This is a genomic window from Mycolicibacterium arcueilense, from assembly GCF_058536225.1.
Map to the genome: position 1 here is coordinate 54,792 of NZ_JBZTYL010000010.1, position 111,486 is coordinate 166,277.

Genomic DNA, 111,486 nt, shown 5'->3' on the forward strand with positions numbered 1-111,486 from the left:
CGCACACGCGCGATCACGATGAGCAAGCAGGGCCGCGACGGTATGACCGCGTTGATGGCCAACCTGGATCCCGAAGCCGCCGCCGTCATGGAAGTGTTGTTCGCGAAATTCGCCGCTCCCGGGATGTGCAACCCCGACGATGAACAACCCTGCACATCCGGCACCCCGAGCCAGGCTCAAATCGACAATGACCACCGCAGCCTCGCGCAGCGTCAGCACGATGCGCTGATCGTGATCGGGCGGATCGCGTTGATGAGCGATCTGGGTCAGCTCAACGGGCTCCCGGTGTCGATCATCATCCGCACCACCCTGCACGACCTGGAATCGCGCGCCGGGATCGGGATCACCGGGGGTGGGACGAAGGTGCCCATCAAAGACGTCATCCGGATGGGTGGCCACGCCAACCATCACCTGGCGGTGTTCGACAAGGCCACCGGCGCAGCGCTGAACTATTTTCGGGCCCGCCGTACCGCCAGCCCGGCGCAACGCATCATGCTCATCGCCCGTGACGGAGGCTGCACCAAACCGGGCTGCAATGTCGGGGCCTACGGCTGCCAAGCCCACCACGGCGAGGCCGACTGGGCTGCCGGCGGCAACACCAACGTCGATGAGATGGCGTTGGCCTGTGGCCCGGATAATCGCCTGGTCGATGACGGCGGCGGCTACACCACCACCATCACCCCCGACGGTGTCGTGCAGTGGCACCCGCCACTAGAACTGGATCACGGCCAGAACCGCATCAACTACCTTCACCGCCCCGAACTTCTGCTCACCCCACCCGAATCCGATCGCGCACCAGCCGACCTCGCACCGGATCCCACATGGGAATGGGAACGGGCACCAGGCCCCCAACAACAATCCCAGCCGGACCCGAACCCCACCCAAGACCCGGACCCGGAGCCGCGGCCGGTGCCGGTGGTTGACCCAGACCCGGACTGGGACGTGAAGCCAGGCCCCGAGTTCGAGCCGGACGCAGAGTGGGATTTCGACTGGAACACGGACTGGGACAGCACCTTCTGCCAACCTGACCTTCCCAGCTTCGAACTCCTCTGGGACCCAGAACCATGCGCCCTGGAAGCCGTAGAGCCGGAAATTCCGATCGGGTGGACGCCGCTCGACCACCCCGACCCATGGCAACGCATCGGCAACGACCACACCGGCGGCGGCAAGGCAGTACGCGGGCCGTAGCCTCACCCGGTGGTGTGAACCTCGATGGGACGCTCAGCCGAATGATTCCACGCGTGCGGCGAGGGTGGCGGTCCATTCCCGCAGATACTCGTCGTCGGCAGATTGCGCTGTCGGCCGGCGGAAAAGGTTGGACGCGAGCCGTTCTCCGAGCAGACTGTTGATCCCGAGTGAGGCCAGCACCCGGGTCTCGTCACGTGACTTGTTCGGCGCCCATGCGCCGATCCACCCGTTCAGTTCGGCGCACAGCCCGTCGACGAGCGCGGCGTACGCGGTGTCCAGACGGTCGGACAGACCTGCCGGCGTACGGGCGGCGATCTGGAGTAGTTCGCTTTCCTGGTCGATCACCGTGAGCAGGTAGCGACCCAGCACGGTCAGTTCGCTGTGGAGGTCGCCGAGCCCGGCGAAGAGGGCGCGGATGTCCTGCATGGCTGAGCGCCGGTCCAATTGGCGGTCGATACCGGCTGACAGCAGGGCGTCCTTGGACCTGAAGTGGCGGTAGAGGGCCCCCGAGCCAGCCGACAAGCCTGCCGCGGCTTCGATCTGGGAGACGCTGGTGGCTTCAAAACCCCTGTCGCTGAACAACTTCATCGCCTCGGTGACCAGCCGTTCCCGGGTTGATCCGGCCGACATCGTTGACCTCCTGAAAGTGATCACTTACTCTTCGTATGAATGCACTGTACTACGAGTCCAACCCGGTGGGAGTGGTTCGATGGCAGAACAGCACAACCATGTGCCGCAAGGCCGACTCCGGCGGACCATGCCCTTGGCGGGCTTCACTGCCCGTGCTGCCGGCGGCCGCCTCGCCGCGGGAGTGCAGCAACTGGCCGGTGACGGTGGTGCCGTACAGCGGTTTCATGAGCGCACCGCCGAGCGCTATGTCGAGATGCTGGGCCACTCCAAGGGTGTCCTGATGAAGGTTGGTCAGCTGATGTCGTTGATCGACTCATCAGTCGTCGGTACAGGCGGATTCGAGCCCTATCAACAGGCACTGGTCCGGCTTCAGGCTGATGCTCCTCCCATGGCGCCGGCTCTTGTCCGCGACGTCTTGAACGATGAGCTCGACGGCGGAGTGTCGACTTTCGCCGAGTTCAGCGACGAGCCGATCGCGTCGGCCTCGATCGGACAAGTTCACCGCGCCGTTCTGCCCGACGGACGCGACGTTGCGGTCAAGGTGCAATACCCCGGTGTGGCGCAGGCCATCCGAGAGGATCTCGCCAACACGGAACTCATCGCCACGTTCTTGCGATTTGCCACTTCGGCCTCGGGGATCGTCTTCGACCCACGCGAGCTGGCGCGTGAGTACGCCGCTCGTATCGCTGAAGAAGTGGATTACCAGCGTGAGGCGAAAATGATCGCCACCTTCCATCAGCTGTATGTCGACCATCCGTTCTTCCGTATCCCCGACGTCATCGGACATGCTTGCACGGACCGGGTTCTCACCATGACCTACATCGACGGAATCGATTGGACTGCAGCGCAACAAGCTGAACAAGATCTCAAGAACCGCTGGGCGGAAGTGGTCACACGGTTCAGCTACTCGAACCTACGGCACAGCAATTTGCTGCACGCCGATCCGCATCCCGGCAATTACAGGTTCGGCAAGGACGGCAGTGTCGGCTTCGTCGACTTCGGCTGCATCAAGGTTCTGGCGGAACAGAAGCGCAGAATGTGGATTTCCATCGTGCGCAACACCATCGACAAACGTCTCGACGACCTGCGTGCTGACGTAATCAGAGCCGGATTCATCACCGACGACTACCTGATCAGCGGCGAAGAGCTCTGCGATTTCTGGACTCAAGTGTTCTACGACGTCATCGCCGCCCCGCAGCCGGTTACTTACACGCCCAAGAGCACCGCACGAACCACGCGTTGGATGTTCAGCCCCGACTCCGCTAATCCGCTCTCTCGCATGCAAGTGCCCGATGACTACGCCTTCGCTCCGCGGGTCAATCAGGCCCTGACGAATATTTGCGCCGACCTGCACGCCACGCTGCCGGCACGGAGCATCGTCGATGACATGGACGGAGTTGCCGAACCCACAACCGAATTGGGAAAGCTGCACCACGCCTGGGTGCATGAACGAGGTCTACCTGGCGCCTTCGATGACCATACAAGGCTCAGGAGGGAGGTCGGATGACCCCGGCCGACAATGAGGTGCCACGCGGCAGGCTCCGCCGAACCATGCCGCTGGCCGGGTTCACGGCCCGTGCTGCCGGTGGGCGGCTGGTTGCGGGAATCCGGGAGAAGACCGGTTCGCAAGGCGCCGTCGAGCGGTTCCACGAACGCACGGCTGAGCGTTACACCGAGCTATTGGGTCATTCCAAGGGTGCTTTGATGAAGGCCGGCCAGATTCTGTCGATGGTCGACGCCGACGCCATCGGCAATTCCGGGTTCGCCCCGTATCAGAAAGCATTGGCTCGGTTACGGGCCGAAGCGCCGCCGATGCCTGCCGCGCTCGTGCACACCGTCCTCGAGGGTGAACTCGGCCCAGAAGACGAGTGTTTCGCCGAATTCGACGATCAACCGATCGCGGCGGCATCGATTGGTCAGGTGCATCGGGCGGTGTTACGAGACGGACGTACGGTGGCGGTCAAGATTCAATACCCCGGTGTGGCGCAGGCAATCCGGGATGACCTGGCCAACACCGAGCTACTGCTGACATTCATGCGCCTTGGGGCCGCCGCGACCGGCATGACCATCGACATCCGGGCCATGGCCGCCGAGATCACCGCGCGGATCACCGAGGAAGTCGACTATCGGCACGAGGCCGCGATGATCACGGCGTTCGCTGCCCTGCTGAGGGGCCACCCGTCTATCCGGATCCCGGACGTCATCCCGGAGGCATCCAGTGACCGGGTACTGACCATGACCTATCTCGACGGGATGGATTGGGCCGCAGCCCAACACGCCGACCAGGACTTGAGGAACACCTGGGCCGAGGCGATCTTCCGGTTCATCAACTCGGGGTCCCGTCATGGCAACCTCGTCCAGGTCGACCCACATCCCGGGAATTTTCTCTTCAACCCGGACGGCACCGTCGGTTGCCTTGATTTCGGCTGCGTCCAGACCTTCACTGAACGGCCACGCCGGTTGTTCCTCATGTTGATGCATGCCGGGATGGAGGGCCGCTACGACGATTGCCGCGACCTGATGCTGCAGTTGGGTCTGATATCGGCCGAGGAATCGCTGAGTCCGGCGGCCCTGCGGCGCATCGTTTCCGACATGACGCACGCGACGAACCAGCCGCAACCGGTGACCTACACACCGGATCACATGGCGCGAAGCATCCGCGCGCTCCTGGGCGAGCAGAACACTACGGGCATGACAGTGACCCGCGAGTTCGTATTCCTGCCCCGCCTTCAGATTGCTTTCGATCACATCGCCACGGGACTCCGGGCCACAGTCCCCGTACGGTCCATCCTCGAAGACCTCTCCGGCGTCGCCGAGCCCACCACCGAACTCGGGAAGCTGCACCATGCCTGGGTCCGTGAACGCGGATTGCCCTGCGGATTGGATCACCATGACCATCCCTGATCTCGCGCAGGCACGACTTCCCTGGGACGCGGCCGATCCCTATCCGTTCTACGACGCACGGCGCCGCGACGGTGACGTTGTATGGGACGACACCGCACGGGCATGGCTGGTCCTCGGCTATCGCGCGGTCCGCGAGGTGCTGGCCGGACAGCATTGGACCAGCGACCCCCGCGCGAACCTGGCGACCGCTGGCGCAGCGGAATTCTTCAACTCAACATTCGTGGAAGCCAGCATGCTGTTCACCGACGGCTCCGCCCACGGCCGGTTGCGGGGCGCCGTTCGGGATGTCTTCGGCAAGACATTCATCAGCCGACTAACCGAAGGCATCGAATCTATATGTCGTGAAACGATTTCCACGATTCCCGCAGACCGACCCTTCGATGCGATGGCGCAGATTGCCCTCCCGCTGCCGATCGCGGTGATCGGCGCATGGCTGGGGCTCGACGTCGATCAGTGCTCAGCACTGCGCGAGAATTCACCGGCGATCATCCGCCTCCTCGGTGGCTTCGCCGATCGGGGCGAACTCGAAGTCGGGATCGGAGCGGCCGCGGCGCTACTCACCGACATGTTGCCCGCTGCCGCTGATCGGCGAAGCCATCCCCGTGACGACCTGCTCAGCTACATCGCTGCCGACCCGGGCCTCACCCTCGACGAAGTCGTCGTCACCGCAATTCTCGTCGCAGTAGCCGGACACGAAACCACCGCAAACCTGCTCGGTTCCAGCCTTGTCCGACTGCTCACTCCGGACCACGACGGCATTTGCCCGGCAGAGGGGATCGACCTTGCCGACCCGGCAGTAGTCACTGAACTGTTGCGCCTCGACGGCCCCGTCCAGGCGACCGGTCGTACCGCCACCGCCGACCAGACTCTTGCCGGCATCGACATCCGACGCGGTGAAACCGTCCTGGCCTGCGTCGCGGCTGCCAATCGCGATCCCGCGTTCTACCCGGATCCAGACCGATTCCGTCCCGGACGGTCGGGACCTGCCCCGTTGACATTTGGACACGGCGCGCACTACTGCCTGGGTGCCCCGTTGGCTCGGTTGGAAACAACGGCCGCCCTGCGACACATGCTGCGACGCCGACCGACGCTGGTGGGCATCCCTACGTGGCGCGATACCCCCGCCATCCGAGGGCCGCTGACCGTCCCTGTCCGCCTCAGCCCATGGCCGCAGTGACCGCCTGCGCGATGAACCGCACCGCATCGTTGCGGCTGACGGAGGCCATCAACTGGGCCGCCGCCTGAATCTCGGGACCCACCAGGCACGTCGGTCCCTGGGTGAGGTTGGCGAATGCCGCCGCCACCACATCATCGACGGCCGCCGCGCCCGGTGGAGTGTCTTCGGATGAGGAGATCTGGCCTCGCTCGTGTTCCAGCTTGCGCAGGGCAGGAGTGTCGGTCTTACCGAGAATCAGCCCGAGCACGTCGACACCCGAGGGATGTAGCTCGGTCCAGAGTGCCTCGGCGAACACCATGTCGAAGGCCTTGCTCGCGCCGTAGGCCACCATGTTCGGCCCGCCGGCGAATCCGGCCCCGGACCCGAAGATGACGATGCCTCCGCGGCCTCGCTCCACCATGGGCTGCGCGTAGTGATGGCACAGTTGCATCGGCACCAGGCAGTTGCGTTGCACCAGTGACTCGGCATCCGACAGGGGGCTCGACAGGAACGGCCGGAAGTTCGGATCGGCGCCCGCACAATAGACCAGGAAGCCGATGTCGAGATCCTCGGTCGCAGCGATCACGTCACCGGCAGCCCCTGGCACAGCCAGATCTATTGCCAGCGTTCGGGTTTGCACTCCGGTACGTTCCGTGATCTCCGCGGCCACGTCGTCGAGAACCTCTTGCCGGCGGGCCAGCAGCACCACGTTGAGGCCGCGCCGCGCCAACTCCTCGGCCATCGCCGAGCCCACCCCGTCGGAGGCGCCCGCCACCAACGCCCACGGCCCGTACTGGTTGGCGAAGTCAGACATTGGCTATCCGCACCGCGGTGAACTGCCGTCGCGCGATCTGCCAACCCGCTGTGGTCCGGACCAACTCGTCGTCGTAGAAGCCGATGCCGTTGACACCGGAGCTGTTGTCTTGAGCCATGATCAGCGAGTCCACATACGTTCGGGCCGTTGCGGTGTCGCCATCGACTGCGATCGCATGGTTGCTCAGCCGGTGCAGGGTGTGCCCGGCCATCGCGTGCACCTGGTCCATGAACTCGGTGACGGCATCCACTCCATTCCACTTGCCGATCTCGCCGTAGTCCAGCACGCAGTCATCGGTGAAGACGGTGCGGAACAGCGGCCAGTCCCGCCGGTCGATCCCGGTGGCGTAGCGGACGAGTACGTCGATGATGTCCAGGCGGTCGTCGTGGGTCGTCATGCGTGGTCTCCGTTCGGATGCACAATAATTCGCGCCGGACCCACCGACCGGCGGGCCAGGTCAAGCGCGTCGGGAACTTCGTCGAGCGGCATCACCATGCCGATGCTGGGTGTCGGGTCCAGGTCTCCGGCGACGATGGCGTCCAGCGTTCCGTACCAGTCCTGCGGCCACGGCCCGCCGCCGAACTGCAAGGTCACGCCCTGGCGGGTGGCGGTGGTGATGTCGAGGGAGTCGCCGGTGTACCAACCGCCCGCGCAGTAGATCCGGGTACCCATCTCGGATTCCTCGACGATCTTCTGGATCAGGCCCGACGCTCCGACGCATTCGAACACCACCGCCGGGCCCCACAGGTTGCGTTCGGCGCGTACCTCGCGCCAAACGTCCATCGGTGAGCGTTCGGCCGGGTCGACGGCGATGTGGGCGCCGAACTCCTTGCAGGCCAGGGCACGTCGGTCGGCCTGGAAGTCCGAGACGATGATCGGTTCGACGCCGCGGCGGGCCAGTGCCGCGACCGCGGACAGCCCGATCGCTCCGGCGCCGATCACGATGGGGATCTCGCCGGGCTCCAATCTGGCTGAGCGAACATAGAACTCGCCGACCGCGAAGGCGTCCGTCAGCGCGACGGCGTCAACGGAGGCGTCGCCGGTGACGGGGCGGGCGATCGATTCGGCCACCACCAGCAGTTCGGCGAAACTCCCGGGGGTGTCCGGGTGCTGGCCGATGATGTGGGCGCCGTCGGCACCACCGTTGACCAGCCTGATGGGGATCGATGTGGCTCGGCTACCCACGGGGAACTGATCGCTGCAGTCGGCCCCGTGACCGATGACCTCGCCGATGAACTCGTGGCCCAGTACGACGTCACGGTCCGCGTCATAGAGCGATCGGCCGGTCGGATCGTTGAGGCCGAGTTCGGGGTGGTCCATGAAGTGGACGTCGGACGCGCAGATCGCGGTGCTGAGCACGCGCAGGAGAAGCTCACCGGGACCCGGTACGGGATCAGGGATCTCGCGGACCTGGAGTTGACCGGCCCGGAGGACGACTGCGCGCATCGCACCTACCAATTCTCTGATATTCGAGATAATCTCTCGAATTGACAAGGTAGACTGTAGGAACCGTCCAGAACGGAGTCAAGGGTGCGTGGTGCGGGCTCGGCGCCGACGAATCGGGTGCTCGATGTGATCGAGTTGCTGGCGGGTGCCGGTGATACCCGGTTGCGGTTCTCCGATGTGGTCAGCGCGCTGGACCTGACGCAGGCCACCGCGCACGCCATCCTCAAGACCTTGTGCGACCGCGGCTGGCTGATCCGCGATCCCGCTGACAAGACGTTCGCCCTCGGCCCGGGCCTGGCGGTGGTGGCGGCCCGAACGGAGGCCGCGCGACCTCTGGCGCATGCGGCCCGCATTGCCGCCCAAGAACTTTCACAAGAACTCGACTGCGCGGCCTCGGTCGTCGAACGGCTCGATGACGAGCTGGTGATCACCGCGTTCGAGGGAGCCGGCCTTCAGCCGGCCTCGGCGCCGGGCGACCGGATCCGATACGCACCGCCGTTCGGCGTCGCGTTCGCGGCCTGGGGCGGCTCAGATGAGCAACGCAGCTGGATCGAGCGGGCGCCCGGCCTCAGCGAGGAGTTGGCGGGCCGCCTCGAGGAGGTGCTTGCCCAGACCAGGGAACGTGGTTACGACATCGACTGGACGACACCGGACCTGACCCGGGCGGCACAACTGGTCGGCACGTTGTCGAGTGACGGGCTGCCCGACCATGTGCGCGGTATCACCGATCAACTGCTCGCCGAATTCGCCACGATCGGCCTGGTGCCGTCCGGCGGGACGGCAGGCAAGGCGCAGCCGGTGGCCACCATTGCCGCACCCGTCTTCGACGCCGACGGTCGGGTCGCGCTGATCCTGTCGGTACACCCATTGCGATCCATGACCGCCCGCCAGGTGGAGACCGCCGGCCAGCGGGTCAGGCGGGCTGCCGATCGGCTGGGCCGATCGTGAAGCTGAATTCAGCGACTCCTCCGACGCCACCGGAGATGACGTCACCGGGCTGCATCGGCCCGACCCCGGCGGGGGTTCCGCTGTAGATCAGGTCGCCGGGGGCCAGGTCGACAGCCGTCGAGATCGCACTGATGACCTCGGGCACCGACCAGATCAGGTCCTTGAGGTCGCCGTGCTGCTTCAGCTCACCGTTGACCCGCAGCCAGATCTCGCCGCTGTCCGGGTGACCGACCTCTGCGACCGGGCGGATCGGGGTGCACGGGGCCGACGCGTCGAACCCCTTGGCCCAATCCCAGGGCCGGCTCAGCTTCTTGGCCTCGTCCTGCAGATCGCGCCGGGTCAGATCGACACCGACGCCGTAGCCCCAGACCAGCCCGAGCGCGTCGTCCGGTGCCACCTCGCTGCCACCGGACCCCAGCGCGACCACCAGTTCGATCTCGTGGTGAAACGACGATGTCAGCGACGGATACGGGACAGTGCCCGCCGCGTCGATCACGGCGTCGGCCGGCTTCATGAAGAAGAACGGCGGCTCCCGGTCGGGGTCCTTGCCCATCTCCCGTGCGTGGGCCGCGTAGTTGCGCCCCACGCAGAACACCCGGCGGATCGGAAAGCGTCCGGCCCCGCCGCTGACGGGTAGCGATGCCTGCGGCGGGGGAGCGATCACGAAGTCGGCCATGGGAACCATCTTCCCCGGCGCGACGTCAGAACGCGTCGTTGTCCAGTTGCATCACGTCGCCGTCGACCGACTCGATGACCTCACGCACCGCCGTCAGGATCGGCAACATGTTGTGCGCGAAGAACTTCGCCACAGCGATCTTGCCTTCGTAGAACGGACGGTCGCGATCGGTGGCGGTTGTCAGCGCGGCCTGAGCGACCTGCGCGCCGGCCAACAGTCGCCAGCCGATCAGCAGATCGCCCACCGCCAGCAGGAACCGCACCGAACCGAGGCCGACCTTGTAGAGCTGCTCGGGCTGTTCCTGTGCCGCCATGAGGTAGCCGGTGAGGGTGGCGGCCATCGACTGCACGTCGTTCAGCGCCGTGGCGAGCCGGGCGAGCTCAGCCTCCAGCCCACCCCCGGCTTCCAACGTTGCCGAGATCTGGGCCGCGACGTGGGCCAGCGCGCTGCCCTGATCGCGGACGATCTTGCGGAAGAAAAAGTCCAGGGCCTGGATGGCGGTGGTGCCCTCGTAGAGCGAGTCGATCTTCGCGTCGCGGATGTACTGCTCGATCGGGTAGTCCTGCAGGTAGCCGGAACCGCCCAGGGTCTGCAGCGATTCGGTCAGCAGTTCGTAGGCCCGCTCGGAGCCGACGCCCTTCACGATCGGCAGCAGCAGATCGTTGACGCGATGGGCCAATTCGGCGTCCGCGCCCGAGACATGTTGCGCCACCACGGAATCCTGGTGCGCGGCGGTGTACAGGTACACCGACCGTAGGCCCTCCGCGTAGGCCTTCTGGGTGAGCAGGCTGCGTCGGACATCGGGGTGCTCGATGATGGCGACCCGCGGTGCGGTCTTGTCGGTCATCTTGAGCATGTCGGAGCCCTGGATGCGGTCCTTGGCGTACGCCAGGGCGTTGAGGTAGCCGGTGGACAGGGTTCCGGCTGACTTCACCCCGACGGTCATGCGGGCGTTCTCGATCACGCGGAACATCTGGGCGATGCCGTTGTGTACGTCGCCGACGAGATAACCGACGGCCGGGGTGCCGTGCGCGCCGAAGGTGACCTCGCACGTCGGCGAGGATTTGATGCCCATCTTGTGCTCGAGCCCGGTGACGTATACACCGTTGCGCTCCCCGAGTTCGAGGGTCTCCGAGTCGAAATGGAACTTCGGGACGTAGAACAGGCTCAGCCCCTTCGTGCCGGGCCCGGCGCCCTCGGGGCGGGCCAGCACCAGGTGGAAGACGTTCTCGGCGGTATCGCCGACGTCGCCGCCGGAGATGAAGCGCTTCACCCCGTCGATGTGCCAGGTGCCGTCGGGCTGTGCGATGGCCTTGGTGCGCCCGGCTCCCACATCAGACCCGGCATCGGGCTCGGTCAGCACCATGGTGCCGGCCCACCCCTTGTCCATGCTCATGCGCGCCCAGCGCTGCTGCTCTTCGGTGCCGACCTCGGCCAGCGTGTGTGCCATCGCCGGGCCGAGACCGTAGAAGAACATCGCCGACGGGTTGGCGGACATGACCATTTCCTGGATCGCCCACACCAACGACGCGGGCGCCGCTGTGCCACCGGCGTTCTCGGCGAGCCCGACACGCCACCACTCGGCGTCCTTGACGGCCTGCACGGTCTTGGCGAGTGGTCCTGGCACGGTGATGTCGTGGCTGGCCGGATCGAACTCGGGAGGGTTGCGGTCGGCGTCGACGAACGATTCTGCGACAACACCTTCGGCAAAGCGCGCGACCTCGTCGAGCATGGTGCGCGCGGTCTCGGTGTCGAGGTCGCCGAATGCGCCCGAGTCGATGACCGGCCCCAAGGCCAGAACCTGGAAGAGATTGAATTCGATGTCGCGAACGTTCGCGATGTAGTGACCCACGATCCGTCAGCGTCGACCAGTCCTGACGGGGTACGCAAGCGTAGGTTGCAGCAACCTACGGCTACGGAACCGGAGGTTGCCAGTTCAGTATCTGATGTGATCTGCATCACACAGGGTCAAACCCCTATCCTTGACCGAGTGTCCGAACCGTCAGTCGCCGAGCTCCGCTCCCGCCTCGACGGGCTGACCATTCGCGACGCGGACCGGCTGCGCCGCCGCTTGCGGAATCTGCGCGGGGGCGAGACCGCCAAGATCGCCGAACAGATCGCGACCGCTGAAGGCCTCGTACTCACCCGCCAGGCCGCGGTCCCGGCAATCACCTACCCGGACCTGCCGGTCAGCGCACACCGCGACGAGCTCGCCAAGGCCATCAGTGAGAACCAGGTGGTGGTGGTCGCCGGTGCGACGGGGTCCGGCAAGACCACGCAGCTGCCCAAGATCTGCCTGGAGCTGGGTCGCGGCATTCGCGGCACCATCGGCCACACCCAGCCCCGCCGGCTGGCCGCCCGCACCGTCGCCCAACGCATCGCCGACGAACTCGGCACCCCGCTCGGCGACGCCGTCGGGTACACCGTGCGATTCACCGACCAGGCCAGTGATTCCACCCTGATCAAACTGATGACCGACGGCATTCTGCTCGCCGAGATTCAAAGAGATCGCCGGCTGTTGCGCTACGACACCCTCATCCTCGACGAGGCCCACGAGCGCAGCCTCAACATCGACTTCCTGCTGGGCTACCTGCGCGAGCTGTTGCCCCGCCGACCGGATCTCAAGGTCATCGTCACCTCGGCCACCATCGAGCCGGAGCGGTTCGCGGCGCACTTCGGCGGTGCCGAAAATGGGCTCAGCGGCGGTGCCGAAAATGGGCTCAGGCATGGTGCCCCGATTGTCGAGGTCTCCGGGCGCACCTATCCGGTCGAGATCCGCTACCGCCCCTTGGAAGTCCCGGCACCGCCTTCGGAAGACGATGACCCCGACGATCCCGACCACGAGATCGTGCGTACCGAGGTGCGGGATCCGACCGAGGCCATCGTCGACGCGGTTCGCGAGCTCGAGTCCGAGCCCCCGGGAGACGTCCTGGTCTTCCTGTCGGGGGAACGCGAGATCCGGGACACCGCAGAAGCATTGAAGGACCTGAGGAACACCGAGGTGCTGCCGCTCTACGCGCGGCTGCCCACCGCCGATCAGCAGAAGGTGTTTCAACCCAGCCACAGCGGGCGGCGAATCGTGTTGGCCACCAACGTGGCCGAGACGTCACTCACCGTGCCGGGTATCCGTTACGTCGTCGACCCAGGCACCGCGCGGATCTCCCGGTACAGTCGCCGCACCAAGGTGCAGCGGCTGCCGATCGAGCCGATCTCGCAGGCGTCAGCCGCACAGCGGGCGGGTCGGTCCGGACGTACCGCTCCAGGTGTCTGCATCCGGCTGTACTCGGAGCAGGATTTCGAATCTCGGCCGCGCTACACCGATCCGGAGATCCTGCGAACCAACCTGGCCGCGGTCATCTTGCAGATGGCCGCCCTGCAACTCGGCGACATCGCGGAGTTTCCGTTTCTGGATCCGCCGGACGCCCGCAGCATCCGTGACGGGGTCCAACTGCTGCAGGAGCTCGGTGCGTTCGATGCCGCGGGTGCCCTGACCGATGTCGGGCGACGGCTGGCCCGGCTGCCGCTCGACCCGCGCGTCGGCCGGATGATTCTGCAGGCCGACACCGAGGGCTGTGTTCGTGAGGTGCTGGTGCTGGCCGCGGCACTGTCGATCCCCGACCCGCGCGAGCGTCCCACGGACAAGGAAGAGGCGGCGCGGCAGAAGCATGCTCGGTTCGCCGACGAGCACTCGGATTTCATCTCGTACCTCAACCTGTGGAACTACCTGCGAGAGCAACGGAACCAGCGCTCCGGCAATGCCTTCCGGCGGATGTGCCGCGAGGAGTTCCTGCACTACCTGCGGATCCGGGAGTGGCAGGACCTGACCGGGCAGCTGCGCAGCATCGCCCGCGACATCGGGATCCGGGAGGGTGACGAGCCGGCCGAGCCGGCCAGCATCCACGCCGCGCTGACCGCGGGCCTGCTGTCCCACGTCGGCTTGCGCGAGGGTGAGTCCCGCGATTATCAAGGCGCCCGCAACTCCAAGTTCGTGCTGGCGCCCGGCTCGGTGCTGACGAAGAAGCCGCCCCGCTGGATCGTGGTAGCCGACCTGGTGGAGACCAGCCGGCTGTTCGGCCGCATCGCTGCGAAGGTCGAGCCCGAGGCGATAGAGCGCGTCGCCGGACATCTGGTGCAGCGCAACTACAGCGAGCCGCACTGGGAGGCCAAACGCGGTGCGGTCGTGGCGTTCGAGCGGGTCACGCTCTATGGGCTGCCGCTGGTTCCGCGCCGGAAGATCGGCTATACCCAGATCGATCCGGAGCTGTGCCGCGAGTTGTTCATCCGCCACGCCTTGGTCGAGGGGGATTGGCAGACCCGTCACCATTTCTTCCGCGACAACGCGCGGCTGCGGGCCGAACTCGAAGAGATCGAGGAGCGGGCCCGTCGGCGTGACCTGCTGGTCAGCGACGACGACATCTACGCGCTCTACGACGCCCGTATCCCGGCCGATATCGTCTCCGCCCGCCATTTCGACGCATGGTGGAAGAAGCAGCGGCACAAGACACCTGACCTGCTCACCTTCACCCGTGACGATCTGCTGCGTTCCGAGGACGGCGCGGACAACCCCGATACCTGGCAGGCCGGCGATCTCGAACTGCCGCTGACCTACCGGTTCGAGCCCGGGGCGGCCGATGACGGCGTCACCGTGCATGTGCCGGTGGGGGTGTTGGCCCGCCTCGGTGGTGACGGCTTCGCCTGGCAGGTACCGGCCCTGCGGGAGGAACTGGTCACCGCGCTGATCAAATCGCTGCCCAAGGACCTGCGCCGCAACTTCGTCCCGGCGCCGGACACCGCGCGGGCCATCCTGGGTGACATCGATCCGTCGGCCGGGTCCCTGCTGGACGAGGTGCAGCGTGAACTACGCAGGCGCAGCGGCATTCTGGTGCCGATCGATGCATTCGACCTGAGCAAGATCCCGGACCACCTACGGATGACCTTCGCCGTGGAATCGGCCGACGGCAAAGAGGTGGCCCGCGGCAAGAACATCGACGCGCTGCGTGAGCAGCTCGCGGTGCCCGTCGCACAGGCCGTGGCCGACGCACTGGGTGGCGACCTGGAACGCACCGGGCTGCGGGCGTGGCCCGACGATCTCGACGAGCTGCCGCGCACAGTGGAGAACATCAGCGGCGGACACGCAGTCCGCGGATATCCGGCCTTCGTCGACACCGGAAAAGCCGTCGATATCAAGGTGTTCGCCAACCCGGCCGACCAGGCTGCGGCCATGCGGCCGGGCCTGCGGCGTCTACTGCGGCTGACCACACCCTCACCGGTGAAGGCGATCGAACGCGGCCTGAGCACCCGCACCCGGCTGGCGCTCAACGCCAATCCCGACGGTTCGCTGGCCGCGTTGCTCGACGATTGCGCCGATGCGGCTGCTGACGTACTGGTGCCCAAGCCGGTGTGGACGAAGGCGGAGTTCGCCGAGGTTCTGGCCCGGGCCGGCAAGGAGCTCGGCCCCACGACCCAAGCTGGGGTGAACCGGGTGGAGAAGGTGCTGGCCGCGGCGCACGAGGTGCAGGTCGGGCTGCCCGACAAGCCGTCAGCTGCCCAGGCCGATGCGGTAGCCGATATCCGGTCTCAACTGGAACGGCTGTTGCCCAAGGGTTTTGTGACCGAGACCGGGATAGCGCGGCTGAACGACCTGACCCGATATGTCACCGCGATCACCCGCCGGCTGGAACGCCTCCCCCAGGCGCTCGGCGCCGATCGGGACCGGATGTCGCGTGTGCACGCTGTCGAGGATGCCTATGACGAACTGGTTCAGGCGCTTTCGCCGGGACGGGCCGCAGCGGCCGACATCCGTGACATCGCGTGGCAGATCGAGGAGTTGCGGGTGAGCCTGTGGGCCCAGCAGCTGGGTACGCCGCGTCCGGTCAGCGAGCAGCGCATCTACAAGGCCATCGACGCCGCAGCCCGGTAGTCAGGTGATCCGGTGTTCGATGCGGCCGATGTCGTCGAGGATCAGGGTGAGGGTGTCTCCGCGACGCAGCCAGTGCCCGGTCTCCATGCCGCTTCCGCCCGGCAGCGTCCCGGTGCCGAAAAGCTCCCCGGGATACAGCGGTTCGCTGCGTGATGCGTGAGCCAGGACCTGGCCCAAGCTGTACTGCATCCCGGCGCTGCTGACCGTGCTGACGACTTTTCCGTTGAGGGCAACCGAACCGGTCAGGGTGTCGATGCGCAGCAGGATGTCGTCGGCGGTGACCGCGGCGTCCGACATGGAGCTGGCGAAATGCTTGGACTTCTGCGGCCCGAAACCGCTGAGCATTTCGGGTCGCTGCACATCGCGCGCGCTGAAATCGTTGAGTACGACGAATGCTCCGATCGCTTCGGCAGCCTCATCGGGGGTGGCGTTGAACAGCGGTGCGGCCAGGACGAATCCGATCTCCAACTCGAAGTCGAGCGCTTGCGAGTAGTCCGGGACCGCCACCGGGGTGCCGGTCGGGACGAAAGTCTGCGCGTTGGACATGTAGTAGATCGGCTGCTCATAGAACAGCGGCTTCGGCTTGAACTGCGGTACCGGGCGACCGGTGACGCGTTCGAACAGCGACGTCACCCGGTAGAGGCCGGGGTGAAAGCGCCGGATCAGCCCGCGGGCCGCGTCGATGTTGTGCTGTTCGTACAACATGAAGTCGCGAAATGACACCGGCTGGAACGGCATGAGATGGTCGCTGTGGTGCAGCTGGCGGTCGGCCGCTGCTGTCAGCCAGGCCTCGTCGAACACCCGGCCGCCAAGGGGCGTGAGGTCCGAGTACTCAGACCAATTACCTTCGGAATCAAGGGATTGCACACTCAGGCCGGTGGCGGTGCGGATGCGGCGTAGTTTCACCGGGTCCTCCCGAGCTGCCTGCGCAGGAACTCGGTGACGTGTCCGGCCACCGTGTCGGGCTGCTCGAGCCACGGCCAGTGACCTGTCCCCGGCACCGGCTGCACCTCGCAGTTCCGGAAGATCCGGCGGTATTCGTCCGTCTGTGCGTACGGCACGTAGTGGTCATCGGCGCCCCACACCACGAGGACATCGCCGGTGAACTCGGTGAGCCGATCGACATACGGGGCAAGGGCATTCGGGCCGGTGGATCGGTACAGCTTCAACACCGCATCGGGTGTGCCACGGGCGAACATGTGCTCGGCGATCGACTCCAGCGCGTCGGCGGGCAGCCCCGGATCGCGCATGGCGAGCACGCGACGTAGCACCGCCGGGTTCCCGATCCGCGACAACGCCTCGGCCAGTACGGGTGTCCGCCACAGCTTGGCGGCGAAGTGGTTGATCACCACGGGGGTGTTGATCAGCGTGATGCTGGCTACCGAGTCGAGATGGTCGACCGCCCAGGCGAGTGCCCAGGGGCCGCCGAAATCATGGGCGACGAGGTGGGCGCGCTCGACGCCGAGTTGGTCGAGGAGCGCGCCCAGATGTGCGGCGTATGCCGGCACGGTGTACGGCCACTGGGCCGGCTTGTCAGCCGCACCGAATCCCGGCATCTCCGGGGCGATCACCCGAGCGATACCGGCGACCGGCATCAGCAAACGGTCCCATCTGGCCCCGGCGTTGTTGCCGTGCACGAACACCACTGCCTCGCCGGCGTCCGGTTGCGCCGCGCCGGCGACGAGCACCGGCGACCGCACCCCGTCGACCGCCAGCGTGCGGTGCTCGACGGGGCTGTCCATCAGCGGGATCTTACGGTCGCAGAAGGCCCGCCGCGTCTTTTCAACCGATCACTGTGTGCCCGTCGCCACCCACGGGACGCGATCGGCCGGGGCATCGTCGAGCACGAGGTCGGCCACGCGTGACCGATGGGCTTCCGCACTGCCCAACAGGGCGGCATCGGTGGTGGCCCGCTTGAAGTACAGGTGCGCCTGGTGCTCCCAGGTGAACCCGATGCCGCCGTGTACCTGGATGGTGTCCGCCGCGATCTTGGCGAACGCCGCCGACGCGGTGGCCTGCGCAATGCTGGCTGCCAGCGCCGGGTCGTCGGTGCCGTCGGTCAGTGCCCACGCCGCGTGATAGGTCGCCGAGCGGGCATGCTCGAGGTCGACCAGGTCATCCGCCAACCGGTGCTTGACGGCCTGGAACGACCCGATCTGCCTGCCGAACTGAAGCCGCGATTTCGCGTACTCGACGGACAGATCGAGCAGATGCTGTGCGGCTCCGATCTGTTCGGCGGCCAGGAGCGTCGCCGCCACCTGGAACGTGTGGGTGATGATGCGGTCGGCCTCGTCGGGTCCGGCCACCAGTTGGGCGGGAGCCGCGGTCAAGACAATGGTGGCCTGCGGTCGGGTGAGGTCGAGCGTGGTCAGCGGGGTGCGTTGCACTCCTGCGTCCGACGCGTCGACCACGTACAGGCCGACGCCGCCGGATCCGGCGGCCGCCACCAACAAGGTGTCCGCGGCGTCGCCGTCAACCACGCGCTCGACCGTGCCGGTCAATGTCCCGTCCTCGGCGACAGTCACATTCACCGCCGTGGGATCGAACGCACCGGCCCGATCCGGCACCGCGAACGCCGCGGTGCGCGTGCCTTCGGTGAGTGCGCCGAGCAGTTCGTCGCGCACCGGGCCGGCCGGGGCTGCGACGAGAGCGGGGACGGCCAGTAGCACCGTGCCGAACACCGGTCCGCAGGCCAGCGCCGCCCCGAGTTCCTCGACCGCGATGGCCTGGTCGACGAGGGTGCCGCCGGCTCCGCCGTCGGCCTCGGGAACCGCCAGGCCGAGGACGCCGAGTTCGGCGCCCAACCGGGCCCACACCTTCGGATCGAACCGTGGCTCGGACTCCATGAGCGTCCGCACCGTCGGCTCGGAGAAGTTCTCGGCACAGAACTTTCGGACCGCCGTGCGCAGTTGGGCCTGCTCGTCGGTGAACGCGAACTCAGATTCAGCCACATCTTTGGGCTGATCCGCAAGCTTCTCAACTTGCTCGTCGGGTTGATCCGCAAGCTTCTCAACCACATCTTTGGGCTGATCCGTAAACTCCTCAGCCACGCGGGATCTCCTTCCACGGCATACCGGCATCGGCGCGCAGATCACCGGGCAGCCCTAGGATCCGTTCGCCGAGAATGTTGCGCATCACCTCTGAGGTGCCGCCTTCGATCGTGTTGGCCTTGCTGCGTAGAAAGCGCTGCTGGATGGGCCCGCGCCAGTCCTTGCCGTCCTGCTCGTCGTCCCGGTCACCCGTCCCGTAGCCGTGATACATGATCCCCTCGGGCCCAAGCAGATCCATGCACCACTGGTAGATGTGCTGGTTGAGCTCGGCGCCGACGAGCTTGCCGATCGAGCCTTCAGGCCCCGGTCCTCCGACGGTGGCGGCCGCCCGGGACCGCTCGGCGGTCAGCCGTTGGGCCTCCGAACGCAGCCAGAGCTGGCTCAGCCGGTCCCGGAGCACCGGAGTCCGCAGGTCCGGGCGTGATGCCCACAGCGCCACGGCATCCGAGATGGTCCCGGCTCCGCGCCGATTGCCGCTGCCACCGAGCGCGCTGCGCTCGTTCATCAGGGTGGTCATCGCGACGTTCCAGCCGTTGCCCACTGCGCCGAGCCGGTGCGCATCGGGGATGCGGGCGTCGGTGATGTACACCTCGTTGAACTCGGCCTGGCCGGTCATCTGTCGCAGCGGCCTGGTCTCGACGCCTGGACCGTGCATGTCCAGCACGAAGTACGTCAGGCCCTTGTGTTTGGGCACATCGGGATTCGTACGGGCCAGCAGCAGACCCCAGCGGGCACGGTGCGCCAGACTGGTCCACACCTTCTGCCCGTTCAGCACCCATTCGTCGCCGTCGGGCACCGCCGACGTGGCCAGCCCGGCCAGATCCGATCCTGCGCCAGGCTCGGAGAACAACTGGCACCAGATGTGTTCAGTGCTGGCCAGCGGCCGCAGCCAGGATTTCTTGAGCTTGTCGGACTGGGCATGCTCGCGCACCGTGGGTGCGGCCATGCCGTAGCCCATCGGGTTCAGGCTCAGCGGGATGGGCCCGCCGGCGCCCTGCAGGATGCGGTCGGCCACGGCCTGCAGACCACGTGACACCCCGAGACCGCCGAGGCCCTCGGGGAAGTGCACCCAGGACAGGCCCGCGTCGTAACAGGCGGCCAGGTACTCCGGGATCGGGACTTTCTTGGGGTCGTGGTCGGCCACGACCCGGCGGGCGAGGTCGGCGACCCGGTCCGCATCAGCGACGCTGCTCATCCAGCCACGATAGGGAAAGGGGTCTGCCGTCCTGCAGGCGGGCGGTAGCGTCCACGGGCGTGGACCGAAAGCGCGTGGTGATTGCGGGGCTCGGCGATACCGGAGTGCTCACCGCGATCCGCTTGGCGCGTCGCTTCGACGTCGTCGGCATCTCGGTCAACCCCGGTCTGGTCAGCGGTCAGGAACTGGGCACCCGGTTGGCCCGGCCCGAAGACTGGGCACGCAACTACTGGATCGGCTTCGACCGGTTCCGCGAACTCGACCGGGTCCGCACCGTGCACGGCACGTTGGCCGGTGTCGACCTTTCGGCACGCACGGTCAGCGTGCGAGACGCCGACGGGAACGAGCAGGTGGAACCCTATGACGCGCTGGTCATCTCGACCGGTGTGACGAACGGCTTCTGGCGGCAGGCGGTGCTGCAGTCGGTCGGCGATGTCGATGCTGGGCTGAGGACTGCGCACGAACGGTTGGGTTCGGCACGTTCGGTTGCCGTCATCGGTGGTGGCGCAGCGGCGGCCAGCAGTGCGGCCAATATCGCCGTTCGGTGGCCGGGTACCCGGGTGGGGCTGTACTACCCGGGCGAACATCCTCTGCCGCAGCACCATTGGCGGGCCCGGAAGCGGGTCGAAGACAGGCTGGCCGCAGCGGGCGTGACCCTGAACCCCGGGCATCGAGCCGTGGTGCCGGAGGGCTTCGACTGCGCGGCCATCACCTCCGAACCGGTCCACTGGAGCACGGGCCAACCGTCGGTACAGGCCGATGCGGTGCTGTGGGCCATCGGCCGGGTCCGGCCAAACACGGACTGGCTGCCGGCGGACGTCCTCGACGAGCGCGGGTTCGTGCGGGTGACACCGGAACTGCGGGTGCCGGGACACGATGGCGTATTCGCTGTCGGCGATGTCGCGGCCACCGACCCGCTGCGTTCCTCGGCCCGAAACCGGGCCGACGGCCTGCTAGCCCGAAACGTGACCGCCTACTTCACCGGCGGCACGATGCGCACCTACCGTCCGCCGTCCAGCCGGTGGGGCTCGGTGCTCGGAGTGCAGCCCGACGGCCTGGAGGTGTTCGCTCCCAACGGATTTGCCTTCCGGTTCCCGTCCTGGTCGATCGAACGGGTGCTCCAGCCATGGATCGTCCGCCGCGGCATCTACCGTGGCGTGCGGCCGGAGGATCAATACATCGTCACCAACGGCTGATCGACGGGCGCCACATAGGTGGACAGCATCAAGGTCCGCACCGTGCCGACGTTGCGGGCGTTGTGCACGACGCCGGCCGGGATGAGAAACGGGTCGCCCGAATGCAGGTGCTGGGTCGGCCGATCGTCGAAGACCATGTCGACGTCGCCCTGGACGATGTAACCCACCTCAGGTCCGGGGTGGCTGTGGCGGCCCGACTCCTTGCCCACCGGGATTTCGAAGCGGGTCTGGATGATCTCGAAACCCGGTGTGGGAGCCGCAGAACGCTGAAGTTCGGTGCGGGAGACCCCGGCAGTCGGATCGTCGGCGAGCACGGTCGGAGCGGTGAGGGTGGCGGCCGCGGCGATCGACGCGAAGGCGGCCAGGGCGAGGCGGGTGCGTGTCATGTCTCCATGACAGTCGTATCAGACCATCAAGTCCAACGATGGTTTTAGATGGAAGTCATCTGTATCGGTGATGTGTCGTGGCTCAGGCCCGGGGCAGCGCGACGGGAATGGTCTGCAGGCCGGGGCTCACCGGGGCCGCCGGTGCGGGAGCAACTCCGGGCACCCCGGCGACCCGAGGCACGGCGGCTACACCGGGCACCTGGCCGGGTATGGCGGGTGCAGCGGGTGCTGCAGCGACGCCGGGCACCTGAGCGACCTGGCCGGGCACTTGAGCGATCTGGCCGGGCACTTGAGCGACCTGGCCGGGCAGGGTAGGAGCTACCTGGCCGGGCACAGCCGGTGGGGCCTGACCCGGCACGGCCGGAGCCGGAGCAGCCGGAGCGGGCGGAGCAGCGGCCGCCGCAGCGTTCTGACTGAGCACCCTCAGCATGTCGGGCTTCATCTGCTGCAGTTGGGCTCCCCAGTAGTTCCACCCGTGGGTCCCGTTGGGAGGGAACTCGAACTTCGCATTGCGCCCGCCCGCAGCCACGTACTTCTGCTGGAACTCCTTGTTGGAGTTGATCGTGATGTTCTCCAGGAACTGCGCGCTGTACAGGGTGCCGAAGTTGCCGCCGGGGTCGTCGAGTTCGGAAGGAACGCCGTTACCGCAGTACACCCAGATCGCGGTGTTGTTGGCCACGAGCCGGTTGATGTTGACCGTCGGGTCGTTGCGACGCCAGGCCGGATCACTGGAGATGCCCCACATGTCGGTGGGGTTGTAGCCACCGGCGTCCTTCATCGCGAACCCGATCATCGTGGGCCACAGGCCTTGCGACGGATTCAGGAAGCCGGACAGGGCGCCGGCGAAGATGAACTGGGCTGGATGCCAGATCGCCAGGTTCAGTGCCGCGCCACCGGACATCGACAGCCCGACGACGGCATTGCCGGTCGGCGCGACCTCGCGTTTGGCAGCCAGGTAGGCCGGAAGTTCCTGGGTGAGGAAGGTTTCCCACTTGTAGGTGGTGGTGCCCGCACTGCCCGCCGCGGGGCGGTACCAGTCGCTGTAGAAGCTGGACTGCCCTCCGACGGGCATGACGACCGAGATGCCCGACTTGTAGAACCACTCGAACGCGGCGGTGTTGATGTCCCAACCGTTGTTGTCATCCTGGGCGCGCAGGCCATCGAGCAGGTACAGCGCCTGTGGCCCGCCGCCCTGGAACTGAACGGTGATATCGCGGCCCATCGCGGCCGACGGCACCTGCAGGCGTTCCACGGGCAGGCCATCGCGCGAATACGCCGCGGCGGTCGGCGTCGGCGCAGCCATCACCAGTGCCGGCAACATCAACCCTGAAATCGCCGCAGCCGCCACGCGGCGCGACACCCGACCGAAGTTTTTCAGTCTCACACCGGCACGCTAACAATGCCTGAGCTGCGACTACCGGGGCCGCGCCCGGCGTAACCCCTCTGTTATCAAGGTGATTCGGTTCTGATGCCGCCAGAGCCCGGCCGCCGCCACTCACGTGGTGACACGCCGTGTGTCCGGCGGAACTGGCGGCTGAAGTATCCAGGGTCGGCTACACCCACCCGCATGGCGACCTCGGCGACAGGCAGCTCCGTCTCGCCCAACAGCTCGCGTGCCCGGCTCATCCTGCGCTCGTTGATCCACTCACCGACCGTGCGACCGGTCCGTCGCCGCACCAGCGTGGTGAGGTGACCCGCTGTCATCCCGACCTCGTCGGCGACGTCGCTGAGCGACAGGGGCTCGGACAACCGGCGGTCGATCACCGAGAAGACCTCGGCCAGCAACGGCTCTCCGCTGCGCCGCAGGTCGCTCACGACGTCGTCGGCGAGCCGGGCCAGATCGATGAGCAGCAGGGTCAGATGGGCCAACGCCGCTTGACGGTAGCCTGTACGCCGGGCGGCCAGCTCCTCCTCGATGAACCGGATGGTGTTGTCCCACAGTGGCTGTCGATCCGCCCGAACCTGCAACTGCAGCAGCCCGCCGGACCGGCCGTGGAGGAACGGGAACAGCAGGGGATGAGCCTGCCAGCTGGGCCAGGGCGATGCGGCGTCGTGCCCCAGCGCAGTGGGATCGAAGAACACGCCGATGCCGTCGGCCTCGGCGGTCAGCGGCCGTGGGTCGATCACCTCACCTGCCGCGACCACGTAGATGACCCCGTCGGTCGGTACGTACCAGAGCACCGGGAAGTCGTGGATGTGCGGCCGGTGTTCGGGGAGTTCGGCACGCCGGCCTCGGGTCACCGACACCGGCGGTGCATCGCGGTCGGTCCAATATCGGTAGACCGGGACACCATCGCGGTGGCGAACCAATCGGGACGCGTCGGACACAATGCCAAAGATAATCCTGATATCGCCAATCTTCACTCAACTATTCCTGCCCAGAAAGCTGGACTATGGAAAGCATGACCGAACATCGTCCATATTTGTTGAAGAACCGGCATGACTACGTGCCTGCAGCCGGCCGTGACGCGTTCCTGCCCGGTTACGACCTGCTGACCCGGGTCCTGGGGATGGGCCCCGCCTATCGGGAACTGGTCACCCAGGCCGGACCGGCAGCCGGCCGGCGGGTCGTCGAAATAGGCTGCGGTACCGGAAATCTGACTGTCCGCGTCAAGAAAGCCTGTCCCACCGCCGATATCGTCGCCACCGACCCCGACCCACGGGCACTGCAGCGGGCGCAGCGAAAGGCGAATGGGATGACCGGTATCCGCTTCGAGCGTGCCTACGCCCAGGAACTGCCCTTCGCTGACGCCCGGTTTGACCTGGCCCTGTCCTCGATGATGCTGCACCACCTGGACGAGGCGACCAAGGCGGCCGCTGCCGCCGAAGTGTTTCGGGTCCTGCGGCCCGGCGGCGTATTACACGTCGTCGACGTGCGCGGCGACGCTCTGCCGCACCTGTTCGAGACGGCCGGATTCGATTGCGCGGTAGTGGGCTACGGGCACATCCGCCTGGCCGGCAAGCTTACGTACCTCCGCGCTACTCGTCCGGCGTGAACGCGGCGGGCTCGGCCAACGGGATGAGCAGACTCGACGGTGCGTCGCCGCCCTGACGGATTCGGTACGTTCCGGCGACCAGTGCCTCCCGCGCGGGCTGCGTGGGGACGAGGTGCGGGAAGTCGTAGGTGGTCAGGGTCAGCCGCAACCGGTGGCCCGGTTCGATCGACGCGGCGGTGGGGAAGATCTCCAGGTCATACCGAGTGAGCTCGCCACGTACGACCGGTTCGCTGGCGGCGCGGGTGCTGATGTGATGCGCCCGGAGCACCGTCCCGTCAGACAGGTACCAGGTCTTGTCCGGATCCAGGGCCCGATGCGAGCCGAGCAGTGCACCCTGGGTCAGCGGCCGACTGGCCCCGTCCGGGGCGACGTCGTCGAGATGGGCCACCCACAGGGTCTCGGTCGTGTCAGCCGTCGCCTGCACGGTCAGAGTGACCGGACCTGCGATCAGCCGGGTTTCGCTGAACTCTTCTGTGGTGTAGGTCAGGGCCTCACGCTGCAGGCGACGGTTGTCCAGGTCGTAGCGGATGCGCCGTCCGGTCTGGGCGGCCATGAAACTGCCCATACCCAGCGTCCACTGTTCGAGGCTGCGGCCGGATATGGGCCCACGGACCGCATAGCGCAGGACGGCGTCGGTCTGCTCGGCAGTCGGCTCGGTGACGAGGTGCCCGCCCTCGGCCAGGTACAGCCGGGTCGGCGTGGCTTCAGGGAACGGATAATCCTCTGCCTGAAACCATTTCGAGCTGCCGATGGCCTGGAACCGGATGGGAGGGCCGGTCACCTCGGCGTCGGCGTCGTCCTTGAGCCAGCGGTCGAACCAGCGGAGTTGCAACGCATGGACGTGCAACCCGTCCATGTCCGAGACGTGGTACCAGGGCCCCATCATCAATTGCACCCGGCCCGAGAGCGGCTGGCCGGGCTCCATGGGAGCGTTGGGTGGCCGGCCGGTGTAGGCGTTCTGCAGTGCGGTGTAGTTCAGCGGAGCGCCGCGCTGGAAAGCGTCGTGCCAGCCGCCGATCAGGAACACGGCGACCTTGTTCTTCGCAATGTCGGGTAGTACGTCCGACGCCCGCATGGTGTCCCAGAACGGCCCGTCGAACGCGGTGTCCCCACCGGCGGTGGCGTCGCCGATCATGGTCTTGAAGTATTGCCGCTGGTCACGTCCGCGTTGGCGCACCGCGGCCAGGCCGCCGGCGCGCGGCCGTTCGTGAGTGCCGCGTTTGGCGAACTCCAGCACCGGGTTGACGACGTTCAGCAGTGAATAGACAGCCCCGTAGGCGCGCACCGTGCGCATGTGCGGCACGCCGCCCATGGTGACGACATCGCGGTAGAAGTCATTGCCCGCCATCACCGGGAAGATCGCCTTCAACGGTGAGTCGGGACCGACCGCGGCGGCGGTGAGGAGCTGGTTGATGGCCAGGTACGAGATGCCGAACATTCCGACCCTGCCATTGGAATTCGGCAGCGTCGCAGCCCAATTCACCAGGTCGACGCCGTCCTGGACCTGCACGGCACCCAGCATCTCGAACGATCCGCCCGAGGCTCCGGTGCCCCGCACGTCGGCCATCACCTCGATGTAGCCGCGCCGGATCAGATACGGGGTGGCCCCGCCGCCGATCTGGGCGGCCGGCGGCGGGGCCTTCTTGCCGTAGGGGGTGATGGACAACAGCACCGGGAACGGTCCCGGTGCCGGCGCCCCGGTCTCGGGAATCGTCGGATAGTGGATGTCGGCCCGCAGCACGGTGCCGTCGGAAGCGCGGATCGCGACGTTGTGGTGGACGCCGATCCCAAAGCGAGCCGGCGGTGGTGTCCAGGCCGGTTCCAGCGGAGACGGGTTGCGCTTACGGATGTGGGTCGTCGTTTGCCCGGCCACCTTCCTGCCGCGGTTGCCTCGGACCACCTGCCACGGGTTCGCCATCCGTCCTCCTTGACGTGTGTGGGCTTACCTCCACGCTATCCAGTGGACTACCCGGCCATGAACTCCGAGTAGGCCGAGGCCAGTTCGGGGGAGAGCGCCGTGACGTTGCACGCACGCTGCGTGTCCCCGATGGGGGCCAAGATGCCGCGCAGGTCGTTGTACTCCTGCGGGTTGGCGGTGAAGTAGCCGCGCAGCGTGGCCGCGGCCTGCGGACGCGGCTGGGTGAACGCGGCGCTCACCGCCTGGTTGGCACCGGGGTGACTGTCCAGGTAAGCGCGAGCGGCGCCCGTGGTGCTGCTGACGGTGCCCGCCACTCCGCTGGCGCTGCAGTCGGGTGCGGCGGCTGCGCTCGGTGCGCCGATCATTGCGGCGGCGACGCCGCCGAGCAGGCCCGCGGCACAAGCGCCGGCAATTCCGCGGCGCGCGGTGATACCAGTGAATTTCATGATCATTTTCCTTCGGGATTCTGGGATTCTCATTGGGTCGCGATCCGTGATCGCTTTCCCCGGCCCGAATTCGAAAGTAACCGCATCGGCGTCGAGCAAAACCTCTGCGCTGTGAAACAGCTGTGACAGGTGTGGATGTGTTACGGCAGGCGACCGTGAATTACGCCTCAATATCACCCAATTGGGTCCGATGATCTTGAAATGTCTCAGAGACCGGACGCCATTCTTAATTGATCGTGATGTGCGGCTACGGGTGTAGTAACCGAATCGTTATCCGGGAGGCCTCCAGCAAACCGCTGAGGTTTACCGCTTGAGCGTTAGCCCGGCAAGCGAGTTTCGCAGTCCTCCATCGCGGTAGATCTGCACACTGGCCACGGCCAGCATCACCGCAGCGGTTGCCAGGTGCACGATCGCATCCGTGGTGTTGTTGGGGAAGGCGAATATCACGGCCACCTGATTGGAGAAGAACGCCCAGATTCCGGGCAGCGCCCCGGCCACCGCGGCCAGAAGGAGATAGAGCACGGCCCACGATTTTCGCCAACACAGCACCAGGCCCGGGCCGAACAACGCCAGGCCGGCCACCGCATGCCAACCGTTGTAATCCATGCCCAGAATGGGTGTCGTCGGCGCATCCGGTCCGATGGCGAAACTCGGCTCGGCAATGAACCCGATGATTGCCTGGACGACGTGAAACAGCGAGATGATCAGCAGTCCCCATTGTGCGAAACTCCACTGCCGACCCCGCACGCGAGGAGGACTATTGGACACAGTCCGGACGTTACGTCTACTACAGCGTGTAGTCAACGGTTCGGGCTTGTGGTTGACGGTCACCAGGTGTCGACGAACCGCGCACGGGGTGAGGGGCGTTCGTGCTGCGCGGCCGCGGCGAGCGTGGCCGCGATCAGTCCCCGGGTTTCGGCCGGGTCGACGACGTCGTCGATCTCGAACAACGATGCGGAGTTGAGCGCCCGCGCATTCTCTTCGGCGGCCGCGGTGGCGGCCCGCACGGCCTGCTCGCGTTCGTCGTCGTCGGCGATGGCCTCCAGTTCCTTGCGTAGACCCAGGCGGACGGCGCCCTCCAATCCCATCGGACCCAGGTGGGCACCCGGCCACGCGACGGTGAGCAGCGGCTCGTGGAGGCTTCCTCCGCACATCGCCTGTGCCCCAAGGCCGTAACCGCGCCGCAGGATCACTGCGACCAACGGCACCGTGAGCGCTGCCCCGGCCACCAGCATCCGGGAACCGCGCCGCACCAAGGCTTCGGCTTCGGCTGCCGGGCCGACCATGTAGCCCGGACAGTCGACCAGCGACACCACCGGCAGGCCGAATGCGTTGCACAGCTGCAGGAACCGGGCGGCCTTGTCGGAGGCCGCGGCGGTGATGGCACCGGCCATCACCATGGTGTTGTTGGCGATTACGCCCACGGGCCTGCCGTCGATATGGGCCAGCGCCGTCACCATCTCCGGGGCGAACTTCTCGCGCAGAAAGGTCACCGATCCGGTGTCGGCCAGTGTCTCGATGATCGGCGCCACCGGGTAGGCGCGCCGCGCCCGCTCGGGAATCATTGTGCGCAGCGGGGTTTGATCGGTAACGGGGCCACGCGCGACCGGTCCGGTGAAGTAGCCCATCAGCTTCCGGGTGGCGGCGACGGCTTGAGCCTCGTCCGCGACCACGACATCGACGACGCCGTTGGGCGCCTGCACCGAGATCGGGCCGACGTCGTCGGGGGCGACCTCACCCAGCCCGCCGCCGGCGATCATCGCCGGTCCGCCCATTCCGATCGAGCTGTCCTCGGTGGCGACGATAAGGTCGGCGGCCCCCGCGATCACCGCGTTGCCCGCGAAGCACCGGCCCTTGACCACGGCGACGCGGGGCACCAGGCCGGACAGTCCGGCCCACAACGCGAACGCCCGGATCTCCAGCGACGAGACCGTCGGGATGTCGGTGTCACCGGGACGGCCGCCGCCGCCCTCGGCGAAGAACACCGTCGGCAACTTCAGCCGCTCGATGATCTCGAACAGTCGGTCCTTCTTGCGATGGCCGATGGCGCCCTGGGTTCCGGCCAGCACGGTGTAGTCGTACGAGAGCACCGCACATGCGGCGCCGTCGATTCGCGCGGTTCCGGCCAGCAGACCATCGCCGGGGGTGCGTTCGATGAGGTCGTCGGCGCTGCGACGTTGTTTCTGCGCTGCGATCGCGAACCGCCCGTACTCGACGAACGAACCGTCATCGATCAGGTCGGCGATGTTCTCCCGCGCCGTGCGGCCACCGGCGGCGTGACGGCGACCGACCGCGTCGGGCCGGCCGGCGTCCTCCGTCAGCGCCCTCCGGCGCAGCAGTTCGGCGAGATCGTCGCGGACAGCGTCGTCGGGCATCGGCAGGCTCCTGGAATAGCAGGCGTGCGGTCGGCGGTTGCGCACAGATGTGACCGCCACCTCATCTAACCCGCCGTTCGATCCGCATGAACTGTTGGCCGAGGCCCGCCTCGGCGTGTTGGCCACCATCAAGGCTTCGGGTATTCCACAGCTGTCGCCGGTGACACCGTTCTACGACCGGGCCGCCGGCGTCATCTACGTGTCGATGACCGAAGGCCGAGCCAAGACGGTCAACCTGCGCCGCGATCCCCGGGCTGCGCTCGAGGTGACCAGCCCGGACGGCTGGGCCTGGGCCACGGCCGAAGGGCCGGTGACGCTCACCGGCCCGGGGACCGATCCGCACGGCCCCGAGGTCGAGGCGCTGGTCGACTACTACCGCAGCGCGGCAGGGGAGCACCCCGACTGGGACGAGTACCGGTCGGTGATGGTCTCCGACCGTCGGGTCCTGATGACGCTGACCGTCGAGCGGGTGTACGGGGAGAAGCTGCGCTGACCCGGCGAACGAGACTCAGCCGACCGGCATCTCGGCCGCGATCCGGTCCAGCACCGCGGGGTAGCGGTTTGCCTCGCGGTGCGCGCCGGGCTTGCCACTGCTGACGATCGCGGCGGACAGGCTGCGTTGCGGATCGGCCCACACCGCGATGTCGACGAGGCCGGTGTGTCCGAACGCCGAGGGAGTGTTGCGGCCGAACGGCCCGAAGCGTTTTCCACCGAGCATGTAGCCCGTACCCCAGCGCATCGGCTTGAGGCCGGTCGCCACATCGGGACGCATCCGCCGGCAGGGCGTGGTGGCGGCCTGCAGGGTCTCCGGCTTCATGATCCGGACCCCGTCGAGTTCGCCTCCGCGACGCAGGATCTCGGCGAACCGAGACAGTTCGTCGGCGTTGGAGACGGTGGTCGACGACGGGATCACGCTGGTGAGGAACAACGGGGTGTTGCTGAGCGGGATGATCCGGTCCAGTGTCCCGCCCACTGCGGCCCGGAATGCCGCGGCGATCGGCGCGGGCAGCGGCTTACCGGTCACGTGGCTCGGCGCGACCAACGGAACCTCGTCTGCGGCAACGCCGTAATTCGTCCACCGGAAACCCAGCGGGTCGAGGATCTCGTCGGCCAGGATGTCGCGGATGTTGCGACCGGTGGCCGCCGAGACGATCTCGCGGATCAGCGGGCCCCAGGTCAGCCCGTGGTAGATGTGCACCAGGCCCGGCCGGTACACCGGCTTGAGCAGGGCCAGTTGCTCCCGGGTGTACTCGCTGTCGTCGACGCGGGTGACGTCGGGACGCGGACCGGTGTGGATCGGGACTCCGGCGCTGTGGGTCACCACATGCCGGATGGTGGTGCGGTCCTTGCCGTGACTCGTGTAGCTGGGCAGGTAGTCGCAGACCCGGTCGTCGAGGGAGAAGTGCCCCTGCTCGACGAGCATGTGCACCACAGTGGTGCTGATCGCCTTGGCCGCCGAGTAGACGCAGAACGGGGTCGCGGTGGTGACGGGAATCTTCTCGGCGTCCGGTGCGTCGTCGGGTCCGTTGCCCCAGCCGTGGCCGATGGCCCGGTTCAGCACGGTTTTTCCGTTGCGCCGCAAGCACACCTGAATGGCCGGGTGCATGCCGGATCCGTACCAGTACCGGACCGATTCCCAGACGCGCTCGACGGCCTTCGGGTCGATGTCCGAATGATCCTCGTCGCCGACGTCGGTGACCGCGTCGAGGTTGGAGGGGAGGGCGATCTTGCCGTCTGGGCTCATGCGGTCTTCCTGGTCAGGGTGGCGGACAGGTGGTGCTGCAGTGGTTGTCCGACCGCGCCCATCTGCAGGTTGTACGTGAGTTCGTCGCCGACCACCTGGATGGAACGCGACAGTGCCGCAACGTTTTTGGCCGAGGCGGTCAGGCCGATAGTGGTCGCCGCGAGTTGAATGTCGATGCGCCCGTCGACGACGCGGACGGTGCCTTCCTGGATCTCGGTGATGCCGGTCGGATGCGCCAGCACCCATTCGACCCGCCCCGGCGCCGGGACCCGCAGGTATCCGGTCTCGGCGTGCAGCGGGCGACCGTCATCGCGGGCCTTGGTGCGCTGGCTGTAGCTCAGGAACGGCTTGCCGACGTGGCCGAAGGTGATCTCTTCGAGGTATTCGAACGACTCGATCGTCGGATACTCACCAGCCCCGGGACCCGCCCAGGTGCCGAGCAGGGGAGCCAGGGCGGTCAGGTTCGGGTGGAGGTCAGGCACAACGACAGGGTACGGCGGTGCTGTGGCCGCACCCCGTCACGTCGCGTCCGCGCAGGTCAGCCGCCGGTGTACGCCGCGGCGGTGCGATCAGCTGCGGCGCGTGCCTGAGCCGGATCCTCGCCGGCCGCCAGGTCTGCCTGATACCAGAGTTCGCTGGCGGAGGTCATGAACGCGCGGCCCTCGTCACCGGCCGCCCAGGCGGCACCCTCCTCCGGGGTGATGCGGTCGCCGCCGCTGAGGTATCCGGCAAGCCCGAGAAGTGCGGAATCCCAACCGACTCCGACCGCCCCGGGGCCGAACTGCAACCAGAACTCGTCGTCGTCGCCCGAGTGCATGATGTGGTCCAGCGTGAAAGTGGCGCGGCCCTCGCCGGCCTCGATGATGGTGACCTCGACCCAACTGGTGGCGCCCATGGCCTCCCACGTGGTCGTGAAGGAGCGGGGCGGTTCGCAGGTCAGCACCTCTCCCGAGGCGTTGCCTTCCAGCTGGAAACGGCCGCCCACCTGCAGGTCGCCGGTGATCGGCAGGAACCAGCGGGGGATCCGCTCGATGTTGGTGCAGGCATCCCACAGATCGGCGGCGTCGGTGGGATAGGTCTGGCTGACGCTCACCACTCGTGCTTCCCGGGCTTCGAACGTCGTGCGGCCCACACTGCGGCGGACCTCGTTGAGCTGGTGTTGGAGGTCGACGGCACCGCGAATCTGGCCGCCGCCGACTTCGACGATCTGGTCTGGATGTCGGGACCGGCCCACCCGGGACTTGTCGGTGGCACGTTAATGGTCATCCGGCGCATCGCGATGCACATGGACACCTGGGACGAGCTGGACCGCCAGAGCAAGGAGTTCACCGTCGGCCGCACCCTGGATTCGGGTGCTCCCCTGACCGGCAGCCGTGAGCATGACGAACCGGATTTCGCGTTGACACATAACGGGATTCCGGTCATCCCGCAGAACTCCCACGTCGCGCTGGCCCATCATCGGGGCACCCGCGAGCGGTTCCTGCGTAGGCCCTACAACTACGACGACCCGGCAGAACCCGGCCAGACGTCGAACAGCGGGTTGATCTTCGCGACTTTCCAACGCGACATCGACGAGCAGTTCCTCCCGGTACAACGGCGTCTCGCGAAGTTCGATGCGCTGAACCAGTGGACCACCGCGATCGGGTCGGCGGTGTTCGTGGTGCCCGGCGGAGTGCGGACACCCGACGACTACCTGGGACAGGAGTTGGTCGGCTGAGTTCAGGCCGCCTGGTGCGAGAAATGGACCGACTCTGAGCTGACGATTGCACTGCACAGAGCACGGACCGCTGATCTACGCTCGCGGTATGACCGATCACGACAAAGCCGCGGCGCGGCGCGAAATTGCCGACGCTCTGCTCAACGCCCTGAACCGGCGCCACGAGGTGCTCGACGTGATCGTGGACGCCGACGATCGCGCGGCCGCCGTCGAAGCGGTCGCCCAGCTTCTCGGCACCTCGCACCTCGCGTCGGAGGCCGTGGTGGGGCTGTCGTTCGCGCAGATCACCAAGGATTCGCGACGGGGGATTGCTGCCGAACTCGACGACTTGAACAGCCAGCTCAGCTTCACGGTGTCCGAGCGTCCGGCAGCCTCGGGTGAATCGCTGGAGTTGCGGGCGTTCTCCGCCGATACCGACCGCGACATCTTCGTCGCCCGGACCACTGACGTGGGTGCTTCCGGCGACGGATCGGGTGCCCCGGCGGCCGATGTCGACGACGAGATCCGCGCGGCGCTGCGCCGGGTGGACGCCGAAGAGGCCGCCTGGTTCGTGGCGTTGGAGGGCGACGAGAAGGTCGGCATGGTGTTCGGTGAGCTGACCCACGGCGAGGTCAACGTCCGGATCTGGATCCACCCGGGCTTCCGCAAGCGCGGCTACGGTACCGCCGCCCTGCGCAAGTGCCGCTCGGAGATGGCGACGTACTTTCCTGCCGTGCCGATGGTGGTGCGGGCACCCGGGGCCGAACCTCGGGCCTGAGGGGCCTGACCGTCTGACCTCAGACGGAAGGCGGGCGGAGCAGGCTCGCGACGATGGTGCGCGCCATGGTCTCGGCGCGCTGCCGCGAGTAGCTCTGTCCTTCGGAAAGCACCGGATAGACCACACCGCCGAGCAGCGCATCGGCAGCCGCTGACGCCAGGTCGGGATCGATCTGCTCGGCGAGCAGCCGGGTGCGCACCGAGTCGAGCAGGGGATGGCTGAAACCTGCCCGCAGCCGTGCCGCGGTGTCCTCGTGTTCCAGTGAGGCGGCGGTCAGGATGCGCAGCATGGCGTTGCCGCGTTTCGTGGTCAGGGCCGACGCCAGCGTACGGGCCCAGGAGACCAGGTCCGCGGTGACGTCATCGGTGCGCGGCATGGTGGCCAGGATCTTGTCGGCGTCTTCCAAGAGCACGTCGGCGACCAGTGCGGGCCGGCTCGGCCACCAGCGGTAAATGGTCTGCTTGCCGACCCCGGCTCGGGCAGCGACAGCCTCGATGCTCAGCCCGTCAAAACCCCGCTCCAGCAGAAGTGCGCGGGTGGCCTCGATGATGGCGACCCGCGACTTCTCGCTGCGGCGTCGCGGGGGCTCAGAGTTTGTCGGCACCGCCTCGTCGGCAGTGGGGGTCATCGGCACGTCCTCGTCGGTCCTTTGCAGGGATCTTTACACGGAAAGCTACCCACCGTAGTCTCCCACAAGACGAGACGTAGCGTCTCGTTAATTCGGAGAACGACGAACGCAAGGGCGCATGGCAACAAAGAAACTGGTCATCGGGGCCAGCGGTTTCCTCGGATCGCATGTCGCCAGGCGACTCGTCGAGCGCGGCGAGGATGTTCGGGTACTCATCCGCAACACCAGCTCCACCCGCGGGATCGACGACCTCGACGTGGAGCGGGTCTACGGGGACATCTTCGACCCAGAGTCGGTGCGTGCCGCGATGGATGACTGCGACGTCGTGTACTACTGCGTCGTCGACGCCAGGGCCTGGCTCAGCGACCCGGCCCCGCTGTGGCGAACCAACATCGAAGGGCTGCAAGAGGTTCTGGACGTCGCGGTCGAGGCGGGGCTGAGCAAGTTCGTCTTCACCAGCTCGATCGCCACCATCGGCATCGCCGAATCCGGGCTTGCCACCGAGGATCTGCCGAACAACTGGCTCGACGTCGGCGGCGACTACGTGCACACCAGGGTGCTCGCCGAACAGATGGTGCTGCGCTACGCCCGCGAGCACGGTCTGCCCGCCGTCGCGATGTGTGTGTCCAATACCTATGGACCCGGCGACTGGTTGCCGACACCGCACGGGGGTCTGGTCGCCGCCGCGGTACGGGGCAAGATGCCGTTCTACGTCAAGGGCGCGGCAGCCGAGACCGTCGGCATCGCGGACGCCGCCGAGGCACTGGTCCTGGCCGGTGAGCGCGGCCGGGTCGGCGAACGCTACATCGTGTCCGAACGTTTCATGAGCGCTCAGGAGATCTACCAGACCGCCTGCGCGGCGGTCGATGTCGAGCCGCCCCGGCGTGGGATTCCGGTCCGTGTGCTGGCCGCTGCAGGCGCGGTGGTCGATCCGCTGGCCCGGCTGCGCAAGAAGGAGAACCAGCTCAGCCCGCTGACCGTGCGGCTCATGCACGTGATGTCGCCGATGGATCACGGCAAGGCGGTCCGCGAACTCGGATGGCAGCCGAGGCCGACGACGGAGTCCATCGTCGAAGGCGCCCGCTTCTTCGCCGCCAGGAGGCGCGCATGACCCACGTGTCCATCGCTCTGACCCCGGAGCAACAGCAGCTCAGTCAGGCCGTCGAGCAGTTCGCGGCCCGGCACGCGCCGATCGATGCGACCAGGGCCGGGTTGGAAGATCTGGCCGCAGGCCGACCACCATCCTGGTGGGACACATTGGTGGACAACGGCTTCCATGCTGTTCATCTACCGGAATCGGTCGGCGGGCAGGGCGGTGGACTGACGGACATGGCCTGCGTACTGGAGGCTGCGGGCTCAGCGCTGCTACCGGGGCCGCTGCTCACCACCGCGATCGCCGGGGCCGCGGCGGCCGGCCTGCAAGGCGCGGCCGCATCGACGCTCCTCAAGGAGATCGCCGCGGGCGCGCGCGCAGTCGTGCTGTCCGGTGAGCACTCCGCCTTCACGGCTCGACGCGACGGTGACGGGTGGCGCCTGACCGGGTCGTCCGGGCCGGCCCTGGGGATCTGCTCGGCACAGCGTGTCGTGGTGCCCTTCACCGACGAGACGGGCGCCCTGGCCTGGGCAGTGCTGAATCCGGCTGAGGCGCAGGTCGAATCGCGTCGGGGCACCGACCTGACCACCGATCTGGGCATCCTGCACCTGCACGATCTGGCAGTGCCGGCCGGCGCGGTCCTGCCCGGACTGGACGCCGGCCGGGTCAGCGATCTGATCGTCGCATTCACCGCGGCGACAGCAGCCGGCATCACCCAGTGGTGCGTGGACACCGTGACCGAGCACCTACGCACGCGAGAACAGTTCGGCAAGCCGATCGGGACGTTTCAGGCGTTGCAGCACAAGGCGGCGATGCTGCTGGTGAACAGCGCACTGGCGACGGCAGCGGCCTGGGATGCGGTGCGCGCCCTCAACGGATCCGCGGACACCGACCAGCACCGGCTGACCGCCTGCTCGGCCGCGGTGAGAGCGGTCATGCCGGTTCCCGGCCTCGTGCTTGAGACGCTCACCATGCTCGGGGCCATCGGGTACACCTGGGAACACGACCTGCACCTGTACTGGCGCCGGGCCACCAGCCTGGCCGCCTCGGTCGGTCCGGTGTCGCGCTGGACCCGCGAGCTCGGCGAGTTGTCGGCCACCGTCGTCCGCGACGTCACGGTGCACCTCGGCGACTCCGATGCCGACTTCCGGGCCCGGGTCGCCGACGTGCTGGACCGTGCACTCACGCTGTCCGACAGCGGTTTCGGAGACCAGGACGATCGCGGTGAGTCCCCCGTGGGAGACCGGCGCAACCTGCTTGCCGACTCTGGACTGATCACTCCGCACTGGCCCGCGCCGTGGGGATGCGACGCGACCGTACGCCAGCAACTCATCGTGGACGAGGAGTTCGGTAGGCGAGCCGGCCTCGTGCGGCCTTCGGTGGGTATCGCCGAATGGATCCTGCCGAGCGTCATCGCGGCCGGAACCCCGGATCTGCAGGACCGTTTCGTGCCCGCGACCCTGCGCGGGGACCTGTCCTGGTGTCAGCTGTTCAGTGAGCCGGGCGCGGGTTCCGACCTGGCCTCCCTGAGTACCCGGGCCGTGCGGGTCGAGGGCGGTTGGCGCATCAACGGGCACAAGATCTGGACGTCGCTCGCACATCGAGCCGACTACGGAGCGCTGCTGGCCCGCACCGATCCGGACGCCCCCAAGCACCGCGGCATCGGTTACTTCATCCTCGACATGCGGTCACCCGGAGTCGAATTCAAGCAGATCACCCAGTCCAGCGGGCGATCCGAATTCAATGAGGTGTTCCTGACCGACGTGCTCGTGCCCGACGAGATGCTGCTCGGGGACCCGACTTCGGGCTGGCAGTTGGCCATCAGCACCATGGCCCACGAACGGGTGGCGATCAGCGGCTACGTCAACATCGACCGGATGGGCGCCCTGCGTGAACTCGTCGCGGTCAGCCCCGATCCCGACCCGGTGCTGCACGCCATCGGCGAGATCGACGCCTACACCAACGCGCTCAAGGCACTGGGGGTCCGCGAGACGCTGCGCCTGCTCGACGGGCAGTCGCCCGGTCCGGCGTCGAGCATCGCCAAGGTGGCCACCAACGTGATGCTGCGCCGTGCGGCCGAACTCACCCTCGGCCTCACCGGACCGCTTGCCCTGGAACAGGACAGCCAACCGGCTGTGGTGGCGCCTTACCTGGACCTTCCCGCCGAGTTGATCGGCGGCGGCACCACCGAGATCCAGCTCAACATCATCGCCCAGCTGATCCTGGGACTACCCCGCAAGTGAGGAGTGAGTATGAGACCGCGTAGGGGATTACAGGGCGACGCCGCGATCGTCGGCTACGTCGAGTTGCCGCCGGAACGCATGTCGAAAGCCTCGCCGGCTCCGTTCACCTTGGAGCAGTGGGCCCTGCTGGCAGCAGCGGCCCTGGAGGATGCGGGTCTGTCCGCCGAGGAGGTCGACGGCATCGTCACCTCTCATCTGGGCGAGTCGGAGATCTTCGTACCGTCTACCGTGGCCGAATACCTCGGTGTACGAGCGAACTTCGCAGAGTTGCTGGACCTCGGTGGGGCGAGCGCAGCAGGCATGGTGTGGCGGGCGGCCGCCGCAATCGAACTCGGCCTGTGCGACGTGGTGCTGTGTGCTCTGCCTGCGCGTTACATCACCCCGTCCTCCGAGTTGAAACCGAAGACGCTGACCGATGCGGTGTTCTTCGGTTCGTCCAGCAACCAGTTCGGCTCGCCGCAGGCCGAATTCGAGATTCCCTACGGCAACCTCGGTCAGAACGGGCCGTACGGGCAGGTGGCCCAACGTTATTCCCACGAGTACGGCTACGACGAGCGGGCGATGGCAAAGATCGTGGTGGATCAGCGGGTCAATGCCAACCACACCGACGGCGCCATCTGGAAAGACACCCCGCTGAGCATCGAAGACGTGCTGGCCAGCCCGGTGATCGCCGATCCACTACACATGCTCGAGATCGTGATGCCGTGCGTCGGTGGGGCCGCGGTCGTCGTGGCCAGCGCCGAGGTGGCTGCCCGTTCCCGCAACCGGCCGGTGTGGATCAAGGGTTTTGGTGAACACGTGCCCTTCAAGACCCCTACCTACGCCGAGAATCTGTTGGACACGCCGATGCGCAAGGCGGCCGATACCGCGTTCGGGATGACCGAGCTGACGCGCGACCAGATGGACATGGTGTCGATCTACGACTGCTACACGATCACGGTGCTGCTCAGCCTGGAGGACGCCGGATTCTGCGAGAAGGGCAAGGGCATGTCCTTCGTGTCCGATCATGACCTGACCTTCCGCGGAGATTTCCCGCTGAACACCGCAGGCGGCCAACTCGGTTTCGGGCAAGCAGGATTGGCTGGCGGCATGCACCACGTGTGTGACGCCACCCGCCAGATCATGGGCCGTGCCGGCGCGGCCCAGATCAGCGACTGCAATCGCGCGTTCGTGTCCGGCAACGGCGGCATCCTGTCCGAGCAAACCACTCTGATCCTGGAAGGCGACTGAAACCGATGACCGGATTCGCCCGGCCGATGCCGGTGAAAACCCCTACCAGCGCGCCGTTCTGGGATGCGCTCGCGCAGCACCGCATCGCCATCCAGTACTCGCCGTCGACGCAGGCCTACGTGTTCTACCCGCGCGTGCTGGCGCCCCGCACCCTCGCCGATGACCTTGAATGGCGCGAGATCTCGGGGATGGGCACGCTGTATTCCTTCACGGTGGCCCGCCGCCCCGTGGGCCCGCATTTCGCGGACGCAGTTCCGCAAATGCTTGCGATAGTAGAATGGGACGAGGGTCCGCGGTTCTCCACCGAACTGGTTGACGTCGCACCCGAGGATCTCTGCGTCGGAATGCGTGTCAAGCCCGTTTTCTGCGAGTACCCGGATGCCTTTGCTGGGACCGGTGTGACAATGCTGCGCTACACGCGGGCTTGATCACATCGCTTGGCAGGAGGCTCACAGGAGAGGAGTATGGAGCCATGCTAACCATACGAAAACTCATGGGGTCAGTGTTCGTAGCGGGAGCTGCGGTGGCGATTGCAGCAGGACCGACCGCCGTACTTATGACTGACGCGCCCGCGACGACGATCAGTGCTCAACCCAGCGGCGGCGGTGACGCCGGCGGTGGCGGTGGCTGCGACAGCGGCCCCGGCTGGAACGGTTGCGGTGGCTGGAACCCGGCCCAGGGTGGCTGGGGCCACGGCTGCTTGAACGGCATCTGCGGTGGCTGGGACGGCCAGCGCGGTTGGGGCAACTGACACCCCGAGGTGACCATCCCGGCATGAGACTGCCGGGATGGATCACCCTGCCATGACCACACATTGGACGCCGGGTCGTCTCGGCGACCTCACCGGTACGCGCATCATCGTGACCGGCGCGACCAACGGGGTCGGCCTCGGCACGGCCAGGGCACTGACGCGCGCAGGCGCGCACGTGATCCTCGCCGTTCGTAACACAGCGCTGGGCGCGCAGCGTGCGGCGGAGATCGGCGGATCCACCGAGGTGATCGAGCTCGACCTCGCCGATCTGTCTTCGGTACGCGCCTTTCCCGGACGCCTCGACGGCGATGTCGACATCCTGATCAACAACGCCGGCGCGCTCTCCCAGCATCGGACCGACACGGTCGACGGTTTCGAGATGACCATCGGCACCAACCTGCTCGGTCCGTTCGCGCTGACGAATCTGCTGTTCGACCGGGTCCGCAAGCAGATCGTCAACGTCGGCTCCGAAGCACACAAGTCCGCGACGTTGCACCTCGACGACATGCACCTGCGCCACCACAAGTGGACGGTGATGGGTGCCTACGGCCGGTCGAAGCTGGCCGTCATGTTGTGGGGCCTTGAACTCGACCGCCGCCTGCGGACCGCGAAGTCGCCCTTGGTCACCCAACTCACGCATCCGGGTTGGGTCGCCTCCAACCTACCGAACGTCTCGGACAAACCGTTGATGAGCGCGGTACAGCGCGGTGTCAAGGCAGTGGCCGATGTGTTCGCCAACGACATCGACGCGGGGGCGGCGCCCACGCTGTACTGCCTGAGCGAACCGATCCCGCCCGGAAGCTATGTCGGGGTGGAAGGCCGGTTCGGGCTCCGTGGCGGACCCGTACTGATCGGACGTTCCGCGGTGGCGTGCGACTACGAAATCGCTGCGGGCGTTGTCGAATTCGCCGAGCGGGAGACCGGCACGGTCATTCCGGTCTAGCCGGCCCGGGTCAGGGCCTGGACCGCCGGACCGAACATGCCCTGCTTGATCGCGCCCAGGGTGCCGGAGTCCTTGCCGCCCAACGGCCGCAGTAGTTCGGTCGCCGTGATGGTCACCGAACCCTCGGTGGCCGTGGCGTCGACCAGGCCGTACGCCTTGGCATCGATGCCGCCGAACCGGCGGCCCGTGGTCATCGACGCGACCGCGGCCTGCGGGGTCAGCTTGGCCTGGATCAGCGCCGCCATGCCCGGGGTGAACGGGATCCGGATGTCGACCTCGGGGAAGCAGAAGAAACCGCGGTCGTCGCGCATCACTCGGAAGTCGTGGGCGATGGCGAGCATCGCGCCCGCCCCGAAGGCGTGTCCGACCACGGCCGCGGCCGTCGGGATGGGCAGTGTCAGCATGCGGGCCAACAGGCCCTGTACCCGGCCGACGTACCAATCTCCCTGATCACTGTGGGCGCCAAGCCAATCCAGATCGAGACCGTTGGAGTAGAACTTGCTGTCCGCGGTCGTCACCAGGCCGTGTGCGCCCCTGGCGAGGACCGCGTCGAGTTGTGCATCGACTTCGTCGAGGAATTCCGGGGAGAACCGGTTCTCGTCGTCGCCGAGATCGAGGATGGCGATGTCGCCGTCGTAATCAAGATTTGTGGCCATGGGATTCCTTCCTTCGGGGGTTGGGGGCGGGTCCTACCGCCAGCACGGCCGCCACGGCGGCACTGAGATGATGGCGGGAAGTCGGGTCGTCGATGCGGTTGCGGTGCAGCAGGATCGCGGTCGGTAGGTCGACGATGCAGGTCGTCACGGTGTCCACCGCGGCCCGGTCGCGCCGGTCCCACGTGGCCATCGAGAGTTCGATCATCAAGTCCACCAACTGTTTTTCCAGCTCGCGTATCTGCTCGGTCAGCTCGGCGGGGAGGTCATGGCCGAGCACCTGGTCGCGACTGACCTGCAGCAGCAGTCGTGCGGAAGCCCGGTGGCGTTCGGCGAAGATCACCGGCGCGTAGGCGGCCGCGGCGATCGCGTCGGCGCCGCGGTGCGCCGCGGTGACCAGCTCACGCTGCAGGACCAGGAATCGGCGCCCGGCCCGGAGCCAGACCTGGCCGAGAAGGCCGGCCCGTGAGCCGAACGAGTGATACAGCGCGCCGTTGGAAACGCCGACGGCATCGCTGATCGCGCGGATGGTCACCGAGGCCGGTCCCGAGTGCACGGCCAGGGCTTCGGCGGCGTCGAGCACCGAATCCGGGTCGTAGACGCGAGGGCGAGGCACGCGGCCACCATAACAGAGCAATCGCTCTGTTATGCAAGAGGCGGGTTGACGCGCACTAAGGTGACCCTTAGTTTGTGGGGGTAACTTTCCTGTGGAGGTAGTCGTGGCCGGAACCGGTGCTCCCGCGCGCGTGGGTGGGCGCCCGCCGCTGATCGCGGTGTCCGACATCGTCTCCGCCGGTCGCGAGCTCGGCATGCGCAACCTGAGCATCAATGCCGTCGCCGCTCGGCTCGGGGTCTCCGCGACCGCGTTGTACCGCCACATCAGCGGCCGCTGGGAACTTGAGCGCCTGGTCGGGGAGAGCCTGCTCGCCGAGTTGGAGTTCGTCGACGATCCGGCCCGGTCCGTCGAAGACCATCTGCTGGCATTCGGGGTCAGCCTGCACCGGTTCACCCTGGACAATCCGGGCCTGGCCACCTACATGCAGGTGCTGTTCCCGCGTGGGGAGGCCGGGGCCCAGCTGCTGACCGACGAGATCGCCGCACTGGGCAGGCGCGGCTACACGGCCGAGGGGGCAGCGCTGCTCAGCAGTTCGGTGGCCGTGCTCGCGATCGGGCTGGCCGCCCAGCACGAACTCAAGGCCGAGGCCAGCGGTGGCGACGAATTCGTCGTGGAACGCGATGCCGCCGCCCAACGACTGGCCGGTGACGCGGCGCTCGGACCGGTGCACACGGCGGGTATGCAACTCAGTGGCCCGCAGTATCTGGAACTTCTGATGAACGCGCTGATCCGGGGACTGCTGACGTCCGTGGTCCCCGGCAGGCCGATGACCGACATCGTGGCGGATCTGACCGCCCAGGGAGAGGACCGCTGATGGCACGCGGATTTCAGGGAGTGATGATGCGCGGCTTCGGTGCGCGTGATCACCAGGCGACGGTGGTCGAGACCACCTATCTGACACCGAACATGCTGCGCCTGCGCCTGGTGTCGCCGACGGTGTTCGAGGACGCCATCGCCGAGCCGACGTCGTACCTGCGTTTCTGGGTTCCGGACCCCGACGGCTCGAAGACCGAGTTCCAACGGGGCTACACCATGTCCGAAATGGATCCGGACACCGGGCATTTCGCGGTGGACGTGGTGCTGCACGAGCCGTCGGGACCGGCGTCGAAGTGGGCGCGCGCTGCGAAGCCGGGCGACACGATCCCGGTGATGGCCCTGGGCTCCACGGGATTCACCGTGCCCGAGGATCTGCCCGCCGGCTACCTGTTGATCGGTGACGCGGCGGCCATACCCGCCATCAACGGGATCATCGGTGCCCTGCCGCGCGACGTCCCGATCGAGGCCTATCTCGAGCAGCACGACGAGAACGATCTGCTGATCCCGATCGCCGAGCACCCACGGCTGCGGGTGCACTGGGTCAAGCGCCACGACACGACCTCGCTGGCCGCCGCGATCGAGGCCAGGGACTGGTCGGACTGGTACTGCTGGGTGACACCGGAGGCCGGTTCGCTCAAGCACCTGCGTGCGCGGTTGAAGGATGAGTTCGGCTTCCCCAAGTCCGAACTGCACGCCCAGGCCTACTGGACCGAGGGCCGGGCCATGGGCACCGACCGCACGGAAGCCGAGCCCGGCCCTGAGGCCGAGTCCGAAACCGCTGACTCCGAAACGGTTGTGGCCGAGCCTGTAGCCGCCGCAGCCACGGCTGCGCCCGCACGTGGTACCTGGCGCGCGCAGGGTGCGGGACGGCTGCTGGCCCCACTGAAAACCCCGCTGATCGTGTCGGGCGTGCTGCAGGCGATCATCACCCTGATCCAGCTGGCGCCCTTCGTCCTGCTGGTCGAGTTGGCCCGGCTACTGCTGTCCGGAGCCGACGAATCCCGGTTGTGGACACTGGGTTTGACCGCGGTCTGGCTGTTGGGTCTGGGCGCACTGCTGGGTGCCGGCCTGACCTTGTGGCTGCACCGGCTCGACGCGAAGTTCGCCCGTGAGTTGCGGACCCGGCTGTTGACGAAGATGGCCCGATTGCCGCTCGGCTGGTTCACCGCCCGCGGTTCGGGCTCGATCAAACAGCTGGTGCAGGACGACACCCTGTCACTGCACTACCTGGTCACCCACGCCATCCCGGATGCCGTTGCGGCGGTGGTTGCCCCGGTGGCCGTGCTGGTCTACCTGTTCACCGTCGACTGGCGCCTGGCGCTGGTGCTGTTCATCCCGGTGCTCACCTACCTGGTGCTGATGTCGGTGATGACCATCCAGTCCGGCGCCAAGATCGGCCAGGCGCAACGCTGGGCCGACCGGATGAGTGGAGAGGCCGGCGCCTACCTCGAAGGCCAGCCTGTCGTCCGGGTGTTCGGCGGCGCGGCGTCGTCGAGTTTCCGCCGCCGCCTCGACGAGTACATCGGATTCCTCGTCGGCTGGCAGCGCCCGTTCACCGGCAAGAAGTCGCTGATGGACCTCGTCACCCGGCCCGGCACGTTCCTGTGGCTGATCGCCGCCGTCGGCACCCCGATGATCATCGGCGGCTCGATGGACCCCGTCGATCTGCTGCCCTTCCTGTTGCTCGGCACCACATTCGGTGTCCGGCTGCTCGGGGTGGGCTACGGACTGGGTGGGATCCGCGGTGGCATGCTGGCCGCCCGCCGCATTCAGAACGCACTCGACGAGGCGGACCTGGCGCTGCTCGAGCACCCGGGTGAGCCGGGTTCCGCGGCCGCCGTGGTGTTCGACGGCGTGACCTTCGGGTACCGGCCGAGCGTTCCGGTGATCCAGGACGTCTCGCTGACCTTGCGTCCGGGTACTGTCACCGCGCTCGTCGGTCCCTCGGGCTCGGGCAAGTCCACCCTGGCCGCGCTGCTGGCCCGGTTCCATGACGTGGGTACGGGATCGATCCGCCTGGACGGCAAGGACATCCGGTCCTTACCGGCTGACGAGCTGTACCGCCAGGTCGGGTTCGTGCTGCAGGAGACCCAACTGGTGGCGGGTACCGTCGCCGAGAACATCGCGCTGGCCGACCCGGACGCCGACCAGACCCGGATCGAGCAGGCCGCGCGCGACGCCCAGATCCACGAGCGGATCCTGCGCCTGCCCGACGGATATCAGACGGTGCTCGGGGCATCGTCGGCACTGTCCGGCGGTGAGCGGCAACGACTCACCATCGCCAGGGCCATCCTGGCCGACACCCCGGTACTGATCCTGGACGAGGCCACGGCCTTTGCCGACCCGGAATCGGAATACCTTGTGCAGCAGGCGCTCAACCGATTGACCAAGGACCGGACCGTGCTGGTGATCGCGCACCGGTTGCACACCATCACCCACGCCGACCAGATCGTGGTGCTCGACGGCGGCCGGGTCGCCGAAACCGGCACCCATGAAGAACTGCTCGCCGCCGAGGGGCGTTACCACCAGCTCTGGCAGACCGGTCAGTCACTGCATCCCGGCGACGCCGTCACCGCAGGAGAGGCCGCACGATGATCCGCACCTTGATCGCTCTCATCCCGGCGGATCGCCGCGGCCGGGTCGGCGTCTACGCCACGCTGACCCTCGTTTCGGTGGTGATCCGCGCGGCCGGCACCGTGCTGCTGATTCCCCTTGTGGCAGCGTTGTTCAGCGATGCGCCGCGTGACGCGCTGCCGTGGCTGGGCTGGCTCACCGCCGCCACGGTCATCGGCTGGATCGTCGACACCGCAACCTCACGGCTGGGATTCGATCTGGGCTTCGCCCTGCTCGACAACACTCAACACGATGTGGCCGATCGGCTGCCCGGCATCCGGATGGACTGGCTCGGGAGCGAGAACGGGGCGAACACCGCCAACGCCCGCCAGGCCATCGCGGCGACCGGACCCGAACTCGTCGGCATGGTAGTCAACCTCCTGACGCCGTTGATCGGGGCGATTCTGCTCCCCGCAGCCATCGGCATTGCGCTGCTGTTCATTTCGGTCCCACTCGGGTTGGCCGCGCTGGCCGGTGTCGTGATCCTGCTCGGTGCGTTCTGGGCCTCGGGCCGGCTGAGCCGCAAGGCCGACACGGTGGCCGACGAGACCAACCGGGCATTCACCGAACGGATCATCGAGTTCGCCCGCACCCAGCAGGCGCTGCGCGCCGCCCGGCGGGTGGAACCGGCCCGCAGCATGGTCGGCGACGCCCTGGCCGCCCAGCACGGCGCCAGCATGCGGCTGCTGCTCATGCAGGTGCCGGGACAATTGCTGTTCAGCCTGGCCAGCCAACTGGCACTGCTGATCCTGGCCGGCATGGCCACGATGCTGACGGTGCGCGGCGCTCTCGGCGTGCCCGAGGCGATCGCGATGATCGTCGTCGCCGCGCGCTACCTCGAGCCGTTCACCTCACTGTCGGAGCTGGCCCCGGCGATCGAAACCACCCGGGCCTCGCTCGGCCGGATCCGAGCCGTGCTCGATGCCCCCGTCATGGCCACCGGCAGCGCGACGCTGGATACGAACACCGCACCCCGCATCGAATTCGAAGGCGTGAGTTTCGGTTACGGAACCACCCCGGTACTGGAGGACGTCAGCTTCGTCCTGGAGTCCGGCGGAACCACCGCGATCGTCGGTCCGTCCGGATCGGGCAAGAGCACGATCCTGTCGCTCATAGCCGGCCTGCATCATCCGAGCTCCGGCCGGGTTTTGATCGACGGAGTCGACACCGCTCAGATGGATGCCGAAACCCGTAGGGCGGCAACCAGTGTGGTGTTCCAGCATCCCTACCTGTTCGACGGATCGATCCGGGACAACATCCTGGTCGGCGACCCGGACGCCGACGCCGGGCAGCTCGCCACCGCGGCGCGGCTGGCCCGTGTGGACGAGTTGACGGCGCGGCTGCCCGACGGCGACGGCGCCAAGGTCGGTGAAGCCGGGACGGCGCTGTCGGGCGGTGAGCGTCAGCGGGTCAGCATCGCGCGCGCCCTGGTCAAGCCGGCGCCGGTACTGCTGGTCGACGAGGCGACCAGCGCGCTGGACACCGAGAACGAGGCCGCCGTGGTCGACGCCCTGACCGCGGACGAGAAGTCGCGCACCCGTGTCATCGTCGCGCACCGGCTGGCCAGCATCCGGCACGCGGACCGGGTGCTGTTCCTCGACGGCGGAAAGGTGGTCGAGGACGGCAGTATCGACGAACTGTTGGCCGCGCGAGGACGTTTTGACGAGTTCTGGAACCAGCAGCGTGAGGCCGCCGACTGGCAGATCACCCACTGACTGAACTGTGTTATCCCTGAACACAAATTGGTGTCCGGACCGTCGTCGCACCGTTGCTAATGTCACCGGTGTCCAGGCAGACGAAATTTGGGGGTACCGCATGCGTGGGTCGGAGGCGGAATCCGGTGGGCACCGTCGAAAGTGGTGGCCGGCCACGCTCGTCAGCATCGCAGGTGTCGTCAGCGGCTGTTGGCTCCCCTTTCCGTCCGCTGTTGAACTCGATCCGGTCAGTTACCCCGGCCGGGTCGGCGTACCAGGTCAGGTGTTGTTGCCGTCGCTGCAGTCGGAGCCGGTGCCAGGATGGCGGGTGGATCTCAACAAGATCCTTTCCCAACCGGTCAAGATCAATCCGGAATACATCGGCAACGACGGCGACCGCGCCTACTTCACCGTCGAGTATCTGGTCCGCACAAAGGGGCTGAGGAAGACCGCGGTGCTGGGCATCGATGTCTCGAACGGTACGACGCTCTTTCCTCCGGTGGATATCCCCGATGCCCGATCCGCCGACTGCTTTCTCAATGGCCCGCGACGGCTGGTGTGTGTCAACGATCTGTTGAGCGATGATCGCGACGATGTGTGGGTTGTCGACAGTGACGCGGGCGCCGTCATCGCGCACGTTCCGACCGGACTTCGTCCACAACAGGAAGGCGCGCGAGCGCTTGAAGTGAAGCAGGTGGGCAACTATGCGGTCGCGTTGGAAAAGGGTGTCGGAGCGCACGGCATCGGAGACCAGGGACAGCTGACGTGGTCGGTGGCGGGCGACGGTGACCTGCTGTCGACGTTCGACCAAAGCCGATTCCCGGGCGACCCGCCGACAACGGTCGCGGCGACCATGAATGCCGACGGTCCGGAGACCGTGTTCTCTGTCGTCGACGGGGCGGTGCTGGCCGAGAACGTCGACCGGCGAGTCGAACCCGTCATCGGCGGCTTCATGATGGATGAGCAGCGCGGCCGTGGTTCCCAGGTGTTCGGGTTCTACGACGAGAAGGGCACCAAGGTCGGCGAATATCGCCCACCGAAGGGGGCATCGGCTGTGCCGACCGGCGAAGGTGAGCTGCCGGTGTTGGCGATCAACCTCGACGATGCGCAACTGGTGCTCGACAATCACGGCACTCCGATGTCGGTGGTCAAGACCGAGAACGCCGTAGCGGACCGATTCATCGGCGAACACCTCTTCCTCAACCACGATCTCGGTGTCCACGGACGTGACGTGGTGTGGAAGAAGTTCGACCTGACGACTGGAGACCAGGTGTCGGCGTGTTCCGGGGTACCGCTGGGTTCGATGGACTTCGTCGGCTCCGACGGCACGGTGGTGATCGGTCGATTCGAACGTGACGGGGCATTGACGGCAGTCGACACCGATACCTGCGAGACGCTGTGGCAGATCGCCGATCCGCCCGCCATGTGGGCGGCCGGATCAACCCTTGTGCAGCTACTGCCGCAGAGCGCCGAGTTCACCGCGCTGGTACCGCCGACCAGGTGACTCCATCTGGGGTGCCACCCGCACGCCCGTCGGCGTACTAGCCGATCGGATACTTGAACCACACCTACTGTAACTATTACAGTTGGGCGTCCCACAATGATGTCGGGGCGGGTTGGGTATTCCAGCGGGAGGCCATGTTGACGACGGCGCAGGTGGTGTTCGACCCGTTCTCGGCGGATTTCTTCAACGGCCCGTACGAGACCTATCGGCGAATGCGGGAGGAAGCCCCGGTCTACTACAGCGCCGAATACGACTTCTACGCGCTGACCCGGCACGTCGACGTAGCGGCCGCATTCAAGGACTTCGAGACGTACTCGTCGGCGTACGGCGTCGACCTCGCCATGGTCCGGACGGGACAGAAGGCGCCGGCGAAGATGATCATCTCGCTGGATCCGCCCGAGCACCGGCACATGCGCAGCCTGGTGAACAAGGTCTTCACCCCCAGGGCGATCACGGCGTTGCAGGACATGGTGTCCCAGCAGATCGATCGCTACCTCGGAGCTGTCGATCCGGCGGGATTCGATGTGGTGTCCGACTTCTCGGCGTACTTCCCGGTCGAGGTCATCACCACCATGCTCGGGGTGCCGCCGGAATCACGCCAGCAGGTGCGCCTGTGGATCGATGCCTCGCTGCACCGGGAGCCGGGCCAGATCGAGATGTCGGAATCCGGGATCGAAGCGATGGCCCAGTCCTGGCTGTTGTACTACGACCTGATCAAACAGCGCCAGGCCGAGCCGCGCGGCGACATGATCAGCAGGTTGATCGCCGCCGAGATCGAACGCGAGGACGGCGAGCTGACCCGCCTGCGCAATTCCGAAATCGCGGGATTCGCCACCCTTCTCGGCGGTGCCGGGGCCGAGACGGTGACCAAGCTCGTCGGTGCGGCCACCGTGATGTTCGCCCGTCACCCCGAACAGTGGCAGCGTCTGCGCGAGGACCGCAGCAAGATACCGGCCGCGATCGAGGAACTGCTGCGGTACGAGGCTCCGGCTCAGTACAACGTTCGACGTTCGCAACGTGAGATCGACCTGCACGGTGTGACGATTCCGGCGGGCAAGCCGGTGTTCCTGGTCGGCGGTTCGGCCAACCGTGATCCCGATGCCTGGACGGACCCCGACGTGTTCGACATCGACCGGGACCGTACCGAGGCCCAGAACCTCGGATTCGGATACGGGATCCACAGCTGCCTCGGTGCCGCACTGGCCAGATTGGAATGCAGCATCGCCCTGGACAAGCTCCTGGACTTCATGCCGCGCTACGAGGTGGCGTGGGACCGCTGCGAGCGAGTGAGTATGCAGAACGTGGCGGGCTGGGCCCACGTCCCGGTGCGAGTACTGCGATGAAGGGCGAAAAAGGCGGCGGCGCAGTCGGATACCGTATGCACGTGGTGGCCCGGGACGCTGCGGAACTGGCGGCCAACGCCGGCGGCCTGATCGTCGACCGGACGATGAGTGGTTGGCGGGTCACGGTGGCACTTTTCGACGCGGTCGACGTTCGGCCGCTGCAGATCCTCGGTGCCGAGTTGGTCGATGAGACGACCGCACCGGGGCATCCGGACGAGGAGCAGTGCGTGGTGGTCATGGGCGCCGACGCGTACGCCCGCGCGATTTCAGGCGACAGTCGACAGCTCCCCGCAGGGTGCGCCGAAGTACTGGTCTGGGGAGAATCACCGGACCCGAGCCGTCGGTTCGGACACAACCTGAGCGCGGCTGCACGGGCATTCAAGACACTGGCCGTCGCCGCAGCGCATCTCACCGTGGAAGTAGCCGTCTCTGAGGCCTTCACCTCGGTGGCTACCAAGACCGGCGACGTAATCCTGCGTGCCTAACGCCGCCGGTCAACGGCGGCTCAGGCCTTGGCGAGCTGCTTCTGCTCGTAGAGGCGGGCCCATTCCGCGCGCGGGCGGATCGAGGTGTCGACGTCGGTTGCCTTGGCGCGCAACGCACCAACGGTGGCCTGATCCCGCGGCGTCAGTGCAAACGGATCCCAGCCGAAGAACCGTGCCGAATTCTGCCAGGTGATCTTGTTGATGTCGGAATCGCTTGCGCCGGCGGCATTCAGCTCGGCGAGTACCTGCTCGGGGGCGTCGGGCCAGAAGCAGTCGCTGTGTGGGTAGTCGCATTCCCAGGCGATGTTGTCGATACCGATCTCGTGACGCAGCTTCAGCGACGTCTTGTCGGTGACATAGCAGGCCAGTGAGTGCTCGCGGAACACGTCGGACGGCAGCTTGTCGCCGAAGTCGCGGCGCAGCCACTTCTGGTTGGTGTAGTGGCGGTCGCTTCGGTCGAGATAGAAAGGAATCCAACCGATTCCGCCCTCGGAGAAGGCGAACTTGAGGTCGGGGTAGTTGCGCATCGCCGGTCCCCACAGCAGGTCCTGGGCGCACATCGCCGAGACCTGGGTGGCCAGGATGATCAGGTTGTCGATCGGCGCGTTGGGCGCCATGCTGATCGCCCCGAAGCCCGTGCCGATGTGCAGACACATCACCACGTTCTCTTCGGACAGGGTGCGGAACACCGGGCCCCAGTAGTCCTCGTCGTGGTAGCTCGGCAGGCCCTCGAGGTGTGGCAGTTCGGGCATCGTCACCGCGCGGCAACCCTTGGCGGCCACGCGGCGGATCTCGGCGCACATCCCCTCGGGAGTCCACGTCGGCAGGATCGCGATCGGGATGAAGCGTCCGGGCGCCGAACCGGCCCACTCGTCGATGTGCCAGTCGTTGTAGGCCGACACCATCACCAGCGTGACGTCTTCGCGGGTCATGTTGAGGTGGCGCGCGGAGAACCCGGTGAAGGTCGGGAAGCACATCGAGGCCAGGATGCCGTTGCGGTCCATGTCGCGGACCCGCTCGTGGACGTCGTACACACCGGGCCGCATCTCGGCGAACCCGGCCGGATCACGACCCCACTCCTCGGCAGGCCACGACACCACCGCGTTGAGACCGGACACGCCCTGCGGGCGGCCCTGGTACATCCACTGATCGACGCCCTTGTCGTCGGTCACCACGATGGGTGCCTCGGGCTTGTATTTCGCCGGCACGTGGTTGAGAAACATGTCGGGCGGCTCGACGACGTGGTCGTCGATGCTGATCAGGATCAGGTCGTCAGTCTGCATAGTTCAGTAGTACCGTCTAGCAGTGTGACCGTCTCTGCACTTTCGGACAGGGGTTTGACCGAACCGGCCAACATGCCCCGGCCGGTCATCGAACTGCGCCGTGGCGGCCACGCGCCGGCCGGCAGCTACCTCTACGAAGGCGACGGACTGATCACCGGCTGGCACTCCCACGAGGTGCACCAGATCGAGTACGCGCTGCACGGTGTGGTCGAGGTCGAGACCGACGCCGCGCACTATCTCCTTCCGCCGCAGCAGGCCGCCTGGATTCCCGCCGGCCTGCAACACCAGGCCGTGATGAACCCCGACGTCAAGACCGTCGCGGTGATGTTCGATGCCGAGATGATCGCCGATGGCGGCGATCGGGCTCGGATCATCGCGGTGTCCCCGCTCATTCGCGAGATGATGATCTACGGGTTGCGCTGGCCGGTCGACCGCGCCCATGGCGATGACACATCCGACACGTTCTTCCGAACGTTGGCCAACCTGGTCGTCGAGGCGCTCGATCACGAAGCGCCGCTGAGCCTGCCGACCACCGACCATCCGATCGTGGCCGCCGCGCTGGCCTACACCAAGGAACACCTCGCCTCGGTGACGGCCGAGGACGTCAGCCGGGCCGTCGCGGTGTCCGAACGGACGTTGCGCCGCCTGTTCGCCGATACGATCGGAATCTCTTGGCGGACATATCTTCTGCATGCCCGGATGCTGCGAGCCATGGCATTGCTGGCCGGGCCCGATCAGTCGGTGCAGGCGACCGCGACGGCGGTGGGGTTCGAGAACCTCAGCTCGTTCACCCGGTGCTTCACCCAGTTTTGTGGTCAGACGCCGTCGGCGTATCGGAACCGCTCGCGTGAGGAGCATCAGGCGTCGCCAACCCGGCCCGTTCGACACTGAGCAGGCTCTCGGTGTGATGCTCGGCGCGGTAGGCCTCGCCGCCACCGTTGATCCCGAAAAGCCTTTTGCTCCAGAGCAACCAGACCACTGCGGCCAGGTTGATCACCAGGGCTCCCAGACGCAGGGCGGTCACCTTCTCGGTGAGCTCGTAGATTTCCAGCGGCAGGAAGACGCCGGTGGCGATCACCGCGAAGTACTCGCCCCATCGTTTCATCAACCACAGGCCGACGGCCTCGGTGAACTCGACCAGGGCATAGGCGGCGACGCCGACGGCGATCCACAGCAGGGTGGCCGACGACAACGTGAACGCCTCGCCGATGTGCCGCACGATCTTGGAATCGTCGATGTTCCAACCGATCTGGTCGGCCAGCGGCCGCATCAGCGGAATGTCCTTCTCGAACGCGTCCTGCAGCTCACTGCGCGATGCGCGCACCTTGAGGATGCCCACTGCCAGCAGCGTGAACACGATCCCGCGCACCGCCCGCTCGGCGGCGAGCAGTCGCATGATGGTGCGGTCTCGCAGCAGCCGGCCGCGGGGGATCTCCGGTGCGGTGTCGGCGGGTCCGTGACCGCGGGGCGGGCCGACCACGAACGTCTCGCACCGCAGACAACGCCACGCCTCCCCGACCGGGGTGTCGACGCGCAGCCGGTCGCGCAGTTCCGGTTCGTCCGGGGCGAACGTGGCGTGACCGCGCAGCCCGCATGACCGCAGCGCGAAATCGACCATGTCAGCACCGTAGCCCGGCCGAACCGGCTAAGCGCGGCAGCTGAGCTCCATGCTGTCGCTGTCGCGGGCCAGGAAGTTCACGCTGACATACCCGTTGGCTGGCTCGCGGACATGGTCCAGATACGGCTGGGTGTCCGCCATCGACGTGTTGTCCGCGACCAGCAGTGCGCCCGTGGCGAGCTGGGGCTCGAGAAGTTTGAGCACCGGCAGATAGAGCTCCTTCCAGCCGTCGAGCAGGACGAAGCCGATGTCGCCCGTCACCGTCTTGAGCGTCTCCAGCGCGTCGCCCTCCAGCACGGTGATGACGTCGTCGAGGCCGCTCTCGGCGAAGGTCTGCTTGGCCGCAGCGATCTTCGCGGCACTGAGCTCGGTGGTGAAGACCCGGCCGGTTCCGTTGTCGCGCACGGCCGATGCCAGGTGCAGCGCCGAGAGGCCGAACGACATGCCGAACTCGACCACGATCGCGGGCTTGGTGGCCCGAACCAGGGAGTAGAGCAGCCGGCCGGCCTCCCGCGTCACCGGCATGTAGATGTCGCTGAGGGCATCCGCACGTTCCTGCGCGGTGGCACCGGACAGATCGGCGAAGCGGCCCGACCCGCCCTCGCGCATCTTCTTGAACTGCTCGTCGGAGGCGGCGTACATCCGGTCCAGCGCGTCCGCGACGCGCGCGTCGTCGAGAGTGGTAGTCACGCTGACGAACCTACGCCGAAGGGTGAATTATGGCCGGTGTGCGAAAACTACGAGCACTCCCGCTGTCTGCCGCCATCGTTCTAGTCCTCGCCACGCTGCTGGCTCCGGTCGCGGCGGCGGGCGGCTACCGCTCCATCACCCTGACCTTCGTCCGGCACGCCCAGTCGGCGGGGAACGCCTCAGGTCTCATCGACAGCTCCACGCCGGGGCCGCCGCTGACCGATCTGGGCCGGCAACAGGCCGTCGCCAGTGCAGAACGCCTGGCGCCGAACCACTACGACGGCATCTTCGCCTCGACGATGATCCGGACCCAGCAGACCGCTCAGCCGATGGCCGACACTCTGCACGAGTCGATCACCGTGTTGCCCGGGCTCCACGAGGTCGAGGCAGGCATCTACGAGGGCCAGCCCGAGGCGAGCGCGGTCCAGACGTACTTCACCGCCCCCGAGCAGTGGCTGCGTGGTGACCGCAACGCCCGCATTCCAGGCTCGATCGACGGAAACGAGTTCGACGCCCGGTTCGACGGGGCGGTGCAGCAGATCTACGACAGCGGCGACGACGAACCTGTCGCGTACTCGCACGGCGCCGCGATCATGCTGTGGGTGCAGATGAACGTCCGCAATCCCAATCCTCAGCTGCTGATGCAGCACCCGCTCGACAACACCGGCTATGTCGTCATCAAAGGCAATCCGACCGACGGCTGGACCCTGACCGACTGGGACGGAGCGGGAAGCTAGCTGCCGAAGTGATCTACCCGCCATAAACTGGCGGAATGCGGCGCCGATCACGTCTGGGTCGAACACCGGCCGGGCGCGGTTACTGTGTGCCAAGGCAAGCGGAGATGGGAGCGCGGCTATGAGGTTTCTGTCATGAGGTTTCGGTTGTTGCCCTACGTGACCGTCGAGGTCGACGACCGGGTACGGCTGCGGGCACGCCGGGCCGGTGAGCGGCTCCGGATCAATCTCAGGGCCTACCTGCGTAGTGCCGCCGACGAGGTCGAGACCGCCAGCGGCCGGGTCCGCGACATGTGCGACAACGCGGTGAACCGCGTCGACCTGGCCGTGGCCAGCGTCAACGACAAGATCGCTCCCGCCCCGCCGACCGCTCCCACAGACTCTGCCGACGAGCCCCCGAAGCGGCATCTGCAGGTCGTCTAGCCCGGAGCAGCGCGCAGCGCGTCCGCGCTCTACGGTTGAAGGGCACTGGCCTTCTCTTCTCGAGAGGTCGACACATCGGCCCGGGAGGGGTTGACGAGGCTTGCTCGGCAACAGTCTTGCGGTGCTGTTCGCCCTGTGCGCAGCGGTTTTCGCGGCTGTCGGCATTGTGGTGCGGCAGCGCGCCACCATGGACGTGCCGCCCGAAAAGGGCGTCAGCACCGTCATGCTGCGGACCCTGCTGCGCCGCAGGCTCTGGTGGGCCGGGACCGCATCGGCGGTGGCCGGGTACGTGTTCCAGGCGCTCGCACTCGGATTCGGCTCGCTGCTCCTTGTCCAGCCGGTGCTGGTGTCGGCCCTGTTGTTCGCGCTTCCGCTCAGCGCCCGCCTGGCCCACCGGAAGGTCAGCCGCGCCGAATGGCTGTGGGCCCTGTTGCTGACCGGCGCGCTGACCGTGTTCGTGGCGCTGGCCAGGGCCAGCACCGGAACCTATGGGGTATCTGTGGCCACCACGGTCACCGTCGTCGTGGTCTGCGCCACGGCCGTCGGCCTGTGTGTCCTGGCCGCCACCCGGAGTACCAACTGGCGCCGTGCGGTGCTGTTGGCACTGGCCGTTGGCGTGATGTTCGGCGTGGTCGCCGTACTGACCAAGATCGTGATGCACACGATCGCGGTCGACGGTGTGCTCGCGGTACTCACCACGCCGGCCCTCTACCTGGTGGTGACTCTCGGGGTGGTTGCGACGCTGTTGCAGCAGTCGGCATTTCACGCCGGCTCCCTGCAGACCTCGGTGCCGACCATGCTGGTGCTCGAGCCGGTCGTGGCCGTCGTTCTCGGTTCGGTGGTGCTGGGGGAGCACCTGTCGATCACCGGGTGGGAGCCCGTCGCACTCGCGGTGGCAATCGGTGCGATGGCCGCCGCCACCATCGCACTCGGCCGGGACGAGGGCGCGTACGAGGAGAAGCTCGAGGCCGAACTGGAGGTCAAGACCACTCGGCCCGTCTGAAATTGGTGCGCCGTGACGGTCGACTCGTCATTGACCGGACTCCTGGTCACCGGTAGTGACTTCCCGGCCGGTTGGCATGTGGAGGACGTCAGCCAGAAGATGGCCGAGGAGTCGGGCAAGACCTCGCTGTCCAGCGGGGTGGCCGCCATGGTCAGCGAACGGCAGGGCACCCCGGGGGTGATCGCCACCCTCAGCCGTGAACCGGACTCCGGACTGGTGGCGGTGACCGAGAAATGGCTGAGCCAGTGTCAGGCGTTCAGCGTGGAGAAGGACGGTGTGAAAGCCGAAGCGGCGGTGCACCGCCTCGAACCGCCGGCCAGCAAGGCCGATGCCCAGGTCGGCTTCGACATGACGTCGACCGCAGGCGCCGTCGGCGAGACCATGAAGATGATGATCAAGGGCTACACGGCGCAGGTCGGCGACATCGTCGTCATGTGCATCGCGGTGGGCGGCGAGTCGAGCAGCCGCAGCGTCGCGCCGGATGTCGAGATGCTCAACGCGGTGTTCACCGAGCAGGTGACCAAGGTCCGCAACGGCTGACGCGCTACGGGTTGATCGTGTTCTCGCCGATCTGGCGGCCCCACACGTACTCGGACACGAGCGGCTGGCCGAGTTCGAAGTGGTTGTACGGCGCGATCGAGGCACCGATGTCCATGACCAGGTAGGGAGCCGGCCACAGGTCCTTGGTGATCGGCTGCCAGCAGCCGGGCCGCCCTTCGGGCCCGCCGGTGGCGTTCACCCGGGGCAGGTTGTCCGGATAGACCCACGCGTTGGGTGCACCGACGAGGAAGTCCTGAAGCTCGAATCCGTAGCCGTTACGGGTCTGCTGGGCGAACTTCGGTGCGGCCTCGGCGTAGTTGTGGATCATGCAGTACAGCGCCGGGCTGTTGCGGTCCAGCATCGCGCTGACCGGCAGCAGGTCCTGCGCGCCGCGGACCAGGTACGGGCCGCCGCGCTCGAAGATGTCGCCGCCGGTGTTGCCGAAGCCGACCGCGGCCACCAACGCCTGGTCGAGGTTGCCGCGCTGCTCGTTGAGGGTGCGGGCGGTGGTGACGGCGTTGGTCAGGCCGTCGAACAGGTCGGGGGCGGCGTTGGCGTAGACCTCGCCGAGGTCGGCCAGACCGGAGATGTCGCGGCGGATCTGGGGCATCCGCGGATTGAGGTCCGCCAGGATGTCGTTGCCGTTGATGATCGACTGGCCGAACTTGTCACCCAGCCCGTCGAGGGCCTGCGCCGTCGCGGTCAGGGTCTCGTTGAGCTTGATCGGGTCGATCTGCTCGGAGATCGCGGTGATCGTCTCGAACAGCGTGTTGAACTCCGTCGTCACGCCCTTGGCGCGAATCGGGATGGACGGGTCGACCCGTGCCGACGACGGATTGTCCGGTGCGACGAACGAGATGTACTTGTTGCCGAACACCGTGGTGGCCTTGAGTTCGGCGGTGACGTTCTCGGGGATCAGCTTGAGGTATTTGGGCTTGACGTCGAGCGTGAGCTGGGCCTGCTGCTCGCCGTCGACATCGGCCACGTCCACGGCGGTCAACCTGCCGATCGGCACACCGTTGAACGTGACCTTCGAACCAGGATCCATCGACAGACCAGAACGGTTGGACAACACCGTGAGCTGCGTCTTTTCCTCGAACACGCCGCGGAACTGCATCCACGTCAACACCAGCACCGCGATCACCAAGATGACCATGCCCGCGCATGCGGTCTTGTACGGCGGGTCGTACCGCCAGTGCTTGAACCGCTGTTGAAAGCGGTCCCGCACCGTCGCGGTGGATGAGGCCACGCGCAAACCTCCGACATATTGACGCAGCCAGCTAGTAAGTGAGCAAAACTGTCGCAAACAACCAGAGACAACTGCAACTACAGGCCGCCCAGTGCGGCGAACATCAAATTGCCAACTCTGGGAGACCCCCGTCACAGCGTAAGCGCTGATCAGGTATTTCTGCCGCCGTTCACGCCGACGACCTGGCCGGTGATATAGCCGGCCTCCTCAGAGATGAGGAACGAACACGTTGCTGCAATGTCCTCCGGCCGCCCTATCCGCCGTACCGGGGTGGCGTCGATGGTGTTCTGGATGTCGCCCAGCTCGCCACGAGATTCGGCGGCGCGCAGCATCGGCGTGTCGATGAAACCCGGCGGAACGGCGTTCACCGTGATGCCGGCCGGGCCGAATTCCAGGGCCAGCGACTTGGTCAGCCCGTTGACGGCGGACTTGGCTGCCACGTAGTCCGACATGTACGGCACGCCGGAGTGGGTGCTCGACGAGGAGATGTTGACGATGCGGCCCCAGCCCGCGGCGATCATGTCGGGCAGTGCGGCCTGGACGACATGGAAGACACCGTTGAGGTTGACGTCGACGACCCTCTGCCAACGCTCGAAGGTGAGTTCGGTGAACGGCGTGAAATCGCTGAGACCGGCCGAGTTCACCAGGATCGTGACGGGGCCCAACTGCTCCCGGACCGCCTTGAAGACCGCGTCGACCTGGGCCCGGTCGGTGACGTCGGCCGCGTAGGCGTGCGGGTCGTCGGAGGCGTTGAGGTCGAGGGTGGCCACCTGGTACCCGTCGGCGGCCAGCCGGTCGGCGATCGCCTTGCCGATTCCGGAGGCGCCCCCGGTGACCAATGCTGTCTTGGCTGTCATCTCTGTTCCTTTTCGTCAGCGCCGGGTGATGCGCAGGCCGAGAGCGCGGCGAGCGGCCTCGGTCAGATGGTGGTAGAGCTCCTCATCGGTGAGGCCCGCCGAAGCGATGCCCGCGCCGCCGGCGATCCCCGAGAACACCATCGCCGCCTTGACGGTGCCGGCCGGACCAGGATCGACATCGGCCAGAAGAGCCATCTGGCGGTCGATCACGGAGTCCCACTCGGGCCGGGTACGCAGGGCCTCGTTCACGCTCGGGTCGGTGCCCAGCACCGAGACCATGGCGCGGTTGTGCACGGCCAGGTCGGCGTAGCCGCGCACCATGCGGTCGGCCCGGTTGTGTACGCCGCGGAGGTTCTCGGCCTCTTCGACGATCCGCTGCATCTGCCGCAGGAGCGGGTCCAGCGCCGCCGTCAGCAGTTGTTCACGGGTACGGAAGTGGTAGTAGATGGCGGCCTTGGTGAAGCCCAGCTCGTCCGCGATCATCTGCAGCGACGTGCCCGCGAAGCCGTGTCGGGTGAACAGCCGGACCGCAGCCTCGACGAGGCGTTCTCGGGTGGTGCTCGAGCCGGCCGGTTCGGCCGTGGCGGCGTCCATCGGTGCTTCCCCTCGTGTGCGCTGCGGCAAAATCTCCTTTACGATCGTAAAGGAGATTACTAGTCGATCGTAAAGTGGGGCCATCACATGTTGACGCCGTTGCCGGCCGAGGACTGGGACGATCAGGCACGCGAGGCGTTGGCCTCCACGGTGCCGCCGGAGCGTCGCCGCCCGGACAAGGTGGGCAACGCGTTGTCGACGCTGGTGCGCCATCCCATGCTGGCCGGGGCCTTTCTGCCGTTCAACACCTACCTGCAGAAGGACTCCACGTTGCCCGAGCGCATCCGTGAGCTGGTGATCCTGCGTACTGCCTTTCACCACGGCTGTGTGTACGAGTGGGGTCATCACAGTGCAATGGCGCGGCAGGTGGGGCTGAGCGAGGTCGACGTCGAGGCGGCCCGAAGTGGCTCGGCGACAGATGAATTCGACCAAGCCGTGCTGGACGCGGTCGACGAACTGCACGCCGGATCCCGGATATCGGCCGGGGTCTGGGAGCGCCTCGGGCAGCGACTCGACGACCGGCAGCGGATGGACCTGATGTTCACCTTCGGTGGCTACAGCACACTTGCCTTCGCCCTGAACACCTTTGACGTCCAGCTTGAGAACGGCGCAGGCAGCGACGAGTTCTACGCCTCGATGAGGAGCTGAGCTGACCGACGACTACGCGGAGCGGCGCACCCGGGCGGCGGCCGATTCTGGCATCGGCTCATAGCGGGCGAACTGTCGGCTGAACGTCCCGGCGCCATGCGACAGTGACCGCAGGTCGATCGCATACCGGGTCAGCTCGACCTCGGGAATTTCCGCCTTCACCACGGTCCGGTCCTCGTCGGCCTTGTCCGTGCCGAGTACGCGGCCGCGCCGCGCGGCCAGATCGCTCATCACCGCGCCCACGAGATCGTCGGGCACCACCACGGTCACGTCGTCGATGGGCTCGAGCAGGTTCACCCCGGCAGCTTCGGACGCCTCCCGCAACGCCAGCCCGCCCGCCATCTGGAAGGCGAAGTCAGAAGAGTCGACGCTGTGTGCCTTGCCGTCGACCAGCGTCACCCGAATGTCGACGACGGGATACCCGACCTCGGAACCGACCCCCTTCTCCATCTGCGCGCGTACGCCTTTCTCGACGCTCGGGATGAACTGGCGCGGTACGGATCCGCCGACGACCTTGTCGACGAACTCGAACCCGGTGCCCTCCGGCAGCGGCTCGACCTCGATGTCGCAGACCGCGTACTGACCGTGCCCGCCGGACTGCTTGACGTGCCTGCCGTGTCCTTTTGCCTTGCCGCCGAGCGTTTCTCGCAGTGGTACCCGCAGCTCGACCGTGTCCACCGACACCCCGTAGCGCCGCGACAATCCATCGAGCACCACCCCGGCGTGCGCCTCACCCATGCACCACAGCACGATCTGGTGCGTTTCGGGATTCTGCTCGATGCGCAGCGTGGGATCCTCGGCGGCCAGCCGCTGCAACCCGACCGAGAGCTTGTCCTCGTCGGTCTTGGCGCGTGGCTGCACCGCGATCGGCAGCAGCGGGTCGGGCATGGTCCACGGGCGCAGCACCAGGGGATCAGCCTTGTCGCTGAGGGTGTCACCGGTCTCGGCCCGGCTGAGTCGCCCGATCGCACAGATGTCCCCGGCCACCACCGACGGGGCCGGGCGCTGCTGCTTGCCCAGCGGGAAGGACAAGGTGCCGATGCGCTCGTCCTCGTCGTGATCCGCGTGGCCGTGGGATCCCTCAGGTGCCACAGCGTCGTTGAAGGCAGAAAAATGGCCCGACACATGCACGGTGGCGTCGGGCCTGATGGTGCCGGAGAACACCCGGACCAGGCTGACCCTGCCGACATAGGGATCCGACGTCGTCTTCACCACCTCGGCCAGCAGCGGCCCGGACGGGTCGCAGGCCATCGGCTTGCGGGCCGCGCCGCTGGCCGCGAACACCTCGGGCAGACGGTGCTCGGGCGGCGACGGGAAGCCACGGGTGGCGATCTCCAGCAGCTCCAGCGTGCCGACCCCGGATCCACTGCACACCGGGATCACGGGGAAGAACGAGCCGCGGGCCACCGCCTTCTCTAGGTCGGCGATCAACACCGCCTCGTCGATCTCCTCGCCGCCGAGGTAGCGCTCCATCAGCGTCTCGTCCTCCGACTCCTCGATGATTCCCTCGATCAGGGAGCCGCGGAGCTCGGCGATCTCGTCGTCATAGGCGCCGTCGGGCGGCCGGGTGGTGCGGGTGCCGTCGCTGTAGCAGTAGTAGGTGCGGGTGAGAAGCCCGATGACTCCCTCACCGGCAGGGAAGTACAGCGGCGCGACCTTGTCACCGAATGCCTGCTGGGCGCCGGCCAGGGCACTGGCGTAGTTGGCTCGGGCGTGATCGAGCTTGGTGATGACCACCGCCCGCGGCATCCCCACCGCCGTGCATTCCTGCCACAACGCCTTGGTCGGCTCGTCGATGTCCTCGTTGGCCGCGATCACGAACAGTGCGCAGTCGGCGGCGCGCAACCCGGCGCGGAGTTCCCCGACGAAATCCGCGTATCCGGGGGTGTCGATCAGATTGACCTTGATCCCGTTGTGCTGCAACGGGGCAAGCGCCAGCCCGACCGAGCGCTGCTGGCCGATCTCAGCCTCGTCGAAATCGCAGACCGTCGATCCGTCGACCACCGAACCCGCCCGGGTCAGCACACCGGCGGCGACCAGGAGAGCCTCGACGAGGGTGGTCTTGCCGCCACCCGACGGGCCGACGAGCGCCACGTTGCGAATGGCGGCGGGGCTGTCCGCGGTGGGAACAGCCCCGTTGCCGGCCGAATGGGTCTTGTCCGCCATGGCACTCCTCCTGGTGTCCCCGGGGCGTCCCCTGGGCCCGCCGGACCTGCTCTCCACCATTCCCCGATGTGATCTGGAGCACAAGGGCTGCCCGGTCGGGCCGCAGGTGAACATTCCGAGGAAGTGCACAGCAAGCTGTCAGAATGTGGCCATGACGCATGCGTTGGATGCGGTGGGCACTGTCGCGGTGGTCGATCTTGAGGCAGCCTGCGAGCTGTACGGCCGCGACACGTTGCCGTACCCGTTGGGCCGTAGCCGGCCGGTGGGGTCGGTATGGCTGCTCACCAGAGACGTGGGGCCGATCGAAGATCGTCTCAACGGTGGTGATCTTGCGCGCGTGCGCGCGTGGGTGGAAGCCTTTGTGCGGGCTGATGTTTGCGTCGGTTGTCGGGTCAGCCTCTCCGGTCGGGACACCCCCGATCTTCGGTTGAACGGCCTGCTGGCCGGCGACTCAGGTTTTGTCGCGGTGCAGCACAGTGACCCCGATGGCGTCGACGCTGTCGACGTCTACGCGGTATCACCGGGGGCCGTCGGCGCGGTGATCGCTGATTCGGTCGGCTTGGCCGGTGCCGGTTCCCATCTGCGTATCGCGGTGGCAGGCCTGGACGATCGCCTTCCGGCTCCACCGCCTGGGGCGGTCGACGAATATGACGACCTCGGCTTCCTGATTCCACATGCCGAATCGGACGGTCCGCCCGTCCATGTGGTGGACGGGCGTGATGTCGCAGCGATCGGGACAGTGCAGTCGCTCTCCGGTTCGACTCGGTACTGGGTCACGGTCGACGATGACGGCGACTACCTGTACGCGCCCGGCGGTGCCGGTTACGCCGAACCGCTCGATGCCGAGACGCTGCGTGCGTGCCTCGATGGACCTGTCGCCGATGCGATTGTCGATGTGGGCGGCGAGATGTCAGGCCAGTGGGACGATTCAGTCGGGTGGGACGAGTGATGAGAGCTCGTTGTTGACACGCTGGACGAGTGTCGTGTTCACCCGCCAGAGGTCTTTGGCTTCGTCATCGGTCGACCCGGGCAGCGTCCACAGGATTTCGCACGTCGTCAGATCCATGGCCTGAGCCAGAGCCAGGGTACGACCACCGCCCATGACCACGACATCGCCGCTTGAGCCGATGTAGGAGTACCACAGAGCCTCGTTGTCGCAGGTCTTGGCTTCTTCACCGGTCCGCAGATCGAACTGTCGCCACATGCGGCGGTCCTCATCTGTGGACACCAGCAGTGTCGTGCCGGCCAGGCGCGTGTAGGGCATCAGTTTCGGGTCCGACAGCTCCAACAGGGGCTTGCCGGCCATCGTGAGGACTCGGTCGGCGTCGGCGGTTCGTGCCACAGGAATGACTTCAGAGCCGGAGAGTAGCTCTGCGGCACCGTCGAATTGGCCCTTCTCGGTGCCCGCATTATCGAAGAATGTGATGCCGGTGTCTTTGTAATCGAGCTGGCGCTGGTAGGCAAAGCCATCCGGGTATACGACAGCTCGGCGAACTTCTTCGCCGGCGGGCACCTTCGGTGTGAGCACCTTGCCGTCGGCGACGGAGAACACCACGTCGGGCTCACGGAGGCGGGACGCCACCGCCAGAACAGACGCGGGGACATCGCTGGCGTCGTCTGTAGGGAAGTCCACCAACCCGGTGCCCGGCACGTGCCAGGTCAGTTCGGCGCGTGGGCCGACGCCGTAGACGCCCCGATCATCGACGGTGGCCACCAGGTAATCGCCGAGCTGCTGGACAGCCGGATCTGCCTTGGGCATGGACGACCTCAGGTCGGTGGGGCCGTCGTACAGCAACGCACCGGTATCGGTGTCGATGACCCAGGCATGTGTCGGGGCATCCTGCGGGGTGTGACCCCGCAGGCACACGACCATCTTCGGGCCATTGGCAAAACAGGCCGAGGCCAGCATTCCCTCGGCGCTTTCGTGACGGCCCAACCGGACCGGCTCGAACAGTTTGTGTCCGTTGCTCACGTCGATGCCGATCACCGACCAGTCCGCAGTGGTCATCGCCAGAAAGATGGCCCGGTCCCCGACGTTGCGGATCGGTGAGTAGCGGATGTGGGCTTTGGCATCCAATCCGAGTGTGGCTGCGCCGATCCGCCAGCCGCGCACGGGTTGGCGCTGCATCGGCATCGCCAGTCGGGCCTGTTCAGGTAAACCCAGCTCCTCAGCTGTGGGCAGTTTGTTGCGCACCGGTTGTCCGTCAACGACGCAACCGGCCGTCAGCAGCATGAGCACGACGAGCGTCGCTGTTGTCAGTCGAGACCGGGTACTCGGAGTCACTGGATAGTGAACTTCTCATCATCAAGCCGCTGTAGGGCCCGACCATCGGTCAGTTCGTCGCGACACTCGGGATGCTGCCAGTAGAACCGCACCCACTCACGCAGTGCGTTGCTGTTGTCGGTGATGCCGTCGGCGAGGAGTGTGGCGCTTCTGCCCTCGGGCAGCACCAGGACGATTAGTTCGCGTCCCCGAATTTTGCGATGGAGGGGATGGTCCTGAATCTGGGCGATCTCGTCCCAGCCAGCGCGCCTGAGTGCTAGCCACTGCCCGTTCCACATTTCGCAGCCATCGGGCGTCAAGCGAAGATAGCTGTCACCACCGTGAGCGATCATCCGCCACAGCGTCGGCACCCCGGCCAACAGAATAAAGGCGGCCAGCCAAGGCGTGGATCGGTAGACAGGCATGTGGAGAAGGCCAAACGGCGCCAAAACTGCATAAAGCAGGGCCCCTAATACGGCGGCACCCACCCAGGTCAGGGAAAGCGTGTCGAAGAGTTTCCTCGGCCGAATGGTGATGCCTTCCGAACCGACCTCAGCGCGTGGATGAGCCGACGATCTCATGACCGCCCATTGGAATGCAAAGCAGAAGAAGGCGAGAGCAAAGAATATGGCGATCGCCCCGGAAAAGGTGTTCCCGTCAAGGATCGCCGCAATGCCCCACCAACCGAACACGGCCCCGAATACTGGGACAAGGATGAATGCGGCTAAATTGCTGATAAATTTCATCGTGAGCAGAACTGATTTCCAAGGTAAGTGCCGAATGCGCCACCGATTTGTGAGCCACCTATTGAGATCAATCCTGCACCCACCCATCCCACCCCCGGGACCAACAGTGGAGCAAATCCGCCAGCAACAGAACCGGCGCCTGAGTATATATCGACACACCGTTCGAAGGCGGTTTTGGCGCCGGCCACGTTGAATACCGCCTCAGCGATACCCACGGCGGGGCCCGCAAATTTAGCGCCAGCCCCAAGACCGTGGAGCGCTTCTGCGCTGAGTTTGGGAATTACCCCACCTTGTGCTGCGAAAGTGTCCAGCCCGGTAAGTGCGCCGCCTGCGATAGCTGTGGGCGGGTTACTCAAAATTTCAATGGGGATATCGGCTTCTCGGTGGTCTGGCGTAATTACTTTCGACTCGGCTCGGCCGCCGGGCCATTCATGGCTTTCTAGTGTTGTGCCATCTGCAAGTAGTGTTGACGTCGTTGTGGCGCCGCTATAGTAGTAACCTGTACCCTTTTTCCAGGTGAAAGTACTTGTTTGCGAGACAAAATTTCCATCTTTGTCGTGCTGGGTCACCCGTAGTGTGGGTCCTCGGTCCCATTGGTATTCGTTGTCCTCGGTAACGACTTGAGTACTGCCATCCTGCATGGTGTGTGTGGTTGTCGTGATATCACCGTTTGTCTCCACTTTTGTGTCGCGGATCGTTTGTGCCATGTCGATATCTCGGAGCGTGGCCTGTTGCGTGGCGCCAACGTGTGAGAACGGGTTAGGTACTTCGTCACCTGGCTCCAGCGCCCCGGGATACAAGCGGTCCAGACTGGTGGGATCAGGTAACTGGAATCCGTGCGATTGTCCGGCGGCAGTCACTGCTGCGGCAGCAGCTTCGTCGGCAGCTCCCACATCCGTCAACAACAGATTGACAGTGATCTGTTCAGACTGCGCACGCTTTTCCAGAGCGGCCACCTGTTCGATGGTCATCTGGCCGCCGGTGATCAGGACTACCCATTGGTCGCTGACGTGCAACTGGCCGCTGTTGTCGATCTCGTCGGCCTTGTTCAGCAGTGCCGTGCGGGCGCTACCGATCGGGCCGGCGGCGCCGCTGAGCGCATCCCCCACGGCCGCGGTGTATCTCGAGAATTCATCGGTCTGTATTTTGGCTCGACCGAACATCGCCGTGGCTGCCTTGTGCGCATCACCAGACCACGCCTTGGTGTCTGCCATTTTCGCTAAGTTGGAGCTCATCCCGGATACTGCGGCACCGACGGCCTTGCCGGCGTTCTTGACCGCATCGCCGGCGGGTGTCAGAGAATCTGGATTCCAGCGTTCCAGCCTGGGGCGCGAGGGCAACACGTGTCAGAAGATCCCTTTGAAGCTGCCTGCCAGGTCAGCGTCGCTGACCTCGTAGGTGCCCGCCGCGCCGCGGACCGCGGTACCCATGTTGTTGACATTGGTGGCGATCTTCTCGGCGACCTGTTTGACGTGCGAGCCGACGAGTCGTGCCGCCCACTGCGTGGTCGATCCGTCCAGGCCGTCGGCTGCGGTGGCGACCTTGTTGCCGACGTCCGCTTCGCGGATCAGCCCCGATGCGATCTCCACCTGACCGGCGAAGGCGCGCAGGACCTCGGGGTCGACCTCCATGACAGCTCCGTTCAGCCGTTGGTTCGTTGCATCATCAATGATGTTAGGGCAGGTCGGTGGCCCCGCTGATCACCAATTTGGCTGCTCTGGGCGCTGTCACACCTGCCAGGACGACCAGCGCGTGACCTCGACGGTGACGACCGGGCCGTTCAGTGCAATCCGCTCGTACTGCGGATATTTCGCGCGTAACAGCCCGTAGCAGGCCGCCATCTGATCGCCGCCGTGATGGACCGTGGCCAGTCCGTCGGCTCTTACCCACCACAGGTCCGCCCACTCGTCGGTGTAGTGGTCGACCAGCAGGCTGACCCGGGAATCGTTTTCGATGTTGGCGAGTCGGCGCAGTCGCTGGGTGGACTTGGGTTTGGCGTCCACAGCGGAGTAGATGGTGTCGCCCTCGGCGGAACGATGCACGGCGAAGACCACCGGGACCAGGTGCGGTGCGCCGTCCGGTCGCAGTGTGGCCAGGACGGCAGTGGGTGCAGCGGCGAATCGAGTTGCGGCATCGAGATCAGCCATCGCTCGAGACTATGTGGCTGACACCGTCGACGTCTCAGGGCGGCGGGACATCGCCGGGCACCGCAGGGGCGTCCGGCAGTGGCGGCAGCTTCATGAGCTCGTCGTAGTTCGCGTCGCCCTCACCCGGTGGCGTGGGCAGGCTCGGCATGACGATCGTGGGCCGGTAGTCCTCTGGTGGATTCTCGACGGGCGCGACGCAGCCCACGCCGTATTTGGTGTCGGCAGGGACTCCGGCGTTGTCGACGCAGCAGGTCGTGGCGACGGAGTCGATGTTCTGGTCGGGACCGGGCGCCGCCGTCGCGGTACACGTCTCATATCCCTGCACGTCGAAGGCCGCCGAGGCCGGTGCGATCGCCGCCTGACCTGCGGCGCAGACGGCCACGAAGGCGGCAGCCGTGGCGAGCGGACGCCGCCGACTTGTGAGGCGGATGCGGATGGACGTCATGGGCGCCAACCCTAGCGCGATGCGTCTCACGTTCGGTGGGGCCGCGATAGGGTGCCGGTGCGCGCGCTTGGTGGCCAACGGAGGGTTTGGTAATGATCACGTCCCGGATCGTGACAGCATCTGCGGCTCTGGCCGCATCGGCACTCGTCGCGGTGGGTCTGGCGGCGTGCGCGCCGCCGCAGAAGGGCGCTGCCGGTGGTGACACCGATACCGGCGTCAAGGTCGCCGAGGCCAAGTCTGCGGCCGACTTCGGCGGGATGGACAAGCTCATCGCGGCGGCCAAGGCCGAAGGCGAGCTCAATGTCATTGCGCTGCCTCCGGATTGGGCCAACTACGGCGCCATCATCAAGGCCTTCGAGGAGAAGTACGGCATCGAGGTGAACTCCGCACTGCCTGACGGCTCCAGCCAGGAAGAGATCAACGCGGCCAACCAGCAGAAGGGCAAGAGCACCGCACCCGACGTGTTCGACCTGGGACAGTCGGTCGCGCTCGCGAACACCTCGATGTTCGCCCCGTACAAGGTGGCCACCTTCGACGACATCCAGGAGAACCTCAAGGACCCGGATGGCACCTGGGTCAACGATTACGGCGGCTTCATGTCCATCGGCTTCGATTCCACGAAGGTTCCACCGATCACCTCCGTCGAAGACCTGCTCAAGCCCGAGTACCACGGCAAGGTCGCGCTCAACGGCGACCCGACCCAGGCCGGCGCGGCGTTCGCCGGGGTCCTGATGGCCGCGGTGGCTCAGGGCGGGTCGGCCGACGACATCGCCCCCGGCGTCGCGTTCTTCGAAAAGCTCAACGAGGCAGGCAACTTCCTGCCGCTGGATCCGACCCCGGCCACCATCGAATCGGGGCAGACCCCGGTGGTGATCGACTGGAACTACCTCAACGGCACCGAGAGTCAGAAGGTCCCGGGCTGGCAGGTGATCGTTCCCCACGAGGCGCTGGTCGCCGGGTACTACTACCAGGCGATCAACAAGGATGCGCCGCATCCGGCCGCGGCCCGGCTGTGGCAGGAATTCCTGTTCAGCGACGAGGGGCAGAACCTGTACGCCAAGGGCGGGGTTCGCCCGGTGCGCGCCGACAAGATGATCCTGGCCGGGACCGCCGACCGCGCGGCGTTCGGTCAGTTGCCTCCCATCGACGGCCCGGTGACCGTCGCGAGCCAGGCCCAAACCGACGTAGCCAACAAGTATCTGGCCGACAACTGGGCCAAGGCGATCGGCTAGGTACGCCAGTGCCGGGTAGTACTTCTCGCCGGGATCTCCGCGCGGACATCCGTGACGCGCTGCCATTGCTGCCGTTCGTGGCGGTGGTGACGATCTTCCTGATCGTTCCCACCGCGACGGTGATCGTCATGGCGTTCTTTGCCGACGGATCCTTCTCACTGGATCGGATTGCCGCGCTGTTCTCCGGTACCGCCCTGGCGGCTCTGGCCAAGAGCATTGCGCTGTCGGCCAGCACGGCGTTGATCGGGGCGGTACTGGGTGCGGTGCTGGCCTGGCTGATCGTCAGCAGCCCACACGCCTCGATGGTTCGTCGTACGGTGCTGGCCCTGTGCAGTGTGCTGGCTCAGTTCGGCGGTGTGGCACTGGCTTTCGCTTTTCTGGCCACCATCGGGCTCAACGGCGTGCTGACGCTCTGGGTCAAGGAGAACCTCGGCTGGGATCTGGCCGGTTCGGGCTGGTTGTACGGGCTCGGCGGGCTGGTCCTGGTGTACAGCTACTTCCAGATCCCGTTGATGGTGATCGTGTTCCTGCCCGCCCTCGAGGGGTTGCGTGAGCAGTGGCGCGAGGCCGCCGTCAGCCTCGGCGCGTCACGGTGGCAGTACCTGCGGGAGGTCGCGGTGCCGCTGCTGACCCCGGCATTCTGGGGGGCGGCGTTGTTGTTGTTCGCCAACGCGTTTGCCGCCTACGCCACCGCGGCTGCACTGGTCAGTCAGGGCAGTCCGATCGTGCCGCTGTTGATCCGCGCCGCACTCACCAGTGAGGTCGTGCTGGGCCAGTCCGGCTTCGCCTATGCGCTGGCCTGCGAGATGATCGTGGTGGTGGCCGTGGTGATGATCGCCTACAACGCCCTGGTCCGCCGCACGGCGAGGTGGCTCAAATGAACCGCGCTGTCCGCGTGGCGCTCTGGGTGCTGTTCGGCCTGTTCTTCCTGTTTCCGCTGTATGCGATGGCCGACTTCTCGACCCGGAACCTGATCGCAGGCGGGCGCACCGGCGCGGCGTGGCGCAATCTGGTGGCCGACGAGGCTCTGTATCACGCCATCCTGATCTCATTGCTGCTCGCGGTGTTCACCGTCATCGCGATGCTGGTGTTGCTGGTGCCGACGATGATCTGGGTGCGCGTGCGGGTCCGCTGGGCCGCACCGCTGGTGGAGTTTCTGTGCCTGCTGCCGCTGACCATTCCGGCCCTGGTGATCGTGGTGGGCCTGCGCAACGTGTACCTGTGGGTCACTTATCTTCTCGGCGAGTCGGCGCTCACCCTGACGTTCGTCTACGTGGTGCTGGTGCTGCCGTTCGCCTACCGGGCCATCGATTCCGCGCTGTCCGCGATCGACCTGCAGACCTTGTCGGAGGCCGCGCGGTCGTTGGGGGCCGGCTGGATCTCGACCATCACCCGGGTGATCGTGCCCAACATCTGGTCGGGGATCCTGTCCGCTGCCTTCATTTCCATTGCGGTGGTGCTCGGTGAATACACCGTCGCCTCCCTGAGTGGCTTCGAGACGCTCCCCGTCCAGATCGTGGCGATCGGGAAGAGCGACGGCGCGACGTCGGTGGCGGCCTCGCTGGCCACGCTGCTGCTCGGATTCGCTCTGTTGTTGGTCTTGGCGGCGCTCACGCGGGGCCGCCGCCGGACGTTGGGAGTTCAGGCATGAGTCTCGGTGCCGGTGTGCGCGTTGAACTTCGTGACCTCACCCGCACTTACGGCAACGTCCACGCACTCGACGGGCTGAGCCTGTCCATCGAGCCGGGGGAGTTGGTCGCGCTGCTCGGGCCGTCGGGATGCGGTAAGACCACGGCGCTGCGCATCCTGGCGGGGCTGGAGGAGGCCAGTTCCGGCGCCGTGTTCGTCGGCGGCCGTGACATCAGCTCGGTGCCGGCCAACAAGCGGGATATGGGCATGGTGTTCCAGGCCTACAGCCTGTTCCCGCACCTGACCGTGTTGGACAACGTCGCATTCGGTTTGAAGATGCGCGGAAAGTCTAAGCAGGACAGGCTGTTTCGAGCTGCAGACATGCTCGATCTGGTAGGCCTGGCAGCGCACAAGAGTAAGTATGCGAGCGAGTTGTCCGGGGGTGAACAGCAGCGGGTCGCATTGGCCCGGGCCCTGGCGATCGAGCCGCGGGTGCTGCTGCTCGACGAGCCGCTGTCGGCACTCGATGCGAAGGTGCGCTCGCAACTGCGTGACGAGATCCGGCGGGTGCAGCTCGAAGTCGGCATCACGACGTTGTTCGTCACCCATGACCAGGAGGAGGCCCTGGGGGTTGCGGACCGGGTCGGGGTGATGAGTCACGGCAAACTCGAGCAGCTCGCCACTCCTGCCGTGGTCTACGCCCGCCCGTCGACGCCGTTCGTCGCCGAATTCGTCGGCTTGCACAACAAGGTGCGCGCACGGGTGGCGGGCGGACGGGCCAGACTGCTGGGCGCCGAGTTGCCGACGCTGCCCGGATCGATCAGGTCCGGGTCGGGTATCGCGATGGTGCGGCCGGAATCGATCCGGGTGCGCGCCGATCCGGACGGGCCCGCGGTGGTGGAATCCGTGTCGTTCCTGGGCCCGACGTCGCACGTGTACATCTCACTGCCCGACGGCTCGCTGATCCACGCGCAGCTGCCCAGCTCGCGGGCCCGTGCCTTCGGGCCCGGTGTCGTCGTCAACCTTGCTCTGGAGCGGGCGCCGGTGCTGGTGATCTAGCGCAGTCTCGCCGCCGCCCGCCGTTTTCCACCGGAGGGCGGCAACTTTCGTGGATGCACCGCCATGGCGTGGAAAACGGCGACGGAAAGTCGGGGCGCAATACCCTCCGACGTCGGCTCTAGACGTCCTTGACCGGTTCGATCCCCAGATCGCGGTAGGTGACCAGCGCCGCGAACGGGACGCCGCGCTTGGCGAACCGTCCGGTCGCGACGTCCCCTCGGTCGACCATCGGGATCACGCCGGTGACGACGGCGCCGACGGCGGTCACGCGTTCGTAGGCGATCTCGGTGGAGCCGCCGGTGCTGATCACATCGTCGACCAGCAGCACGCGGGTACCGGGCTCGAGCCGGGTGCCCTCGATCCACTGCTCGCGGCCGCGGGACTTCTGTTCCTTGCGTACCGAGAACCACGCCTTGCCGGTCACCATCGCGACCCCGTGGGCCAGTGGGTCGGCGCCCATGGTGAGGCCGCCGACGGCGTCGAACTCGATACCGGTCGCGGCAGCCAGATCGGCGACCGCGCGGCTGACGATGGCCATCCGCTCTCCGGTGTCGATGGCGAACTTGCCGTCGATGTAGTCGTGGCTCAGCTGTCCGCTGGCCAGCCGGAACGGTTCCTCGCGGTGTTCATAGCCGCGGGTGCGGATCAGGTCGAAGGCGGCTTGCCAGGTCTCCGGGCGCTCAGGCATACCCGCGATCGTATTGCACGGGCTGACGGGGTCGCGGGCCCAGCCGGCGCGGTGCGCCGATCAAGCCCGAGCGCGCCGGGCCAACTCGACGGTGGCCGCCCGCAACTCGCCATACGAGCTGATCGGTGCGGCGTAGCCGACGCGGGTGTAGGCCATCCCGCGCTCGGTGGTGACCCGCAGATCCAGGCCGTATCGGTCGGCGCCGGTACACACCGCCGTGGTCGTGTCGGGGTAGCCACCGAGGGTGCGGGCCATCTCGGCCAGCGAATCGGCATGGTCGGCGTTGAGGTGCTCGATCGCACCGGCGGCGTGCGGTGCGACGGGGTCGGGTCCGGCGGCGGCATAGGCCTCGCCGGTGGTCGAGTCCATCCGGCCGTATCCGCCCACCCAGCGCACGCGCTGCACGCGCAGCACCCAGAGCGAGAAGTCGCTGAAGTCGATGTAGTAGCGGGCCGCCGCGACCGCGTCCAGATGGGCCTGGCGGGCCGCGGCGAGCTCGTCGCCACTGGGCCGCTCGGCGACACCGGCCAGCGTGATGCGGCTGCCGGCCAACGGATCTGACCCGGTGTCGGGGGCGACGACGGAGATGCTGGCCCGGGGATCGCCGGCGAGGTTGCGGCCGTGCTCGGCCATGTTCGACACACAGAGCACCGGTGCGCCGGCCAGCAGCCCGTAGGTGACGAAGGACGCCCACGGGGCGCCGTCGGAGGTGAGGGAGGCCAGGGTGCCCGCGTTGGTCGATGCGGCGACGGTCCGGGCTTCCTCCGCTGCAGACGGACGTGCCCCCGCGATCACCTCCGTCAGTGGGGGAGGAACCGAGGGGGCATCACCGGGGTCGCCATGATCTCGCGTCACGCAGCGACCCTACCGCCGTGGGCTCAGCCGCCGAGCGCGGCGATGAGGTCCTTGATCTGAGCGGTCTCGGCTTCGGTCGCGGGCTCCTCGGCCTCGACGGCCTCGATGAGGTCCTTACGCAGTCCGACGCCGTTGGCGGCTTCCTCTGTGGACAGCTTCGCGTTGCCGCGTGCGACGTACAGACGCTGACCGAGCGTGGCGCCGGGGCCTTCGGACGCGGTCGTCATCAGCTCGTCGTAGCGGTGCCGCACACCGCTGAGCGCCACGATGACCGACGGGGTGACGCGGCTGCGGCCCGCCGCCTCCGACAGCGACGTCTGCAGCTTGCGCAGACCGCTGAGGACGACCGCGGCGCGGTCGGCGTACTCCGGGTCGCCGACCGGCGGTAGCGCGTCGATCGCGGCGATGTACATGTGCATCGCTGCATCAGAAAGTCCAACGATTACTGGTGCTTCACCGTCATTAGGTGCCGACTCACCCACAGGCCATCCCTCGTCGAAAGTTTGTGCTCGCCGGCCCATAGCCGACGAGGAGATCAAATGCGGGAAAAACGTAACCCGTTGCTGTCTCTTATTCAACCGTTAGTTTTCCCGCAAACACCCGCTCGGTGGCGAATCACGTTGCTGCAGGATCCATTCGGATCGCCACGGCAGGTGCGAGGTTTCGTCCAGGTGTCGAGGCCGGACGAAGTGGGTACGTTGGAAAGCTGATGGACAACGTTCAAGACGAACACCCACTGGTCGAACATCCGACCGCCGAGGACTTCGGCCATGCCAGAACGCTGCCCACCGACCGCGACTGGTTCAAGCGGGCGGTGTTCTACGAGGTGCTGGTCCGGGCCTTCTACGACTCGAACGCCGACGGCGTCGGTGATCTACGGGGTCTGACCCAGCAACTCGACTATCTCAAGTGGCTCGGTGTGGACTGTCTCTGGCTGCCGCCGTTCTACGATTCGCCGTTGCGTGACGGTGGCTACGACATCCGGGACTTCTACAAGGTGCTACCCGAGTTCGGCACCGTGGAGGACTTCGTCGCGCTGCTCGACGGCGCGCACCGCCGCGGTATCCGCGTCATCACCGACCTGGTGATGAACCACACCTCCGACTCCCACGCGTGGTTCCAGGAGTCACGGCAGAACCCCGACGGTCCCTACGGCGACTTCTATGTCTGGAGCGACACCAGCGACCGGTACGCCGACGCGCGCATCATCTTCGTCGACACCGAAGAGTCGAACTGGACCTTCGACCCGGTGCGCCGTCAGTTCTACTGGCATCGGTTCTTCTCGCACCAGCCCGATCTGAACTACGACAATCCTGCGGTGCAGGAGGCGATGATCGACGTCCTGCGGTTCTGGCTGGATCTCGGCATCGACGGTTTCCGGTTGGACGCGGTGCCCTACCTCTTCGAGCGCGAGGGCACCAACTGCGAGAACCTGCCCGAGACGCACGCCTTCCTCAAGCGGTGCCGCAAGGTGGTCGACGACGAGTTCCCGGGCCGCGTACTGCTGGCCGAGGCCAATCAGTGGCCTGCCGACGTGGTCGAGTACTTCGGCGACCCGAACACGGGCGGCGACGAGTGCCACATGGCCTTCCATTTTCCGTTGATGCCGCGGATCTTCATGGCCGTGCGGCGGGAGTCGCGGTTCCCGATCTCGGAGATCCTGGCGCAGACACCGGCGATTCCGGACATGGCGCACTGGGCGATCTTCCTGCGCAACCACGACGAGCTCACGCTGGAGATGGTCACCGACGACGAGCGCGACTACATGTATGCCGAGTACGCCAAGGATCCGCGGATGAAGGCCAACGTCGGTATCCGACGTCGGCTGGCCCCGTTGCTGGAGAACGACCGCAACCAGATCGAACTGTTCACCGCGTTGCTGCTGTCGCTGCCCGGGTCGCCGATGCTCTACTACGGCGACGAGATCGGCATGGGCGACATCATCTGGCTCGGTGACCGCGACAGCGTGCGCACGCCGATGCAGTGGACGCCGGACCGCAACACCGGGTTCTCGACGGCCAACCCCGGCCGGCTGTACCTGCCGCCGAACCAGGACGCGGTCTACGGCTACCAGTCGGTGAATGTCGAAGCGCAGCGGGACAGTTCGACGTCGCTGCTGAACTGGACCCGCAGCATGCTGGCCATCCGCGGCCGCCACGACGCGTTCGCCGTCGGGACGTTCCGTGAGCTGGGCGGCTCCAACCCGTCGGTACTGGCCTACGTTCGCCAGATCGAAGGTGACGGCGCCGCGGTGCTCTGTGTGAACAACCTGTCGCGCTTCCCACAGCCCATCGAACTGAATCTGCAAGAGTGGAGCGGATATACGCCCATCGAGATGTCCGGCTACGTCGAGTTCCCCAGTATCGGTCAGCTGCCGTACCTGCTGACCCTGCCCGGGCACGGGTTCTACTGGTTCGAGCTCCGCGAGCCCGAGCGAGAGGCTGCACAGCAATGAGTCTCGAATTCGCTGACTGGCTGAGTCAGCAGCGCTGGTACGCCGGCCGCGGCCGCGAGTTGGCCGCCGCCACACCGGGTCTGGTGCTCGGCTTGAACGAGGACCTCGACCTGACGTTGCTGCAGGTGTCCTACGCCGACGGGACGGCCGAGCGTTACCAGGTGCTGGTGTGCTGGGATGCCGACCTGATCGAGGAATACAGCTCCGTGGCCACCATCGGCAGCGACGACGGGCGGACGGCCTCTGACGGCCTCTACGACCAGGACGCCGCGCGGTATCTGCTGGAGATGGTCGACCGTTCGGCCACCGTGGGCGGGCTGACGTGCAGCAAGGAGCCAGGGGCCGCCCTGCCGCTGGATGCGCTGCCCCGGGTGTCGGCGGCAGAGCAGAGCAACACCAGCGTCGTGTTCGGGCAGGATGCCGTGCTCAAGGTGTTCCGCCGGATCACCCCGGGCATCAACCCCGACATCGAACTCAACCGCGTGCTGGCCCGGGCCGGTAACCCGCACGTGGCCAGATTGCTCGGATCGATCGATATCGATTGGGACGGTGAGCCTTTCGCGTTGGGGATGGTGACCGAATTTGCCGCCAACTCTGCCGAGGGCTGGGACATGGCCAACGCCAGCACCCGTGACCTGTTCGCCGAGGGCGATCTCTATGCCGACGAGGTGGGCGGTGACTTCGCCGCCGAGTCCCACCGGCTGGGGGAGGCGGTGGCCTCGGTACATGCCTGTCTGGCCGAGCAGCTCGGCACCGAGTCGGTGCCGTTCCCGACCGAGCTCATGACCGCCCGGCTGGCCACTGCCGCAGAGGCGGTACCCGAACTGCGCGAGCATGTCTCGCTGATCGAGGACCGCTACCGCAAGCTCGCCGACGAGCAGGTGAGGGTCCAGCGGGTACACGGCGATCTGCATCTCGGGCAGGTGCTGCGCACCCCGGAGAACTGGCTGCTGATCGACTTCGAGGGCGAGCCCGGCCAGCCGCTGCAGCTGCGGCGCAGCCGCGACTCGCCACTGCGTGACGTCGCGGGCATGTTGAGGTCCTTCGACTACGCGGCGTATGCCCGCCTGGTGGACCTGGCCACCGACGACGACCGGGCCCGGCAGTTGGCGGCCCGGGCCCGGGAGTGGGCCGACCGCAACAGCGCGGCATTCTGTGACGGCTACGCCGAGGCGGCCGGCGCCGATCCGCGCGAGCATGCCGCGCTGTTGGCCGCCTATGAGCTGGACAAGGCGGTGTACGAGGCCGCCTACGAGGCCCGGTTCCGGCCGAGCTGGCTACCAGTCCCACTGGGATCGGTGACCCGCCTGATCGGCTGATATCTTCATTAGCATGCCTAATCAGCCTGCGCGCCGATCGGCGTCCGACGGGCTGCTGATCGCCGTCCTCGCGGCCGCCGGTATCAGTGTCTCGCTGATGCAGACCCTGATCATCCCGTTGATCCCGCAGTTGCCCACCCTGCTCGGCACCACCGGGGCCAACGCCTCGTGGGCGATCACCGCGACCCTGCTGACCGGCGCCGTCGCGACACCGATGTTGGGCCGTCTCGGGGATATGTACGGCCCCAAGTGGATTCTCGTGTTGTGCGCTGTCCTGCTGTTCGTCGGATCGGTGATCGCCGCCATGACGACCTCGCTGATCCCGTTGATCATCGGGCGTGGGCTGCAGGGTTTCGGGGCCCCGGTGATCCCACTGGGCATCAGCGTGCTGCGCGCCGCCCTGCCTCCTGAGCGGGTGGCCTCGGCCATGGGTTTGATGAGCGCGTCCCTGGGTGTCGGTGGCGCGCTGGGCCTGCCGTTGTCGGCGGTGATCGCCGAACAGTTCAACTGGCACGCCCTGTTCTGGTGTGCGGCCGGGCTCGGCCTGGCCTCGGGCATCCTGTTCGTCGTGCTGGTGCCCGCCCTGGAACCCGTGTCCGCCGATCACCGCTTCGACCCCGTCGGCGCCGTCACGCTGGGCATCGGCCTGGTGCTGCTGTTGCTGCCGATCTCCAAGGGCGCGATGTGGGGTTGGACCAGTGCCACCACGTTGGGCATGTTCGCCGCCGCGGTGGCGACCTTCAGCGTGTTCACCTGGTGGCAGTACCGGGTGCCCTCGCCCATCGTGGACATGCGCACCACGTTGAAACGGCCTGTGCTGCTGACGAACCTGGCCTCGATCGCGGTGGGCTTCGGCATGTTCGCGCTGTCGCTGGTGGGACCCCAGCTGCTCGAGATGCCCCGGGAGACGGGTTTCGGTCTGGGACAGAGCATGATCGCGACCGGTCTCTGGATGGCGCCCGGTGGCCTGGCGATGATGGCTGCGGCGCCGGTCGCCGCACGGGTGGTGTCGGCGCACGGGCCGAAGATCGTCCTGGTGATCGGCAGCGCGATCATCGCCGCGGGCTACCTGGCCGGCACCCTGATGCTGGGCAGCCCCGTGGGTCTGATGGTGCTCGGCCTGATCGTCAGCTTCGGCGTCGGTTTCGCCTTCGCTGCGCTACCCGCCCTGATCAATGCCGCGGTGCCGGTGTCGGAGACCGCGTCCGCGAACAGCATCAACTCACTGGCCCGCTCGCTGGGAACCTCGACCTCCAGCGCGGTGATGACCGCGGTGTTGGCCCAGATGACCATCACGTTCGCCGGCCACGCGCTGCCGTCGCCGGCCGGGTTCCGCACTGCGCTGCTGATCGCGGCGGCCGCGGCTGCCGGTGCCGCGCTGATCGCCCTGGCGATACCGAAAGCGCCGGCCGGCCGGGAGGTCGTAGAAGAACCGGCCGAGGCGCTTTCAGAAGCCGCTGAGCGGTTGATGTCAGAGCGTGGCGATCTCGTAGCTGTCGAGCTGGCCGACCAGCGTCCGTAGCTGATCCGACGACGAGCCCAGGGTGTGCTCGATCGCGGTCAGTCGTGCGGCGTAGTGGCCGACGGGGTACTCCGCGGTGACGCCGATGCCGCCGTGGAGCTGGATCGACTCCTGCGAGATGTGCCGACCCGAGCGGCCGATCTGCAGCTTGGCGCGCGCCGCGATCACCGGGTTGAGCTCGCCGTCGGCGATCGACATCGCGGCGTAGGTGCCCATGCTGCGCGCCAGTTCCAGCGACATGTACATGTCGGCGGCGCGCTGGGTCAGCGTCTGGAACTTGCTCAGCGTGACCCCGAACTGCTTGCGCTGCTTGAGGTAATCGGTGGTCAGGCGCAGCGATTCCTCCATCACGCCGACGGCCTCGGCGCACAGCGCCGCCGAGATCCGCACCAGGGCGTTGGCGATCGCCTCACCGGCGTCGGCGGCCTCGCCGAGCGGTTCGGCAGGCGTGGCATCGAAGGTGATCTGGGCGCCGCGCTGGCCGTCGAAGGTGCGGTAGCCGGTGCGGGTCACGTTCGCGGCGTCGACCAGGAACAGTCCGGTCCCGCCCTCGGGCAGTGCCGCGGTCACGACCAGGGTGTCGGCGACGTCGCCGGCCAACACCGGATTCTTGGTGCCGCTCAACACCCATCCGTCGCCGCTGCGCGTCGCGGACGTCGTCACCCCGGCCGATCCCCGCACACCAGGCTCGGCGTGCGCGAAGGCCAGGATCCGCTCACCCGCGGCGACCTCGTCGAGCAGGGCGCGCTGGGCGTCGGTGCCCACCTCGGCGATGATCGCGCCGGGGCCGATCGCCCCGTGCAGGACGGGTTCGGGAGCCAGCCGGCGCCCGATCTCGTTGAGCACCACCATGATCTCGATCTGGCCGCCGGAGTCCTCATCGAAACCCAGTCCCAGAACGCCGATCTCGGCGAGCTGGCCCCAGACCTGGCGGTCGAATCCCGGCTCGGACTCCACCACCTTGTTGCGCTTTTCGGTGTCGTAGCCCGACAGCAGGTCACGGGTGGTGTCCGCCAGCAGGGTCTGTTCGTCAGTCAGCTGAAAGTCCATGGCTCAACTCACAATCCGAGAATGGTGGACGAGATGATGGTGCGTTGCACCTCGTTGCTACCGCCGTAGATCGAGGTCTTGCGGTAGTTGAGGTAGTGCGGGGCGGCGTGCTGTGCCCACTCCGGTGAGGCGATGTCGCCGGCCTCGTACGGCAGGGCGTCGGCGCCGGCCACCTCGACGAGGAGCTCGGTGGCGGTCTGCTGAAGCTGGCTGCCGCGCAGTTTGAGCACCGAGGATGCCGGGCTGGGCTTGCCGTCGGCCGAATCCGAGGTCACCCGCATCTGGGTGAGTTCCAGTGCCAGCACGTCGTTCTCGGCCTCGGCCAGGCGCGCGGCGAACAGCGGATCGGCCAGCAGGCCGTTGACCGCGGCACGTTCCTTGACCTCGGCGAGGCGCACCTTGGTGCGGGCCACCTGGGCGATCCCGGTCCGCTCGTTGCCGAGCAGGAACTTCGCGTAGGTCCAGCCCTGGTTCTCTTCGCCGACGAGCTGGTTGGCGGGCACCCGGACGTCTTCGAAGAAGACCTCGTTGACCTCGTAGCTGCCGTCGACCAGCTTGATCGGGCGCAGCGTGACACCGGGGGTGTCCATTTCGAACAGCAGGAACGAGATGCCTGCCTGCTTCTTGGGTGCCTGCGGGTCGGTGCGGACCAGGCAGAAGATCCAGTCCGCGTGCTGACCGAGCGTCGTCCACGTCTTCTGGCCGTTGACCACGTAGCTGTCGCCGTCACGCACCGCGGTGGTGCGCAGCGAGGCCAGGTCGGAGCCGGCCTCTGGCTCGGAGAAGCCCTGGCACCACCAGATGTCCAGCGCCGCGGTCGGCGGCAGGAAGCGCTCCTTGACCTCCTGCGAGCCGAACTCGGCGATCACCGGGCCGACCATCCTCGCGTTGAAGGTCAGCGGCTCGGGGACGCTGGCCAGCTGCATCTCGTCGAGCCAGATCTGATGCTGGTTGGGCGTCCAGTCCTTGCCGCCCCACTCGACGGGCCAGTTGGGCACCGCAAGGCCGTGCTCATGGAGGATTTTGTGCGCCGTGATGATGCCCTCTTTGCCGATCGGCAGCCCCAGCCGGTTTCGTTCTCGAAGCTCGGCGGGAATCTTCGTCGTGTAGAAGGTGCGCAGCTCATCGCGGAAAGCTGCTTCCTCCGGTGTGAGCGCCAGTTGCATGACCGTCTCCCTGTCGGTGGATCTGAGTGCACACTAAACCACCCGGTTGGTTGGGGGCACCTGGGTCCGGGTTAGCGCACCAGTCGGCGCAGCAACGACGAGGCGACGACAACTCCGAGCACCGCGGCCACGATCAGGACGCTGATGTCGAGTGCCCAATTGGTCGGGGTGCCGATCAGCAGCCCGCGTAGCGCGTTCACCTCATAGCTGAGCGGGTTGACCGTGGAGAGCCATCGCAGCCAGGTCGGCATGATGTCGACGGGATAGAGCGCATTGGACGCGAAGAACAACGGCATGGTGATGGCCTGGCCGATCCCCATCAACCGGTCACGCTTGCGCACCAAACCGGCCAGCGTCATCGACAGGCACGCGAAGAACGCCGCGCCGAGCGCCACCACGGCCATCGCGGCCAGGATGCGCAGCGGATTGACCGTCATCGCGATGCCCATCAGATAGGCCAGCAACACCACTCCGAGCACCTGGACCACCGAACGCACCCCGGCTGCGAACGCCTTGCCCGTCACCAGGGCAGAGGCCGGCGCCGGAGTAACCATGAGTTTGGCCAGAATGCCGGCGTCGCGGTCCCAGATGATCTGGATGCCGTAGAAGATCGAGATGAACAGGGCCGACTGGGCGATGATGCCCGGCGCCAGGAATGTCAGGTAGGGAACGCCACCGGTGTCTACGAGATGCAGCCGGCTGAAGGTCTGGCCGAAGATCAGCAGCCACAGCGCGGGCTGGACCATGCGGGTGAAGAGTTCGGTGCGGTCGTGGCGCAGTTTCTGCAGTTCGACGAGGGCGAAGGCCGACATCCGCAGCGCCATCGCGCGGACCCGACGCATTCCGCGCGGCGCCAGGACCAGGGACTCAGCTGACACGGCGGGCCGTCCTTCGGGTCGCACGCACCTCGCGCATGGCGCCGTTCTGTTGCCCGTCGTCGGTCAGGTCCGAGCCGGCGTAGTGGCGGAAGACGTCCTCGAGCGTGGCATCGGGCGCATCGGTGGCCTTGACCACCCGCTCCTTCAGCTCGCCGGGCGTTCCGACCGCCTGCAACCGGCCGTGATGCATCAGTGCCACCCGGTCACACAGCGCGTCGGCCTCGCCCATGTAGTGCGTGGTGAGCAGCACCGTCATCCCGAACTCGGCCTGCATCCGGCCGACCTGCGTCCAGACGCTGTCGCGGGCGATGGGATCGAGCCCGACCGTGGGCTCGTCGAGGATCAGCAGCAGCGGGCGGTTGACGAGTGCCTGGGCCAGCTCGAGGCGGCGCACCATGCCTCCTGAGTAGGTGCCCGCCACGGCATCGGCAACGTCGAGCAGCTGCATCGACTCGAGCGCCTGGTCCACTCGCACCCTGCGTTCGGCCCGCGGCACGTCGTACAGACGCGCGAACAACTCGACGTTCTGTCGGCCAGTCAGCGCCGCCTCGATCGAGAGTTGTTGCGGCACATAGCCGATATTGTGTCGGATGTCCATGGTGCGCCGCTCGGCGTCGAGGCCGAAGATCCGCACCTCGCCCTCCTGCACCGGAGTCAATGTGGTCAGCACCCGCACTGCTGTGGTCTTGCCCGCCCCGTTCGGGCCGAGCAGGCCCAGGGTCTCGCCGCGATGTACCTGCAAGGTGAGGTCGTCGACGGCGGTGAAGGTGCCGTAACGATGGGTTAGGTGCCGGCAGTCGATGGCCGGGTCGGTCATGTGTCCCCCTCGCGCAGGAGCCGGGTCAGTTCGGTCATCACGTCCAATCCGTTTGCCAGGTCATTGATCTGGTCGTCATCGAGTTGTGCCAGCACGGCCGACAACGCGGCGCGGCGGGCCGCCCTGGACTCGTCGGCGATCGCCTGCGCGGGCGGGGTGAGTCGCAGACGGACCACCCGTCGGTCCGAGTCGTCGGTGGTTCTCGCCAGCAGTCCGTCTCCGACCAGGCGCGACACCAGCGTGGACGCGGAATTGGGCACCAGGCTGAGTTCGGCGGCCGCTTCGCGCACCGAGATGTCGGGCCGTCGGCCGACCAGGCGCAACAGTTCGCCCTGGGACTGGGTCAACCCGGTGGCATCGAATCCGCCGCCGGTGGCCCGGCGTAACTGTCTGCGGAACCGGCCGACGACGGTGAACAACTCGCCGACGAGATCTCGATGTGCTTCCACGCCGACACAATACCTCTGTAACAGAGGTATTGCATGATGCGTGACTGCGAGATGAACGCTGAATGAACCAACTTGCCAGGCTCGGAAGGGGGCGCGGCAAACCCGCTGAGACGCCGCAGCCGTGGCCGCAGGGTAGTTGCCGCCGCTCTTCGGCTCGTACCCCCCAGCCCGCCCGGCCGGTGACATCAAGCAAGCGCTCAACGTCTACTTAGGCGGCCACGGCTGCTACATGTTCAAGGTACCAGATTTCCTGGTTAGGGCACGGACATTGGACCAATTAGCAACGCTTTGAATTGACGCTCAATCTGATTCGGCCTGCAGCACCAGGACGGCGCGCGCATCCACACTGACCGTGTTGGCGGCCGGGGTGGCGTCGCGTGTGGAGTTTGCCGAAGTGCTGATCGCGGGAATCCAGCGGGCGCCGAATTGCGCCGGTGGTAACGCGAACTCGATGGGCTCGTAGTGCGCGTTGAAGCACAACAGGAACGAGTCGTCGACCACCCGTTGGCCCCGGACATCCGGGTCGGCGATGCCCTGACCGTTCAGGTACATGGCAACCGACTTGGCGTACCCCGTCTCCCAGTCCTCGGCGGACATGTCGGAGCCGTCGGGGGCGAACCACGCGATGTCGGGCAGTGCGGCCGCGCCCGCCTCCCGTACCGGTCGACCGTCGAAGAACCTGCGGCGCCGGAACACCGGATGCGCCGCGCGCAGCGCCGACACCGACCGGGTGAACTCGATCAGGTCGAGATCGGCTGTGGCCCAGTCGATCCAGGAGATCTCGTCGTCCTGGCAGTAGACGTTGTTGTTCCCGCGCTGGCTGCGGCCCAACTCGTCGCCGTGGGAGAGCATCGGAACACCCTGGGACAGCAGCAGAGTGGCCAGGAAGTTGCGCTGCTGACGGGCGCGCAGGGTGTTGACCGCAGGATCGCCGGACGGGCCTTCGGCCCCACAGTTCCACGACTTGTTGTTGCTCTCGCCGTCGCGGTTGTCCTCGCCGTTGGCCTGATTGTGTTTTTCGTTGTAGGACACCAGATCACGCAGTGTGAAGCCGTCGTGGGCGGTGACGAAGTTGATCGAGGCGAACGGGCGACGGCCGGTCTGCTCGTAGAGATCGGCCGAACCGGTCAGCCGGTAGGCGAACTCGTCGAGGGTGGCGGGCTCGCCCCGCCAATAGTCGCGCACGGTGTCGCGGAACTTGCCGTTCCACTCGGTCCACTGCGGCGGGAAGTTGCCCACCTGGTACCCGCCGGGGCCGACGTCCCACGGCTCGGCGATCAGTTTGACCTGGCTGACGATCGGATCCTGTTGCACCAGTTCGAAGAACGCGCTCAGCCGGTCCACGTCATAGAACTCGCGGGCCAGCGTGGCGGCCAGGTCGAAGCGGAAACCGTCGACATGCATCTCCGTCACCCAGTACCGCAACGAGTCCATGATGAGCTGCAACGAGTGGGGATGACCGACGTTGAGACTGTTGCCGGTACCGGTGTAGTCCATGTAGTACTGCTTGTCGTCGTCCACGAGTCGGTAGTAGGCGGCATTGTCGATACCACGCATCGACAGCGTCGGCCCCAGGTGGTTGCCCTCGGCCGTGTGGTTGTAGACGACGTCGAGGATCACCTCGATGCCGTTGGCGTGCAGTTCACGCACCATGGCCTTGAACTCCTGCACGTGACCGCCCGGCGTGCCGGCCGAACTGTAGCGCGGGTCCGGCGCCAGGAACCCGATCGTGTTGTAGCCCCAGTAATTCGACAGACCTTTGTCGACCAGGGTGGAGTCATCCACGAAGTGGTGTACCGGCATCAGCTCGACGGCGTTGACCCCCAAGGCTTTCAGATGCTCGACGATCACGGGGTGGGCAACGCCGGCGTAGGTTCCGCGCAGCTGCTCGGGGATATCCGGGTGGGTCTGGGTGAGGCCCTTGACGTGGGCCTCGTAGATGACGGTGTCGGCGTACTCGTGGCTGGGCGGGTGGTCGACACCCCAGTCGAAATACGGATTGATCACCACGGCTTTCGGCATGTGGGCCGCCGAATCGTCGTCGTTGCGAGTATCCGGCTCACCGAAGTCGTAGGAGAACAGCGCCTGGCCCCAGTCGAAGGCACCTTCGATGGCCTTGGCATACGGGTCGAGCACGAGCTTGTTCGGGTTGCAGCGGTGCCCGGCCGCCGGATCGTACGGGCCGTGGACCCGGTAGCCGTAGCGCTGGCCGGGCTCGATCCCGGGAATGAAACCGTGCCAGACGAATCCGTCGACCTCGGGTAGCGTCACCCGCGTCTCGTGCAGTTCCCCGGATTCGTCGGGATCGAACAGGCATAGTTCCACCCGGTCGGCGACCTCGCTGAACAACGCGAAATTGGTACCCGAGCCGTCATAGGTCGCACCGAGCGGGTAGGGCTTGCCGCGCCACATTTCCAAGGTCACAAAATCGACGATACGGCGCTCGGAGACCTGCGGCCGGGTGAATGTTCGGCGGTACAGTCAGCTGTGACCACTCGCTCTGACCTGTCGGCGTACCGGACGGTGCGGGTCACCCTCGACCATTCGGTCGCGATCATCACGCTGGACCGCCCAGCGCAGCGCAACGCGTTCGGCGGCGGCATGCGCGAGGAGTTGGCCGATGCCTACCTGCGGTGCGACGCCGACGACGCGGTCCGGGTGATCGTGCTGACCGGGGCCCCACCCGCGTTCTGTGCCGGCGCGGATCTCGGCGCGGGGGAGCAGACCTTCACCGAGCCGGGGCAGGAGTTCAGCGCCGCCGGCCTGGCCGTACCGGCCTGGACCCTCGGCAAGCCGGTGATCGCGGCTGTCAACGGACACGCCATCGGCATCGGCCTGACACTCGCATTGCAGTGCGACATCAGGTTTTTCGCCGCCGATGCCCGGTACGGCGTGGTGCAGGCCCGGCGCGGCATGGTCGGCGACGCCTACTCGCACTGGGTGCTACCCAGGCTGGTGGGCCTCGCCAATGCGGCGGAGATCCTGCTGACCGGAGCCACATTCGACGGACATCGCGCGGTCGAACTCGGCCTGGGCAGCCGGGTGCTGCCGGCGGAGCAGGTGCTGCCCGCCGCACTGGAACTCGCACACGACATCGCGGTCAACACCGCGCCGATGTCCGTCGCGGCCAGCAAGCGGCTGCTGTGGGATTCGTACGACCTCGACCGGGCCGGCGTCGGTGCCCGGGAGACCGAGATCCATCTGCGTTTGATGGCGCACGACGATGCGCGCGAAGGGGTTCGTGCCTACGTCGAGCGTCGGGATCCGCGCTGGTCGGGCCGGCCGGTCGACCCGACTAGATGACTTCCACTCCGGCGCTGCGAAGTTCATCGATTGCCGCAGTGCTGCTCTCGGGCGCGACACCCGCGGTCAGATCGGTCAACACCCTGGTCTGCAGGCCGGTTCGAGCCGCGTCGGCTGCGGTGGCCGCGACGCAGTAGTCGGTGGCGATGCCCACCACGTCCACCGCCTCGACGCCCCGCCCGGCCAACCAGTCCGCCAGCGGCGTCCCCGAAGAGTCGACGCCCTCGAAGCCGCTGTAGGCGGCCGAGTGATGCCCCTTCTCGAACACGGCCTCGACCGCGGCCGGATCGAAATCGGGGTGGAACGCCGCACCTGGGGTGCCGGCCACGCAGTGGCGCGGCCACGAAGTCCGATAGTCGGGGGTGTCGGAGAAATGGTCGCCCGGGTCGATGTGGAAATCCTTGGTGGCCACCACATGGTCGTATCCGTGGTCGCCGGCGAGCAGTGCGGTGATGTCCCGCGCCACCGCCGACCCACCGGTGACCGCCAGCGAGCCGCCTTCACAGAAATCGTTCTGCACGTCGACGACGATGAGTGCGCGGGACGTGTGCATGATCCCGACGCTACCCGCCGAACAGCAGATAAAGACCGGTGAAGGTGTAGCCGACCATCACCAGCATCGTCGCGAGTTGGCCGGTCAGCTGATGCTGTTTCGGCAGCAGGCGTAGGGCCCGGTCATGCGCCGCGATCACCCCGGCCACGTGTCCGGCGAGCACGAACCCGACCTTGAGGGTGGCCAACAGCGTCGGATGACCGGACAGGAAGTAGCTGACCTGCACGTCGTGGAGCCCGAAGAGCAGGATCACCGTCTGCTGGCCCCGCTCGACCAGGTAGGACAGGTAGTGCGCGAACACGTAGCCGATGACGATCGGGATCAGCGAGTGCGCCATCAGTCCGGGCAATTGGCGGCGCAGCAGGCGGTCGACCCCGCCGGTGGTGCGGGTGGCCGCCCAGAACGTGACCGCCACCGTGGCGGCGAACACCAGCAGGCCCGCGGTCCGGATCAGGCTGGAGCCCAGTGGCGATCCTGAATGCGCGTCGACGAAGTTGCGCCACTGCGGCATCGCCGAGAAGCTGTCGAACGCGGTGGATCCCAGGAGCACCGCCAGCACGGCGACCAGTCCCGGCCGCACCGTCAGCGACGGCAGGTGATCGAACGGGTTGCCCAGCACGAACCGGCCGTCGTGGCGGCGCACCGGCGAAAGCTTCGACGCCACCGTGCTGTACACCTCGAACGGGTCGGCGCTCTCCAGCCAGCGCGGACCGCAGCACAATGCTCCGGCGAGTGTCACCGCCAGGTAGACCAACAGCCAGTTGCGAATCGCCACAACCGATCCCGGGTCCGGGCTGGCCAACTCCAGCCATACGAAGGCGAACAACCCCGCGGCGGCCGGCCAGTAGCCGAGCCGCTCGGGGTAGTGCCACCGCGACGCGACGGGCACGAAGCGGTACAGGGTCCGGACCGGAGAGATGAGCCGCCACACCGGGCCCAACAGCACCGAGGTCGCGACCAGCCCGACCCACAGCAGGACATAGAAGACACCCGGCAGGGGGTTGGCGCCCGCCGCCCGGGCGAAGCCGGTGTAGGCCACCCACCCGGCGAGGGTGAGCGCGAGCAGGCCCACCACCCAGCGCGTCACGGCGGCGTCCACGGCCGTCGTCACCCAGGACGGAAGGGGCAGGCCCGGCTTGTCCGGATCGAATCGGGGCCGACGCCAGGCCAGTGCCACCACCGCGAAGGTGAACGTCAGCGTCCACGCCGCGCCGATCAGCGCATAGGTGTACGGGATCGGGAGATCGGTCGAACCGCCCAGACCATGGGCCAGTACCGCGGTCGACCCGGCCGTCACTGCTGTACTTGCACGCTGGCGATCGTCCGGTTCAGCTGGTGCAGTTCGATGTCGACCGTGCCGGGCACATCGACGGCGAACTGGAACTGCTGACCGTTGCGAGCCTCGATCTTGAAGCTGTGCTCGGGGTTGGAGTGCACGTGCAGCTCATCGGTGGCGTCGCTGTTGACCCGCACCACGATCGGCTCGCCGACCTTGCCCTGCACCCGCTCGTTGGTCGGGGTGACCTCCCCGCCCTTGATGGTGACGTCGATCAGCAGCCGGGCGGGTGCCTGCTGCTCATTGGTCATGTCTGACGGGTTCACCGTGGTCACCGAGGGGGTGGCCGAACCGGCTGAGCCGTCGGTCTTCTCGGACCCGCCGGAGCCGCCGCAACCGGCCGTCACCAGGGCGAGGGCGGACGCCATTACGATGACACTGCTTTTGAGGTTGATCACGGTGAACCATCTTCGCCTGAGGAGTCCATACCTTCATCTTGAACGTCGTCTTGGTTCGCGTCGCTGTCATCTCCGCGGCGCCTGTCCCGCATGGCCACGTACACCACGACGCCCACCACGACCACGGCCGGAGCGAACGCCGGCAATGCGAGCAGCAGCGTGTGGTCGGCCTGATACGTCATGTGCGCCCGGCGGGTTCACGGCCTGCGGCCAGCTCCCTGGCGTTGATCCGGCCCGCACCCCAGGTCAGCCCGGCGATCAGGATCAGGGTGCACACTAGGACGACCAGCGAAGCCGCGTTGTACAACCAGGACGGATGATCGAGATTGCGTTCGCGCTGCAGAATCTCGATCTCCTGCACGAACTCCCGGTTGCTGGAGGTGAGTGCCGGGGTTTCGGTGGCACCGATGCCCGGATCGGCGGGCAGGAAGATCGGCACACCGGCCATCGTGGTGCCGTCCTGCACGCGTAACAGGGTCTTCCAACTTCCGGAAACGGGGATGGGCTGCGTCGAGCGGTAGTGCCCCGGGCCCACCTTCTCCAACCGGTCGATGATCAGGCCGCGATGGTTGGCCAGGCCGCCCTGCCACGCCAGGATCGACACCCACTCCGGGTTGTCGCCGATCAGGCCGGCCGGGGTGATCTGGACATCGGCCGAGGCCATCCGGTGCCCATTGTCAGCCGGGAGGTCCGTCAAAGCGATGGTGGCAGTGGCATTTTGCGGAACTTCGGTGCGTAACCCGTTGGCCACCGCGCCGCCGATCACCAGGACGGTGAGCACCACGATGGAGATTCCCACCGCGGGCCGGGGTAACGGCTGCCCGGTGAGGACCAGGGCCAGCAGCGCGCCGCACAGACCCATCGCGACGGCGACCGGGATCGCCATGGCCAGCGCCTCGCCCCACATGCTGGTGGGCCACGGGTAGTGGTAGACCGCGCCGATCCACAACGATTCCAGCCAGAGTCCGACGGTGGCCACACCGAGACCGGCCACCGCGCCGAACAGGATGGGGCGCTTCACAAGTGGGGTCAGCGCGATGAGTTCGACCACCAGTGCCGGGCCCAGGTAGAGCGCGAACCAACTGATCGGCGCTCCCAGGACCGGGCCGACGATGAAGGCCACGGCTCCGCGCAACGCGATCGCGAATGCGGCGGCGATCAGCGCGGCGCCCGGGCCGAGAACCAGGCGTGCCGCGACCGCGGCAAAGGCCGCCGCGGCCGCGATCATCATCGGCTGCAGCACCAGGCGGAACTGCTCGACACCGAAGTCGTATTCGATCTGGAAGACCGAGAGTCCGATGAACAGGCCGCCGAAGGACAGGAAATAGAGGAACTTGTTGAACTTGCTGTCCTCGGCCATGCCGTCGGGCCCCATTGCCACCCGGCCCTCGTGTTCGAGTAACAGCACGGCTATCAGAGACAACCCGGCTCCACCGATGAGCATCAAATGGGTTGGGCCCCAAAGGGTGACGTCCTGCCCGAAGATCCGGTGCCAGATGTCGTCGAGCGGGAAACCGATGAGCGCGTACAGCCCGCACAGCGCCATCAGCACACCGCCGACCGGGGCGTACCAGGTACGGGTGATCCGGATGGCGGCCGGGCCGGGCTTGTCATACGGCAAGACGATGGCCATCGACCCGGCGATGAACAGCAGGAACAGGCCGATCAGGATGAAATAGTGCGCGGGATTGGCCAGCGGACCGGCATCGCGGCCCTTGCCGATATGGAGGCTGACGTCCCAGATGAAACCGAACAGCGCGCAGATGATGGTCGCAGTGAACAGGAACACCTGCAGCGCCACCCACGGCGGCCGGTGGAACTTGCGGCCCAGCCATTCGGCGAAATTATTGAGCCAGGTGATACGCCGGTTGCGGTGCAGGTAGCCGATCCACAGCAGCGCGACGGTGACGATCAGGGCGACCACCGACATCCCGATCACCTGGTCGAGTGCGGCACCACCGCCTTCTGTGCCGGCGGCCGCGGTGAGCGTGACGTCCGATGGGCCCATCATGACCTCCGGTCAGCTGACATTGGTGTCGGTGTCAGATGTTGCCAGAACCGGGCGGCCGCAAACAGACGTTCCGTCAGTCCTGCGCCGTCAGCTCCACGCGGTGACAGGGCGATCCATCCGTTCACCGTCGACGAATACGTCGACCCGCTCGTCGAAGAAGCAGATGTGGTCGCGGACCGGCACCGCCTCGATCAGCGGTTCGTGATAGGCCCAGGCCAGATCGGCAGGTCCGCCGGGCAGTGAAAAGTAGGTGGCCCGGCCTTTGTACGCGCAGTAGGTGACGGTGTCGCTGACGTCGAGAACGGCCGTCACGTCTTCGCGGGGAAGGTAGTGGCGGGTCGGCAGTCCGGTCTCGAATAGCAGCATGGGACTGCAGGATTCGGCCAGCACCTTCCCGTCGAGTTCGATGCGGATCCGTCGGCGGCTGCGCCGGACGTCTATCCGGTGGAACGGGTCGTGCGGGTGCGCGACGATCGGCTCATCCTCTTCACGCCATTCGAACGTCGCGAAATCCAGGATCACGTACTCGGTCAGCTCCGGGTCGTCCGGCTGGAACGCCGCGGCGGCACCGGTTTCTTCACCGGCGATGACGTCGAACGCCGTGCCCGGACAGGTGTGCGCCGTGAACGGCACCGACGGATCGAGGAAGCCGGGGATCTCGTCGTCCCCGACATCCCCGCCGGCCGGAACAAGTTGCGCCGTCAATGCCGAGCGCGGCACCGCATACGTCGGGACCACCCGGCGTGGCTCCCAGACCAGGACGGCCTCGCTGGTGTCGGCCACCGGCTCACCGCCGAGACAGATCCGAATTCTCTTGGGCGTGGGCTGATATCGCAGAGCGCCCAACTCGCTGCCGAGCAGGTCCGCCACGTTCACTGCCATCGCATCATTATCGACGCCGACGGCGGCCGCTGTCTGCTACTTGACGTCGACGTAAACCGTGCGCTGCGTGACCGCGCTGAGAGTGTCGGTGCGGCTGAAGTTGGGGCCCGGCCGCACGGCCACGACGGATGCCTGATCCAGTGGGGACGAGCCCACGCGGTTGACGATCACCGTGTAACCCTGCGACTGCAGCTCTTTGATGGTCTGCTGGGCATTGCTGGGGCCGTTGGGCGCGGCCGAGGCCACCCCCGCCGAACCGATGATCGCGGCCACCGCAACGCCCAGCGCCGCGGCGATGATCCGAGAGTTTCCGATGGTGTTTCGCACCTGGAGTGTCCTGACTTCCGATAGTCGCTTACGCTGCCATGTACCGGTAAGAACCGGCAGTTCAGACGCTTTAATTCCGATGGCAGAAATTGATCGCTCCGATGACCGGATCTGTGTGAAGCCAGGCAAACTGGCGGCCTTGCGGCTACGGCAGCGCGACGGGGTCACGTGTGGCCCGACCGTGGCGGTGGTGGCCGGTGCCCTGCTGGATCACACGTATCGTGCGGAGTTGCTGAGCCCCGAGGGGCACACCTGGTTCGCCGCGGAGCAGGGGCGAATTCACGCCGCTGTCAACCGGATCTGGCCGCGACAGCTCGGGACCACACCCGCGGGCATGGCCCGCGCATTGACCGATCACAGTGCGAAACGTGGAGTGGCATACCGGTGGCGGCGGTTTTGGGGTACCCGTGACTCGTTGTCGGATGTGCGACGCGCGGTCGCGGAGGGTTGGCCGGTGGCGATGCTGATCGGCGAGCGCGGCATCCCACGGCACTGGGTGTTGTTCGTCGGCGAGGGCCGCGAGGTTCTGGAGTGCTACGAACCCTCGTCGGGCCTGGTGTTGCCGGTCGATGTCGCGGATATGCGGGGCGCCAGGCTGACCGGGCTGGGTTTCCCACGGCCCTTCGCCTTTGTCCTACCGTCGAACCATGACCAGAAAGTACGCGACCGCTGACACCGTAGGGATCGACGAACTCCTGGACTTCGTGCGCGCCAGGCACCACATGGTGCTGACCACGTTCCGGGCCGACGGCTCGCTACAGACGTCACCGGTGACCGGTGGGGTAGATGAGCAGGGACGCATCGTGATCGCGAGCTATCCGCAGCGGGCGAAGGCAGCCAACCTCCGGCGTACGCCCCGGGCCAGCGTGACGGTGCTGTCCGATGAGTTCAACGGTCCGTACGTGCAAGTCGACGGTGACGCCGAGGTGATCGGACTGCCCGACGCGGTCGAACCGCTGGTCGACTATTTCCGGGCGGTGGCGGGTGAGCACCCGGACTGGGATGAGTACCGGCAGGCGATGGTGGAGCAGGGAAAGTGCCTGATCCGGGTCACCCCGGTGCGCTGGGGCCCGGTTGCCACGGGCGGCTTTCCTCCCGGCTGACCGCGGGCCGACGCGTTGCGTTGGCTAGCAGGTCAAACTATAGTCTGGACACATGTCCAGAGGGTTCGGAGTTGACGCGTGAGCGTGTATTCCCAGCTCAGCACGATTTCGGCCGTCGGGTGATCTGATTATGCGTATCGCGTTGCTGTCCTATCGGAGCAAGACTCACTGCGGTGGCCAGGGCGTCTACGTGCGCTATCTGAGCCGCGGGCTCGCCGAACTCGGCCACGAGGTCGAGGTCTTCTCCGGCCAGCCCTATCCCGAGGGCCTGGATCCCCGGGTCAAGCTCACCAAGGTCCCCAGCCTCGATCTCTACCGCGAGCCGGACCCGTTCCGGGTGCCCCGGCCCAGCGAGATCCGCGACGGTATCGACGCCCTGGAACTGGCCACCATGTGGAGTGCCGGGTTCCCTGAGCCGCGGACCTTCACCATGCGGGTCGCCAGGATTCTGGCCGAGCGCCGCGACGAGTTCGACGTCGTCCACGACAACCAGAGCCTGGGCTCGGCGCTGCTGAAGATCGCCGCCAGTGGCCTACCCGTCGTGGCCACGGTGCATCACCCGATCACGCGTGACCGGGTCGTCGAGATCGCCGCGGCCAAGTGGTGGCGCAAGCCGCTGGTGCGGCGCTGGTACGGGTTCGCCGAGATGCAGAAGAAGGTCGCCCGCAAGATCCCCGAGCTACTCACCGTGTCGTCGTCCTCGGCCGCTGATATCGCCGAGGACTTCGGCGTGACTCCGGATCAGCTGCACATCGTGCCGCTGGGTGTGGACACCGAGCTGTTCAAACCTGCCGAGCACCGGGTGAGCGGCCGGATCATCGCGATCGCCAGCGCCGACGTTCCGCTCAAGGGTGTCAGCCATCTGCTCCACGCGGTGGCCCGGCTGCGGGTGGCCCGCGATCTCGACGTGCAGTTGGTGTCCAAGCTCGAACCGAACGGGCCGACCGAGAAACTCATTGCCGAGCTCGGTATTTCCGACATCGTGCACAGCTCGAGTGGGCTGAGCGATGAGGAACTCGCCGCGCTGCTCGCCTCCGCCGAAGTGGCCTGCATCCCGTCGCTCTACGAGGGCTTTTCGCTGCCCGCCGTGGAGGCCATGGCCAGCGGCACCCCGATCGTCGCCAGCCGCGCGGGGGCACTGCCCGAGGTGGTCGGTGACGACGGTGCCTGCGCCCGGTTGGTGCGCCCGGCCGACGTCGACGAGCTGACCGCCGTCCTGGGTGAACTGCTCGACTCGCCGTCGGAACGGCGCAGACTCGGCGCTGCCGGGCGCCAGCGCGCGCTCGACGTCTTCAGTTGGGAATCGGTTGCCGCACAGACGGTATCGGTGTACGAGATGGCCCGTGCGCGGGCAGGGAAGGAAGCGCGATGCTGACCGTCGATTTCGATCGTCTCGGTGTCGGACCGGGCACCACGGTGATCGACGTCGGCTGCGGCGCGGGCCGGCACACGTTCGAGGCGTACCGGCGCGGAGCGTCGGTGATCGGCTTTGACCAGAGCGCGTCCGACCTCAACGACGTCGACACGATGCTGCAGGCCATGCGGGCAGAGGGCGAGGTTCCGCTGTCGGCCAAGGGTGAGGCCGTCAAGGGTGACGCGCTCGACCTGCCGTACACCGACGCCAGCTTCGATTGCGTCATCGCCTCGGAGATCCTGGAGCACGTCCCGCAGGACGAGCAGGCCATCGCCGAACTGGTACGTGTCCTCAAACCCGGTGGCTCCCTGGCCATCACCGTGCCGCGCTGGCTCCCGGAGAAGGTGTGCTGGCTGCTGTCGGACGAATATCACGCCAACGAGGGCGGACACATCCGCATCTACAAGGCCGACGAGCTGCGCGACAAGGTCCTGGCCCATGGGCTCAAACTCACCCATACGCACCACGAGCACGCGCTGCACGCGCCGTACTGGTGGCTGAAATGTCTTGTCGGCACCGAGAAGAACGACCACTTCGCAGTCAAGGCCTATCACCAGCTGCTGGTGTGGGACATGATGGGGCGCCCCTGGCTCACCCGCACCGCCGAGTCGCTGCTGAACCCGGTGATCGGCAAGAGCGTGGCACTCTATTTCCGCAAGCCGGAATACAACGGGTAGGCCGCCGCGGTGCTTTTGCCTGAGATCCCCGGTGTGCCCGGAGTTTTGACACCAGACGACTGTGTGCAGACGGCACGGTCGATCGCCGCGACCCAGGAGTCCTCAGGGGCCCTGCCGTGGTTCGACGGCGGCCACACCGACCCGTGGGACCACGTCGAGAACGCCATGGCGCTGACCGTGGCCGGCCTGATCGAACCGGCCCGGGCGGCGTTCGACTGGTGCCGCACCGTGCAGCGTGCGGACGGTTCCTGGCCGATCCAGCTGCGCAACGGCGTCATCGAGGACGCCAACAGCGACAGCAACTTCTGTGCCTACGTCGCCACCGGCGTCTGGCACCACGTGCTGATCACCGCGGACCGGTCCTTCGCCGAGCTGATGTGGCCGGTGGTGACCCGGGCGCTCGACTTCGTCCTCGGCCTGCAGGCCTCCGGCGGCGAGATCTACTGGGCTGCAAGCCCCGCGGGTCCGGTCGAGGAGGCGCTGCTGACCGGCTGCGCCAGTGTGTACCACAGCATCCGGTGCGGGCTGGCGCTCGCCGATTACCTCGACGATCCCCAGCCGGAGTGGGAGGTCGCCGTCGGACGTCTCGGCCACGCCATCGCTGCGCATCCAGAGGCGTTCTCCGCCAAGGACACCCACGCGATGGAGTGGTACTACCCGGTGCTCGGCGGGGCCCTGCACGGAACTGCGGCCCACGCCCGGATCGCCGATCGGTGGGACGACTTCGTGGTGCCGGGGCTGGGCATCCGGTGCGTCGATCACCGGCCCTGGGTGACCGGCGCGGAGACGTGTGAGCTGGTGATGGCGCTGGATGCGATCGGTGACACCCGCAGGGCGCACGAGCAGTTCGCGGCCATGCAGCACCTGCGCGAGGACGACGGATCCTATTGGACCGGACTGGTTTTCGCCGACGGCAAACGCTGGCCCGAGGAGCGCACCACCTGGACCGGCGCGGCCATGATCCTGGCCGCCGACGCGCTGTCGCAGACCACCGCGGCCAGCGGCATCTTCCGGGGCGTCGGGCTACCGCGCGGCCTGGAGGGCGAGTACGACTGTGAGTGTGTCGGCGGGAAGGCCGGCGACCGCTAGTCCAGCTGTCCCGGCTCGCCCGAGGTCCGCTCCAGGACCCTCATCGAACCCATCGCGGCGACCTCGTCGAAGGCGCCGGTGGCCAGCGCGCGCTGGTAGATGTGGAACGGCGCCTGGCCGCCGTCGTTCGGATCGGGGAACACGTCGTGGATGATCAGCGCGCCGCCGACCTCGACCCAGCGGGCCCAGCCGTCGAAGTCCCGTTGTGCGGCCTCTTCGGTGTGGCCGCCGTCGATGAACAACAGCCTCAACGGCGTTCGCCAGCCCCGTGCCACCACGGGTGAGCGGCCGACCACGGCCACCACATGCTCGTCCAGCCCCGCGGCATCCAGGGTGTGGCGCATCGTGGGCAGCGTGTCGAACAACCCGGTGACCGGGTCGACCATGGTGGTGTCGTGGTACTCCCAGCCCACCTGGTGCTCCTCCGAGCCGTGGTGGTGGTCGACGGTGTAGATGACCGAGCCCGTCTCCTGTGCAGCCGCGCCGAGCATCACCGTCGACTTGCCGCAGTAGGTGCCGATCTCCACCCCGACCCCACCGTCGAGGTAGCGCACCCCGGCGTCGTAGAGGGCACGGCCCTCGTCGGCCGGCATGAAGCCGATGACCTGCTCGGCGAGGGTGAAAAGGCGCTCGGCGCGGGGCGGCAGGGCGGTGTCAGCGGTGCTCATGAATGCCCAACCTACCGTTGCTGGCCTCAGGCGGTTGTAGTAGCGTCCGGACACGTGTCCGAGACGGCTCTGGAGTCGACGCGCCGCCGTCTGAGTGCACGGCAGGCCGATACTGTCGAGCGCCTGGGTAAGGCCGCATTACAGCTGATCACCCGGGATGGATTCGCCGGACTGACCGTGCGCCGGGTGGCTGCCGAGGCCGGCGTCGGAGCAGCGACGGCATACACCTACTTCTCGTCGAAAGAACACCTCGTCGCGGAGGTGTTCTGGCGCAGACTGTCCGCCGCGCCGCCGGCCGCGCACGAATCGGCCGACCCGGCCACGCGGGTGGTCGAGGTGCTGCAGCACATCGCCTCGCTGGTGGCCGACGAACCGGAGTTCGCCGGCGCGGTCACCAACGCGCTGCTCGGCAAGGACCCCGATGTCGATGTGCTGCGGCAGCGTATCGGTGCGGATATCCGGGGCCGCCTGGTCGCGGCCCTCGGACCCGACGTGAACCTGGACGTGATCGAGGCGCTGGAATTGCTCTACACCGGCACGCTGGTGTGGGCGGGCATGGGGTACGAGAACTATTCGGGCGTTGTGCGCCGGCTGGAGAAGTCAGCGCGGTTGGTGCTGAGCTGAATTCGCCGTCATGATCGCCGTCGATGCGGCGACCGCGGGCCCGTAGATCTCCTGGATGTCCCCGCCGTCCTCGACGATCAGCGCGGTCAGTTCGCGAAGCCCGCCCAACAGGATGATGGCCATCGGCTCGGTGAGCCGGGGGAGGCCGGCGCGCTCGAAGCCGGCGCTGCCGCTGAGTTCGATCAGCAGATCGGTCAGTTCGCGTAGGGCTGCGCGTTGCAGCGGTCGAGCTCTGCTGCCCAGCGCCGGCAGCTCACGGATCCAGCTCAACGTGATGGCCGGCGCGGACGCGATGTGGTCGACATAGGCGCCGACGGCCTGGCCGATCTGGTCTTGCCAGGGCGCCTCCGGGTCGACGGCGGCCTGGATGCCGTCGACGAGTGCGGCGTTGTTGGCGCGCAACAGTTCGAGGAAGCCGTCCTCTTTGGTGCCGAACTGGTCGTAGAACGTGCGCTTGGATGTTCGGGCGTGCCGGACGATGTCGGCCACCGTGGTCTCGCGATAGCCCTTGTCGCTGATCGCCGCGGCGAGACCGTCGAGAAGTCGTAGCCGGTAGGTCATCAAGGCCGACCCCCTTGCTTTGCCTGGTACCTGGGAGTACCGTACCTCATAACCGATTGGTACCGAGCGGTACCAGGACCTGGCTGGAGATGGTATGACCGAGCTGGCAGCAGCTGAGAAGACCACCGAGAAGTCCACCGCGACCACCGCAGCGGGGCGAGTGCCGCCCGACGCGCGGGTTCCGAAGCCGTTGCAGGCCATCGGCTTCGCCCTGGCCAGGCGCCGGGTGGTCAAACTGATCGCCCGCCGTCAGGGTGATGTCTTCAGGCTCAAACTCCCCATCTTCGGGCCCACGGTGATCGTCGCCGATGCTCAGTTGGCCAAGCAGCTCTTCACCGCCAACACCGACGACGTCGGCAACATCCAGCCGAACCTGAGCCGCATCCTGGGATCCGGATCGGTGTTCGCCCTGGACGGCACGGATCATCGTCGCCGGCGCAAGCTGCTCACCCCGCCGTTCCACGGCAAGAGCATCAAGAACTACGAGCAGATCTTCGAAGAGGAGACCCTGCGGGACTCGGCGAACTGGCCGGAAGGTCAGGAGTTCGAGACGCTCGAGCCGATGATGCGGATCACCCTCAACGTGATCCTGCGTGCGGTGTTCGGCGCCGATGGCGAACAACTCGACGAGCTGCGCCGGATCATCCCGCCATGGGTCACCCTGGGTTCTCGGCTGGTGGTGGTGCCCACCCCGACCCGCACCTTCGGCCGGTTCAGTCCGTGGGGCCGGTTGGCCAGATACCGCCAGCAGTACGACGCAGTCATCAACCGGCTCATCGACAAGGTCGAGGCCGACCCGGACATCGACCAGCGCGACGACATCCTGGCGCTGTTGTTGCGCAGCACCTACGAGGATGGATCGGCCATGTCCCGCAAGGACATCGGCGACGAGCTGCTGACCCTGCTGGCCGCCGGACACGAGACCACGGCGTCGACCCTGGGCTGGGCCTTCGAGCGGATCAGCCGTCATCCGAAGGTGCTGACCGAGCTGGAGGCCGAGGCGGCCACCGACGGCAATGAATACCGTCAGGCCACCATCCTCGAGGTGCAGCGCAACCGCACCGTCATCGACTTCGCCGGCCGCCATGTCTACGCACCGTCGATCCGACTGGGGGACTGGGAGATTCCGCGGGGACACTCTGTGATCGTGGCGATCTCGCAGATCCAGGAGGCGCAGAAGGAGTTCTCCGACCCGGAGCGGTTCGATCCACAGCGATTCGTCGGCAGCCGGCCCGGGCTGGGCTGGCTACCGTACGGCGGCGGTACCCGACGCTGCGTCGGGGCGGTGTTCGCCAACGTGGAGATGGACGTGGTGCTGCGAACGGTCCTGCGCCACTTCGAGATCGAGACCACCACGGCACCGGGAGAGAAAGTGCACTCTCGCGGCGTGGCCTACACCCCTGCGGCGGGTGGGCGCATGGTCGTGCGTCGCCGCGCCACGCCGCTGGGGGACTGACCCGCTATCCGGTGGTCTGGCGCTTGGGCAGCTTCCAGCCCGCGCGTGGGAAATGGCAGGTGTACCCGTTCGGGTAGTGCATCAGATAGTCCTGGTGCTCGGGCTCGGCCTCCCAGAAATCGACGGCAGGCGTCACCTCGGTGACGACCTTGCCCGGCCACAGTCCGGACGCGTCCACATCGGCGATCGTGTCCAGCGCAACGCGCTTCTGCTCGTCGTCGAGGTAGAAGATCGCCGACCGGTAGCTGGTGCCGACGTCATTGCCCTGCCGGTCCTTGGTGGACGGATCGTGGATCTGGAAGAAGAACTCCAGCAGTGCCCGGTAATCGGTCTGTGCGGGGTCGTACTCGATCTCGACGGCCTCCGCGTGGCCCGGATGATTCCGATACGTCGGGTGATCGTTGCGGCCGCCGGTGTAACCCACCCGGGTGGAGACGACTCCGGGCTGCTTGCGGATGAGGTCCTGCATGCCCCAGAAGCAGCCGCCCGCCAGGATCGCTGTCGAATAATTGCCCATGTGCCCCATTGTGCTCCGTGGTTACCGTGGTGGTCATGCGTGTAGTTGCAACCGCAGGCCTGGCCGGTTTACTCCTGCTGGCCGGCTGCCCCACCGCGATGGCCGATCCCACCCAGGTCGCAGTGCCGGAGGTGCCGCCCGACCCCGCGCGCACCCTGTTCGTCGACAACCCGGCGATCGTCGACCCACACCTGACCCGGATCGAATCGTTCAGCCGTGAGGGGGAACGCCTGCTGGTCAACTTCACCGCAGGGACCCCGGACTGCTTCGGCGTCCACGTGAGCGCACAGGAAACCGCCGATGCTGTCACGATCGACCTTCGCGGCGGGACGCCCCCGGAGTCCGTCGGCCGGATGTGTATCGCCCTGGCGGTGCACGGCACCGCGGAGGTGGCCCTGCAGGCCCCGCTGGGTTCCCGGCAGGTGCTGGCCGCGCAGTGACGGGTCTCGACAAAGGTCGATAGAACGTGTTCTAGTTTTGGGGTGACGAGCAGGTCTTTCAGCCGCGATGAACTCGCCGCTGCCTTTGAAACGTTCGAGCAGACCGTCGACCGGGCCGCGCAGACCAAGAACTGGGATGTGTGGGCCGACCACTACACCGTCGACGTCGACTACATCGAACACGCCGTGGGCACGATGAAGGGCCGTGAACAGGTGCGGCCCTGGATCTGGAAGACCATGACGACGTTCCCGGGTAGCTACATGACCTCGTTCCCGTCGCTGTGGTCGGTGATCGACGAACCCACAGGACGCATCATCTGCGAACTCGACAACCCCATGCGCGATCCCGGTGACGGCACCATCATCACCGCCACCAACATCTCGATCCTGACCTACGCCGGCGACGGCCTGTGGTCACGTCAGGAAGACGTCTACAACCCGCTGCGGTTCGCCTCTGCAGCCCGCAAGTGGTGCCGCAAGGCAGCCGAACTCGGCACCCTCACCGACGAGGCCGAGGCGTGGCTCAAGAAGTTCGGTGGCGGCAAGTGAGCGCCAAGCTGGTCATCGGCGCCAACGGATTCCTGGGCTCTCATGTGCTGCGGCAGTTGGTCGCAAGTGCCGACGAACGCGCCGGAAACAACACAGAGATCCGGGCCATGGTGCGTCCCAATGCCAGCACCATCGGGATCGATGACCTCGACGTCAAGCGGATTCACGGCGACCTCTTCGACACCGAGGTCCTGCGCGAGGCGATGACCGGTTGCGACGTCGTGTACCACTGCGTCGTCGACGCCCGCGGTTGGTTGCGCGACCCGGCGCCGCTGTTCCGCACGAACGTCGAGGGCACTCGTAACGTGCTCGACGTCGCTGCGGAAATCCCCGGTCTGCGCAAGTTCGTCTACACCAGCAGTTACGTCACCGTCGGCCGGCACCGCGGCAAGCGGTCCACCGAGGCCGACGTCGTCGACGTGTCGAAGGTGACGCCGTACGTGCGCTCGCGGGTACAGGCCGAAGATCTGGTGCTGCAATACGCGCGTGAGCGCGGCCTGCCCGCCGTCGCGATGTGCGTGTCCACCACCTATGGCAGCGGTGACTGGGGCCGGACCCCGCACGGCGCGATCATCGCCGGAGCGGCCTTCGGCAAGCTGCCGTTCGTGATGAGCGGGATCGATCTCGAAGCCGTCGGTATCGACGACGCGGCCCAAGCCATGCTGTTGGCCGCCGATCGGGGCACTCCGGGTGAGCGCTATCTGATCTCGGAGAAGATGATCAGCAACGCCGAGGTGGCCAGGCTGGCCGCCGAGGCCGCCGGCGTGGCACCCCCACAGCGATCCATTCCGCTACCCGTGTCGTATGCACTGGCCGCAGCAGGCACCCTCAAGGGCAAGCTGCGCGGTACCGACGAGCGGTTGTCGCTGGAATCTCTGCGGCTCATGCGGGCCGAAGCCGAGCTCGACCACTCCAAGGCCGTGCGTGAACTCGGTTGGCAGCCAAGGCCCGTCGAGGAATCGATCGCCGAGGCGGCAAAGTTCTGGGTGAGCCTGCGGGCGGCCAAACGCGCACAGAAGAGCAGCTGAACACCACGCCGAGAGGTGTTAAGCCACTGGGCGGCAAGCGTATTGCGGCCTAACCTGGCGATATGACCGACAAGCTGAAAGTCGACCTCACCGGGGCGCCGCAGACGATGCTGGCGACGTTCTACGCCAAGGCGCTCGATGCCGGGATGCCCCACCCGATCCTCGGTGACCAGCTGGCCAAGGAGATCGCCGACCGCATCGACTACGACTGGAGCCGCACCTCGATCACCGAGGCGACGTCGCCGTCGGTGACCACCCGCAGTGCCCACTTCGACCACTGGACCCGGCAGTTCCTGGCCGTACATCCCGAAGCCGTGGTGCTGCATCTCGGATGCGGTCTGGACGGCCGGTTTTTCCGAATCCAGCCCGGCCCCGGCGTCGAGTGGTACGACATCGACTACCCCGATGTCGCGCACCTGCGGGAGCAGCTGTATCCGTCAGCCGAGCACTATCACGTCATCGCCGCCTCGGTGACCGACCCGGCCTGGCTGCGGGACGTTCTCACCGACCGGCCGACCCTGATGCTCGGCGAGGGGTTGACGATGTACCTCACCGAGCAGGATGGCGTTGCGCTTCTGCGGCGCATCGTCGACGGATTCCCTTCCGGGGAACTGCAATTCGACGCGTTCAACACCCTGGGCATCAGGGCGCAACTGGTTAATACCGTGGTGCGTCGCTCCGGGGCCAAACTGCACTGGGCCATCGACAGCCCGGAGGACATCCTGCGTGCGGTGCCGGGTACCCGGCTGCTGACCCGGGAGTCGCCGTTCGACGATCCGGTGTTCGCTACCCTGCCCTGGTACTACCGGTTGATGCTGGCCATCATGAAGCCGGTACCGGTGCTGCGGTACATGGCGCAGTATCACCGTTACGCGTTCTGATCTTTCCTTGAAAAGCAAAGAGGGACGGCCCTTTCCGGGCCGCCCCTCTTTGTCTGTCGGTGTCAGCGGCCGCTGTGGCGAACAGTGGTGTCCACCTTGGGCACCATCGGCTTGGGGTGCAGTCGGTCGAGCCAGTCGAGCCGGTCGACACCCGCGGAGATGGTGACGCTGCTGGGGGTTGCGGTGTGAGCGGGCTCAGCGGCCAGGGCCGGTGCGGCCAGGCCCAGTACGGCTGCGCCCAATCCGCTGGCAGCGATGACGGCGAATCCGAACTTCTTCATTTCCCTGCTTCTCTCTGTCTCATGCCGGTTATGCCTGTGTAAACCGAGAGCTCAGGGGATCAATTTCCGTTGGCAGTAATTGATCGACTCATGGCAGAAAGAAGGATGTTCAGGCGGTTTTGCGGGGCCCTCGAGCGCCGAGAACAGGTTGGCGGGGACCGCCCCGATTGAACTCCGAACACCAAGGCGAGTGGCCGTGCTGGTCATACCAGACGATCTGCAGCGCGCGGATATCGCGACCGCACAACTCCACCGCGAACCCGAGATGGGCGGTGGGCTCACTGATTTCGACGAACTCGGCGAACCAGTCATCGGGCAGTGTGATGGTGTCGCCCGGGGCAGGTTCGGTCTGGTCCACCAGGTATTCCGCCACGGTGTTCAGTAGCTTGCATGTCATCAGCGGTGACAGGCCGGTGATCAGCAGCTCGGGGAGGCCGGCCTCGCTGAGCCCGATCGTGTAGCCGAACGGCCTGCGGTCGTGTTCGACGTAATGCACTGCCCAGCCGCGCTTGAAAGTCTTCTCCCGCAGGAGATCGAGATAGTCCTGTCTGGTTGCCTCGGGGTGGTCGCAGATCCAGCACATCAGGTCGCCCTTCTGTTGGTACTTGGCCGTGACGTTCCTCCAGGGGTACGACATATTCGGCAGGGCCCAGTCAATGTCGGTGGGTGGTGGCATGATCGAATGTATGTTCGAGTCTGATGTGGCGTTGATCGACAAGGTCGGTGCTGCCACGCGGGCGGAGTCGGCGGCGATCGCGGCCCGGTTGGCCGCGATCGGGGCGTTGGACACCCTGCGCGAACGAGAACTGGTCGACAGCATTTTGTGGCGCACCGACCCGTATGCGGAGGTGTGCGCCGAGGTGTCGGCGGCGATGCGCATCTCGCGGGGTCGGGCGGGTACCCAGGTGCATCACGCCCGGATGCTGCGCGACAAACTGCCGCTGGTGGCGGCCCGATTCGCCGTCGGGGATATTGATTATCGGGTGGTGTCGATGATCATCGCCCGCACCGAGACCGCGGACCGGTCGGTGTGGGCCGAACTGGATGCCGAACTCGCGGGCCGGGCGCATCGGTGGATGCGGTTCTCCGAGCGGCAGTTGCGGGATCGGATCGATCATTGGATCGCCAAACTGGATCCGAACGGGGTGCGGGTGCCTCCGGATCTGGCGCAGGACCGGTTCGTGCAGGTGGACCCGGGCAGCCCGGGTGCGGCCACGATCTGGGCGAATGTCGATGCTGAGGACGCGGCGGCGTTCGATCAACGGTTGGATGCGTTGGCCGACACGGTGTGTGAGCATGATCCGCGCAGCCGGGAGCGGCGCCGTTCTGATGCGGTCGGGCCGCTGGCGCGGCTGGAAGCTCAGTTGGTGTGCCGGTGTGGTCGTGAGGACTGCCCGGCGGCCCAGAAGCGCGCGGCCGCTGATGCGGCGGTGGTTCACGTGCTGGCCAGCCAAGCCACCCTGGATGGGATGTCGCAGGATCCGGGATATCTACCCGGGTACGGGATCCTGCCCGCCGACCGTGTGCGCGACCTCTCGAGTAACGCCAAGCTCAAGCCGGTGCGGGTACCCGCTGACACCTCTACGTCGCCCAGCGAATCCAGCGCGCCACCCGAGCTCGGCGAGTCGACGGGGCTGCCTGAGCCCGCCCAACCCAGCGAGTCCATCGCCCCTGACGGTTCCGAGCCGGGGTATCGCCCATCGGTGGCGCTCTCCGAGTTCATCCGCTGGCGGGACCTGACCTGCCGGTTCCCGGGCTGCGACGCACCCGTGGACCGCTGCGACATCGACCACACCGTCCCGTACCCGATCGGGCCGACGCATCCGTCCAACACCAAGCTTTACTGCCGGGCGCATCACTTGATCAAAACGTTCTGCCCCGGCTGGTCAGACCGTCAATTACCCGATGGCACAGTAGAAGTCACCACACCGACCGGCCACACCTACGCCACCGAACCCCACGGCGCCGGAATGTTCCCGGACCTGGCCCAACCGACCGGGGACCTCAACCTCCCCGAACCCGAGGCTCCGCACCCGAACTCGAACCCGAACCGCGGCGCGCGGATGCCCAAGCGCACACAAACCCGCGAACAAGACCGCCAAGACCGCATCAACGAAGAACGAGCGCTACGCGCCGAATTCAACAACGACCTCGAAAACGAACGCCGATACCAAGCCTGGCTCGCCGAAGAATACGGACCACCACCACCCTTCTGAGCGGGGGCGATCAACCTTCGGCGCGTTCCTTCAGCCGCTGCAGGGTCAGCTGGATGTGCTCGGCGTTGGCGCCGTCGCGGTCGGGCACGCCGGTGGCCAGCCCAGCGACCTTCTTGAACCAGCCCGCGCGACGGTCCCAGGTGGACTCGGTCACTGTGCAGCCGCCCTCGGTGGCAGTGATGTCGTAGCGCCAGTGCGCCACCGGGAACACCAGAGACTTCACGTCGAAGGCGAACGTCTTGTCCGGCTCGGCGTCGGTGACGGTGCATGTCGTGCTCCAGGCCTTCGAGCCATTGCGGTTGTGGCCCTTGAAAACTGATCCGGGAGTGGCCGAACTGCCCTTCTGCCACTCCATCGCATGAGCCTCCTCGGCGAGCGAGGCCAGCGTCGGCAGATCGGTGATGAGTGCGTACACGGCTGCGGGATCGGCAGCGATCGACACAGTGGCTTTCACAGGCGCGGTCATGGGCCGATCGTAGACCCGGGCTAGCGGTCGATCATCCGCATCTGGGCCTCGGTGTGGTGGTCGCCGGCGGGCGCGGCGAGATTGTCGAGCTGGGACAGCTGGTCGGGGGTCAGCGTGACTGCATCCGCCGCGACGTTCTCTTCCAGTCGTTCTACCCGCCTGGTTCCGGGAATCGGCACGATGTCGGGGCCACGCGACAGCAGCCAGGCAAGTGCGACCTGCCCTGGCGTCGCTCCCGAGGACTCGGCGATGGCCCGCACCTCGTCGGCCAGTCGCAGATTCACCGCGAAGTTCTCGCCGGTAAACCGGGGGTTGTCCCGGCGGGTGTCGTCGTCGGCGAGGTCGTCGACGGACCGGATCTGGCCGGTGAGGAACCCGCGTCCGAGAGGTGAGTAGGCGACGAAGCCAATGCCTTTCTCGCGCAAGATGTCCAGGATTCCGTCCTCGGGGTCCCGGGTGAACAACGAGTACTCCGACTGCAGTGCGGTGATCGGGTGGACCGCATGGGCACGCCGGATGGTTTCGACCCCCACCTCGGACAACCCGATATGGCGAATCTTGCCCTCGGCGATGAGGTCGGCCAGCACGCCGATGGTCTCCTCGATCGGCGTGGAGCGGTCCAGGCGGTGCTGGTAGTAGAGGTCGATGTGGTCGGTGCCCAGGCGATGGAGCGACCCCTCCACCGCGGTGCGGATGTTGGCCGGGCTGCTATCCGCGCCGTCGCGGCCGGTGTGGGAGATCATGCCGAACTTGGTGGCGAGCACGACCTCGTCGCGTCGACCCTTCAGTGCCTGCCCGACCAACACTTCGTTGGCGTACGGGCCGTACACCTCGGCGGTGTCGATGAGGGTGACACCGAGGTCGATGGCCCGGTGGATGGTGCGAATCGATTCGGCGTCGTCGCGGCCGGCGCTGCCGTAGGCGAAGGACATGCCCATCGTGCCCAGACCGATCCGCGCCACTTCGAGGTCACCCAACCGTGCGGTCTGCAAAGTTCCCATCGCTCCAGTCTGCATGGGAATCGGTGGCCGCGCCGTGGCGTTGTGCCGCATATGACCGAGCGCCAGGTGCTGCAGCCGAGCGCAGCCCACCCCATCACCATTGCCCCGACCGGACGTCGGGTCACCGTCACTGTCGGCGGAGCGATCATCGCGCAGACCGATGCTGCCCTGACCTTGCAGGAGTCGACTTATCCAGCCGTGCAATACATTCCGCGCGCCGACGTCGTGTGGGAAACGCTGACCCGTAGCGCCGCCACCACCTACTGCCCCTACAAGGGCGAGGCGAACTATTACCACGTCGGCGACCTCGAGGACGCGGTCTGGACCTATGAGAAGCCGTATGCGGCCGTCGCCGAAATAGCCGATCACCTGGCCTTCTACCCACAGAAGGCTGACATCGCGCTGGCCTAGTCTGGAGCGGTGCCCTCAATCAGCGTCACGTTCGACAGCCCGGCCAGTCCGGGGCTGACGCTGGCTCCCTGGCGGCGCGGCGGGTACGACCCGACCAACCGGATCAGTGCCGACGGCGCGATCTGGCGCGTAAGCGCGATGAAAACCGGACCGGTGACCGCGCGGATCATCAAATCGGCTCCCGGCACCGTGCATTGCGAGGCGTGGGGCCCGGGTGACGCGGAGTTCCTGGACGGTTTTCCGGCGCTGGTGGGTGCCGACGACGACGCCGGCGGCTTCGACCCCGTCGAGCCGACCATCGCCGAGGCGCACCGGCGTGTGCCGCACCTGCGCCTCGGGCGCAGCGGCCGGGTATTGGAGGCATTGGTACCCGCGATCATCGAGCAGCGGGTCTCGGGCGTGGATGCCTGGCGTGCTTGGCGGCGGTTGGTGACGAAGTACGGCGCCCCGGCCCCCGGTCCGGCGCTTGACGGCATGCGGGTGCCCCCTACCGCCGACGTGTGGCGTCGCATCCCGTCGTGGGAATTCCACCGGGCCAACGTGGACCCGGGCCGGGCGCGCACCATCGTCGGCTGTGCGCAGCGCGCCGACGCCCTCGAGAGACTCACTGCCGAGCGGGCAGTGAAGGCGCTGCGCTCGTTGCCCGGGGTCGGTGAGTGGACGGCGGCGGAAACCGTGCAACGCGCCTTCGGCGACGCCGACGCGCTGTCGGTCGGCGACTATCACCTGGCGACGATGGTGGGACGCACCCTGCTCGGCCGGCCGATCGACGATGCGGAGATGGTGGAACTGCTCGAACCGCTGCGGCCACACCGGCAGCGGGTCGTCCGCTTGTTGGAAGCCAGTGGGCTGGCCCACAACCCGCGTTTCGGAGCGCGTCAGGCCATTCCGAACCTGCGCGCGCTGTAACCCGGGGTGATTGCACGCCCTGGTTGACGGGTATCCCGGGGCGGAACCGATCGTGAACCGAAAGGAGCCGCAATGACCTCGTTCACCATTCCCGGCCTGACTGACAAACAGGGCAACGAAGTGGCCCAGCTGTTGCAGAAGCAGCTCAGCACGTACAACGACCTCCATCTGACGCTCAAGCACGTCCACTGGAACGTTGTCGGTCCGAACTTCATCGGCGTACACGAGATGATCGACCCACAGGTGGCGCTGGTGCGGGGGTACGCCGATGAGGTCGCCGAACGGATTGCTGCACTGGGCAAATCGCCGAAGGGCACGCCGGGGGCCATCATCTCGGACCGCACCTGGGACGACTACTCCGTCGGACGTGACAACGTGCAAGCCCACCTCGCGGCACTCGACCTCGTCTACAACGGGGTGATCGAGGACACCCGCAAGGCGATCGACAAGTTGGAGAAACTCGATCTTGTCTCGCAGGACGTTCTCATCGACCACGCCGCCGAACTCGAGAAGTTCCAGTGGTTCGTCCGGGCTCACCTGGAGAGCGCCGGTGGCACGCTGGCCCATGAAGGCGCACCCACCGAGCGCGGTGCCGCCGGCAAGGCGCGGCGCAAGAGCGCTTGACCTCAACAGCTGTTGAGGTGCCAGGCTCGGTGCCATGCCTACCTGGATTTGCACGGGATGCGGTGTGGAACACCCGGATTCCGCCACCGAACCGGCCGACAGCTGTGTGTTGACCTCGGAGGTCGTCTCGATCGAGGAGCGCGGGGACCTGCCGCCACACGGCACCTGGACGACGCTGGAGGAACTGGCGGCACAACCGCACCACACCGAACACGTCGACCACGGTCGCGGAGTGCACAGCCTGCGGCGCGCGCCCCAGTTCGCCATCGGGCACCGTTCGTTTGTGGTGCAGACCGCGCACGGGAACCTGCTGTGGGATGCGCCGAGCTATCTGGACGACGAGATCATCGGCCTCGTTCACGGCCTCGGTGGTGTCGACGCTGTCGCTGCCAGCCATCCCCACATGTTCGGGGCGCAACTCAGTTGGAGCAGGGCATTCGGCGGCGTCCCCGTGTACGTGAATGCCCTTGACGCAGAGTGGCTCCCGGCTCCCGATCCGCTGATCAAGCAGTGGACCGAGGAGTTGGAACCACTGTCCGGCGTACGACTGATCCACGTGGGCGGGCACATGCGAGGCAGTTCGGTGGCGTTGACGGCTGACGGCACGCTGCTGGTCGGAGACACCATCTCCGGCGGACTGGCCCGCAACTGGGTGTCGTTTCAGCGCAACTTTCCCAAGCACATCCCGCTGTCGGCCGCGGTGGTGCGCCGGATCGTGGATCGGCTCGACGGGTACGACTATGACCGGCTCTACACCCTTGGCGGCGACGAGATCGACAGCGCCGCCAAGGATGTAGTGCACCGGTCAGCCGATACTCATATTCGTTGGGTGAGTGGGGAATTCGACCATTTGACCTGATCTAGCGGGCGCGCTCCTGGTCCAGGGTGTCCTCTCGGACCGGGCGCTCGGCCAACGCCTCCGGGGCGCCGAACAGGAACGAGTAGGCCAGACCGGCGATGGCCGCGCCGACCAGCGGGGCCAGCCAGAACGCCCACAGCTGCGCGGGTGCCCCGTTTCCGTTGAAGAACGCGACCGCCGTGGACCGGGCCGGGTTGACCGAGGTGTTGGAGATCGGGATCGAGATCAGGTGGATCAGAGTGAGGGTGAGTCCGATCGACAGACCGGCGAAGCCCTTGGGCGCCCGATCGTCGGTCGAACCGAGGATGACCAGCAGGAACACCGCGGTCAGGATCACCTCGGCCAGCAGCACCGCGACCAGTGAATATCCGCCGGGGGAGTGCTCGCCGTATCCGTTGGCGGCCATGTTCCCGGTGGCAGACCAGCCGTCCTTGCCGCTGGCGATCACATAGATCACCACGCCGGCCACCAGGCCGCCCACGACCTGCGAGATCCAGTACGGCACAACGGCCGCCCACTCGACGCGGCGGGCGAGCGCGGCGCCCAGCGTGACGGCCGGGTTGAAGTGCCCGCCGGAAATGGTGCCGAAGGCGTACACGCCGGTCAGCACCGTCAGGCCGAATGCGAGGGCCACCCCGAGGAACCCGATCCCCACGGAGAAGCCGTCGGAGAGAAACTTCGCGGCGAACACCGCGCTACCGCAACCGCCCAGGACCAGCCAGAACGTCCCGATGAATTCGGCTGCCAATCGATGTGACATGCTCGGCGTACTCATGGCGAACTCCTCCGTAGATGTGGTTCATCCGGAGGGTTTCACGCCAGTAGCTGATGGCAGAGTCGTTGTTGCCGAATTGATCGCACAGTGAAATTTACGTTGCCGTGCCGAAATCAGCGGTAAGCGGTCAACCGGGCTACCAGTGCCACCGCACCGTCATCGCCGATGGCCTGCGCGTCAACTGCTCCTGAGCTGCGTCCGACCCGCAATGGGCGTGCTTCGTAACGTGATTCGTCACCACCACGGAACTGGCGCAGATAGTTGACCCGCAGCGAAGCTGTCCGCCACGGCTCGCCGGCGTCGACGCCGAGGGCCGCGGAGCCGACGAGTTCCAGTGCCGCCGCCGATACCCCGCCGTGAACGATGCCGATGCTGTTGTTGATGACGGGATCCGGCAACTGCCGCAGTACCGCGGCGCTGCCACCGGTCTCGGCGACCTGCACCGACATGCGGTCCTCGAGAGCTGCAGGTGGCGCCCCCTCGGTGGAGTCGGTGGGCCATTCGACGATGTGCCCCGGCGCGTGGATGTGAAACGACCGCACCGTCGCCGTCCCGACCAGTTGGTCTCCGTGGGACAGCTCGCAGAGCCCCAATGAACCGGTTCCCTTCGGGCCGAAAGGCCGGGCAGTCGCGACCACCGGAACTTCCGGTGTGGCCGTGACCAGGTCTATGGCATTCGGGGTGAGCTCGATGGCCAGCTCGCTGGACACGGTCCACTCGTCGTCGGCACGGCGAAGGTGGTTGATCAGCCCGCCGACGTGGTCGACCAGCATCGCCAGCGGGGCGATGGTCGGCACCCGGGTCAGGGGATTGAGCAGTCCGCCGACGGGGATGGAGGCCACGCAGCGATCCGGGCGCTCTTCAAGGGTTTGTACGCCCATGCGGCCCAACGGGGTATTCAGCGGATAGTGCATCGCCGTCAACAGTTACGCCCACCACGGTAGCCATATACCCCCTAGGGGTATACAGTGGGCGATATGACCACGACCGAACACGCGATGCACGAGCACGAACACACCGGTCACGCGGGACATGCCGGCCACGGCGACCACGTCGCCCAGTTCCGTCGGCTGTTCTGGGTCATGGCGGCCATGGCAGTGCCGACGGTGGCTCTGTCGCCGATGTTCGCGATGCTCCTCGGCTACTCGACCCCGGATTTCCCCGGCGCACGCTGGATCTCCCCGGTGCTCGGCACCGTGATGTACGTCTGGGGCGGCCGACCGTTCCTGACCGGCGCCGTCAGCGAGATACGTTCGCGCGCACCGGGAATGATGCTGCTGATCGGCTTGGCGATCACCGTCGCCTTCATCGCGTCGTGGGGTGCGAGCCTCGGCGTACTGCACCACCAGCTGGACTTCTGGTGGGAGCTGGCGCTGCTGATCGTGATCATGCTGCTGGGCCACTGGATCGAGATGCGCTCCTTGGCGCAGACGACCTCCGCGCTGGACTCACTGGCCGCGCTGCTGCCCGACGAGGCCGAGCGGGTCGAGGGTGACGGCGACTCCGAGCAGGTGGTGACCGTGGCCCC

Annotated in this window: 114 protein-coding genes and 2 pseudogenes (2 of these 116 running past the window's edge); 55 read left to right on the top strand and 61 right to left on the bottom strand. The window is 66.8% G+C overall.

Going from position 1 to position 111,486, the window contains the following annotated elements:
• Nucleotides 1-915: pseudogene (locus AC4LGL_RS15425) on the top strand (DUF222 domain-containing protein) (its annotated part extends 585 nt beyond the left edge of the window); the annotation flags it as partial.
• A 306-nt stretch (nt 916-1,221) separates the two neighbouring features.
• Here AC4LGL_RS15425 and AC4LGL_RS15430 read toward each other — a convergent pair.
• On the bottom strand, nt 1,222-1,818 hold the full coding sequence (locus AC4LGL_RS15430) for a TetR/AcrR family transcriptional regulator (RefSeq protein WP_491839523.1): 597 nt from the start codon (nt 1,816-1,818) through the stop codon (nt 1,222-1,224).
• Nucleotides 1,819-1,897: 79 nt separating this feature from the next.
• Between AC4LGL_RS15430 and AC4LGL_RS15435 the strand changes: the two genes are divergently transcribed.
• From AC4LGL_RS15435 to AC4LGL_RS15445, 3 genes are read left to right on the top strand one after another with little or no spacing between them, the layout of a single operon-like run.
• Nucleotides 1,898-3,325: an ABC1 kinase family protein gene (locus tag AC4LGL_RS15435; RefSeq protein ID WP_491839524.1), complete on the top strand. Its 1,428-nt coding sequence runs from the start codon at nt 1,898-1,900 to the stop codon at nt 3,323-3,325.
• A complete protein-coding gene (locus tag AC4LGL_RS15440; RefSeq protein ID WP_491839525.1) occupies nt 3,322-4,722 on the top strand; it encodes an ABC1 kinase family protein in 1,401 nt (466 codons plus the stop codon). Before AC4LGL_RS15435 ends, AC4LGL_RS15440 begins: the two co-directional genes overlap by 4 nt.
• The gene (locus AC4LGL_RS15445; protein WP_491839526.1) at nt 4,709-5,899 is read left to right on the top strand and encodes a cytochrome P450; all 1,191 of its coding nucleotides are present in this window, start codon (nt 4,709-4,711) and stop codon (nt 5,897-5,899) included. The genes AC4LGL_RS15440 and AC4LGL_RS15445 overlap by 14 nt, the downstream gene beginning before the upstream one ends.
• Here the strand turns inward: AC4LGL_RS15445 and AC4LGL_RS15450 are convergent.
• From AC4LGL_RS15450 to AC4LGL_RS15460, 3 genes are read right to left on the bottom strand one after another with little or no spacing between them, the layout of a single operon-like run.
• Entirely contained in the window at nt 5,880-6,692 is an 813-nt protein-coding gene (locus tag AC4LGL_RS15450) for an SDR family NAD(P)-dependent oxidoreductase (protein WP_491839527.1), read from the bottom strand. The genes AC4LGL_RS15445 and AC4LGL_RS15450 overlap by 20 nt on opposite strands.
• Nucleotides 6,685-7,089, bottom strand: a complete 405-nt coding sequence (locus AC4LGL_RS15455) for a nuclear transport factor 2 family protein (protein ID WP_491839528.1) — start codon at nt 7,087-7,089, stop codon at nt 6,685-6,687. Before AC4LGL_RS15455 ends, AC4LGL_RS15450 begins: the two co-directional genes overlap by 8 nt.
• On the bottom strand, nt 7,086-8,138 hold the full coding sequence (locus tag AC4LGL_RS15460) for a zinc-binding dehydrogenase (RefSeq protein WP_491839529.1): 1,053 nt from the start codon (nt 8,136-8,138) through the stop codon (nt 7,086-7,088). The genes AC4LGL_RS15455 and AC4LGL_RS15460 overlap by 4 nt, the downstream gene beginning before the upstream one ends.
• 117 nt (nt 8,139-8,255) lie before the next feature.
• On the opposite strand from AC4LGL_RS15460, the gene AC4LGL_RS15465 reads away from it, so the two are divergent.
• A complete protein-coding gene (locus AC4LGL_RS15465) occupies nt 8,256-9,086 on the top strand; it encodes an IclR family transcriptional regulator (RefSeq protein ID WP_491839697.1) in 831 nt (276 codons plus the stop codon).
• Here the strand turns inward: AC4LGL_RS15465 and AC4LGL_RS15470 are convergent.
• Nucleotides 9,052-9,762 (bottom strand): fumarylacetoacetate hydrolase family protein, encoded by a 711-nt coding sequence (locus AC4LGL_RS15470; protein WP_491839530.1) that lies wholly within the window; start codon nt 9,760-9,762, stop codon nt 9,052-9,054. The genes AC4LGL_RS15465 and AC4LGL_RS15470 overlap by 35 nt on opposite strands.
• 25 nt (nt 9,763-9,787) lie before the next feature.
• On the bottom strand, nt 9,788-11,614 hold the full coding sequence (locus AC4LGL_RS15475; protein WP_491839531.1) for an acyl-CoA dehydrogenase: 1,827 nt from the start codon (nt 11,612-11,614) through the stop codon (nt 9,788-9,790).
• 138 nt (nt 11,615-11,752) lie between these two features.
• On the opposite strand from AC4LGL_RS15475, the gene hrpA reads away from it, so the two are divergent.
• A complete protein-coding gene (gene hrpA / locus AC4LGL_RS15480) occupies nt 11,753-15,682 on the top strand; it encodes an ATP-dependent RNA helicase HrpA (protein WP_491839532.1) in 3,930 nt (1,309 codons plus the stop codon).
• Here the strand turns inward: hrpA and AC4LGL_RS15485 are convergent, their stop codons facing one another.
• From AC4LGL_RS15485 to AC4LGL_RS15500, 4 genes are read right to left on the bottom strand one after another with little or no spacing between them, the layout of a single operon-like run.
• Nucleotides 15,683-16,588: a fumarylacetoacetate hydrolase family protein gene (locus AC4LGL_RS15485; RefSeq protein WP_491839533.1), complete on the bottom strand. Its 906-nt coding sequence runs from the start codon at nt 16,586-16,588 to the stop codon at nt 15,683-15,685.
• Nucleotides 16,585-17,424, bottom strand: coding sequence for an alpha/beta fold hydrolase (locus AC4LGL_RS15490; protein WP_491839534.1), 840 nt, complete (start codon nt 17,422-17,424; stop codon nt 16,585-16,587). Before AC4LGL_RS15490 ends, AC4LGL_RS15485 begins: the two co-directional genes overlap by 4 nt.
• Before the next feature lie 48 nt (nt 17,425-17,472).
• On the bottom strand, nt 17,473-18,732 hold the full coding sequence (locus AC4LGL_RS15495; protein ID WP_491839535.1) for an acyl-CoA dehydrogenase family protein: 1,260 nt from the start codon (nt 18,730-18,732) through the stop codon (nt 17,473-17,475).
• Entirely contained in the window at nt 18,725-19,927 is a 1,203-nt protein-coding gene (locus AC4LGL_RS15500; RefSeq protein WP_491839536.1) for an acyl-CoA dehydrogenase family protein, read from the bottom strand. The genes AC4LGL_RS15495 and AC4LGL_RS15500 overlap by 8 nt, the downstream gene beginning before the upstream one ends.
• 59 nt (nt 19,928-19,986) lie before the next feature.
• On the opposite strand from AC4LGL_RS15500, the gene AC4LGL_RS15505 reads away from it, so the two are divergent.
• Entirely contained in the window at nt 19,987-21,123 is a 1,137-nt protein-coding gene (locus AC4LGL_RS15505) for an FAD-dependent oxidoreductase (protein WP_491839537.1), read from the top strand.
• Here AC4LGL_RS15505 and AC4LGL_RS15510 read toward each other — a convergent pair.
• The 3 genes from AC4LGL_RS15510 to AC4LGL_RS15520 all read right to left on the bottom strand — a co-directional run bounded on the left by AC4LGL_RS15510 (nt 21,099) and on the right by AC4LGL_RS15520 (nt 23,837).
• Complete coding sequence (locus AC4LGL_RS15510) at nt 21,099-21,509, bottom strand: cupin domain-containing protein (RefSeq protein WP_491839538.1); 411 nt, start codon at nt 21,507-21,509, stop codon at nt 21,099-21,101. The genes AC4LGL_RS15505 and AC4LGL_RS15510 overlap by 25 nt on opposite strands.
• Before the next feature lie 82 nt (nt 21,510-21,591).
• A complete protein-coding gene (locus AC4LGL_RS15515; RefSeq protein ID WP_491839698.1) occupies nt 21,592-22,830 on the bottom strand; it encodes an esterase family protein in 1,239 nt (412 codons plus the stop codon).
• 128 nt (nt 22,831-22,958) lie between these two features.
• Complete coding sequence (locus AC4LGL_RS15520) at nt 22,959-23,837, bottom strand: helix-turn-helix transcriptional regulator (RefSeq protein ID WP_491839539.1); 879 nt, start codon at nt 23,835-23,837, stop codon at nt 22,959-22,961.
• A gap of 74 nt (nt 23,838-23,911) precedes the next feature.
• Here AC4LGL_RS15520 and AC4LGL_RS15525 point away from each other — a divergent pair, with 74 nt between their 5' ends.
• The gene (locus AC4LGL_RS15525) at nt 23,912-24,505 is read left to right on the top strand and encodes a class I SAM-dependent methyltransferase (RefSeq protein WP_491839540.1); all 594 of its coding nucleotides are present in this window, start codon (nt 23,912-23,914) and stop codon (nt 24,503-24,505) included.
• Here AC4LGL_RS15525 and AC4LGL_RS15530 read toward each other — a convergent pair.
• The 4 genes from AC4LGL_RS15530 to AC4LGL_RS15545 form a co-directional block, all read right to left on the bottom strand.
• A complete protein-coding gene (locus AC4LGL_RS15530) occupies nt 24,489-26,291 on the bottom strand; it encodes a CocE/NonD family hydrolase (protein WP_491839699.1) in 1,803 nt (600 codons plus the stop codon). The two genes, AC4LGL_RS15525 and AC4LGL_RS15530, sit on opposite strands and share 17 nt — an antisense overlap.
• 179 nt (nt 26,292-26,470) lie before the next feature.
• Complete coding sequence (locus AC4LGL_RS15535) at nt 26,471-26,869, bottom strand: heme-binding protein (protein WP_491839541.1); 399 nt, start codon at nt 26,867-26,869, stop codon at nt 26,471-26,473.
• A gap of 303 nt (nt 26,870-27,172) precedes the next feature.
• Nucleotides 27,173-27,637, bottom strand: coding sequence for a DUF4383 domain-containing protein (locus tag AC4LGL_RS15540; RefSeq protein WP_491839542.1), 465 nt, complete (start codon nt 27,635-27,637; stop codon nt 27,173-27,175).
• 59 nt (nt 27,638-27,696) lie between these two features.
• Nucleotides 27,697-29,244 (bottom strand): acyl-CoA carboxylase subunit beta, encoded by a 1,548-nt coding sequence (locus AC4LGL_RS15545; protein WP_491839543.1) that lies wholly within the window; start codon nt 29,242-29,244, stop codon nt 27,697-27,699.
• Between the two features lie 49 nt (nt 29,245-29,293).
• On the opposite strand from AC4LGL_RS15545, the gene AC4LGL_RS15550 reads away from it, so the two are divergent.
• Nucleotides 29,294-29,737: a PPOX class F420-dependent oxidoreductase gene (locus AC4LGL_RS15550; protein WP_491839700.1), complete on the top strand. Its 444-nt coding sequence runs from the start codon at nt 29,294-29,296 to the stop codon at nt 29,735-29,737.
• A 15-nt stretch (nt 29,738-29,752) separates the two neighbouring features.
• On the opposite strand, the gene lipE is transcribed toward AC4LGL_RS15550, so the two are convergent.
• The 3 genes from lipE to AC4LGL_RS15565 are packed head-to-tail and all read right to left on the bottom strand — an operon-like array spanning nt 29,753 to nt 32,171.
• The gene (gene lipE / locus AC4LGL_RS15555) at nt 29,753-30,988 is read right to left on the bottom strand and encodes a lipase LipE (protein WP_491839544.1); all 1,236 of its coding nucleotides are present in this window, start codon (nt 30,986-30,988) and stop codon (nt 29,753-29,755) included.
• Nucleotides 30,985-31,470, bottom strand: a complete 486-nt coding sequence (locus tag AC4LGL_RS15560; protein WP_491839545.1) for a peroxynitrite isomerase — start codon at nt 31,468-31,470, stop codon at nt 30,985-30,987. Before AC4LGL_RS15560 ends, lipE begins: the two co-directional genes overlap by 4 nt.
• Nucleotides 31,471-31,526: 56 nt before the next feature.
• Nucleotides 31,527-32,171 (bottom strand): SRPBCC family protein, encoded by a 645-nt coding sequence (locus tag AC4LGL_RS15565; RefSeq protein ID WP_491839701.1) that lies wholly within the window; start codon nt 32,169-32,171, stop codon nt 31,527-31,529.
• Here AC4LGL_RS15565 and AC4LGL_RS15570 point away from each other — a divergent pair.
• Nucleotides 32,142-32,705: pseudogene (locus tag AC4LGL_RS15570) on the top strand (Dyp-type peroxidase); the annotation flags it as partial. The gene AC4LGL_RS15565 and the pseudogene AC4LGL_RS15570 sit on opposite strands and share 30 nt — an antisense overlap.
• Nucleotides 32,706-32,793: 88 nt before the next feature.
• Complete coding sequence (locus AC4LGL_RS15575; protein ID WP_055118904.1) at nt 32,794-33,462, top strand: GNAT family N-acetyltransferase; 669 nt, start codon at nt 32,794-32,796, stop codon at nt 33,460-33,462.
• A gap of 19 nt (nt 33,463-33,481) precedes the next feature.
• Here the strand turns inward: AC4LGL_RS15575 and AC4LGL_RS15580 are convergent, their stop codons facing one another.
• On the bottom strand, nt 33,482-34,090 hold the full coding sequence (locus AC4LGL_RS15580) for a TetR/AcrR family transcriptional regulator (RefSeq protein WP_055118902.1): 609 nt from the start codon (nt 34,088-34,090) through the stop codon (nt 33,482-33,484).
• 118 nt (nt 34,091-34,208) lie between these two features.
• Between AC4LGL_RS15580 and AC4LGL_RS15585 the strand changes: the two genes are divergently transcribed.
• The 6 genes from AC4LGL_RS15585 to AC4LGL_RS15610 are packed head-to-tail and all read left to right on the top strand — an operon-like array spanning nt 34,209 to nt 40,350.
• Entirely contained in the window at nt 34,209-35,201 is a 993-nt protein-coding gene (locus tag AC4LGL_RS15585; protein ID WP_491839546.1) for an NAD-dependent epimerase/dehydratase family protein, read from the top strand.
• 5 nt (nt 35,202-35,206) lie between these two features.
• On the top strand, nt 35,207-37,426 hold the full coding sequence (locus tag AC4LGL_RS15590) for an acyl-CoA dehydrogenase family protein (RefSeq protein ID WP_491839702.1): 2,220 nt from the start codon (nt 35,207-35,209) through the stop codon (nt 37,424-37,426).
• 9 nt (nt 37,427-37,435) lie between these two features.
• Complete coding sequence (locus tag AC4LGL_RS15595) at nt 37,436-38,656, top strand: thiolase family protein (protein WP_491839547.1); 1,221 nt, start codon at nt 37,436-37,438, stop codon at nt 38,654-38,656.
• 5 nt (nt 38,657-38,661) lie between these two features.
• Nucleotides 38,662-39,084, top strand: coding sequence for a Zn-ribbon domain-containing OB-fold protein (locus AC4LGL_RS15600; RefSeq protein ID WP_491839548.1), 423 nt, complete (start codon nt 38,662-38,664; stop codon nt 39,082-39,084).
• Nucleotides 39,085-39,128: 44 nt separating this feature from the next.
• A complete protein-coding gene (locus tag AC4LGL_RS15605; RefSeq protein WP_491839549.1) occupies nt 39,129-39,407 on the top strand; it encodes a hypothetical protein in 279 nt (92 codons plus the stop codon).
• A 52-nt stretch (nt 39,408-39,459) separates the two neighbouring features.
• Nucleotides 39,460-40,350, top strand: a complete 891-nt coding sequence (locus AC4LGL_RS15610; RefSeq protein ID WP_491839703.1) for an SDR family NAD(P)-dependent oxidoreductase — start codon at nt 39,460-39,462, stop codon at nt 40,348-40,350.
• On the opposite strand, the gene AC4LGL_RS15615 is transcribed toward AC4LGL_RS15610, so the two are convergent.
• Together AC4LGL_RS15615 and AC4LGL_RS15620 are read right to left on the bottom strand one after the other, a co-directional pair.
• Nucleotides 40,347-41,006 carry an enoyl-CoA hydratase-related protein gene (locus AC4LGL_RS15615; RefSeq protein WP_491839550.1) on the bottom strand — a complete coding sequence of 220 codons (660 nt, stop codon included), beginning with the start codon at nt 41,004-41,006 and terminating at the stop codon, nt 40,347-40,349. The genes AC4LGL_RS15610 and AC4LGL_RS15615 overlap by 4 nt on opposite strands.
• Nucleotides 40,990-41,619, bottom strand: a complete 630-nt coding sequence (locus AC4LGL_RS15620) for a TetR/AcrR family transcriptional regulator (RefSeq protein ID WP_491839551.1) — start codon at nt 41,617-41,619, stop codon at nt 40,990-40,992. The genes AC4LGL_RS15615 and AC4LGL_RS15620 overlap by 17 nt, the downstream gene beginning before the upstream one ends.
• Nucleotides 41,620-41,722: 103 nt before the next feature.
• Between AC4LGL_RS15620 and AC4LGL_RS15625 the strand changes: the two genes are divergently transcribed.
• The 6 genes from AC4LGL_RS15625 to AC4LGL_RS15650 all read left to right on the top strand — a co-directional run bounded on the left by AC4LGL_RS15625 (nt 41,723) and on the right by AC4LGL_RS15650 (nt 50,074).
• A complete protein-coding gene (locus tag AC4LGL_RS15625) occupies nt 41,723-42,433 on the top strand; it encodes a TetR/AcrR family transcriptional regulator (protein WP_491839552.1) in 711 nt (236 codons plus the stop codon).
• Nucleotides 42,433-45,030 (top strand): ABC transporter ATP-binding protein/permease, encoded by a 2,598-nt coding sequence (locus AC4LGL_RS15630; RefSeq protein WP_491839553.1) that lies wholly within the window; start codon nt 42,433-42,435, stop codon nt 45,028-45,030. The genes AC4LGL_RS15625 and AC4LGL_RS15630 overlap by 1 nt, the downstream gene beginning before the upstream one ends.
• Nucleotides 45,027-46,763 carry an ABC transporter ATP-binding protein gene (locus tag AC4LGL_RS15635; protein ID WP_491839554.1) on the top strand — a complete coding sequence of 579 codons (1,737 nt, stop codon included), beginning with the start codon at nt 45,027-45,029 and terminating at the stop codon, nt 46,761-46,763. The genes AC4LGL_RS15630 and AC4LGL_RS15635 overlap by 4 nt, the downstream gene beginning before the upstream one ends.
• Nucleotides 46,764-46,863: 100 nt before the next feature.
• The gene (locus tag AC4LGL_RS15640) at nt 46,864-48,246 is read left to right on the top strand and encodes a 9-bladed beta-propeller domain-containing protein (protein ID WP_491839555.1); all 1,383 of its coding nucleotides are present in this window, start codon (nt 46,864-46,866) and stop codon (nt 48,244-48,246) included.
• Between the two features lie 134 nt (nt 48,247-48,380).
• Nucleotides 48,381-49,589 (top strand): cytochrome P450, encoded by a 1,209-nt coding sequence (locus AC4LGL_RS15645; protein ID WP_491839556.1) that lies wholly within the window; start codon nt 48,381-48,383, stop codon nt 49,587-49,589.
• On the top strand, nt 49,586-50,074 hold the full coding sequence (locus AC4LGL_RS15650; protein ID WP_491839557.1) for a hypothetical protein: 489 nt from the start codon (nt 49,586-49,588) through the stop codon (nt 50,072-50,074). The genes AC4LGL_RS15645 and AC4LGL_RS15650 overlap by 4 nt, the downstream gene beginning before the upstream one ends.
• Nucleotides 50,075-50,094: 20 nt before the next feature.
• On the opposite strand, the gene AC4LGL_RS15655 is transcribed toward AC4LGL_RS15650, so the two are convergent.
• Nucleotides 50,095-51,357, bottom strand: coding sequence for an amidohydrolase family protein (locus AC4LGL_RS15655; protein ID WP_491839558.1), 1,263 nt, complete (start codon nt 51,355-51,357; stop codon nt 50,095-50,097).
• Nucleotides 51,358-51,381: 24 nt separating this feature from the next.
• Here AC4LGL_RS15655 and AC4LGL_RS15660 point away from each other — a divergent pair, with 24 nt between their 5' ends.
• A complete protein-coding gene (locus tag AC4LGL_RS15660; protein ID WP_491839559.1) occupies nt 51,382-52,248 on the top strand; it encodes an AraC family transcriptional regulator in 867 nt (288 codons plus the stop codon).
• On the opposite strand, the gene AC4LGL_RS15665 is transcribed toward AC4LGL_RS15660, so the two are convergent.
• Together AC4LGL_RS15665 and AC4LGL_RS15670 are read right to left on the bottom strand one after the other, a co-directional pair.
• Nucleotides 52,157-52,975, bottom strand: coding sequence for a DUF2127 domain-containing protein (locus AC4LGL_RS15665; protein ID WP_491839560.1), 819 nt, complete (start codon nt 52,973-52,975; stop codon nt 52,157-52,159). The genes AC4LGL_RS15660 and AC4LGL_RS15665 overlap by 92 nt on opposite strands.
• A 27-nt stretch (nt 52,976-53,002) precedes the next feature.
• Nucleotides 53,003-53,665, bottom strand: coding sequence for an O-methyltransferase (locus AC4LGL_RS15670; protein WP_491839561.1), 663 nt, complete (start codon nt 53,663-53,665; stop codon nt 53,003-53,005).
• A 29-nt stretch (nt 53,666-53,694) separates the two neighbouring features.
• On the opposite strand from AC4LGL_RS15670, the gene AC4LGL_RS15675 reads away from it, so the two are divergent.
• The 4 genes from AC4LGL_RS15675 (at nt 53,695) to AC4LGL_RS15690 (ending at nt 56,365) form a co-directional block, all read left to right on the top strand.
• A complete protein-coding gene (locus tag AC4LGL_RS15675) occupies nt 53,695-54,402 on the top strand; it encodes a histidine phosphatase family protein (RefSeq protein WP_491839562.1) in 708 nt (235 codons plus the stop codon).
• Between the two features lie 132 nt (nt 54,403-54,534).
• Nucleotides 54,535-54,822, top strand: coding sequence for a hypothetical protein (locus AC4LGL_RS15680; protein WP_055118876.1), 288 nt, complete (start codon nt 54,535-54,537; stop codon nt 54,820-54,822).
• A 100-nt stretch (nt 54,823-54,922) separates the two neighbouring features.
• Nucleotides 54,923-55,825 carry a DMT family transporter gene (locus AC4LGL_RS15685; RefSeq protein WP_491839563.1) on the top strand — a complete coding sequence of 301 codons (903 nt, stop codon included), beginning with the start codon at nt 54,923-54,925 and terminating at the stop codon, nt 55,823-55,825.
• Between the two features lie 12 nt (nt 55,826-55,837).
• Complete coding sequence (locus AC4LGL_RS15690) at nt 55,838-56,365, top strand: hypothetical protein (protein WP_491839564.1); 528 nt, start codon at nt 55,838-55,840, stop codon at nt 56,363-56,365.
• A 4-nt stretch (nt 56,366-56,369) separates the two neighbouring features.
• Here AC4LGL_RS15690 and AC4LGL_RS15695 read toward each other — a convergent pair whose 3' ends face one another.
• From AC4LGL_RS15695 to AC4LGL_RS15705, 3 genes are all read right to left on the bottom strand, one after another.
• The gene (locus tag AC4LGL_RS15695) at nt 56,370-57,521 is read right to left on the bottom strand and encodes an MCE family protein (protein WP_491839704.1); all 1,152 of its coding nucleotides are present in this window, start codon (nt 57,519-57,521) and stop codon (nt 56,370-56,372) included.
• A 242-nt stretch (nt 57,522-57,763) separates the two neighbouring features.
• Nucleotides 57,764-58,471: an SDR family NAD(P)-dependent oxidoreductase gene (locus AC4LGL_RS15700; protein WP_491839565.1), complete on the bottom strand. Its 708-nt coding sequence runs from the start codon at nt 58,469-58,471 to the stop codon at nt 57,764-57,766.
• 15 nt (nt 58,472-58,486) lie between these two features.
• On the bottom strand, nt 58,487-59,065 hold the full coding sequence (locus AC4LGL_RS15705) for a TetR/AcrR family transcriptional regulator (RefSeq protein WP_491839566.1): 579 nt from the start codon (nt 59,063-59,065) through the stop codon (nt 58,487-58,489).
• Between the two features lie 87 nt (nt 59,066-59,152).
• Here AC4LGL_RS15705 and AC4LGL_RS15710 point away from each other — a divergent pair, with 87 nt between their 5' ends.
• The gene (locus tag AC4LGL_RS15710) at nt 59,153-59,713 is read left to right on the top strand and encodes a carboxymuconolactone decarboxylase family protein (RefSeq protein WP_418021114.1); all 561 of its coding nucleotides are present in this window, start codon (nt 59,153-59,155) and stop codon (nt 59,711-59,713) included.
• A 12-nt stretch (nt 59,714-59,725) separates the two neighbouring features.
• Here the strand turns inward: AC4LGL_RS15710 and AC4LGL_RS15715 are convergent, their stop codons facing one another.
• Nucleotides 59,726-61,879: an elongation factor G-like protein EF-G2 gene (locus AC4LGL_RS15715; RefSeq protein WP_491839567.1), complete on the bottom strand. Its 2,154-nt coding sequence runs from the start codon at nt 61,877-61,879 to the stop codon at nt 59,726-59,728.
• Nucleotides 61,880-62,030: 151 nt separating this feature from the next.
• Here AC4LGL_RS15715 and AC4LGL_RS15720 point away from each other — a divergent pair, with 151 nt between their 5' ends.
• Entirely contained in the window at nt 62,031-62,828 is a 798-nt protein-coding gene (locus AC4LGL_RS15720; protein ID WP_491839568.1) for a hypothetical protein, read from the top strand.
• Here AC4LGL_RS15720 and AC4LGL_RS15725 read toward each other — a convergent pair.
• The 6 genes from AC4LGL_RS15725 to AC4LGL_RS15750 form a co-directional block, all read right to left on the bottom strand.
• Nucleotides 62,808-64,163: a 9-bladed beta-propeller domain-containing protein gene (locus AC4LGL_RS15725; protein ID WP_491839569.1), complete on the bottom strand. Its 1,356-nt coding sequence runs from the start codon at nt 64,161-64,163 to the stop codon at nt 62,808-62,810. The two genes, AC4LGL_RS15720 and AC4LGL_RS15725, sit on opposite strands and share 21 nt — an antisense overlap.
• Entirely contained in the window at nt 64,160-64,888 is a 729-nt protein-coding gene (locus tag AC4LGL_RS15730) for a hypothetical protein (RefSeq protein ID WP_491839570.1), read from the bottom strand. Before AC4LGL_RS15730 ends, AC4LGL_RS15725 begins: the two co-directional genes overlap by 4 nt.
• Complete coding sequence (locus AC4LGL_RS15735; protein WP_491839571.1) at nt 64,885-66,231, bottom strand: WXG100 family type VII secretion target; 1,347 nt, start codon at nt 66,229-66,231, stop codon at nt 64,885-64,887. The genes AC4LGL_RS15730 and AC4LGL_RS15735 overlap by 4 nt, the downstream gene beginning before the upstream one ends.
• A gap of 3 nt (nt 66,232-66,234) precedes the next feature.
• Nucleotides 66,235-66,519, bottom strand: a complete 285-nt coding sequence (locus AC4LGL_RS15740) for a WXG100 family type VII secretion target (RefSeq protein WP_064935325.1) — start codon at nt 66,517-66,519, stop codon at nt 66,235-66,237.
• 96 nt (nt 66,520-66,615) lie between these two features.
• Nucleotides 66,616-67,035, bottom strand: a complete 420-nt coding sequence (locus AC4LGL_RS15745; protein ID WP_418021118.1) for a TIGR03668 family PPOX class F420-dependent oxidoreductase — start codon at nt 67,033-67,035, stop codon at nt 66,616-66,618.
• A gap of 34 nt (nt 67,036-67,069) precedes the next feature.
• Nucleotides 67,070-67,480 carry a hypothetical protein gene (locus AC4LGL_RS15750; RefSeq protein ID WP_055118855.1) on the bottom strand — a complete coding sequence of 137 codons (411 nt, stop codon included), beginning with the start codon at nt 67,478-67,480 and terminating at the stop codon, nt 67,070-67,072.
• Between the two features lie 92 nt (nt 67,481-67,572).
• Here AC4LGL_RS15750 and AC4LGL_RS15755 point away from each other — a divergent pair, with 92 nt between their 5' ends.
• From AC4LGL_RS15755 to AC4LGL_RS15770, 4 genes are read left to right on the top strand one after another with little or no spacing between them, the layout of a single operon-like run.
• On the top strand, nt 67,573-68,712 hold the full coding sequence (locus AC4LGL_RS15755; protein WP_055118853.1) for an ABC transporter substrate-binding protein: 1,140 nt from the start codon (nt 67,573-67,575) through the stop codon (nt 68,710-68,712).
• A gap of 8 nt (nt 68,713-68,720) precedes the next feature.
• Complete coding sequence (locus AC4LGL_RS15760) at nt 68,721-69,593, top strand: ABC transporter permease (protein WP_491839572.1); 873 nt, start codon at nt 68,721-68,723, stop codon at nt 69,591-69,593.
• Complete coding sequence (locus AC4LGL_RS15765) at nt 69,590-70,363, top strand: ABC transporter permease (RefSeq protein WP_491839573.1); 774 nt, start codon at nt 69,590-69,592, stop codon at nt 70,361-70,363. Before AC4LGL_RS15760 ends, AC4LGL_RS15765 begins: the two co-directional genes overlap by 4 nt.
• A complete protein-coding gene (locus AC4LGL_RS15770; RefSeq protein ID WP_491839574.1) occupies nt 70,360-71,400 on the top strand; it encodes an ABC transporter ATP-binding protein in 1,041 nt (346 codons plus the stop codon). The genes AC4LGL_RS15765 and AC4LGL_RS15770 overlap by 4 nt, the downstream gene beginning before the upstream one ends.
• Nucleotides 71,401-71,518: 118 nt before the next feature.
• Here AC4LGL_RS15770 and AC4LGL_RS15775 read toward each other — a convergent pair whose 3' ends face one another.
• The 3 genes from AC4LGL_RS15775 to AC4LGL_RS15785 are packed head-to-tail and all read right to left on the bottom strand — an operon-like array spanning nt 71,519 to nt 73,356.
• Nucleotides 71,519-72,088 (bottom strand): orotate phosphoribosyltransferase, encoded by a 570-nt coding sequence (locus AC4LGL_RS15775; protein WP_491839575.1) that lies wholly within the window; start codon nt 72,086-72,088, stop codon nt 71,519-71,521.
• A 60-nt stretch (nt 72,089-72,148) separates the two neighbouring features.
• Nucleotides 72,149-72,943 carry a HugZ family pyridoxamine 5'-phosphate oxidase gene (locus AC4LGL_RS15780; RefSeq protein ID WP_491839576.1) on the bottom strand — a complete coding sequence of 265 codons (795 nt, stop codon included), beginning with the start codon at nt 72,941-72,943 and terminating at the stop codon, nt 72,149-72,151.
• A gap of 23 nt (nt 72,944-72,966) precedes the next feature.
• A complete protein-coding gene (locus AC4LGL_RS15785; protein ID WP_064885219.1) occupies nt 72,967-73,356 on the bottom strand; it encodes a hypothetical protein in 390 nt (129 codons plus the stop codon).
• Nucleotides 73,357-73,652: 296 nt separating this feature from the next.
• Between AC4LGL_RS15785 and treS the strand changes: the two genes are divergently transcribed.
• The 3 genes from treS to AC4LGL_RS15800 are packed head-to-tail and all read left to right on the top strand — an operon-like array spanning nt 73,653 to nt 78,239.
• A complete protein-coding gene (treS, locus tag AC4LGL_RS15790; RefSeq protein ID WP_491839577.1) occupies nt 73,653-75,398 on the top strand; it encodes a maltose alpha-D-glucosyltransferase in 1,746 nt (581 codons plus the stop codon).
• Complete coding sequence (locus AC4LGL_RS15795) at nt 75,395-76,717, top strand: maltokinase N-terminal cap-like domain-containing protein (RefSeq protein ID WP_491839578.1); 1,323 nt, start codon at nt 75,395-75,397, stop codon at nt 76,715-76,717. Before treS ends, AC4LGL_RS15795 begins: the two co-directional genes overlap by 4 nt.
• Nucleotides 76,718-76,730: 13 nt before the next feature.
• Nucleotides 76,731-78,239 carry an MFS transporter gene (locus tag AC4LGL_RS15800; protein ID WP_491839579.1) on the top strand — a complete coding sequence of 503 codons (1,509 nt, stop codon included), beginning with the start codon at nt 76,731-76,733 and terminating at the stop codon, nt 78,237-78,239.
• Here AC4LGL_RS15800 and AC4LGL_RS15805 read toward each other — a convergent pair.
• The 6 genes from AC4LGL_RS15805 to glgX all read right to left on the bottom strand — a co-directional run bounded on the left by AC4LGL_RS15805 (nt 78,189) and on the right by glgX (nt 85,011).
• Nucleotides 78,189-79,289 (bottom strand): acyl-CoA dehydrogenase family protein, encoded by a 1,101-nt coding sequence (locus tag AC4LGL_RS15805; RefSeq protein WP_491839580.1) that lies wholly within the window; start codon nt 79,287-79,289, stop codon nt 78,189-78,191. The genes AC4LGL_RS15800 and AC4LGL_RS15805 overlap by 51 nt on opposite strands.
• A gap of 8 nt (nt 79,290-79,297) precedes the next feature.
• Nucleotides 79,298-80,455 carry an acyl-CoA dehydrogenase family protein gene (locus tag AC4LGL_RS15810; RefSeq protein ID WP_491839581.1) on the bottom strand — a complete coding sequence of 386 codons (1,158 nt, stop codon included), beginning with the start codon at nt 80,453-80,455 and terminating at the stop codon, nt 79,298-79,300.
• A gap of 71 nt (nt 80,456-80,526) precedes the next feature.
• Nucleotides 80,527-81,279, bottom strand: a complete 753-nt coding sequence (locus AC4LGL_RS15815) for an ABC transporter permease (RefSeq protein WP_491839705.1) — start codon at nt 81,277-81,279, stop codon at nt 80,527-80,529.
• 43 nt (nt 81,280-81,322) lie between these two features.
• Nucleotides 81,323-82,150, bottom strand: coding sequence for an ATP-binding cassette domain-containing protein (locus AC4LGL_RS15820; RefSeq protein ID WP_491839582.1), 828 nt, complete (start codon nt 82,148-82,150; stop codon nt 81,323-81,325).
• Nucleotides 82,147-82,599, bottom strand: coding sequence for a MarR family winged helix-turn-helix transcriptional regulator (locus AC4LGL_RS15825; RefSeq protein ID WP_491839583.1), 453 nt, complete (start codon nt 82,597-82,599; stop codon nt 82,147-82,149). Before AC4LGL_RS15825 ends, AC4LGL_RS15820 begins: the two co-directional genes overlap by 4 nt.
• Nucleotides 82,600-82,899: 300 nt before the next feature.
• On the bottom strand, nt 82,900-85,011 hold the full coding sequence (glgX, locus tag AC4LGL_RS15830) for a glycogen debranching protein GlgX (RefSeq protein WP_491839706.1): 2,112 nt from the start codon (nt 85,009-85,011) through the stop codon (nt 82,900-82,902).
• A gap of 75 nt (nt 85,012-85,086) precedes the next feature.
• On the opposite strand from glgX, the gene AC4LGL_RS15835 reads away from it, so the two are divergent.
• Entirely contained in the window at nt 85,087-85,902 is an 816-nt protein-coding gene (locus tag AC4LGL_RS15835) for an enoyl-CoA hydratase/isomerase family protein (protein ID WP_491839584.1), read from the top strand.
• On the opposite strand, the gene AC4LGL_RS15840 is transcribed toward AC4LGL_RS15835, so the two are convergent.
• From AC4LGL_RS15840 to AC4LGL_RS15870, 7 genes are all read right to left on the bottom strand, one after another.
• Nucleotides 85,895-86,455, bottom strand: a complete 561-nt coding sequence (locus AC4LGL_RS15840) for an isochorismatase family protein (protein WP_491839585.1) — start codon at nt 86,453-86,455, stop codon at nt 85,895-85,897. The genes AC4LGL_RS15835 and AC4LGL_RS15840 overlap by 8 nt on opposite strands.
• Nucleotides 86,456-86,465: 10 nt before the next feature.
• Nucleotides 86,466-87,752, bottom strand: coding sequence for a hypothetical protein (locus AC4LGL_RS15845; RefSeq protein ID WP_491839586.1), 1,287 nt, complete (start codon nt 87,750-87,752; stop codon nt 86,466-86,468).
• The gene (locus AC4LGL_RS15850; RefSeq protein WP_491839587.1) at nt 87,749-88,159 is read right to left on the bottom strand and encodes a hypothetical protein; all 411 of its coding nucleotides are present in this window, start codon (nt 88,157-88,159) and stop codon (nt 87,749-87,751) included. Before AC4LGL_RS15850 ends, AC4LGL_RS15845 begins: the two co-directional genes overlap by 4 nt.
• 26 nt (nt 88,160-88,185) lie before the next feature.
• Nucleotides 88,186-88,371 (bottom strand): hypothetical protein, encoded by a 186-nt coding sequence (locus AC4LGL_RS15855; RefSeq protein ID WP_491839588.1) that lies wholly within the window; start codon nt 88,369-88,371, stop codon nt 88,186-88,188.
• The gene (locus tag AC4LGL_RS15860) at nt 88,368-90,200 is read right to left on the bottom strand and encodes a hypothetical protein (RefSeq protein WP_491839589.1); all 1,833 of its coding nucleotides are present in this window, start codon (nt 90,198-90,200) and stop codon (nt 88,368-88,370) included. Before AC4LGL_RS15860 ends, AC4LGL_RS15855 begins: the two co-directional genes overlap by 4 nt.
• An 87-nt stretch (nt 90,201-90,287) precedes the next feature.
• Nucleotides 90,288-91,082 (bottom strand): DUF427 domain-containing protein, encoded by a 795-nt coding sequence (locus tag AC4LGL_RS15865; RefSeq protein ID WP_491839590.1) that lies wholly within the window; start codon nt 91,080-91,082, stop codon nt 90,288-90,290.
• A 36-nt stretch (nt 91,083-91,118) separates the two neighbouring features.
• On the bottom strand, nt 91,119-91,409 hold the full coding sequence (locus AC4LGL_RS15870) for a hypothetical protein (RefSeq protein WP_491839591.1): 291 nt from the start codon (nt 91,407-91,409) through the stop codon (nt 91,119-91,121).
• 115 nt (nt 91,410-91,524) lie between these two features.
• On the opposite strand from AC4LGL_RS15870, the gene AC4LGL_RS15875 reads away from it, so the two are divergent.
• From AC4LGL_RS15875 to mmpH, 5 genes are all read left to right on the top strand, one after another.
• Complete coding sequence (locus AC4LGL_RS15875; RefSeq protein WP_491839707.1) at nt 91,525-92,082, top strand: hypothetical protein; 558 nt, start codon at nt 91,525-91,527, stop codon at nt 92,080-92,082.
• The gene (locus tag AC4LGL_RS15880; RefSeq protein ID WP_491839592.1) at nt 92,057-92,512 is read left to right on the top strand and encodes a PPOX class F420-dependent oxidoreductase; all 456 of its coding nucleotides are present in this window, start codon (nt 92,057-92,059) and stop codon (nt 92,510-92,512) included. The genes AC4LGL_RS15875 and AC4LGL_RS15880 overlap by 26 nt, the downstream gene beginning before the upstream one ends.
• A 130-nt stretch (nt 92,513-92,642) precedes the next feature.
• A complete protein-coding gene (manT, locus tag AC4LGL_RS15885) occupies nt 92,643-93,887 on the top strand; it encodes an MMP alpha-(1->4)-mannosyltransferase (RefSeq protein WP_491839593.1) in 1,245 nt (414 codons plus the stop codon).
• Complete coding sequence (locus tag AC4LGL_RS15890) at nt 93,881-94,603, top strand: class I SAM-dependent methyltransferase (RefSeq protein WP_463791782.1); 723 nt, start codon at nt 93,881-93,883, stop codon at nt 94,601-94,603. Before manT ends, AC4LGL_RS15890 begins: the two co-directional genes overlap by 7 nt.
• A 9-nt stretch (nt 94,604-94,612) precedes the next feature.
• On the top strand, nt 94,613-95,692 hold the full coding sequence (gene mmpH / locus AC4LGL_RS15895) for an MMP endo-(1,4)-3-O-methyl-alpha-D-mannosidase (protein WP_491839594.1): 1,080 nt from the start codon (nt 94,613-94,615) through the stop codon (nt 95,690-95,692).
• On the opposite strand, the gene AC4LGL_RS15900 is transcribed toward mmpH, so the two are convergent.
• Complete coding sequence (locus tag AC4LGL_RS15900; RefSeq protein ID WP_491839595.1) at nt 95,689-96,360, bottom strand: class I SAM-dependent methyltransferase; 672 nt, start codon at nt 96,358-96,360, stop codon at nt 95,689-95,691. The two genes, mmpH and AC4LGL_RS15900, sit on opposite strands and share 4 nt — an antisense overlap.
• Before the next feature lie 54 nt (nt 96,361-96,414).
• Between AC4LGL_RS15900 and AC4LGL_RS15905 the strand changes: the two genes are divergently transcribed.
• The gene (locus AC4LGL_RS15905; RefSeq protein ID WP_491839596.1) at nt 96,415-96,984 is read left to right on the top strand and encodes a TetR/AcrR family transcriptional regulator; all 570 of its coding nucleotides are present in this window, start codon (nt 96,415-96,417) and stop codon (nt 96,982-96,984) included.
• Here the strand turns inward: AC4LGL_RS15905 and AC4LGL_RS15910 are convergent.
• Nucleotides 96,961-97,545, bottom strand: coding sequence for a TetR/AcrR family transcriptional regulator (locus tag AC4LGL_RS15910; RefSeq protein ID WP_491839597.1), 585 nt, complete (start codon nt 97,543-97,545; stop codon nt 96,961-96,963). The genes AC4LGL_RS15905 and AC4LGL_RS15910 overlap by 24 nt on opposite strands.
• A 94-nt stretch (nt 97,546-97,639) precedes the next feature.
• Between AC4LGL_RS15910 and AC4LGL_RS15915 the strand changes: the two genes are divergently transcribed.
• The gene (locus tag AC4LGL_RS15915) at nt 97,640-99,001 is read left to right on the top strand and encodes a cytochrome P450 (protein WP_491839598.1); all 1,362 of its coding nucleotides are present in this window, start codon (nt 97,640-97,642) and stop codon (nt 98,999-99,001) included.
• A 4-nt stretch (nt 99,002-99,005) separates the two neighbouring features.
• Here the strand turns inward: AC4LGL_RS15915 and msrA are convergent, their stop codons facing one another.
• Nucleotides 99,006-99,518, bottom strand: coding sequence for a peptide-methionine (S)-S-oxide reductase MsrA (msrA, locus tag AC4LGL_RS15920; protein ID WP_491839599.1), 513 nt, complete (start codon nt 99,516-99,518; stop codon nt 99,006-99,008).
• A 35-nt stretch (nt 99,519-99,553) separates the two neighbouring features.
• Here msrA and AC4LGL_RS15925 point away from each other — a divergent pair, with 35 nt between their 5' ends.
• From AC4LGL_RS15925 to AC4LGL_RS15940, 4 genes are all read left to right on the top strand, one after another.
• Nucleotides 99,554-99,958 carry a hypothetical protein gene (locus tag AC4LGL_RS15925; protein WP_491839600.1) on the top strand — a complete coding sequence of 135 codons (405 nt, stop codon included), beginning with the start codon at nt 99,554-99,556 and terminating at the stop codon, nt 99,956-99,958.
• A 42-nt stretch (nt 99,959-100,000) separates the two neighbouring features.
• Nucleotides 100,001-100,507 (top strand): nuclear transport factor 2-like protein, encoded by a 507-nt coding sequence (locus AC4LGL_RS15930; RefSeq protein ID WP_491839601.1) that lies wholly within the window; start codon nt 100,001-100,003, stop codon nt 100,505-100,507.
• A complete protein-coding gene (locus tag AC4LGL_RS15935; RefSeq protein WP_491839602.1) occupies nt 100,504-101,535 on the top strand; it encodes an NAD-dependent epimerase/dehydratase family protein in 1,032 nt (343 codons plus the stop codon). Before AC4LGL_RS15930 ends, AC4LGL_RS15935 begins: the two co-directional genes overlap by 4 nt.
• 62 nt (nt 101,536-101,597) lie before the next feature.
• Entirely contained in the window at nt 101,598-102,416 is an 819-nt protein-coding gene (locus tag AC4LGL_RS15940; RefSeq protein ID WP_491839603.1) for a class I SAM-dependent methyltransferase, read from the top strand.
• A gap of 62 nt (nt 102,417-102,478) precedes the next feature.
• Here the strand turns inward: AC4LGL_RS15940 and AC4LGL_RS15945 are convergent, their stop codons facing one another.
• Together AC4LGL_RS15945 and AC4LGL_RS15950 are read right to left on the bottom strand one after the other, a co-directional pair.
• Nucleotides 102,479-102,697, bottom strand: coding sequence for a hypothetical protein (locus AC4LGL_RS15945; protein ID WP_055118792.1), 219 nt, complete (start codon nt 102,695-102,697; stop codon nt 102,479-102,481).
• Between the two features lie 109 nt (nt 102,698-102,806).
• Complete coding sequence (locus tag AC4LGL_RS15950) at nt 102,807-103,373, bottom strand: DUF4262 domain-containing protein (protein ID WP_491839604.1); 567 nt, start codon at nt 103,371-103,373, stop codon at nt 102,807-102,809.
• A gap of 10 nt (nt 103,374-103,383) precedes the next feature.
• On the opposite strand from AC4LGL_RS15950, the gene AC4LGL_RS15955 reads away from it, so the two are divergent.
• Nucleotides 103,384-104,913, top strand: coding sequence for an HNH endonuclease signature motif containing protein (locus AC4LGL_RS15955; RefSeq protein ID WP_491839605.1), 1,530 nt, complete (start codon nt 103,384-103,386; stop codon nt 104,911-104,913).
• Between the two features lie 10 nt (nt 104,914-104,923).
• Here AC4LGL_RS15955 and AC4LGL_RS15960 read toward each other — a convergent pair whose 3' ends face one another.
• Together AC4LGL_RS15960 and AC4LGL_RS15965 are read right to left on the bottom strand one after the other, a co-directional pair.
• Nucleotides 104,924-105,379, bottom strand: coding sequence for an SRPBCC family protein (locus tag AC4LGL_RS15960; RefSeq protein ID WP_491839606.1), 456 nt, complete (start codon nt 105,377-105,379; stop codon nt 104,924-104,926).
• Nucleotides 105,380-105,399: 20 nt separating this feature from the next.
• Nucleotides 105,400-106,371 carry an aldo/keto reductase gene (locus tag AC4LGL_RS15965; RefSeq protein ID WP_491839708.1) on the bottom strand — a complete coding sequence of 324 codons (972 nt, stop codon included), beginning with the start codon at nt 106,369-106,371 and terminating at the stop codon, nt 105,400-105,402.
• A 60-nt stretch (nt 106,372-106,431) separates the two neighbouring features.
• On the opposite strand from AC4LGL_RS15965, the gene AC4LGL_RS15970 reads away from it, so the two are divergent.
• From AC4LGL_RS15970 to AC4LGL_RS15985, 4 genes are all read left to right on the top strand, one after another.
• Nucleotides 106,432-106,791 carry a DUF427 domain-containing protein gene (locus AC4LGL_RS15970; RefSeq protein WP_491839607.1) on the top strand — a complete coding sequence of 120 codons (360 nt, stop codon included), beginning with the start codon at nt 106,432-106,434 and terminating at the stop codon, nt 106,789-106,791.
• A 9-nt stretch (nt 106,792-106,800) separates the two neighbouring features.
• A complete protein-coding gene (locus tag AC4LGL_RS15975; protein WP_491839608.1) occupies nt 106,801-107,700 on the top strand; it encodes a DNA-3-methyladenine glycosylase family protein in 900 nt (299 codons plus the stop codon).
• A 72-nt stretch (nt 107,701-107,772) separates the two neighbouring features.
• Nucleotides 107,773-108,324, top strand: coding sequence for a Dps family protein (locus AC4LGL_RS15980; protein ID WP_491839609.1), 552 nt, complete (start codon nt 107,773-107,775; stop codon nt 108,322-108,324).
• A 34-nt stretch (nt 108,325-108,358) separates the two neighbouring features.
• A complete protein-coding gene (locus AC4LGL_RS15985; protein WP_491839610.1) occupies nt 108,359-109,183 on the top strand; it encodes an MBL fold metallo-hydrolase in 825 nt (274 codons plus the stop codon).
• A gap of 1 nt (nt 109,184) precedes the next feature.
• On the opposite strand, the gene aqpZ is transcribed toward AC4LGL_RS15985, so the two are convergent.
• Together aqpZ and AC4LGL_RS15995 are read right to left on the bottom strand one after the other, a co-directional pair.
• Nucleotides 109,185-109,958, bottom strand: a complete 774-nt coding sequence (gene aqpZ, locus AC4LGL_RS15990) for an aquaporin Z (RefSeq protein ID WP_491839611.1) — start codon at nt 109,956-109,958, stop codon at nt 109,185-109,187.
• Between the two features lie 113 nt (nt 109,959-110,071).
• Nucleotides 110,072-110,872 (bottom strand): PaaI family thioesterase, encoded by an 801-nt coding sequence (locus AC4LGL_RS15995; protein ID WP_491839612.1) that lies wholly within the window; start codon nt 110,870-110,872, stop codon nt 110,072-110,074.
• A 63-nt stretch (nt 110,873-110,935) separates the two neighbouring features.
• Between AC4LGL_RS15995 and AC4LGL_RS16000 the strand changes: the two genes are divergently transcribed.
• On the top strand, nt 110,936-111,486 hold the 5' portion of the coding sequence (locus AC4LGL_RS16000; RefSeq protein ID WP_491839613.1) for a heavy metal translocating P-type ATPase. Its footprint extends 1,507 nt past the window's final position; the window shows 551 of its 2,058 coding nt (coding positions 1-551); its start codon is at nt 110,936-110,938; its stop codon lies beyond the right edge, outside the window.

Excerpts from the sequence above, each read along its gene's own strand:
- AC4LGL_RS15645 (WP_491839556.1), top strand. The coding sequence starts at position 48,381 with ATGTTGACGACGGCGCAGGTGGTGTTCGACCCGTTCTCGGCGGATTTC.
- AC4LGL_RS15655 (WP_491839558.1), bottom strand. The coding sequence starts at position 51,357 with ATGCAGACTGACGACCTGATCCTGATCAGCATCGACGACCACGTCGTC.
- AC4LGL_RS15950 (WP_491839604.1), bottom strand. The coding sequence starts at position 103,373 with ATGCCACCACCCACCGACATTGACTGGGCCCTGCCGAATATGTCGTAC.
- AC4LGL_RS15880 (WP_491839592.1), top strand. The coding sequence starts at position 92,057 with ATGACCAGAAAGTACGCGACCGCTGACACCGTAGGGATCGACGAACTC.
- AC4LGL_RS15890 (WP_463791782.1), top strand. The coding sequence starts at position 93,881 with ATGCTGACCGTCGATTTCGATCGTCTCGGTGTCGGACCGGGCACCACG.
- AC4LGL_RS15450 (WP_491839527.1), bottom strand. The coding sequence starts at position 6,692 with ATGTCTGACTTCGCCAACCAGTACGGGCCGTGGGCGTTGGTGGCGGGC.
- AC4LGL_RS15460 (WP_491839529.1), bottom strand. The coding sequence starts at position 8,138 with ATGCGCGCAGTCGTCCTCCGGGCCGGTCAACTCCAGGTCCGCGAGATC.
- AC4LGL_RS15535 (WP_491839541.1), bottom strand. The coding sequence starts at position 26,869 with ATGAAATTCACTGGTATCACCGCGCGCCGCGGAATTGCCGGCGCTTGT.
- AC4LGL_RS15595 (WP_491839547.1), top strand. The coding sequence starts at position 37,436 with ATGAGACCGCGTAGGGGATTACAGGGCGACGCCGCGATCGTCGGCTAC.
- AC4LGL_RS15775 (WP_491839575.1), bottom strand. The coding sequence starts at position 72,088 with ATGCCTGAGCGCCCGGAGACCTGGCAAGCCGCCTTCGACCTGATCCGC.
- AC4LGL_RS15635 (WP_491839554.1), top strand. The coding sequence starts at position 45,027 with ATGATCCGCACCTTGATCGCTCTCATCCCGGCGGATCGCCGCGGCCGG.
- AC4LGL_RS15900 (WP_491839595.1), bottom strand. The coding sequence starts at position 96,360 with ATGAGCACCGCTGACACCGCCCTGCCGCCCCGCGCCGAGCGCCTTTTC.
- treS (WP_491839577.1), top strand. The coding sequence starts at position 73,653 with ATGGACAACGTTCAAGACGAACACCCACTGGTCGAACATCCGACCGCC.
- AC4LGL_RS15470 (WP_491839530.1), bottom strand. The coding sequence starts at position 9,762 with ATGGCCGACTTCGTGATCGCTCCCCCGCCGCAGGCATCGCTACCCGTC.
- AC4LGL_RS15490 (WP_491839534.1), bottom strand. The coding sequence starts at position 17,424 with ATGGACAGCCCCGTCGAGCACCGCACGCTGGCGGTCGACGGGGTGCGG.
- manT (WP_491839593.1), top strand. The coding sequence starts at position 92,643 with ATGCGTATCGCGTTGCTGTCCTATCGGAGCAAGACTCACTGCGGTGGC.
- msrA (WP_491839599.1), bottom strand. The coding sequence starts at position 99,518 with ATGGGCAATTATTCGACAGCGATCCTGGCGGGCGGCTGCTTCTGGGGC.
- AC4LGL_RS15445 (WP_491839526.1), top strand. The coding sequence starts at position 4,709 with ATGACCATCCCTGATCTCGCGCAGGCACGACTTCCCTGGGACGCGGCC.
- AC4LGL_RS15435 (WP_491839524.1), top strand. The coding sequence starts at position 1,898 with ATGGCAGAACAGCACAACCATGTGCCGCAAGGCCGACTCCGGCGGACC.
- AC4LGL_RS15525 (WP_491839540.1), top strand. The coding sequence starts at position 23,912 with ATGACCGAACATCGTCCATATTTGTTGAAGAACCGGCATGACTACGTG.
- AC4LGL_RS15510 (WP_491839538.1), bottom strand. The coding sequence starts at position 21,509 with ATGACACGCACCCGCCTCGCCCTGGCCGCCTTCGCGTCGATCGCCGCG.
- AC4LGL_RS15640 (WP_491839555.1), top strand. The coding sequence starts at position 46,864 with ATGCGTGGGTCGGAGGCGGAATCCGGTGGGCACCGTCGAAAGTGGTGG.
- AC4LGL_RS15985 (WP_491839610.1), top strand. The coding sequence starts at position 108,359 with ATGCCTACCTGGATTTGCACGGGATGCGGTGTGGAACACCCGGATTCC.
- AC4LGL_RS15515 (WP_491839698.1), bottom strand. The coding sequence starts at position 22,830 with ATGTTGCCGGCACTGGTGATGGCTGCGCCGACGCCGACCGCCGCGGCG.
- AC4LGL_RS15675 (WP_491839562.1), top strand. The coding sequence starts at position 53,695 with ATGGCCGGTGTGCGAAAACTACGAGCACTCCCGCTGTCTGCCGCCATC.
- AC4LGL_RS15815 (WP_491839705.1), bottom strand. The coding sequence starts at position 81,279 with ATGGCGCTGCGGATGTCGGCCTTCGCCCTCGTCGAACTGCAGAAACTG.
- AC4LGL_RS15720 (WP_491839568.1), top strand. The coding sequence starts at position 62,031 with ATGACGCATGCGTTGGATGCGGTGGGCACTGTCGCGGTGGTCGATCTT.
- AC4LGL_RS15580 (WP_055118902.1), bottom strand. The coding sequence starts at position 34,090 with ATGACCCCCACTGCCGACGAGGCGGTGCCGACAAACTCTGAGCCCCCG.
- AC4LGL_RS15440 (WP_491839525.1), top strand. The coding sequence starts at position 3,322 with ATGACCCCGGCCGACAATGAGGTGCCACGCGGCAGGCTCCGCCGAACC.
- AC4LGL_RS15765 (WP_491839573.1), top strand. The coding sequence starts at position 69,590 with ATGAACCGCGCTGTCCGCGTGGCGCTCTGGGTGCTGTTCGGCCTGTTC.
- AC4LGL_RS15860 (WP_491839589.1), bottom strand. The coding sequence starts at position 90,200 with ATGATGGGCCCATCGGACGTCACGCTCACCGCGGCCGCCGGCACAGAA.
- AC4LGL_RS15810 (WP_491839581.1), bottom strand. The coding sequence starts at position 80,455 with ATGCAACTGGCGCTCACACCGGAGGAAGCAGCTTTCCGCGATGAGCTG.
- AC4LGL_RS15545 (WP_491839543.1), bottom strand. The coding sequence starts at position 29,244 with ATGCCCGACGACGCTGTCCGCGACGATCTCGCCGAACTGCTGCGCCGG.
- AC4LGL_RS15610 (WP_491839703.1), top strand. The coding sequence starts at position 39,460 with ATGACCACACATTGGACGCCGGGTCGTCTCGGCGACCTCACCGGTACG.
- AC4LGL_RS15605 (WP_491839549.1), top strand. The coding sequence starts at position 39,129 with ATGCTAACCATACGAAAACTCATGGGGTCAGTGTTCGTAGCGGGAGCT.
- lipE (WP_491839544.1), bottom strand. The coding sequence starts at position 30,988 with ATGAGCCCAGACGGCAAGATCGCCCTCCCCTCCAACCTCGACGCGGTC.
- AC4LGL_RS15805 (WP_491839580.1), bottom strand. The coding sequence starts at position 79,289 with ATGGACTTTCAGCTGACTGACGAACAGACCCTGCTGGCGGACACCACC.
- AC4LGL_RS15705 (WP_491839566.1), bottom strand. The coding sequence starts at position 59,065 with ATGGACGCCGCCACGGCCGAACCGGCCGGCTCGAGCACCACCCGAGAA.
- AC4LGL_RS15695 (WP_491839704.1), bottom strand. The coding sequence starts at position 57,521 with ATGGTCATCTTGGTGATCGCGGTGCTGGTGTTGACGTGGATGCAGTTC.
- AC4LGL_RS15925 (WP_491839600.1), top strand. The coding sequence starts at position 99,554 with ATGCGTGTAGTTGCAACCGCAGGCCTGGCCGGTTTACTCCTGCTGGCC.
- AC4LGL_RS15910 (WP_491839597.1), bottom strand. The coding sequence starts at position 97,545 with ATGACCTACCGGCTACGACTTCTCGACGGTCTCGCCGCGGCGATCAGC.
- AC4LGL_RS15650 (WP_491839557.1), top strand. The coding sequence starts at position 49,586 with ATGAAGGGCGAAAAAGGCGGCGGCGCAGTCGGATACCGTATGCACGTG.
- AC4LGL_RS15840 (WP_491839585.1), bottom strand. The coding sequence starts at position 86,455 with ATGCACACGTCCCGCGCACTCATCGTCGTCGACGTGCAGAACGATTTC.
- AC4LGL_RS15800 (WP_491839579.1), top strand. The coding sequence starts at position 76,731 with ATGCCTAATCAGCCTGCGCGCCGATCGGCGTCCGACGGGCTGCTGATC.
- AC4LGL_RS15665 (WP_491839560.1), bottom strand. The coding sequence starts at position 52,975 with ATGGTCGATTTCGCGCTGCGGTCATGCGGGCTGCGCGGTCACGCCACG.
- AC4LGL_RS15430 (WP_491839523.1), bottom strand. The coding sequence starts at position 1,818 with ATGTCGGCCGGATCAACCCGGGAACGGCTGGTCACCGAGGCGATGAAG.
- AC4LGL_RS15730 (WP_491839570.1), bottom strand. The coding sequence starts at position 64,888 with ATGAAATTTATCAGCAATTTAGCCGCATTCATCCTTGTCCCAGTATTC.
- AC4LGL_RS15630 (WP_491839553.1), top strand. The coding sequence starts at position 42,433 with ATGGCACGCGGATTTCAGGGAGTGATGATGCGCGGCTTCGGTGCGCGT.
- AC4LGL_RS15940 (WP_491839603.1), top strand. The coding sequence starts at position 101,598 with ATGACCGACAAGCTGAAAGTCGACCTCACCGGGGCGCCGCAGACGATG.
- AC4LGL_RS15745 (WP_418021118.1), bottom strand. The coding sequence starts at position 67,035 with ATGGCTGATCTCGATGCCGCAACTCGATTCGCCGCTGCACCCACTGCC.
- AC4LGL_RS15855 (WP_491839588.1), bottom strand. The coding sequence starts at position 88,371 with ATGACGTATCAGGCCGACCACACGCTGCTGCTCGCATTGCCGGCGTTC.
- AC4LGL_RS15960 (WP_491839606.1), bottom strand. The coding sequence starts at position 105,379 with ATGACCGCGCCTGTGAAAGCCACTGTGTCGATCGCTGCCGATCCCGCA.
- AC4LGL_RS15980 (WP_491839609.1), top strand. The coding sequence starts at position 107,773 with ATGACCTCGTTCACCATTCCCGGCCTGACTGACAAACAGGGCAACGAA.
- AC4LGL_RS15600 (WP_491839548.1), top strand. The coding sequence starts at position 38,662 with ATGACCGGATTCGCCCGGCCGATGCCGGTGAAAACCCCTACCAGCGCG.
- AC4LGL_RS15945 (WP_055118792.1), bottom strand. The coding sequence starts at position 102,697 with ATGAAGAAGTTCGGATTCGCCGTCATCGCTGCCAGCGGATTGGGCGCA.
- AC4LGL_RS15715 (WP_491839567.1), bottom strand. The coding sequence starts at position 61,879 with ATGGCGGACAAGACCCATTCGGCCGGCAACGGGGCTGTTCCCACCGCG.
- AC4LGL_RS15755 (WP_055118853.1), top strand. The coding sequence starts at position 67,573 with ATGATCACGTCCCGGATCGTGACAGCATCTGCGGCTCTGGCCGCATCG.
- AC4LGL_RS15785 (WP_064885219.1), bottom strand. The coding sequence starts at position 73,356 with ATGTACATCGCCGCGATCGACGCGCTACCGCCGGTCGGCGACCCGGAG.
- AC4LGL_RS15995 (WP_491839612.1), bottom strand. The coding sequence starts at position 110,872 with ATGCACTATCCGCTGAATACCCCGTTGGGCCGCATGGGCGTACAAACC.
- AC4LGL_RS15865 (WP_491839590.1), bottom strand. The coding sequence starts at position 91,082 with ATGGCAGTGAACGTGGCGGACCTGCTCGGCAGCGAGTTGGGCGCTCTG.
- AC4LGL_RS15795 (WP_491839578.1), top strand. The coding sequence starts at position 75,395 with ATGAGTCTCGAATTCGCTGACTGGCTGAGTCAGCAGCGCTGGTACGCC.
- AC4LGL_RS15770 (WP_491839574.1), top strand. The coding sequence starts at position 70,360 with ATGAGTCTCGGTGCCGGTGTGCGCGTTGAACTTCGTGACCTCACCCGC.
- AC4LGL_RS15820 (WP_491839582.1), bottom strand. The coding sequence starts at position 82,150 with ATGACCGACCCGGCCATCGACTGCCGGCACCTAACCCATCGTTACGGC.
- AC4LGL_RS15740 (WP_064935325.1), bottom strand. The coding sequence starts at position 66,519 with ATGGAGGTCGACCCCGAGGTCCTGCGCGCCTTCGCCGGTCAGGTGGAG.
- AC4LGL_RS15970 (WP_491839607.1), top strand. The coding sequence starts at position 106,432 with ATGACCGAGCGCCAGGTGCTGCAGCCGAGCGCAGCCCACCCCATCACC.
- AC4LGL_RS15915 (WP_491839598.1), top strand. The coding sequence starts at position 97,640 with ATGACCGAGCTGGCAGCAGCTGAGAAGACCACCGAGAAGTCCACCGCG.
- glgX (WP_491839706.1), bottom strand. The coding sequence starts at position 85,011 with ATGTGGCGCGGCAAGCCCTACCCGCTCGGTGCGACCTATGACGGCTCG.
- AC4LGL_RS15575 (WP_055118904.1), top strand. The coding sequence starts at position 32,794 with ATGACCGATCACGACAAAGCCGCGGCGCGGCGCGAAATTGCCGACGCT.
- AC4LGL_RS15500 (WP_491839536.1), bottom strand. The coding sequence starts at position 19,927 with ATGAGCAGCGTCGCTGATGCGGACCGGGTCGCCGACCTCGCCCGCCGG.
- AC4LGL_RS15700 (WP_491839565.1), bottom strand. The coding sequence starts at position 58,471 with ATGACAGCCAAGACAGCATTGGTCACCGGGGGCGCCTCCGGAATCGGC.
- AC4LGL_RS15710 (WP_418021114.1), top strand. The coding sequence starts at position 59,153 with ATGTTGACGCCGTTGCCGGCCGAGGACTGGGACGATCAGGCACGCGAG.
- AC4LGL_RS15955 (WP_491839605.1), top strand. The coding sequence starts at position 103,384 with ATGTTCGAGTCTGATGTGGCGTTGATCGACAAGGTCGGTGCTGCCACG.
- AC4LGL_RS15750 (WP_055118855.1), bottom strand. The coding sequence starts at position 67,480 with ATGACGTCCATCCGCATCCGCCTCACAAGTCGGCGGCGTCCGCTCGCC.
- AC4LGL_RS15615 (WP_491839550.1), bottom strand. The coding sequence starts at position 41,006 with ATGGCCACAAATCTTGATTACGACGGCGACATCGCCATCCTCGATCTC.
- AC4LGL_RS15680 (WP_055118876.1), top strand. The coding sequence starts at position 54,535 with ATGAGGTTTCGGTTGTTGCCCTACGTGACCGTCGAGGTCGACGACCGG.
- AC4LGL_RS15585 (WP_491839546.1), top strand. The coding sequence starts at position 34,209 with ATGGCAACAAAGAAACTGGTCATCGGGGCCAGCGGTTTCCTCGGATCG.
- aqpZ (WP_491839611.1), bottom strand. The coding sequence starts at position 109,958 with ATGAGTACGCCGAGCATGTCACATCGATTGGCAGCCGAATTCATCGGG.
- AC4LGL_RS15850 (WP_491839587.1), bottom strand. The coding sequence starts at position 88,159 with ATGGCGTCCGCCCTCGCCCTGGTGACGGCCGGTTGCGGCGGCTCCGGC.
- AC4LGL_RS15455 (WP_491839528.1), bottom strand. The coding sequence starts at position 7,089 with ATGACGACCCACGACGACCGCCTGGACATCATCGACGTACTCGTCCGC.